Source organism: Micromonospora zamorensis (assembly GCF_900090275.1).
GTDB classification, from domain to species: Bacteria; Actinomycetota; Actinomycetes; order Mycobacteriales; family Micromonosporaceae; genus Micromonospora; species Micromonospora zamorensis.
This window is the reverse complement of sequence record NZ_LT607755.1, coordinates 4,393,289-4,506,319: the sequence shown is the minus strand read 5'-3', so window position 1 is coordinate 4,506,319 and position 113,031 is coordinate 4,393,289. Positions and strand designations below refer to the sequence as shown.

Annotated in this window: 105 protein-coding genes and 2 pseudogenes (2 of these 107 only partly in view); 73 read left to right on the top strand and 34 right to left on the bottom strand. The window is 72.7% G+C overall.

All coding sequences use genetic code 11. The annotated features are described in order from the left end of the window. The 5 genes from GA0070619_RS19735 to GA0070619_RS19715 form a co-directional block, all read left to right on the top strand. A protein-coding gene (locus GA0070619_RS19735; protein ID WP_088949434.1) for a hypothetical protein crosses the window boundary here: on the top strand, nt 1–448 show its 3' portion. The gene continues 257 nt to the left of window position 1, outside the view; the window shows 448 of its 705 coding nt (coding positions 258–705); its start codon lies beyond the left edge, outside the window; it ends in the stop codon at nt 446–448. Between the two features lie 78 nt (nt 449–526). Continuing rightward, nucleotides 527–1,474: an ROK family glucokinase gene (locus GA0070619_RS19730; protein ID WP_088949433.1), complete on the top strand. Its 948-nt coding sequence runs from the start codon at nt 527–529 to the stop codon at nt 1,472–1,474. 12 nt (nt 1,475–1,486) lie between these two features. Next, nucleotides 1,487–2,179, top strand: coding sequence for an endonuclease/exonuclease/phosphatase family protein (locus GA0070619_RS19725; RefSeq protein ID WP_088949432.1), 693 nt, complete (start codon nt 1,487–1,489; stop codon nt 2,177–2,179). A 116-nt stretch (nt 2,180–2,295) separates the two neighbouring features. After that, on the top strand, nt 2,296–3,699 hold the full coding sequence (locus GA0070619_RS19720) for a flavin-containing monooxygenase (protein ID WP_088949431.1): 1,404 nt from the start codon (nt 2,296–2,298) through the stop codon (nt 3,697–3,699). A gap of 48 nt (nt 3,700–3,747) precedes the next feature. Beyond that, complete coding sequence (locus GA0070619_RS19715; protein WP_088951915.1) at nt 3,748–4,545, top strand: alpha/beta hydrolase; 798 nt, start codon at nt 3,748–3,750, stop codon at nt 4,543–4,545. Nucleotides 4,546–4,576: 31 nt separating this feature from the next. On the opposite strand, the gene GA0070619_RS19710 is transcribed toward GA0070619_RS19715, so the two are convergent. The 3 genes from GA0070619_RS19710 to GA0070619_RS19700 all read right to left on the bottom strand — a co-directional run bounded on the left by GA0070619_RS19710 (nt 4,577) and on the right by GA0070619_RS19700 (nt 10,976). Further along, on the bottom strand, nt 4,577–6,076 hold the full coding sequence (locus GA0070619_RS19710; protein WP_231927111.1) for an alpha,alpha-trehalose-phosphate synthase (UDP-forming): 1,500 nt from the start codon (nt 6,074–6,076) through the stop codon (nt 4,577–4,579). A 158-nt stretch (nt 6,077–6,234) separates the two neighbouring features. Then, nucleotides 6,235–7,089: a hypothetical protein gene (locus GA0070619_RS19705; RefSeq protein WP_088949429.1), complete on the bottom strand. Its 855-nt coding sequence runs from the start codon at nt 7,087–7,089 to the stop codon at nt 6,235–6,237. A 263-nt stretch (nt 7,090–7,352) separates the two neighbouring features. Further along, nucleotides 7,353–10,976 carry an ATP-binding protein gene (locus tag GA0070619_RS19700; protein ID WP_414855609.1) on the bottom strand — a complete coding sequence of 1,208 codons (3,624 nt, stop codon included), beginning with the start codon at nt 10,974–10,976 and terminating at the stop codon, nt 7,353–7,355. A 66-nt stretch (nt 10,977–11,042) separates the two neighbouring features. On the opposite strand from GA0070619_RS19700, the gene GA0070619_RS19695 reads away from it, so the two are divergent. Further along, nucleotides 11,043–11,240 carry a hypothetical protein gene (locus tag GA0070619_RS19695; protein WP_088949427.1) on the top strand — a complete coding sequence of 66 codons (198 nt, stop codon included), beginning with the start codon at nt 11,043–11,045 and terminating at the stop codon, nt 11,238–11,240. A 72-nt stretch (nt 11,241–11,312) separates the two neighbouring features. On the opposite strand, the gene GA0070619_RS19690 is transcribed toward GA0070619_RS19695, so the two are convergent. Then, entirely contained in the window at nt 11,313–12,005 is a 693-nt protein-coding gene (locus GA0070619_RS19690; RefSeq protein ID WP_007463121.1) for a Crp/Fnr family transcriptional regulator, read from the bottom strand. Nucleotides 12,006–12,290: 285 nt separating this feature from the next. On the opposite strand from GA0070619_RS19690, the gene GA0070619_RS19685 reads away from it, so the two are divergent. From GA0070619_RS19685 to GA0070619_RS19665, 5 genes are all read left to right on the top strand, one after another. After that, nucleotides 12,291–12,788, top strand: a complete 498-nt coding sequence (locus GA0070619_RS19685; protein ID WP_088949426.1) for a polyadenylate-specific 3'-exoribonuclease AS — start codon at nt 12,291–12,293, stop codon at nt 12,786–12,788. A gap of 78 nt (nt 12,789–12,866) precedes the next feature. Continuing rightward, entirely contained in the window at nt 12,867–13,370 is a 504-nt protein-coding gene (locus GA0070619_RS19680; RefSeq protein ID WP_088949425.1) for a pyridoxamine 5'-phosphate oxidase family protein, read from the top strand. Between the two features lie 158 nt (nt 13,371–13,528). Beyond that, nucleotides 13,529–14,557 (top strand): 6-phosphofructokinase, encoded by a 1,029-nt coding sequence (locus GA0070619_RS19675; protein WP_088949424.1) that lies wholly within the window; start codon nt 13,529–13,531, stop codon nt 14,555–14,557. A gap of 114 nt (nt 14,558–14,671) precedes the next feature. Continuing rightward, complete coding sequence (gene proC / locus GA0070619_RS19670; RefSeq protein ID WP_088949423.1) at nt 14,672–15,490, top strand: pyrroline-5-carboxylate reductase; 819 nt, start codon at nt 14,672–14,674, stop codon at nt 15,488–15,490. A gap of 46 nt (nt 15,491–15,536) precedes the next feature. Further along, nucleotides 15,537–15,887, top strand: coding sequence for a DUF2203 domain-containing protein (locus GA0070619_RS19665; protein ID WP_088949422.1), 351 nt, complete (start codon nt 15,537–15,539; stop codon nt 15,885–15,887). Nucleotides 15,888–16,013: 126 nt separating this feature from the next. Here the strand turns inward: GA0070619_RS19665 and GA0070619_RS19660 are convergent, their stop codons facing one another. From GA0070619_RS19660 to GA0070619_RS19650, 3 genes are all read right to left on the bottom strand, one after another. Then, nucleotides 16,014–16,658, bottom strand: coding sequence for a class F sortase (locus GA0070619_RS19660; RefSeq protein ID WP_231927110.1), 645 nt, complete (start codon nt 16,656–16,658; stop codon nt 16,014–16,016). Next, nucleotides 16,655–17,524 carry a DUF4397 domain-containing protein gene (locus GA0070619_RS19655; protein WP_088949421.1) on the bottom strand — a complete coding sequence of 290 codons (870 nt, stop codon included), beginning with the start codon at nt 17,522–17,524 and terminating at the stop codon, nt 16,655–16,657. The genes GA0070619_RS19660 and GA0070619_RS19655 overlap by 4 nt, the downstream gene beginning before the upstream one ends. Before the next feature lie 275 nt (nt 17,525–17,799). Further along, the gene (locus GA0070619_RS19650) at nt 17,800–18,471 is read right to left on the bottom strand and encodes a class I SAM-dependent methyltransferase (RefSeq protein WP_088949420.1); all 672 of its coding nucleotides are present in this window, start codon (nt 18,469–18,471) and stop codon (nt 17,800–17,802) included. Between the two features lie 116 nt (nt 18,472–18,587). Between GA0070619_RS19650 and GA0070619_RS19645 the strand changes: the two genes are divergently transcribed. Then, entirely contained in the window at nt 18,588–20,189 is a 1,602-nt protein-coding gene (locus tag GA0070619_RS19645; protein WP_088949419.1) for a glycosyltransferase 87 family protein, read from the top strand. 26 nt (nt 20,190–20,215) lie between these two features. On the opposite strand, the gene GA0070619_RS19640 is transcribed toward GA0070619_RS19645, so the two are convergent. Continuing rightward, the gene (locus tag GA0070619_RS19640) at nt 20,216–20,890 is read right to left on the bottom strand and encodes an NADPH-dependent F420 reductase (RefSeq protein ID WP_088949418.1); all 675 of its coding nucleotides are present in this window, start codon (nt 20,888–20,890) and stop codon (nt 20,216–20,218) included. Here GA0070619_RS19640 and GA0070619_RS19635 point away from each other — a divergent pair. Then, the gene (locus GA0070619_RS19635; protein ID WP_157744053.1) at nt 20,889–21,866 is read left to right on the top strand and encodes a GNAT family N-acetyltransferase; all 978 of its coding nucleotides are present in this window, start codon (nt 20,889–20,891) and stop codon (nt 21,864–21,866) included. The genes GA0070619_RS19640 and GA0070619_RS19635 overlap by 2 nt on opposite strands. A gap of 9 nt (nt 21,867–21,875) precedes the next feature. Here GA0070619_RS19635 and GA0070619_RS19630 read toward each other — a convergent pair whose 3' ends face one another. Continuing rightward, nucleotides 21,876–22,364, bottom strand: a complete 489-nt coding sequence (locus GA0070619_RS19630) for a glutathione peroxidase (RefSeq protein WP_088949416.1) — start codon at nt 22,362–22,364, stop codon at nt 21,876–21,878. A gap of 168 nt (nt 22,365–22,532) precedes the next feature. On the opposite strand from GA0070619_RS19630, the gene GA0070619_RS19625 reads away from it, so the two are divergent. The 4 genes from GA0070619_RS19625 to GA0070619_RS19610 all read left to right on the top strand — a co-directional run bounded on the left by GA0070619_RS19625 (nt 22,533) and on the right by GA0070619_RS19610 (nt 27,549). After that, nucleotides 22,533–24,152, top strand: a complete 1,620-nt coding sequence (locus tag GA0070619_RS19625) for a glycosyl hydrolase family 18 protein (protein WP_088949415.1) — start codon at nt 22,533–22,535, stop codon at nt 24,150–24,152. A gap of 186 nt (nt 24,153–24,338) precedes the next feature. Further along, entirely contained in the window at nt 24,339–24,854 is a 516-nt protein-coding gene (locus GA0070619_RS19620) for a nuclear transport factor 2 family protein (protein ID WP_231927109.1), read from the top strand. 87 nt (nt 24,855–24,941) lie between these two features. After that, complete coding sequence (locus GA0070619_RS19615; protein WP_088949414.1) at nt 24,942–26,348, top strand: class II 3-deoxy-7-phosphoheptulonate synthase; 1,407 nt, start codon at nt 24,942–24,944, stop codon at nt 26,346–26,348. A gap of 166 nt (nt 26,349–26,514) precedes the next feature. Next, the gene (locus tag GA0070619_RS19610; protein WP_088951913.1) at nt 26,515–27,549 is read left to right on the top strand and encodes a threonine aldolase family protein; all 1,035 of its coding nucleotides are present in this window, start codon (nt 26,515–26,517) and stop codon (nt 27,547–27,549) included. A 140-nt stretch (nt 27,550–27,689) separates the two neighbouring features. Here GA0070619_RS19610 and GA0070619_RS19605 read toward each other — a convergent pair whose 3' ends face one another. Both GA0070619_RS19605 and pknB read right to left on the bottom strand, forming a co-directional pair. Further along, nucleotides 27,690–28,562, bottom strand: a complete 873-nt coding sequence (locus tag GA0070619_RS19605) for a deoxyribonuclease IV (protein WP_088949413.1) — start codon at nt 28,560–28,562, stop codon at nt 27,690–27,692. Then, entirely contained in the window at nt 28,562–30,547 is a 1,986-nt protein-coding gene (pknB, locus tag GA0070619_RS19600) for a Stk1 family PASTA domain-containing Ser/Thr kinase (RefSeq protein ID WP_088949412.1), read from the bottom strand. The genes GA0070619_RS19605 and pknB overlap by 1 nt, the downstream gene beginning before the upstream one ends. Before the next feature lie 33 nt (nt 30,548–30,580). On the opposite strand from pknB, the gene GA0070619_RS32510 reads away from it, so the two are divergent. Together GA0070619_RS32510 and GA0070619_RS19595 are read left to right on the top strand one after the other, a co-directional pair. Next, nucleotides 30,581–30,739 (top strand): hypothetical protein, encoded by a 159-nt coding sequence (locus tag GA0070619_RS32510; protein ID WP_157744052.1) that lies wholly within the window; start codon nt 30,581–30,583, stop codon nt 30,737–30,739. Next, the gene (locus GA0070619_RS19595) at nt 30,736–31,125 is read left to right on the top strand and encodes an Rv2175c family DNA-binding protein (protein WP_088949411.1); all 390 of its coding nucleotides are present in this window, start codon (nt 30,736–30,738) and stop codon (nt 31,123–31,125) included. Before GA0070619_RS32510 ends, GA0070619_RS19595 begins: the two co-directional genes overlap by 4 nt. Nucleotides 31,126–31,256: 131 nt before the next feature. Here GA0070619_RS19595 and GA0070619_RS19590 read toward each other — a convergent pair whose 3' ends face one another. Together GA0070619_RS19590 and GA0070619_RS19585 are read right to left on the bottom strand one after the other, a co-directional pair. Then, entirely contained in the window at nt 31,257–32,339 is a 1,083-nt protein-coding gene (locus GA0070619_RS19590) for a polyprenyl synthetase family protein (protein ID WP_088949410.1), read from the bottom strand. 9 nt (nt 32,340–32,348) lie between these two features. Further along, nucleotides 32,349–32,738, bottom strand: coding sequence for a helix-turn-helix domain-containing protein (locus GA0070619_RS19585; RefSeq protein WP_088949409.1), 390 nt, complete (start codon nt 32,736–32,738; stop codon nt 32,349–32,351). A 248-nt stretch (nt 32,739–32,986) separates the two neighbouring features. Here GA0070619_RS19585 and metF point away from each other — a divergent pair, with 248 nt between their 5' ends. Both metF and GA0070619_RS19575 read left to right on the top strand, forming a co-directional pair. Further along, complete coding sequence (metF, locus tag GA0070619_RS19580; RefSeq protein ID WP_088949408.1) at nt 32,987–33,904, top strand: methylenetetrahydrofolate reductase [NAD(P)H]; 918 nt, start codon at nt 32,987–32,989, stop codon at nt 33,902–33,904. Between the two features lie 44 nt (nt 33,905–33,948). Beyond that, nucleotides 33,949–34,638, top strand: coding sequence for a CDP-alcohol phosphatidyltransferase family protein (locus GA0070619_RS19575; RefSeq protein WP_088949407.1), 690 nt, complete (start codon nt 33,949–33,951; stop codon nt 34,636–34,638). Nucleotides 34,639–34,662: 24 nt separating this feature from the next. Here the strand turns inward: GA0070619_RS19575 and GA0070619_RS19570 are convergent, their stop codons facing one another. The 6 genes from GA0070619_RS19570 to GA0070619_RS19545 are packed head-to-tail and all read right to left on the bottom strand — an operon-like array spanning nt 34,663 to nt 39,952. Then, nucleotides 34,663–36,150, bottom strand: coding sequence for a phytoene desaturase family protein (locus GA0070619_RS19570; RefSeq protein ID WP_088949406.1), 1,488 nt, complete (start codon nt 36,148–36,150; stop codon nt 34,663–34,665). 11 nt (nt 36,151–36,161) lie between these two features. After that, nucleotides 36,162–37,289 (bottom strand): glycosyltransferase family 2 protein, encoded by a 1,128-nt coding sequence (locus GA0070619_RS19565; protein WP_088949405.1) that lies wholly within the window; start codon nt 37,287–37,289, stop codon nt 36,162–36,164. After that, nucleotides 37,286–38,185, bottom strand: a complete 900-nt coding sequence (locus tag GA0070619_RS19560) for a carotenoid biosynthesis protein (RefSeq protein WP_088949404.1) — start codon at nt 38,183–38,185, stop codon at nt 37,286–37,288. Before GA0070619_RS19560 ends, GA0070619_RS19565 begins: the two co-directional genes overlap by 4 nt. Further along, entirely contained in the window at nt 38,182–38,733 is a 552-nt protein-coding gene (locus GA0070619_RS19555; RefSeq protein WP_088949403.1) for a GNAT family N-acetyltransferase, read from the bottom strand. The genes GA0070619_RS19560 and GA0070619_RS19555 overlap by 4 nt, the downstream gene beginning before the upstream one ends. After that, nucleotides 38,730–39,467, bottom strand: a complete 738-nt coding sequence (locus GA0070619_RS19550; protein WP_088949402.1) for a monooxygenase — start codon at nt 39,465–39,467, stop codon at nt 38,730–38,732. The genes GA0070619_RS19555 and GA0070619_RS19550 overlap by 4 nt, the downstream gene beginning before the upstream one ends. After that, entirely contained in the window at nt 39,464–39,952 is a 489-nt protein-coding gene (locus GA0070619_RS19545) for a YbaK/EbsC family protein (protein ID WP_088949401.1), read from the bottom strand. The genes GA0070619_RS19550 and GA0070619_RS19545 overlap by 4 nt, the downstream gene beginning before the upstream one ends. A 725-nt stretch (nt 39,953–40,677) precedes the next feature. Between GA0070619_RS19545 and GA0070619_RS19540 the strand changes: the two genes are divergently transcribed. The 9 genes from GA0070619_RS19540 (at nt 40,678) to GA0070619_RS19505 (ending at nt 51,353) form a co-directional block, all read left to right on the top strand. Further along, nucleotides 40,678–41,127, top strand: coding sequence for an SAV_6107 family HEPN domain-containing protein (locus GA0070619_RS19540; protein WP_088949400.1), 450 nt, complete (start codon nt 40,678–40,680; stop codon nt 41,125–41,127). A gap of 102 nt (nt 41,128–41,229) precedes the next feature. Continuing rightward, nucleotides 41,230–41,955, top strand: coding sequence for a hypothetical protein (locus GA0070619_RS19535; protein WP_088949399.1), 726 nt, complete (start codon nt 41,230–41,232; stop codon nt 41,953–41,955). Then, nucleotides 41,952–43,718, top strand: a complete 1,767-nt coding sequence (locus GA0070619_RS19530; RefSeq protein ID WP_088949398.1) for a DNA polymerase Y family protein — start codon at nt 41,952–41,954, stop codon at nt 43,716–43,718. Before GA0070619_RS19535 ends, GA0070619_RS19530 begins: the two co-directional genes overlap by 4 nt. 108 nt (nt 43,719–43,826) lie before the next feature. Beyond that, nucleotides 43,827–47,234 (top strand): error-prone DNA polymerase, encoded by a 3,408-nt coding sequence (locus GA0070619_RS19525; protein WP_088949397.1) that lies wholly within the window; start codon nt 43,827–43,829, stop codon nt 47,232–47,234. A 94-nt stretch (nt 47,235–47,328) separates the two neighbouring features. Further along, a complete protein-coding gene (locus GA0070619_RS32850; RefSeq protein ID WP_172862076.1) occupies nt 47,329–47,505 on the top strand; it encodes a hypothetical protein in 177 nt (58 codons plus the stop codon). 67 nt (nt 47,506–47,572) lie between these two features. After that, nucleotides 47,573–48,349, top strand: coding sequence for a methyltransferase domain-containing protein (locus GA0070619_RS19520; protein ID WP_172862075.1), 777 nt, complete (start codon nt 47,573–47,575; stop codon nt 48,347–48,349). Further along, nucleotides 48,346–49,512: an alkaline phosphatase family protein gene (locus GA0070619_RS19515; protein ID WP_088949396.1), complete on the top strand. Its 1,167-nt coding sequence runs from the start codon at nt 48,346–48,348 to the stop codon at nt 49,510–49,512. Before GA0070619_RS19520 ends, GA0070619_RS19515 begins: the two co-directional genes overlap by 4 nt. A gap of 63 nt (nt 49,513–49,575) precedes the next feature. After that, nucleotides 49,576–50,838, top strand: a complete 1,263-nt coding sequence (locus GA0070619_RS19510) for a DNA polymerase IV (protein WP_088949395.1) — start codon at nt 49,576–49,578, stop codon at nt 50,836–50,838. Nucleotides 50,839–50,954: 116 nt separating this feature from the next. Continuing rightward, on the top strand, nt 50,955–51,353 hold the full coding sequence (locus tag GA0070619_RS19505; RefSeq protein WP_088949394.1) for a DUF3040 domain-containing protein: 399 nt from the start codon (nt 50,955–50,957) through the stop codon (nt 51,351–51,353). A 467-nt stretch (nt 51,354–51,820) separates the two neighbouring features. Here GA0070619_RS19505 and GA0070619_RS19500 read toward each other — a convergent pair whose 3' ends face one another. Genes GA0070619_RS19500 through GA0070619_RS19490 form a run of 3 tightly spaced genes read right to left on the bottom strand, consistent with a single transcriptional unit; the run spans nt 51,821 to nt 56,670 of the window. Continuing rightward, nucleotides 51,821–54,295 carry a transglutaminase TgpA family protein gene (locus tag GA0070619_RS19500; protein WP_088949393.1) on the bottom strand — a complete coding sequence of 825 codons (2,475 nt, stop codon included), beginning with the start codon at nt 54,293–54,295 and terminating at the stop codon, nt 51,821–51,823. A gap of 16 nt (nt 54,296–54,311) precedes the next feature. After that, complete coding sequence (locus GA0070619_RS19495; RefSeq protein ID WP_088949392.1) at nt 54,312–55,610, bottom strand: DUF58 domain-containing protein; 1,299 nt, start codon at nt 55,608–55,610, stop codon at nt 54,312–54,314. A 1-nt stretch (nt 55,611) separates the two neighbouring features. Continuing rightward, nucleotides 55,612–56,670 (bottom strand): AAA family ATPase, encoded by a 1,059-nt coding sequence (locus GA0070619_RS19490; RefSeq protein ID WP_088949391.1) that lies wholly within the window; start codon nt 56,668–56,670, stop codon nt 55,612–55,614. 404 nt (nt 56,671–57,074) lie between these two features. On the opposite strand from GA0070619_RS19490, the gene leuS reads away from it, so the two are divergent. After that, a complete protein-coding gene (gene leuS, locus GA0070619_RS19485; RefSeq protein ID WP_088949390.1) occupies nt 57,075–59,915 on the top strand; it encodes a leucine--tRNA ligase in 2,841 nt (946 codons plus the stop codon). Nucleotides 59,916–60,024: 109 nt separating this feature from the next. Here the strand turns inward: leuS and GA0070619_RS19480 are convergent, their stop codons facing one another. Genes GA0070619_RS19480 through GA0070619_RS19465 form a run of 4 tightly spaced genes read right to left on the bottom strand, consistent with a single transcriptional unit; the run spans nt 60,025 to nt 63,449 of the window. Next, on the bottom strand, nt 60,025–60,810 hold the full coding sequence (locus tag GA0070619_RS19480; RefSeq protein ID WP_088949389.1) for a phosphotransferase: 786 nt from the start codon (nt 60,808–60,810) through the stop codon (nt 60,025–60,027). Between the two features lie 2 nt (nt 60,811–60,812). Beyond that, entirely contained in the window at nt 60,813–61,496 is a 684-nt protein-coding gene (locus tag GA0070619_RS19475) for a TVP38/TMEM64 family protein (RefSeq protein ID WP_088949388.1), read from the bottom strand. After that, complete coding sequence (locus GA0070619_RS19470) at nt 61,493–62,212, bottom strand: type 1 glutamine amidotransferase (RefSeq protein ID WP_088949387.1); 720 nt, start codon at nt 62,210–62,212, stop codon at nt 61,493–61,495. Before GA0070619_RS19470 ends, GA0070619_RS19475 begins: the two co-directional genes overlap by 4 nt. Then, nucleotides 62,202–63,449, bottom strand: a complete 1,248-nt coding sequence (locus tag GA0070619_RS19465; RefSeq protein WP_088949386.1) for a MurT ligase domain-containing protein — start codon at nt 63,447–63,449, stop codon at nt 62,202–62,204. The genes GA0070619_RS19470 and GA0070619_RS19465 overlap by 11 nt, the downstream gene beginning before the upstream one ends. Nucleotides 63,450–63,804: 355 nt before the next feature. Here GA0070619_RS19465 and mraZ point away from each other — a divergent pair, with 355 nt between their 5' ends. The 25 genes and pseudogenes from mraZ to GA0070619_RS19340 all read left to right on the top strand — a co-directional run bounded on the left by mraZ (nt 63,805) and on the right by GA0070619_RS19340 (nt 90,657). Continuing rightward, nucleotides 63,805–64,236 carry a division/cell wall cluster transcriptional repressor MraZ gene (gene mraZ / locus GA0070619_RS19460; RefSeq protein ID WP_088949385.1) on the top strand — a complete coding sequence of 144 codons (432 nt, stop codon included), beginning with the start codon at nt 63,805–63,807 and terminating at the stop codon, nt 64,234–64,236. Nucleotides 64,237–64,441: 205 nt separating this feature from the next. Continuing rightward, a pseudogene (gene rsmH / locus GA0070619_RS19455) lies at nt 64,442–65,551 on the top strand (16S rRNA (cytosine(1402)-N(4))-methyltransferase RsmH). After that, nucleotides 65,541–66,146: a cell division protein FtsL gene (ftsL, locus tag GA0070619_RS19450; protein ID WP_088949384.1), complete on the top strand. Its 606-nt coding sequence runs from the start codon at nt 65,541–65,543 to the stop codon at nt 66,144–66,146. The pseudogene rsmH and the gene ftsL overlap by 11 nt, the downstream one beginning before the upstream one ends. Before the next feature lie 3 nt (nt 66,147–66,149). Continuing rightward, nucleotides 66,150–68,357: a peptidoglycan D,D-transpeptidase FtsI family protein gene (locus tag GA0070619_RS19445; RefSeq protein ID WP_088949383.1), complete on the top strand. Its 2,208-nt coding sequence runs from the start codon at nt 66,150–66,152 to the stop codon at nt 68,355–68,357. Between the two features lie 52 nt (nt 68,358–68,409). Then, nucleotides 68,410–69,972, top strand: coding sequence for a UDP-N-acetylmuramoyl-L-alanyl-D-glutamate--2,6-diaminopimelate ligase (locus GA0070619_RS19440; protein WP_088949382.1), 1,563 nt, complete (start codon nt 68,410–68,412; stop codon nt 69,970–69,972). Next, nucleotides 69,969–71,366 carry a UDP-N-acetylmuramoyl-tripeptide--D-alanyl-D-alanine ligase gene (locus GA0070619_RS19435; RefSeq protein ID WP_088949381.1) on the top strand — a complete coding sequence of 466 codons (1,398 nt, stop codon included), beginning with the start codon at nt 69,969–69,971 and terminating at the stop codon, nt 71,364–71,366. Before GA0070619_RS19440 ends, GA0070619_RS19435 begins: the two co-directional genes overlap by 4 nt. Beyond that, entirely contained in the window at nt 71,363–72,487 is a 1,125-nt protein-coding gene (gene mraY, locus GA0070619_RS19430) for a phospho-N-acetylmuramoyl-pentapeptide-transferase (RefSeq protein ID WP_088949380.1), read from the top strand. The genes GA0070619_RS19435 and mraY overlap by 4 nt, the downstream gene beginning before the upstream one ends. 327 nt (nt 72,488–72,814) lie before the next feature. Then, nucleotides 72,815–74,245, top strand: a complete 1,431-nt coding sequence (locus GA0070619_RS19425) for an FtsW/RodA/SpoVE family cell cycle protein (protein WP_088949379.1) — start codon at nt 72,815–72,817, stop codon at nt 74,243–74,245. Then, entirely contained in the window at nt 74,245–75,351 is a 1,107-nt protein-coding gene (gene murG, locus GA0070619_RS19420; RefSeq protein ID WP_088949378.1) for an undecaprenyldiphospho-muramoylpentapeptide beta-N-acetylglucosaminyltransferase, read from the top strand. Before GA0070619_RS19425 ends, murG begins: the two co-directional genes overlap by 1 nt. After that, nucleotides 75,348–76,913: a UDP-N-acetylmuramate--L-alanine ligase gene (murC, locus tag GA0070619_RS19415; protein WP_088949377.1), complete on the top strand. Its 1,566-nt coding sequence runs from the start codon at nt 75,348–75,350 to the stop codon at nt 76,911–76,913. The genes murG and murC overlap by 4 nt, the downstream gene beginning before the upstream one ends. Continuing rightward, on the top strand, nt 76,910–77,728 hold the full coding sequence (locus GA0070619_RS19410) for a cell division protein FtsQ/DivIB (RefSeq protein ID WP_088949376.1): 819 nt from the start codon (nt 76,910–76,912) through the stop codon (nt 77,726–77,728). Before murC ends, GA0070619_RS19410 begins: the two co-directional genes overlap by 4 nt. Nucleotides 77,729–77,974: 246 nt before the next feature. Further along, entirely contained in the window at nt 77,975–79,090 is a 1,116-nt protein-coding gene (gene ftsZ / locus GA0070619_RS19405; protein ID WP_088949375.1) for a cell division protein FtsZ, read from the top strand. A 9-nt stretch (nt 79,091–79,099) separates the two neighbouring features. Next, entirely contained in the window at nt 79,100–79,843 is a 744-nt protein-coding gene (locus GA0070619_RS19400; protein WP_088949374.1) for a YggS family pyridoxal phosphate-dependent enzyme, read from the top strand. A 190-nt stretch (nt 79,844–80,033) separates the two neighbouring features. Continuing rightward, nucleotides 80,034–80,726 (top strand): cell division protein SepF, encoded by a 693-nt coding sequence (locus tag GA0070619_RS19395; protein ID WP_088949373.1) that lies wholly within the window; start codon nt 80,034–80,036, stop codon nt 80,724–80,726. A 30-nt stretch (nt 80,727–80,756) separates the two neighbouring features. Beyond that, nucleotides 80,757–81,062, top strand: a complete 306-nt coding sequence (locus tag GA0070619_RS19390) for a YggT family protein (RefSeq protein ID WP_088949372.1) — start codon at nt 80,757–80,759, stop codon at nt 81,060–81,062. Nucleotides 81,063–81,106: 44 nt separating this feature from the next. Then, nucleotides 81,107–81,919, top strand: coding sequence for a DivIVA domain-containing protein (locus GA0070619_RS19385; RefSeq protein ID WP_088949371.1), 813 nt, complete (start codon nt 81,107–81,109; stop codon nt 81,917–81,919). A 242-nt stretch (nt 81,920–82,161) separates the two neighbouring features. Continuing rightward, a complete protein-coding gene (locus GA0070619_RS34130; protein WP_462686458.1) occupies nt 82,162–82,791 on the top strand; it encodes a hypothetical protein in 630 nt (209 codons plus the stop codon). A gap of 10 nt (nt 82,792–82,801) precedes the next feature. Continuing rightward, entirely contained in the window at nt 82,802–83,107 is a 306-nt protein-coding gene (locus tag GA0070619_RS19375) for a DUF167 domain-containing protein (protein ID WP_088949369.1), read from the top strand. 22 nt (nt 83,108–83,129) lie between these two features. Next, nucleotides 83,130–84,629, top strand: coding sequence for a potassium/proton antiporter (locus GA0070619_RS19370; protein ID WP_088949368.1), 1,500 nt, complete (start codon nt 83,130–83,132; stop codon nt 84,627–84,629). Nucleotides 84,630–84,857: 228 nt separating this feature from the next. Continuing rightward, entirely contained in the window at nt 84,858–85,277 is a 420-nt protein-coding gene (locus GA0070619_RS19365) for a TraR/DksA family transcriptional regulator (RefSeq protein ID WP_088949367.1), read from the top strand. A 64-nt stretch (nt 85,278–85,341) separates the two neighbouring features. Further along, a complete protein-coding gene (gene lspA, locus GA0070619_RS19360; RefSeq protein ID WP_088949366.1) occupies nt 85,342–85,956 on the top strand; it encodes a signal peptidase II in 615 nt (204 codons plus the stop codon). Beyond that, the gene (locus GA0070619_RS19355) at nt 85,953–86,897 is read left to right on the top strand and encodes an RluA family pseudouridine synthase (RefSeq protein ID WP_088949365.1); all 945 of its coding nucleotides are present in this window, start codon (nt 85,953–85,955) and stop codon (nt 86,895–86,897) included. The genes lspA and GA0070619_RS19355 overlap by 4 nt, the downstream gene beginning before the upstream one ends. 42 nt (nt 86,898–86,939) lie before the next feature. Beyond that, entirely contained in the window at nt 86,940–87,968 is a 1,029-nt protein-coding gene (locus tag GA0070619_RS19350) for a hypothetical protein (protein ID WP_088949364.1), read from the top strand. Between the two features lie 74 nt (nt 87,969–88,042). Then, complete coding sequence (locus tag GA0070619_RS19345; RefSeq protein WP_231927108.1) at nt 88,043–89,770, top strand: MinD/ParA family ATP-binding protein; 1,728 nt, start codon at nt 88,043–88,045, stop codon at nt 89,768–89,770. A gap of 56 nt (nt 89,771–89,826) precedes the next feature. Continuing rightward, the gene (locus tag GA0070619_RS19340; protein ID WP_088949362.1) at nt 89,827–90,657 is read left to right on the top strand and encodes a DUF2567 domain-containing protein; all 831 of its coding nucleotides are present in this window, start codon (nt 89,827–89,829) and stop codon (nt 90,655–90,657) included. On the opposite strand, the gene GA0070619_RS19335 is transcribed toward GA0070619_RS19340, so the two are convergent. Then, the gene (locus GA0070619_RS19335; protein WP_088949361.1) at nt 90,569–91,276 is read right to left on the bottom strand and encodes an LON peptidase substrate-binding domain-containing protein; all 708 of its coding nucleotides are present in this window, start codon (nt 91,274–91,276) and stop codon (nt 90,569–90,571) included. The two genes, GA0070619_RS19340 and GA0070619_RS19335, sit on opposite strands and share 89 nt — an antisense overlap. A gap of 106 nt (nt 91,277–91,382) precedes the next feature. Here GA0070619_RS19335 and hisD point away from each other — a divergent pair, with 106 nt between their 5' ends. The 12 genes from hisD to hisF all read left to right on the top strand — a co-directional run bounded on the left by hisD (nt 91,383) and on the right by hisF (nt 99,673). After that, nucleotides 91,383–92,705 carry a histidinol dehydrogenase gene (gene hisD, locus GA0070619_RS19330; protein WP_088949360.1) on the top strand — a complete coding sequence of 441 codons (1,323 nt, stop codon included), beginning with the start codon at nt 91,383–91,385 and terminating at the stop codon, nt 92,703–92,705. A gap of 76 nt (nt 92,706–92,781) precedes the next feature. After that, a complete protein-coding gene (locus GA0070619_RS19325; protein WP_088949359.1) occupies nt 92,782–93,852 on the top strand; it encodes a histidinol-phosphate transaminase in 1,071 nt (356 codons plus the stop codon). Continuing rightward, nucleotides 93,852–94,463 carry an imidazoleglycerol-phosphate dehydratase HisB gene (gene hisB, locus GA0070619_RS19320; protein WP_088949358.1) on the top strand — a complete coding sequence of 204 codons (612 nt, stop codon included), beginning with the start codon at nt 93,852–93,854 and terminating at the stop codon, nt 94,461–94,463. The genes GA0070619_RS19325 and hisB overlap by 1 nt, the downstream gene beginning before the upstream one ends. Nucleotides 94,464–94,521: 58 nt before the next feature. After that, entirely contained in the window at nt 94,522–94,692 is a 171-nt protein-coding gene (locus tag GA0070619_RS32845; RefSeq protein ID WP_165435803.1) for a hypothetical protein, read from the top strand. A 13-nt stretch (nt 94,693–94,705) separates the two neighbouring features. Beyond that, nucleotides 94,706–95,338 carry an imidazole glycerol phosphate synthase subunit HisH gene (gene hisH / locus GA0070619_RS19315; protein ID WP_088949357.1) on the top strand — a complete coding sequence of 211 codons (633 nt, stop codon included), beginning with the start codon at nt 94,706–94,708 and terminating at the stop codon, nt 95,336–95,338. A gap of 36 nt (nt 95,339–95,374) precedes the next feature. After that, entirely contained in the window at nt 95,375–95,698 is a 324-nt protein-coding gene (locus tag GA0070619_RS19310; protein ID WP_088949356.1) for a hypothetical protein, read from the top strand. Nucleotides 95,699–95,712: 14 nt separating this feature from the next. Continuing rightward, on the top strand, nt 95,713–96,438 hold the full coding sequence (priA, locus tag GA0070619_RS19305; protein ID WP_088949355.1) for a bifunctional 1-(5-phosphoribosyl)-5-((5-phosphoribosylamino)methylideneamino)imidazole-4-carboxamide isomerase/phosphoribosylanthranilate isomerase PriA: 726 nt from the start codon (nt 95,713–95,715) through the stop codon (nt 96,436–96,438). Next, on the top strand, nt 96,435–96,824 hold the full coding sequence (locus GA0070619_RS19300) for a RidA family protein (RefSeq protein ID WP_088949354.1): 390 nt from the start codon (nt 96,435–96,437) through the stop codon (nt 96,822–96,824). The genes priA and GA0070619_RS19300 overlap by 4 nt, the downstream gene beginning before the upstream one ends. A 79-nt stretch (nt 96,825–96,903) precedes the next feature. Continuing rightward, nucleotides 96,904–97,350: a MarR family winged helix-turn-helix transcriptional regulator gene (locus GA0070619_RS19295; protein WP_088951911.1), complete on the top strand. Its 447-nt coding sequence runs from the start codon at nt 96,904–96,906 to the stop codon at nt 97,348–97,350. 5 nt (nt 97,351–97,355) lie between these two features. Beyond that, complete coding sequence (locus GA0070619_RS19290; RefSeq protein WP_088949353.1) at nt 97,356–97,787, top strand: organic hydroperoxide resistance protein; 432 nt, start codon at nt 97,356–97,358, stop codon at nt 97,785–97,787. 46 nt (nt 97,788–97,833) lie between these two features. Further along, nucleotides 97,834–98,832 carry an NADP-dependent oxidoreductase gene (locus GA0070619_RS19285; RefSeq protein WP_088949352.1) on the top strand — a complete coding sequence of 333 codons (999 nt, stop codon included), beginning with the start codon at nt 97,834–97,836 and terminating at the stop codon, nt 98,830–98,832. A gap of 73 nt (nt 98,833–98,905) precedes the next feature. Next, the gene (hisF, locus tag GA0070619_RS19280) at nt 98,906–99,673 is read left to right on the top strand and encodes an imidazole glycerol phosphate synthase subunit HisF (RefSeq protein ID WP_088949351.1); all 768 of its coding nucleotides are present in this window, start codon (nt 98,906–98,908) and stop codon (nt 99,671–99,673) included. 5 nt (nt 99,674–99,678) lie between these two features. Here hisF and GA0070619_RS19275 read toward each other — a convergent pair whose 3' ends face one another. Next, nucleotides 99,679–100,140 carry a hypothetical protein gene (locus tag GA0070619_RS19275; RefSeq protein WP_088949350.1) on the bottom strand — a complete coding sequence of 154 codons (462 nt, stop codon included), beginning with the start codon at nt 100,138–100,140 and terminating at the stop codon, nt 99,679–99,681. 178 nt (nt 100,141–100,318) lie between these two features. Beyond that, a pseudogene (gene yczE, locus GA0070619_RS19270) lies at nt 100,319–100,982 on the bottom strand (membrane protein YczE); the annotation flags it as partial. 59 nt (nt 100,983–101,041) lie between these two features. On the opposite strand from yczE, the gene yczR reads away from it, so the two are divergent. Next, nucleotides 101,042–102,493, top strand: coding sequence for a MocR-like transcription factor YczR (yczR, locus tag GA0070619_RS19265; RefSeq protein WP_088949349.1), 1,452 nt, complete (start codon nt 101,042–101,044; stop codon nt 102,491–102,493). 108 nt (nt 102,494–102,601) lie between these two features. Continuing rightward, nucleotides 102,602–103,906: a low temperature requirement protein A gene (locus GA0070619_RS19260; protein ID WP_088949348.1), complete on the top strand. Its 1,305-nt coding sequence runs from the start codon at nt 102,602–102,604 to the stop codon at nt 103,904–103,906. A gap of 45 nt (nt 103,907–103,951) precedes the next feature. Here the strand turns inward: GA0070619_RS19260 and GA0070619_RS19255 are convergent, their stop codons facing one another. From GA0070619_RS19255 to GA0070619_RS19245, 3 genes are all read right to left on the bottom strand, one after another. Further along, nucleotides 103,952–105,778, bottom strand: coding sequence for an AMP-dependent synthetase/ligase (locus GA0070619_RS19255; protein WP_088949347.1), 1,827 nt, complete (start codon nt 105,776–105,778; stop codon nt 103,952–103,954). Nucleotides 105,779–105,916: 138 nt separating this feature from the next. After that, nucleotides 105,917–106,795 (bottom strand): terpene synthase family protein, encoded by an 879-nt coding sequence (locus GA0070619_RS19250; protein ID WP_231927106.1) that lies wholly within the window; start codon nt 106,793–106,795, stop codon nt 105,917–105,919. A 199-nt stretch (nt 106,796–106,994) separates the two neighbouring features. Then, nucleotides 106,995–107,624 carry a TIGR03085 family metal-binding protein gene (locus tag GA0070619_RS19245; protein WP_088951910.1) on the bottom strand — a complete coding sequence of 210 codons (630 nt, stop codon included), beginning with the start codon at nt 107,622–107,624 and terminating at the stop codon, nt 106,995–106,997. 173 nt (nt 107,625–107,797) lie between these two features. Between GA0070619_RS19245 and GA0070619_RS19240 the strand changes: the two genes are divergently transcribed. From GA0070619_RS19240 to GA0070619_RS19230, 3 genes are all read left to right on the top strand, one after another. Further along, the gene (locus GA0070619_RS19240; protein ID WP_088949345.1) at nt 107,798–109,681 is read left to right on the top strand and encodes an ABC transporter ATP-binding protein; all 1,884 of its coding nucleotides are present in this window, start codon (nt 107,798–107,800) and stop codon (nt 109,679–109,681) included. A gap of 8 nt (nt 109,682–109,689) precedes the next feature. After that, on the top strand, nt 109,690–111,459 hold the full coding sequence (locus GA0070619_RS19235; RefSeq protein ID WP_088949344.1) for an ABC transporter ATP-binding protein: 1,770 nt from the start codon (nt 109,690–109,692) through the stop codon (nt 111,457–111,459). Nucleotides 111,460–111,546: 87 nt separating this feature from the next. Next, nucleotides 111,547–112,296 (top strand): DUF2470 domain-containing protein, encoded by a 750-nt coding sequence (locus GA0070619_RS19230; protein ID WP_088949343.1) that lies wholly within the window; start codon nt 111,547–111,549, stop codon nt 112,294–112,296. 45 nt (nt 112,297–112,341) lie between these two features. On the opposite strand, the gene GA0070619_RS19225 is transcribed toward GA0070619_RS19230, so the two are convergent. Together GA0070619_RS19225 and GA0070619_RS19220 are read right to left on the bottom strand one after the other, a co-directional pair. Beyond that, the gene (locus tag GA0070619_RS19225) at nt 112,342–112,749 is read right to left on the bottom strand and encodes a DoxX family protein (RefSeq protein WP_088949342.1); all 408 of its coding nucleotides are present in this window, start codon (nt 112,747–112,749) and stop codon (nt 112,342–112,344) included. A 103-nt stretch (nt 112,750–112,852) separates the two neighbouring features. Next, nucleotides 112,853–113,031: the final stretch of a TetR/AcrR family transcriptional regulator gene (locus GA0070619_RS19220; RefSeq protein WP_088949341.1), read on the bottom strand. Its footprint extends 418 nt past the window's final position; only the last 179 of its 597 coding nucleotides appear in the window; its start codon lies off the right edge, out of view; the stop codon is at nt 112,853–112,855.

Below are 113,031 nucleotides of genomic sequence, written 5' to 3'. Positions count from 1 at the left end.
TCCGGAATTCGCCGAACGTCTCGCGACCGGCGCCGGAGACCTGGCGGCGGGCGTCGCCAGCCTGCTCCGCGCGTTCTCCCCGGCGGAGCCGCCCTCGACGAACCCCTCCGAGCCACCATTCGAGCAACCCGCCCGGACCGCGCCGGCACCGGCCGCGAGCACCGACGACGTGCTCCCGCAGCCGGCCCCGGACGAGCCGCCCGCCGCGACCGGTGACAACCACGTGTGGCGCGATGCCACCCGCACCGGGCATGATTCTCAGCCGGCGCCGGAGCGGGATGTCTGGTCGGTCGCCACCCGGACGGCGGACCCACTCGCCCCGGCCGCCGCACCACCCGTCGACGAGGCCGGGTCGGCGACCGTACCGGCACCGACCACCCGTCCCGTGGTGCCCGCCTCGCGGGTGCCCGACGACACCGACGCGGAAGCATCGGGCGACGGCGCCTGAGCGCGGGACATTTCCGACCCGGACCGGCATGCCGCCGGGACACGGGCCGGACGGGCACAGCAGAGGGGGGCGGCAGCGGTGACGCTGACCATCGGAGTCGACGTCGGTGGCACGAAGGTGGCCGGCGGTGTCGTGGACGACACCGGCACGGTCCTCGTGCAGACCCGACGGGACACTCCCGCCGATGACGTCGGCAAGACCCGCGACGTCATCATCGAGCTGGTCGGTGAGCTGGCAGCCGGGCGGACGATCGAGGCCGTGGGCATCGGCGCGGCCGGCTGGATCGACGCCAGCCGCTCGACAGTGCTCTTCGCCCCCAACCTGGCCTGGCGCGACGAACCGCTGCGCGAGTACGTCAGCAAGGCCATCGGTCTGCCGGTGATCGTGGAGAACGACGGAAACGTGGCCGCCTGGGCCGAGTTCCGGTACGGCGCCGCCCGCGACGCCGACGACTCCATGATCATGTTCACCATCGGCACCGGCGTCGGCGGCGGCATCGTCCTCGGCGGCGAGCTGATGCGCGGCGCGCACGGCATCGCCGCGGAGCTGGGCCACATGCTGGCCGTTCCGGACGGGCACCAGTGCGGCTGCGGCCGGCTGGGCTGCATCGAGCAGTACGCCAGCGGCAGCGCCCTCGTACGCTTCGCCCGGGCCGGCGCCCGCCAGGAGCCCAACCGGGCCACCGCGCTGCTCGACCTGGCCGGTGGCGAGGCCGAGGCGATCACCGGCCCGATGGTGACCGCCGCCGCGCAGGGCGGTGACCTGATCTCCGCCGAGGCGTTCGCCCAGATCGGCCGGTGGCTGGGCACCAGCCTCGCCGACATGGCGCAGATCCTCGACCCGCAGACCCTGGTGGTGGGCGGCGGTGTGATCGACGCCGGTGACCTGCTGCTCGGCCCGACCCGCCGTGCGTACCTCGACGCGCTCGCCCAGCGTGGTCGCCTGCCGGTGGCCGAGGTGCTCCCGGCGGAGCTGGGCAACAGCGCCGGCGTGATCGGTGCCGCCGACCTGGCCCGCCGGATCTGAGGCGGTCCACCGATGGGCGTACCGCTGCGGGTCGTGTCGTACAACATCCACAGCCAGCGCGACGACACCGCCGCGCTGGCGGCCGTGGTCCGGGCCGCGCGGCCGGACGTGGTGATCGTGCAGGAGGGGCCGCGCCGGTTCCGGTGGCGACAGAAGTCCGCCACGCTGGCCGAGTCGTTCGGCCTGGTGGTGGCCGCCGGCGGCCTGCCTGCGCTGGGCAACCTGCTGTTGACCAGCCTGCGGGTCCAGGTGCGGGCCACCCGGTGCCAGCGCTTCCCGCTGACCCCCGGCCGGCACCTGCGCGGCGCCGCGTACGCCGAATGCCGGGTCGGCGACGCCCGGTTCACCCTCGCCGGCTCGCACCTGTCCACCGACCCGGGTGAGCGTCCGACCCAGGCCGCCGAGTTCAAGCGTGGGCTGGACGAGGCGACCAGCCCGGTGCTGGCCGGGGCGGACCTCAACGAGGGCCCGGACGGGCCGGCGTGGGCGACCGTGTCGCGCGGGTTGACCGACGCCGCGGTGGCGGCCGACCGGGCGGACCGGCTCACCTACTCCTGCGCCGAGCCGCGCCGACGCATCGACGCGCTCTTCGTCGACCCGCGGATCACCGTGGTCGACTACGACGTGGTGGACACCCCGCAGACCCGCCGGGCCAGCGACCACTTTCCGGTCCTGGTCGACCTGCTGCTGCCCGACGCCGACTGACCCCCGAGGCCGGTTCGACAGTCGACGCTTCCGCGTCAGGGCTGGACATCCGGCTCCGTTGTGGAGAGGATTTCGCGGCGACCGGCACGCCTGCCGTACCAAAAGGAGATGTTTCGGTGTCCACCTCCACCGACCACGGCCGGCCCGACCCCGAAGCGATCCCGTCCGCGCTGAGCAGCGGTCGCCCGGTCTCCGACCGGGGCGACACGGTCTGCGTCATCGGGGCCGGGGCCAGCGGCCTGACGGCCATCAAGAACCTGCGCGAGCACGACTTCGGCGTCGACTGCTACGAGCGGGAGACCGGCGTCGGCGGCGCCTGGAACTGGCGACACGACCGCAGCCCGGTGTACGCCAGCACCCACCTGCTGTCGTCGAAGCCGTTCACCCAGTTCCCCGACTTCCCGATGCCGGACTCCTGGCCGGACTACCCGCACCACAGTCAGCTGCTGTCGTACTTCGAGCGCTACGCCGACCACTTCGACCTGCGCTCGCACATCTGGTTCGGCACCGAGGTGATCCGGGTCGAGCCCGCCGAGGGGGACCGGTGGGACGTCACCACCCGCTCCACCGGCGGGTACGGCCCGGAGCGCACCTCCCGGTACGCCGCCGTGGTGATCGCCAACGGTCACAACTGGTCGCCAAAGCTGCCCCGCTACGAAGGGCTGGAGGAGTTCCGCGGCGAGATCATGCACGCCTCGTCCTACAAGGACCCGGCGCAGCTGCGCGGCAAGCGGGTGCTGGTGGTCGGCGCTGGCAACACCGGCTGCGACATCGCCGTCGAGGCCGCCCAGCAGGCGTCGCGCTGCTGGCACTCCACCCGGCGCGGCTACTGGTACGCGCCGAAGTACGTGCTCGGCCGCCCCGCCGACCAGGTGAACGACACCCTGCTGGCGCTGCGCGTGCCGCTGCGGGTGCGGCAGTGGCTCTACCACTGGACGCTTCGCCTGACCGTCGGCGACCTGACCCGCTTCGGCCTGCCCAAACCCGACCACCGGGTGTACGAGACGCACCCCATCGCGAACAGTCAGCTCGTCTACTACGTGGGCCACGGCGCGATCGGCCCGGTGCCGGACATCGCCCGGTTCCACCCGTACGCGGTGGAGCTGGCCGACGGCCGCCAGATCGACCCCGAGGTGGTCATCTTCGCCACCGGCTACCTCCCGCGCTTCGAGTTCCTCGACGCCTCGGTGTTCGGTGACAGCGCCGGCGCGGGTCGGCCCACGCTGTGGCTCAACGCGTTCACTCCGGGGCACCCGACGCTGGCGGTCGCCGGCCTGTTGCAGCCGGACTCCGGGTTGTTCACCCTGTCGCACTGGCAGACGGTGCTCTTCGCCCGCCTGCTGCGGGCTCGACGGGACCGGCCGGAGCGGGCCGCCGCGTTCGCGTCTCGGGTGCGTGACCGTGCCGGTGAGCGCTACTCCGGGCAGGTCAAGGAGAGCAGCCGGCACTGGTTCGAGGTCGGTCACGCCGACTATCTACGCGCCATCCAGCGCGCCCTGCACGACCTGGAGGCCAAGTGAGATCCCCGGTCGCGGACGAAAGGCAGACCAGTGACTGAGCTGCGGATCATGCGAGGCCGGGAGTGGTCGCGCCCGGTCCGGCCGGCGCGGCGGGAGGTGCTCAGCGCCCTTCCCGAGCTGGAGCAGGGGCGGCCGCCGCTGCTCTTCGTACCCGGGTTCGGGCACGGCGCGTGGGCGTTCGCCGAGCACTGGTTGGGTCACGCCGCGTCGCGGGGCTTCCCGGCGTACGCGGTGAGCCTGCGGGGGCACGGTGGCAGCGAGCCGGCGCCGGACGCGACGCTGCGGGCGTACGCCCATGATGTGGTCCAGGTGGCCGCGAGCCTGCCGCGGCAGGCGGTGCTGGTGGGGCACGGCGCCGGGGCCTTGGTGGTGGCGCACGCGTTGGCCCGCTACCCGGCGCGGGGCGCGGTGCTGGTGGCACCCGTCTTCGGTGGTTGGGGAGTGCTGGGTGCGGCGCTGCGCCGGAACCCGGCGGGCACGCTGCCGGCGGTGTTCGGCGGACCGCTGCGGCTCAACCGCGCTCAGTTGTTCAGCCGTGAGTTGCCCGACGAGGAGGCCCGACGGCACGTCGGACGTCTCGGTCGGGCGGGCCGCCGGGCGCAGTGGGCGCTGCTGGGCGAGCCGGAGGCCGAGCCGGCCGTGGGCTCGCCTCCGGTGCTGGTGCTGGGCAGCCCGGACGACCGGGTGCTGCCGGCGTCGACGTTGACCCGGGTGGCCCGCCGGTACGGTTCGGCCCCGCTGCTCTTCCCCGGGATGGGCCACGACCTGATGCTGGACGCGCGGTGGGCGGAGCCGATCGACGCGATCCTGGACTGGCTGGAGAAGGAGCCCGCGGCGGCACACTGAGCCGTCGGGCGCGCCGCTGCGGCCCCGTCGGTCAGCCGCCGGCCTGGTGGGTGGCCGGGCTGGCGGTCGGGGCGGTGGCGGGTCGCGGCACCCGAGCCACGCCGTCGGGGTTGGTGTCGGTGCTGGACAGGCGACCGACCAGGGCGCCGCCCTCGTCCAGGGCCCGGAGGTAGGAGCGGGCCCACGCCCGGATGTCGTGCTCGTGCAGGTGGGCGCGCATGGCCCGCATCCGTTGGGTGACGTCGGCCGGGCTGGCCCGCAGCGCCGCGCGGAGGCCCTGCTTGAGCCCTTCCAGGTCGTGCGGGTTGACCAGGTACGCCTGGGACAGCTCCGCGGCGGTGCCGGCGAACTCGCTGAGCAGCAGGGCGCCGGTGTCGTCCACGCGGGCGGCCACGTACTCCTTGGCGACCAGGTTCATCCCGTCGCGCAGCGGGGTCACCGCCATCACGTCGGCGACCCGGTAGAGCGCGGCCAGCTCGGCCCGGTCGAAGGGCTGGGTGAGGTAGTGGATCGCCGGCTCGCCGACCCGGCCGAACTCGCCGTTGATCCGGCCCACCTCGCGCTCGATGCGCTCACGCAGGATCTGGTATTGGCCGACGCGTTCCCGGCTCGGCATCGCAACCTGCACCAGCACCGTGTCGCGGACCTTGACGTCGCCGGTGGCGAGCAGTTCGCTGTATGCCTTGAGGCGCTGCTCGATGCCCTTGGTGTAGTCCATCCGGTCCACGCTGAGGATGACCTGCCGCGGGTCGCCGAGATCCTGCCGGAGCCGGCGGGCCCGAGCGGCCACGTCGGGGCGGGCGGCGAGCGCGCCCATCTCGGCGGTGTCGATGGAGACCGGGAACGCGCCGATGCGGACGACCCGGTCGTCGATGCCGATCCGGCGGTCGGTGGCCGGCAACTCCAGCACCCTGGTCACGAGCTGAGCGAAGTTGTGCGCCGCCTGCACGCGCTGAAAGCCGACCAGGTCGGCGCCGAGCATGCCGCGCAGCAACTCGGCTCGGCGGGGCAGCTGCATGAACAGCTCCGGCGGTGGGAACGGCACGTGCAGGAAGAACCCGATGCGCAGGTCGGGGCGGAGCGCGCGGAGCATGCCGGGGACCAGCTGCAGGTGGTAATCCTGCACCCAGACCACCCCGCCCGGCTCCGCCACCTCGGCGGTCGCCTCGGCGAAGCGCTGGTTGACCCGCTGGTAAGCCTCCCACCAGCGACGGTGATGCTGTGGCTGCTCCACGGCGTCGTGGTAGAGCGGCCAGAGGGTGGCGTTGGCGAACCCTTCGTAGTGGTCGCGCAGGTCCTCCGGGGTGAGCGCGACGGTGTGCATCCGGACGCCGTCCACGTCCGGCAGCGCGGGGGCCGGGCCGGTGCCGCCGGCCCAGCCGACCCAGGTCGCCGGGGTGTGCCGCAGAAGTGGGTGCAGCGCGCTGACCAGCCCACCGGGACTGCGTCGCCACTCGCAGGCCCCGTCCGGGGCCTGACTGTCGTCGATGGGGAGGCGGTTGGCCACCACCACGAGGGAACTCTGTCGCATCTCGGGCATTCCGATCAGCAGAGACTGACCGCCGCGAGCAAGGGAAAACCGGTCAGTCAGCGGGGGAAGTGACGTACAGCGGTATTCCTACTGACAGTAAGTTACACCACTGTTACGGCGTCGGCGGGCCGGTGCTGTCCCGGGATGCGGGCCGGAGGTCAGACGACGGCGCCGTTGTCCGGGTCGTCCTCGTCCTCGTCGCCGGGGCGAAGCCGCCAGATCAGCGTGACGAAACCGGCCAGGATGCCGGTGAACCCGAACAGGGTGACCGCCGACCTGTCGATCGGAAGCAGCCAGGGGAAGAGGAAGAGCATGAACCCGACGACCACCCCGAGCACGCCGATCACCGCGTACTTGCTGAACTGGGGGAGCGGCGGCGGCGGGGGCGGGTGGTAACCCTCGTCGTCGTCCTCGTCGTCGGGCAGGTCGGCGCCGAAGGTGTCCAGCCCGTCCAGGAGTGACGGCTCGTCCGGCCGGGTGCCGCGCCCCACCGAGATTCCCGAGATGTCGGTCGCGGACGGCAGCCGGCGCACGTCGGTGGCGGTCGGACCCGGCTCGTCGGCTCCGGAGCGGGCCAGCGGGCCGGCGGCCGACTCGTCGCGGGCGTCCCGTTCGTCCACGTTCTCCGAGGCCGGCCACGGGTGCTCGTCAGTCGTCGGGGTGGTGTGGAAGCCGGCGACGATGCGCGCCCACTCGGCGTCGATGTCCGGTTCGTCGCGGGCTGGCGGCTGCTCCGGAGTGGTCTCGTCGGCGAGCTGGGTCAGGTAGTCCCGTGCGGTGGTCAGGTGCGAACGGTCGACGTAGAGCCGGTCGACCGGCCGGGCCGGAACGGTGGTCGTGCGGGTGACCGGGTTGAGGTCGGCGGAGGGCTGCAGGTAGGCGGCGATCCCGCCAGCGGCCAGCACGTCGAGCAGGTGCTCACCGACGCGCGGATCGACGTCGCCGACGACGGCGTACTCGTTCGCGTCGAGCCCGTTGTCCCGCCGTCCCCGGCGGGCCCCACCCGCTGACACCCGGACATCCCCCTTAACGCGCCTTCCGGCGCGGCCACTCTGCCCCTCGACGCCCGTCCGCACGCCGTGCTCTGAATCGTGACACGTCAGGGCATGGTTCCGGGAGTGCGTTGTGTCGCGTCTTCCAAAGTCACGGCTGCTGCCGCAGGTCACAGCAGGGCTCCTTTGTCCGTTCTTGCGCGACAAGTGCGATCTGTTCTGATGGCGATTCGGGTGGTGCGTGCGGTGGTCGACGGTGACGTGGGTGATCCTCTGTCCGTGGCTCAGCACGCCACCGCCGGCCCGGTCGGGCTGATCGGCCGACCGGCCAGGGCGAGCAGGCCGGGGGCGTCGTTGCGCAACGCGAAGGTGCGTACCTCCGCGCGGATCGTCCGTGCGCCCGCCGGATCGCCGGCGCGGGTCAGCTCCGCCGCCGCGAGCGCGAGCGCCAACACCCGGTCGCTGACGTCGGGGATCCGCCCGTAGGTCTCGGCGGCGGCCAGGTGCAGCTCGGCGGAGCGTCGGTGGTCACCGTCCGCCGCGGCCAGGGCCGCCGTCACGGTCCGCAACGCCGCCTCCGACCAGGGCGTGCGGTGCCCGACCCGGCCCAGCATCGTGCGGACCCGCACCGCCGCGTCCCGACCGCTCAGGGCTGCGGCGTACGCGGCCGCGGCGATCCACTCGCCGCTGGCCAGGGCCGGCACCGCCGACCAACACCCGTCCAGCTCCTCGATCAGCTTCGCCGCCTCGTCGTCGCGCCCCTGCAACGCCCGACACAACGCGGCCATGCTCAGCATCGTCCAGAGCAGCCGGTGGAACCCGCTGCGCCGCGCGGTGTCCAACGCATCGGTCAGGTCGTTCGGATCCTCGTCGTCGCGCAGCACCAGCAGACAGCAGCGCAACCCGCGCACCTGCATGTCCCAACTCCCGGTGGGCGTGTCCACGAATGCCTCCGCCGCCGCGAGGAGCCGGCCGAAGTCGCCGTCGAACCAGGCGCGCATCGCCTCCGCCGAATAGCTGGTCGTCAGGGTCTGACCGCTGGCGGTCCGCGCCGGCGCGGCCGAGAGCAGGGCGTCGGACCGCAGCCAGTCGCCCTCCTCCCGGATCGCCCAGGCAAGGTTCTGGGTGGCCCGGGGCAGCGCCAGCAGTTGACCGGCGCGGGCGAACTCGACGATCGCGTGCAGCTCGTCCAGCCCGACCCGGTCCCCGGACTGGTAGCGGGCGGTGGCCGCGGTGATCCGGGCGTTGGTGCGGGTCTCGGTCAGGCCCAACCGCTCGGCGATCTCCGCCGCCGTGTCCGCCGCCGCGACGGCCGGGTCCCGCTCGTAGTTGAGCATGTGCAGCCGGCCCACCTCGGCGTACGCGTCCGCCTTCTGCGGGGTGTCCGGTAGTGGCTCGAACAACTCCACCGCGCGGTCCAGGCAGGCCAACGCGTCGCTGCTGTCGGCCCGCAGCCAGGCGGCCTGGCCGAGCAGCGTCCACGCCCGGGCGGCACAGGCGTTGTCGCCGTGCGACAGCAGCCGGTCGGCGAGCGTGTGCACCTGCTCCGCGCCGCCCCCGGAGAGGAACGCGTTGCCGTCCCGGTAGAACGAGATCTCCGTGCTCAACAGCTCCAACTGGAGTCGGCCCACCGGGTCGCTGTCGTCGGCCAGGCCGAGTGCCCGGCCCGCGTGGCTGGCCGCCGCGTCCAACCCGTGCAGCGCGTACGCCCGTCGGGCCGCTCGGTGCAGCGCCTGCCGTGCCGGGCCGGCGTAGCGCCGCACCTGCATGCCCAGCGAACGGGCGATCTCGTGCGCCGCCCAACGGTGGTGGGCGAGCACCTCGGCCAGGTCCGTGTCGCGGGAGTGCGACAGCGCGTCGAGCCAGTCGGCGGCCCGCTCGTGCCGGGCCACCCGCTCGGTGCGCGGCAACCGCTGGTAGCAGACGTCGCGGACCAGCACGTGGCGGAACCGGAACTCCGCCTGCCCGGCCATCGTCGACGCGGCCTGCTCGTGCACGAAGTCGCGCTGTTCGAGTCGGCGCAGCGAACGCTCGACCGACTCGACCTGTTGCCCGAGCGCGGCGGCGACCGCGCCGGGCCAGAACTGCACCCCGACCACCGATGCGGCCAGCAGCACCGCGCGGTCGTTGGCGTCCAGCAGGTCCACCCGGTTGGCGATCACCGCGTGCACGCTCTCCGGCATGGTCAGCTCAAGCTGCTTGTCCAGCGACCACCCCCGCCCCGACTGACGCAGCGCCCCCTGCTCGATCAGCATCCGGACGTACTCGTGCGCGTAGAGCGGGTTGCCGCCGGCCACCTCGATCAGCGGGGTCAGCATGTCGGCGGAGAAGGCCGCCTGGCCGAACAGGTGCGCGTACAGGGCGGCGATGCCGGTGTCGCGCAGTGGAGGCAGGGTGATGGTCACCGAGCCGGTGATCGTCCCGGCCCAGCTCGGGTCCCTGTCGACCAGCTCCGGGCGGGCGGTGCAGAGCAGCAGCAGCGGCACGTCGCGGGCTGCGGCCCCGAGCAGCTCCACGAAACGCAGCATCGCGTCGTCGGCCCAGTGCAGGTCCTCGAAGACCAGCACTGTGGGACGCCGGGTGGCCAGCGCCAGCAGGAAGCGACGCCACGCCGACTCCGCCTCCTCGGCCGGCAGCGGCGTGCCGGGCAGCCCGACCAGCGGGCGCAGCGCGTCCACCACCCGGTCCCGTTCGCCCGGGCCGATCAGCTCGCCCACGGCGGCGGCCAACCGCTGCGCGGCGCTGCCCGCCGGGTCGGTGTCGAGGATGCCGGCCTCGGACTTCACGATGTCGGCGAGCGCCGCGAAGGTGACGTTCTCCCCGAACGGCGGGCAGCGCCCGGTGCGCCAGGTCAGCGGCTCGTCGACCAGCCGGCCGGTGTGCCGGTAGAGCTCCCGCAGCAGGCGGCTCTTGCCGATGCCGGCCCGGCCGAAGATGGTGACCACCTGCGGTCGCCGGTCGCGCAGCGACCGGTGCAGGGCGTTGACGAGCATCCCCAGCTCGTGTTCCCGGTCGACCAGCGGTGTGGTGTCCGGCTCCCGGTCGGTGGGCTGGCGACGCAGCGGGGAGAGGGCGAGCCACACCTCGGTCGGTGACGACCGCCCGCGCAGGGTGACCGGGGGCTGCTCCTCGTAGCGGATCGCGTCCTTGGTGAGCGCGTGGGTGGTGCCGCAGACCAGCACCCCTCCGGGTGGCGCGACCGACTGCATCCGGGAGGCGGTGTTGACCACGTCGCCGGCCACGATGGCCTGCCCGCCGTCGCGCGCGGCGGCCACGTCGACAAGCGCCTCGCCGGTGGCCACCCCGACCCGGAACCGCAACTCGGTGCTGCCGGTCGGCGCGAACCGGGTGAGCACCCGTTGCAGCTCCAGACCGGCCCGTACGCAGCGCAGCGCGTCGGTCTCGGTGGCGATCGGGGCACCGAAGAGCGCCATCACCGCGTCTCCGATGTACTTCTCCACCACCCCGCCGTACTGACCGACGACCCGACGGGCGGCGGAGAAGAACCCGGTCTGCATCCCACGGACCTGCTCCGGGTCGGTGCGCTCGACGTACGGCGTGAAGTCGATCAGGTCCACGAAGAGCACGCTCACCCGGCGGCGGTCCTCCTGCGGGGTGACCACGGCCGGTCGGTCCGCGCCCGGTCGGGGCGACCCGCAGGACGTGCAGAACGTGACGTCCGAGGCGAGGGGGCGCAGGCAGTGCGGGCACACCGCGCCCAGCTCGGCGCCGCAGCCGCCGCAGAAGCGGTCCCCGTCGGCGGCCGTGCGTCCACAGCGTCCACACTGCGCGGCGATGACATCCCCCCAGAGGTCAACGGGTCGACGCCGATGGCGTGTCCCCTGACCGGGATTATCGCCCCCGTCGGCCGCTGTCAGGTACCGGCCTGTTGGCTTGTGGACAGTCACCGAGGGTGCTGACCGACTAGATTCAGGCGGCCAGATATCGATCAGGGACCAGAGGGGGACAGGTCAATGGTGTACGTCAAGCTGGAGAGCGACTGGACCGACGGCAACGGGGTCAGCCACTCCGCAGGTGACTCGGTGGACGTCGACGCCGCCACGCTCGCCACGCTGCAGGCCGAGGGGATCGTCAGCGAGCAGTCCCACGGCCCGGGTGGCGACGGCAAGGGCCCGGACAAGTGGGCCGGGCCGGGCAGCTCCGGGGTGTGATCCCACGCCGATGACGCCGAACGGCCGGGTCTCCCACGGGTGACCCGGCCGTTTCGTGCTGCTCGTGAGGTGTCAGCGGTCGTTCATGCCGGCGCGGCGGCGCAACGCGGCCACATCGGTCACCACGATCCGGCGGCCCTCCGTACGCAGCCAGCCGCGACTGGCGAACGAGCCGATCGCCTGGTTGACGCTCTGCCGGGAACCGCCGGCCATCTCGGCCAGCTGACTCTGGTTGAGCTCGATCGTGATCATCGGTGCCTGGCTCTCGCCGGCCAACCGGACCAGCGTCTTGGCCACCCGACCGGGCAGGTCGAGGAAGACGTGGTCGGCGTTCTGCTCGGTGAGCCGGCGAATCAGCCCGCCCAGCGAGCGCATCACCGCGTCCAGGATGCGAGGGTTGGAGTGCACCAGCTCCATGAACGCGCCCCGGGAGAGCGCCAGCGCGGCGCAGTCCTCAATGGCCTCCGCCGAGGCGGACCGGGTGGACGCGTCGAGCAGGGAAACCTCGCCGAGCACGTCCGGTGGTCGGATGACCGACAACACCGCCCGCTCGCCGGTGGGCGCGGTCCGAAAGACGGCCACCGCGCCGCGGCGCAGCACGATCAGTGATTCGCCGGGGTCGTTCTCCACGAAGAGCAGTTGGCCTTTGCGGTAGGTGCGTGGGACGGCGGCGGCGATGACACGCTGCCGTACCTCAGGCTCCAACCCGGCGAACATCTCGACACCCGTGAGCGCGTCACCCGGCTCCGGCAGGCGCATCTCCACGGCCCAACCCCTCCCCGGTCATGGACCACAAACTCGCTCACCGGGTGAACCTGATGGCCCTGACAAGGTGAACTGACACCGATTCGGCGTCCGGTAGCGGTACACATCAGATCATGACGGTCCGGTCGCTTGCTGTACACCCCTCGAAGCTTTTCCGTGACCGTCGCGAGCTGCGGCGTACCCGTTTTGGAGCTGCCGATCCGGCCTCGGCACCCGGGTGACCGCCAGCGCCGGGGCGGACCCCCGCCGGGAGCGGCTCCGCGGCGGTGGGCGAGGATGGCCGGAATGGTCTACCGCTACTTCTACGACTGCGAGTTCATCGAGGACGGCACCACCGTCGACCTCGTCTCGATCGGTGTCGTCGACGAGTACGGCCGCGAGTTCTACGCGGTCTCCACCGAGTTCGACGACTCCCGCGCCGTGCCCTGGGTCCGGCGCAACGTGCTGGACAAGCTGCCCTCCCCGGCGGACCGGGCCTGGCGGTCGCGCGAGCGTATCCGCGACGACCTGTACGACTTCCTGGTCGAACCGATTCGTGACCGGCCGGGCGAGCAGCTGGAGCTGTGGGCCTGGTTCGCCGCGTACGACCATGTGGTGCTCGCGCAGCTCTGGGGTGCGATGCCGGCGCTGCCCCGGGAGATCCCCCGCTACACCAAGGAGTTGCGGCAGCTCTGGGACGACCGTGGTCGGCCGGCCCTGCCCGAGGCGGACGCGGCCCGGCATGACGCTCTCGTCGACGCCCGGCACAATCTGGCCCGCTGGCGGGCGATGACGACCCGCTGAACGCCGGTCGTACCGTCGTAGGTTTGACCGGTTCTGTCCCGGGCATCGGTTCGACGAACCGAAGCGGAGGAGAGTGCCATGAGCAACGAGCCGACCAACGCCGTCGAGGCCCGCGCCCGGGTCACCGAGCTGGCCCGGGCCGCACGGATCTGCATGCTCACCACGATCGCCCTGGACGGGCGACAGGTGAGCCGGCCGATGGGGCTCCAGGAGGCCGAGTTCGACGGCGACCTCTGGTTCTTCGCCCACTCCGACTCGGCCAAGATCCGTCAGATCCGGGTGAACCCGGAGGTCAACGTCGCCTTCTCCGACCAGAAGCACAACGCCTGGGTGTCGATCTCCGGGACCGCCACCGAGGGGTTCGACCGGGCCCGGGCCGAGCGGCTGTGGAACCCGCTGCTCAAGGCGTGGTTTCCCGACGGGCTGGAGACCCCCGGTCTCACGTTGATCAAGGTGCACGCCAGCTCGGCCGAGTACTGGGACTCGCCGAGCAGCACCGTGGTCAATCTCTTCGGCTACGCGAAGGCGGCGGTCACCGGTCAGCCGCCGAACGCCGGGGAGAACCACGAGGTGACCTTCTGAGCGGCGTCGCCCCGGGGCGCGCTGTCGTCGCACCGGCACGCCGACTACAGTTCGCAGTGACGGCCCGCCCCGGGCCGGCAACGGCGCCGATGGTCTGACCTGACACATACCCTGGGGCATATCGGGCTTTACCTGATGCTCCAGGAGGATGACGGATCATGCGTATCGGCGTGCTCACCGGCGGCGGCGACTGCCCAGGTCTCAACGCGGTCATCCGGGCGGTGGTCCGCAAGGGTGTCGCCACGTACGGTCACGAGTTCGTGGGCTTCCGGGACGGCTGGAAGGGCCCCCTGGAGGGTCTGTCCCGCCCCCTGGACATCGCTGACGTCCGCGGCATCCTGCCCCGCGGCGGCACCATCCTCGGCTCGTCCCGGACCAACCCGTTCAAGATCGAGAACGGCGTCGAGCGGATCAAGGACAACCTCGCCGCCCAGGGCGTGGACGCGCTCATCGCGATCGGCGGCGAGGACACCCTCGGCGTGGCCACCAAGCTCTACGAGCTGGGCGTGCACGTGGTCGGCGTGCCAAAGACGATCGACAACGACCTCGGCGCCACCGACTACACCTTCGGCTTCGACACCGCTGTCAACATCGCGATGGAGGCCATCGACCGCCTGCACACCACTGCGGAGAGCCACCACCGCACCCTGGTCGTCGAGGTGATGGGCCGGCACGCCGGCTGGATCGCCCTGCACGCCGGTCTGGCCGGCGGCGCCAACGTGATCCTGCTGCCCGAGCGGCAGTTCGACGTGGAGCAGGTGGCTGGCTACGTCGAGAAGCGCTTCCAGCACCAGTACGCCCCCATCGTGGTCGTCGCCGAGGGCGCCCAGCCGCTGGACGGCCAGATGGTCCTCGCCAACCAGGAACTGGACTCGTTCGGTCACGTCCGCCTCGGCGGCATCGGCCAGTGGCTCGCCGAGCAGCTGGAGGCCAAGACCGGCAAGGAGGCCCGCACCGTGGTGCTGGGCCACATCCAGCGCGGTGGCACCCCGACCGCCTTCGACCGGGTGCTCGCCACCCGCCTGGGCCTGCAGGCCATCGACGCCGTCAACGACGGCGACTGGGGCAAGATGGTCGCGATGCAGAGCACCGACATCGTCCGGGTGCCCCTCGCGGAGGCCACCCGCGAGCTGAAGACCGTGCCGCTGGAGCGGTACGCCGAGGCTGAGGTGTTCTTCGGCAGCTGATCGACGGTAGGCGGCGCGGCGGGCCTGCGGGTCCGCCGCGCCGCGACCCGATGCGGCGCGGCTGACCTGCGGGTCCGCCGCGCCGCGACCCGACGCGAGAGGGGTACGGCCGAGATGTCAGCCGGGGTGCACACGGTCGCGGTGATCGGCGCGGGCAAGATCGGTGAGCTGATGCTCTCCGGGCTGCTGCGCTCGGGATGGCCGGTGGACCGGCTGCTGGCAACCGCCCGCAGACCGGCCCGCGCCGAGGAGCTGACCGCCCGCTACGGCGTACGGGTCGTCGACAACCTCACGGCGGTGGACGAGGCAGCGGTGCTCGCGGTCTCGGTGAAGCCACAGGACGCCGCCGCGCTGCTCGACGAGATCGGCCCCAAGGTGCCGGCCGACAAGCTCGTCATCTCGCTCTGCGCCGGCCTGCCCACCAGCTTCTTCAACCGCCGGCTGCCCGACGGCACCCCCGTGGTCCGGGTGATGACCAACACCCCGGCCCTGGTCGACGAGGCGATGACCGCGATCTCGGCCGGCGCGTACGCCACCGGGGCGCACCTGGCGTTGGCCGAGGAGATGTTCAAGCCCCTCGGCCAGACGATCCGGGTGCCCGAGTCGCAGCAGGACGCGGTCACCGCGCTCTCCGGCTCCGGCCCGGCCTACTTCTACCTCCTGGTCGAGGCCATGATCGACGCCGGCATCCTGCTCGGCCTGCCGCGGCAGGTCGCCCACGAGCTGATCGTGCAGACCGCGATCGGTTCCGCGGTGATGCTGCGTGACTCGGGCGAGCACCCGGTCAAGCTGCGCGAGGCGGTCACCTCACCGGCCGGCACCACCATCTCCGCGATCCGCGAGTTGGAGAAGCACGGCGTACGCGCCGCGATGCTCGCCGCACTGGAAGCTGCCCGCGATCGTGCCCGCGAGCTGGCGGCACAGGCCGACTGAGCATTCCGGGCCCGTCCGGGAGCCGGGCGTGCCGCATACTGGCGCGGTGTTCACACTTGCCCAGGCCCGGCACCTGGTGGCCACCCTCCAGCCGCGCGTCAACGAGCTGATCCGGGTCCGGGCCGACCTGGCCGAGCTGCGCGCCGACCTGGCCGACCACGGCGTCAGCGCGCTCGGCGGGCTGGCCGAGGTCAAGGGGCTGGAGGCCCGGCTGCACGCCGTCGTCGACGAGCTGCACCAGCACGACATCCAGGTCAAGGGCATCGCTCCGGTGCTGCTCGACTTCCCCGGCGAGCGCGCCGGCCGCGCCGTGCTCTGGTGCTGGCTGGAGGGCGACTCCGACGTGCGCTGGTACCACCGGGCCGAGTGCGGCTTCGCCGGCCGCCGCCCCCTCTGACCCATCCCACCAGCCCCGCCCCGTCCCGCCCCGTCCCGCCCCGCCTCGCGCTTGATCGACTCGGGATCATGAGAGCCGGGATGTCCGGGTGGGGTGGACACCCCGATTTCCTTGAACCCGAGTCGATCAAGCTTCGGTCACCGCGAAAACCACGATGTTGTCCCGGTAGTGCCTGCTGCGCCGGTCGAAGTCACCTCCGCAGGTGACCAGCCGCAGCTCCGCGCCGGGCGTCGGCCCGTAGACCGCTGCGGTCGGGAACTGGTCCTTGCGCGCACGGATCGACCCGGTCACCCGGAACGACAGCCATTGCCCGCCGCGCCACACGTCGACCCGGTCGCCGGGCCGCAGTTCGTCGAGCCGGGCGAAGACCGCCGGGCCACGCCGCGAGTCCAGGTGGCCGGCGAGCACGGCGGGGCCGGTGTCGCCGGGGGCCGGGCCACCGCCGTACCAGCCGGCGGTGTCGAAGTCGGTCGGCGGGACCAGTGCACCGCTGCGGTCGAGGCCCAGCACCGTGAGCGTGGAGTCGACGCCGATGCGCGGTACGCGTACCCGCGTGGGTGGACCCTGTGCCGTGGGCGCGGCGGCCACCGACGGGCAGTCGTCGGTGCAGCCGGGGTGCCAGGTCGCGGCCGGGGGCGCCGGGCCGGTGGTGGCCAGCCCGACCCCGGTGCCGGCGGCCAGGCAGACCGCCGCGCCGGCCGCGACCAGCCCGACCAGCGGCACCCGGCGGTCGCGGTGCCGCCGGATCGACGGGTCGGGCCCGGTGGTCACCAGGTGGTGCGCCGCCGCCGGCGCCACATCAGCAGGACCACCGCGACGGCCGCCGCGGCCAACCCGCCGGCCACCAGGGGGTACGCCCCGAGGCCGGTCCTGGCGGTGCCGCCAGCGCCGGTGTCCACCCCGCCGGCGGGAACGACGGTGCCGCCCTCGGCGTCGCGGCGCAGCTCGGCGGTCAGCCCGCCCTGCTTCGCGTCGAGCACCAGCAGTGAGTAGACCGCCCCGCCCACGAGCCGCACCTCGGCGTCGGTGCTCGGCCCACCGGCACCCGTCAGCCGCAGGCGCCAACTGCCCGGGTCGACCTGCTGGTATGCGGTCGTGGTCGCGAACTGCACACCGTCGGCGATCATCGGCCCGTCGGCGGCGGCCACGTCCAGCACCGGGGTACGCACGGAAGCCTGCACGACGCGCACCTTGGCGCGGCCCTGGGTGGGGGCGCTGAGGTCGTCGTTGAGCACCCGCAGCCCCAGGTCCGCGTGTCGGCCGACACCCGCCACCGTGTACGCGTCGCCGCTGGCCACCGCGACCTCGGTGGTGAGCACCGGGGGATCGCTGGCGGGGGCGCCGGCCTCGCGCATCGCCACCGCGTACCGCCCGGGTGCGAGTTCCAGGTAGTCGGAGACCACGCCGTAGCCGACCCCGGGGAAGACCCGGGGTTTCGTGGAGTCCGGCGCGGCCAGGTAGACGTCGACGGCGGGGGTGTCGGGGGAGAGATGGGCCAGCCGGACGTAGCCGACGGTGTCCGTGCCGGTCGCGGCACCGGCCGGAACCGGGACGCCGGTGGCAGCGAGAGCGGTGGTGATCAGGAGCGCGCCGGAGCCGGCCAACAGCCGGCGGGGAAGGGTACGGAGCGTGTGCATGTCGCCTCCGGAAGCACTTTCGGTGAGCGGGCGGCAACCCAGAGAACAGGGTCCCGTGCGCGGGACTGCAACGCAAGTTGCGAAGAGATGTTTCTCGCCGTGTCCCCGTCGCTGTCCCGCCGCCGCCCCCGCCCGCACCCCCTCGCCCCGCACCCCCTCGCAAGATCCGCGCAACTTCGGCGAAACTGCTGCCTCGTTCCGTGCTGAGGCAGCAACTTCCCCGAACCTGCGCGGATCTTGGCTCTTTGAGGTGGGCGCGCGGGGGCGACCTGTCGTCACCCCTCTCGGACGGCGAGGAGACCCAACAGGTCGGGGACTCCTCCTGGGCCTGCCTCGGCGACCCGGAGCAGCCGGAGACCGGCCGCCACTGTCGCGTTGACCAGGTCGGCGAGAGGGAGGTGCCAGGCGCCGACCCGTACCCGGACGCCGCTGGTGTTCCAACTGTCGAAGCTGCGCGACCGGTCGGCGTATCGCGCGTCGACGACGACGCTCGGATGCCGACCCCAGTCGGCGAACGCGCCCACGAAGCACGGGTGCACGCCCACGTGCACGAAGCGACCGCCAGGGCGCAGCACGCGGGCGACCTCGCGCAGCATGGCCGGGTAGTCGGGCATGTCGGTGCTGGCCAGCACGCACATCGCGGCTGGCAGCGACGCGTCGACGAACGGCAGGGCGGTCGCGTCGCCCCGCGTCACCGGCAACCGCCCGCTCGCGTGCCGCAACTGCCCTCCGGACAGGTCCACGCCCATCGGCGTCCAACCCAGACCGGCGGGTACGGTCGCGTGCGCACCGGTGCCGCAGCAGATGTCGAGGCAGACACCCTCGCCTGGGCCGAGCAGGTCCTCCACTGTGGCGTGCACCCGGCGGAGATAGTCACCCCCGCCCGAGATGAAGCCCTCGTACCAGTCCGCGTGGGCGTCGTACGCCGGTGTGCTCGTCGTTCCCATCCCTCGATGCTAGGAATCGCGGCCGGCCACGCCGTGCCCGTTCTTCCACGGGCAGACGTGCCGGCGTCTGCCACTACGGGCCGCCGCGGACGGGCGTGCTCCCTTATCCTCGATCGATGCGGGATCGCCGGGTGGCGCTGGTGTGGGCGGCCTTCGTCGTGGTCGCGCTGGTGTCCTGCGTGCTCGTGCTGCGCCGCGATGACCGCCTCTCGGACCTGCACATCTACTACGGCGCACTGTCCGATCTGCACGCCGGTCGCCCGCTGTACGAGTTCAAGGCGGCCAACGGTGGGCCATTCACGTACCCGCCGTTCGCGGCACTCGTGCTGGGTCCGATCACCGCCGTGAGTGAGGGCGTACTCCAGGGGATCTGGCTGGTGGCGACGTGCGCGGCGGTCGTCGCCGTCGCCGGTGCGGTCGGTGTCGCGCTGACCACCCGGCAGTCCCGGCGACCGCTCGTGGTGGCGGTGGCCGCCACGGTGCTGATGCTGTCCGCGCCGGTGCAGAGCAACCTACGCTTCGGTCAGGTCAGCATCTTCATCGTGCTGATGGCCCTGCTCGACGGGATGGGCGTCGTCCCGCCCCGGCTGCGCGGAATGTTGGTGGGGGCCGCCGCGGCGATCAAGCTGACGCCGCTGCTGTTCGTGGTCTACTTCCTCGCCACGGGCCGCTATCGCGACGCCGGGCGTGCGGTGGCGACCTTCCTGGCCTGCGCGGCTCTCGCCGCGGTGGTGTTGCCGGGGGAGAGCTGGACGTACTGGACCGAGGCCGTGCGGCAGACCTCGCGGATCGGCAACCTCGCCTCGCTGGGCAATCAGTCAGTGCACGGGATGTTGCTGCGCGTCGGCGTCGACGAGGCGACACTGCCCCTGCTCTGGGCCGGCCTGGTGGCGCTCGTGTGCGCGGCGGCGCTGCTGCGGGCCCGGCAGTTGACGGTGGAGGGCCGCCCGGGGCACGCGGCCGTGCTGGTCGGCTGCGCGACCGTCGCCGCGTCCCCGGTGTCCTGGACCCACCACCAGGTGTGGCCGGTGCTCGCCGCGATGCTGCTGATCGGCGCGTCCGGCGTCGCCCAACGCGCCGCCGGCGCGGCGCTGCTCGCCGCCATGGTCGTCTCGTTGGGTGCGGTCCTCAGCCCGGTGTCGGCACGGCCGGGCGTGCAGTTCCTCTTCGAGAACGCCCGCGCGATCGGGGTGTGCCTGCTGTGCCTGGTCGGCTTCGGCGGCGTCGCGGTCGCCGCCACCCGAACGGCTCGCCGGCCTGCTGGCGGGCGGGGCTGGTTGCGGGTGGGTGTCACGGCAACGGTGGCGGTCGCGTTCTTCGCCGTGCAGCCGCTGCCCGCCGGGGCGGACCCCACCTTCAAGGCGTACGCCCTCGACGACGTGGTCAACCCGCGATACTTCTTCGTGTGCCGTGGTCCGGTCGAGTGTGCCGCCTACGGCACCGACGCGCCGGTCACCTTCGGCACCCGCGCCGAGAAGACCAAGGTACGGGTCAACGGCGTGGTCTCCCCGCAGGTGACCCGCCTGGAATACTTTTCCGCGCCCGGCGGGGCGCCCCGGGCCATCCCGCTGCTCGACGCGTACCCGGGTAGCCGGACGTTCTCGTTCCGTTCGGCGAACATGGCGCAGGGGCGGCTCGTCGCGTACGCCTCGGACGGTCAGCCGATCGCCAGCTACGACGAGGAACTCGCCGCCGCCCTCCGTACGACCACCCGGTAGGTGATCGGGGAGGGCGGCGGCGTAGCTCAGCGGGTCGCGGCGGCCAGGGCGGCGCGCAGCTTCTCGGCGTCACCCGGTGCCGGGTGCTCCCAGTCGGTCGGCGTGGCGGAGTAGAGCACGCCGTACGCCGGGGTGTCCGGCTGGTAGCGCCACCCCTCGGCCAACGGGCCCACGTCCACGGCGTCGTAGCCGATCCGGTCCAGGAAGGCGGTCACCTCGGCCTTCGCGGCGGCGTCGTCGCCGGCGATGGCGATGGCGCTGCGGTCGGCCGCACCGGACGGGCGGGGAAGCTCGGCCAGGCCCTTGTAGTAGATGTTGTTGAAGACCTTGACGACCCGCGAGTCCGGCAGGTGCCGCTGGAGCAGTTCGCTGCTGGTGGTCTCGCCCGAGTCCAGCTCCGGGAAGGCCCCGTCGCGCTGCGGGTAGTAGTTGTTGGTGTCGATGACGACCTTGCCGGCCAGCGGCTCGACGGGCACGGCGCGGTACGCCTTCAGCGGCACGGTGACCACCACCAGGTCGCCGACCTGAGCCGCGTCCTGTGCCGTGCCGGCGCTGGCGTGCTCGCCCAGCTCGTCGACGAGGTCCTTCAGCGTCTCCGGGCCCCGCGAGTTGCTCAGCACCACGTCGTAGCCGGCGTCCACCGCCAGCCGGGCCAGGGTGCCGCCGATGTTGCCACTGCCGATCAGTCCCACAGTTGTCATGTTTGATCCAACTCCGTCCACCCGCGAGGCATTCCGGTTGCCCGGTGTCGATCGGCTGCGCAGACTGCCGGGCATGCGCTGTCTCGTCGAGGACCTCGCGACCTTCGCCGTCACGGCGGATGCCTGGTTGCGCCGCGAGTCCGTCCTGCACAACGTACTGCTCACGCTCGTCGCTGACCGGCTCTCCGGTGACGTGCCACTCTCCGGTGACGAGCGGTTCGCGCGGGTGGTCGACGGCGGTGAGACGGTGGGCGCGGCGGTGCACACCCCGCCGCGCGGGCCGCTGCTGGGTGCGCTGCCGCCGGCCGCCGCGCGAGCGCTGGCCGACCATTTCGTCCGGGCGGCGCCGTCGCTGGTCGAGGTGCACGGCCCGGTTCCGGCCGTGGCGGAGTTCGCGCAGCGCTACGCCGAATGCGCCAGCCTGATGGCCGTACGCAGCACCGCGCAGCGGATCTTTGCACTGGACGCGGTCCGGCTGCCGACCGGCGTGCCCGGACATGCCCGACCGGCGACCGCGGCGGACCGCGACCTGCTGGTGACCTGGGCGGTCGCGTTCGCCGCGGAGACCTCACCCGGCCGTCGACCCGTGGACCTGTCCGGGCAGGTGGACGCCCGGCTGCGGCACGGCCTGCTCTGGCTCTGGGAGTGGGCCGGCAGGCCGGTCTCGACGGCCTGGTTGAGTCGACCGGTCGCCGACGTGGTCCGGGTCAGCGGGGTCTTCACGCCACCAGGGGAACGAGGGCGCGGCTTCGCCAGTGGCTGCGTCGCGCACGTCAGCCGGTACGCGCTCGACGCCGGCGCGACGACCTGCACCCTCTACACCGATCTGGCGAACCCGACCAGCAACCGCATCTACCAGGCACTCGGCTACCGCCGCGTGGCGGAAGCAGCCCAGTGGCGCTTCGCGCCGCCCTCAGAGGTGTTGATCAAGAGGTTTGCGTCGGAAACCGACCCCGGGTTGACGCAAACCTCTTGATCACCGCCGTCAGGCGGGGAGGACCTTGTCGATGGCGGCACCCAGCTCGTCGGCACCGGGCTCGACGGTGGGGGCGAAGCGCGCGGCGACCGTGCCGTCTGGGGCCACCAGGAACTTTTCGAAGTTCCACCGGACGTCCCCGGTGTGCCCCTCGGCGTCCGGGGTGTCCACCAGCGCGGCGTAGAGCGGGTGCCGGTCGGGCCCGTTGACGTCGACCTTCTCGGTCAGCGGGAAGGTCACCCCGTAGTTGACCTGGCAGAAGTCGCTGATTTCGGCGGCGCTGCCCGGCTCCTGCCCGGCGAACTGGTTGCACGGCACGCCGAGCACCACCAGGCCACGGTCGGCGTAGGTGTCCGCGAGCGCCTGGAGGCCGGCGTACTGCGGGGTGAGGCCGCAGCGGGAGGCCACGTTGACGACCAGCAACGCCTTGCCGCGGTAGCGGGCCAGGTCGGCGGGTCCACCGTTGAGGGCGTCGATCGGGATGTCGAAGACGGTCATGGGCCGAGGTTACGCGCCGGGCGCCGAGCGGCCGGGGGACGGGCCCGACGGGTGCACTCCATGCACCAGAGGAAATCGAAACATGCACATCTTGACGAAGTGATGACGCCGTGAGTACCGTCTCACCATCGCTTTTGGAAAGTTTCCTAACAGTTCGGGAGACGCCTCATGAAAAGATCGCTCCGCCGGGCCCTCTGGGCCGGTGCCGTGGTCGCCGTGACCGTCGCTGCGGTACCGGTGACGACTGCCTTCGGCGCCGGCACGGTCACCACCACGTTCACCAGGGCACAGGACTGGGGGACCGGTCACGAGACGAGGGTGACCGTCACCAACGGATCAAGTGCCGCCATCAGCACCTGGCGCATCGAGTTCGACCTGCCGTCGGGCACCACCATCAGCAGCGCCTGGGACGCCGACGTCACCAGCAGCGGCAACCACTACGTCGCGGTCAAGAAGAGCTGGGCCGGCGGCATCGCGCCCGGTGCCTCGTTCAGCTGGGGCTACAACGGCACCGGCGCCTACAAGGCGCCGCTGAACTGCACCATCAACGGTGCCGCGTGCGGCGGCGGAACGCCCCCGCCGACCACCACGCCACCCACGACCACGCCGCCGACCACGACGCCACCCACCACGCCCCCGCCCACCACGCCGCCGCCGACCACGCCGCCTCCCGGTGGCAAGAAGGTCGTCGGCTACTTCGCCGAGTGGGGCGTCTACGGGCGCGGCTACCACGTCAAGAACATCCAGACCAGCGGCTCGGCCGCCAAGCTGACCCACATCCTGTACGCCTTCGGCAACACCACCGGTGGCCGCTGTTCCATCGGCGACACCTATGCCGACTACGAGAAGGCGTACACGGCGGCGGAGAGCGTGGACGGCGTCGCCGACACCTGGGACCAGCCGCTGCGGGGCAGCTTCAACCAGCTGCGCAAGCTCAAGCAGATGAACCCGCACCTCAAGGTGATCTGGTCGTTCGGCGGCTGGACCTGGTCCGGCGGCTTCACCCAGGCCGCACAGAACCCGGCCGCGTTCGCCGAGAGTTGCTACAACCTGGTCGAGGACCCGCGCTGGGCGGACGTCTTCGACGGCATCGACGTCGACTGGGAGTACCCGAACGCCTGCGGTCTGACCTGTGACACCAGCGGCCCGAACGCGTTCAAGAACGTGATCAGCGCGCTGCGGTCGAAGTTCGGGTCCAGCGCTCTGGTCACCGCCGCCATCACCGCGGACGGCAGCAACGGCGGCAAGATCGACGCCACCGACTACGCCGGCGCCATCGGCAACCTCAACTGGCTGATGCCGATGACCTACGACTACTTCGGGGCGTTCGCCGCGCAGGGTCCGACGGCACCGCACTCCCCGCTCACCTCGTACACCGGCATCCCGCAGCAGGGCTTCAACTCCGACGCGGCGATCCAGAAGCTCAAGAGCAAGGGCGTCCCGGCCAACAAGCTGCTGCTCGGCATCGGCTTCTACGGTCGCGGCTGGACCGGGGTCACCCAGGCCGCACCGGGTGGCAGCGCCACCGGGGCGGCACCCGGCACCTACGAGGCGGGCATCGAGGACTACAAGGTCCTCAAGAACACCTGCCCGACCACCGGCACGATCGCCGGCACCGCATACGCCAAGTGCGGCAGCAACTGGTGGAGCTACGACACCCCGTCGACCATCAACGGCAAGATGACGTACGCGAACAACCAGGGCCTCGGTGGCGCGTTCTTCTGGGAGCTCTCCGGTGACACCAGCAACGGCGAGCTCATCGGCGCCATCAAGGGCGGTCTCGGCTGAGCCGATGCCGGCGCAACACCCACACGGCGGGGAGGGGCCCGCACCGTCCCTCCCCGCCCGTGACACCACGGCCCGGCCGGCGCCCAGCGTCGGCCGGGCCGCCGTCATTGGGCTGGCCCAGCTTGATGTGGCAGACTCGCGGCTCGGCACGTCTCGATCTCGATGGCACCGGCGACGGAGGTGGTCATGCGCCCGACCCACCGCAGGCTGGCGGCAACCGCCGCCGGGCTGGTGCTGCTGCCGGTCGCCCTGGTCGGCTGCGGGATCGGCGGCGGCGACACCAAGGCCGAGCCCACGCCCAAGCCCGCGCGGGCCCCCGCCGAGGAGGCCGCCGCCCGCTCCCGTGAGCGCGTGCAGGCGTACCTCGACGCGATGACCGCGAAGGACGTCGCCGCCGGCCGCAGCCAGCTCTGCGCTCTCCTGCACGACGGCTTCGACCTGGGTGCCACCGGGCCCAACGGTGACTTCGCCGACCACTTCCAGGTGCCGGAGGCGGCCATCACGGACATCCGGTCCGGTCCGCTCGGGCAGGAGGTCAGCGTCTCGGTCTCGGTCACCGCCGGCAAGCGCACCGTCACCCGGCCGCTGGTGTTCACCGTGACCCGCGACGGCAGCGACTGGTGCATCGCCGGAGAGGCGCCCACCGGCCCGCCGGGTGCCGAAGCGCCGCCGGCCGGCGTCGCACCCACCCCCGCGTCCTGACCGGCGCCGGGCGGGTTGATCTCCCATCTGCCGGAACCGTCCCCCTCGCCGCCCGGTCACCCCGACCGTCGCCGTACGCTTTCTGTCATGCGCCATGAGTGGCATCAGCTGAGCCATCCCGCGGTGAGCAGCCCGGGCCTGCAGACCAGCCGACCGACAGTCGACTCCGCCGAGGACGCCGCGCTCGGGCTGGACCGATGGCGGGATCTGCCCCGCGAGCAGGTCCCACCGTGGTCCGACCCGGCCGCCGTCGCGGCGGTCTGCAAGGTCCTCGACACCGTGCCGTCGGTCGTCGCGCCCTACGAGGTGGACCAGCTCCGGCAGAAGCTCGCCCTGGTCTGCGAGGGCAAGGCGTTCCTGCTCCAGGGCGGTGACTGCGCCGAGACGTTCGTCGACAACACCGAGAGCCACCTGCTGGCCAACGCCCGCACACTGCTCCAGATGGCGATCGTGCTCACCTACGGCGCGTCCCTGCCGGTGGTCAAGGTCGCCCGGGTGGCCGGGCAGTACACCAAGCCCCGCTCGCTGCCCACCGACGCGCGCGGCCTGCCCGCGTACCGCGGCGACATGATCAATTCGCTGGAGGCCGACCCGGCCGCGCGGGTCGCCGACCCGCAGCGCATGATCCGGGCGTACGCCAACTCGGCGGCGGCGATGAACATGCTCCGGGCGTACCTCGCCGGTGGGCTCGCCGACCTGCACGCGGTGCACGACTGGAACAAGGGCTTCGTGAAGAACTCCCCGGCGGGGGAGCGCTACGAGGCGATCGCTCGGGAGATCGACCGGGCGCTGGCGTTCATCCGGGCCTGCGGGATGACCGACGACGAGGCCCTGCGTACGGTCACGCTCTACTGCTCCCACGAGGCTCTGGCCCTGGAGTACGACAGGGCGCTCACCCGGGTCTCCGACCGTCGGGCGTACGGGCTCTCCGGGCACTTCCTCTGGATCGGCGAGCGCACCCGGCAGATCAGTGGTGCGCACATCGACTTCATCTCCCGCATCGCCAACCCGATCGGCGTCAAGCTCGGCCCGACCACGTCCCCGGACGAGGCGATCGAGCTGTGCGAGAAGCTCAACCCGGACAACATCCCCGGCCGGCTCACCCTGATCAGCCGGATGGGCAACCACCGGGTACGCGACGCGCTGCCGCCGATCGTCGCCAAGGTCACCGCCGCCGGCGCCAAGGTGGTCTGGCAGTGCGACCCGATGCACGGCAACACGCACGAGTCGTCCAACGGCTACAAGACCCGGCACTTCGACCGCATCGTCGACGAGGTGCTCGGCTACTTCGAGGTGCACCGGGGACTGGACACCCACCCGGGTGGGCTGCACGTCGAGCTGACCGGTGAGGACGTCACCGAGTGCCTGGGCGGCGCCCAGGGCATCGAGGACCTCGACCTGCCCGACCGGTACGAGACCGCCTGCGACCCGCGACTGAACACCCAGCAGTCGTTGGAGTTGGCGTTCCTCGTAGCGGAGATGCTCCGTGGCTGACGCGAGGAGTGAGCTTGCGAGCCCCGCAGTCGGCAGCCGAAGGGACAACAGTGGCTGACGCGAGGAGTGAGCTTGCGAGCCCCGCAGTCGGCAGCCGAAGGGACAACAGTGGCTGACGCGAGGAGTGAGCTTGCGAGCCCCGCAGTCGGCAGCCGAAGGGATGATCATGGCTGATCTGTTCGTGGACCTGCGTTCCGACACGGTGACCCGGCCCACCGCCGGGATGCGGGAGGCGATGGCCACCGCCGAGGTCGGTGACGACGTCTACGGCGAGGACCCGAGCGTCAACGCGCTGGAGGCCGAGGTCGCCGCGTTGTTCGGGCACGAGGCGGCGCTGTTCGCCCCGAGCGGGTCGATGGCCAACCAGATCGCCCTGCAACTGCTGGTGTCGCCCGGCGACGAGCTGCTCTGCGACGCGGACGCGCACGTGGTCACGTACGAGATTGGCGCCGCGGCCGCGTACGGCGGGATCTCCTCGCGGACCTGGCCTGCGGTGGGCGCGGACATCGACCCGGAGGTGGTGGCCGGGATGATCCGGCCGGACGGCTACTTCGCCGTTCCGACCCGCGCGGTCGCCGTCGAGCAGACCCACAACCGGGGCGGTGGCGGCGTGATTCCGCTGGCCACCCTGCGGGATCTGCGGGGGGTCGCCGACGACGCGGGTGTCGCGTTGCACTGCGACGGTGCTCGGATCTGGCACGCGCACGTCGCGGACGGGGTGCCCCTGATCGAGTACGGCCGGCTGTTCGACACGCTGTCGGTGTGCCTCTCCAAGGGCCTCGGCGCGCCGGTCGGCTCGCTGGTGGTGGGCAGCGCGGACAAGATCGAGCGAGCTCGGATGATCCGTAAGCGGATGGGCGGCGGCATGCGTCAGGCCGGCATCCTCGCTGCGGCCGGTCGGTACGCGCTCGCGCACCACGTCGACCGGCTGGCCGACGACCACGCGAAGGCGGCCCGGCTCGCCGAGGCGGTCGCGCCGTTCGGCGTGCTGGCCACCACGGTTCGCACCAACCTGGTCGCGTTGGATCTCACCAAGCACACCCTGGACGCGCGGGCCCTGGCCGCCGCGGCGCGGGCCGAGGGCGTACTCATCTCGGTGCTCGGCCCCCGCACCGCCCGCCTGGTCACCCACCTGGGCCTCGACGACGCGGCCATCGACCGCGCGGTCGCGGCCCTGCCCCGCATCCTCGCCGCGTCCTGACCTCCGGCCGGCGCCCTCGCACGACCCGGTGATCCGGCGCCCTCCCACGGCCTGGTGATCAAGAGGTTCGCGTCAGATTCCGGCCTCCGGATGACGCAAACCTCTTGATCACCGAGGTGGGGTCAGGGGTGGGGTGGGGATCAGGGGGCTGGGGTCAGGCGGGTCAGGGTTGTTATGTCGGCGGTGTGGCCGATTTGCTTCTCGCTCGGGGTCTCCACGACGAAGGGGACGCCGGCGGTGGCGGGGTGGGTCATCAGCTCGGCGAAGGCGGGCTCGCCGATGGTGCCCTTGCCGATGTTCTCGTGCCGGTCCCGGGTGGAGCCGCACAGATCCTTCGAGTCGTTGGCGTGGACCAGCCGCAGCCGGTCCGCACCGACCGTGGCCACCAGCGTGTCCAGGGTCGCCGTCATGCCGCCCTCGGCCGCCAGGTCGTGACCGGCCGCCCAGGCGTGGCAGGTGTCGAAGCAGACCCCGAGCATGGGGTGCCGGTCCACCGCGTCGAGATAGGGCCCGAGCTGCTCCACCCGGGAGGCCAGTGACCGACCACCGCCCGCGCTCGGCTCGACCAGCAGCATCGGCCCGCCGGCTTCGGCGGCCCAGTCGAGCAGCGGCAGCAACTCCTCGCGGACCTGTCGCATCGCCGCCTCGGCGTACCCCTCGTCCACCGAACTGCCGGCGTGGAACACCACCGCCTGAGCACCGATCGCCACGCCCCGACGCAACGCGTGCGCCAGCGTCTGTGCCGACTTCTCGACAGTGGCCGGGGTGGGCGAGCCGAGGTTGACCAGCAGCGAGGCGTGGATGAACGCCGGAATGCCCCGCTCGGCGCAGCCGTCGCGGAACAGGGCGTCCTGCACGGGGTCACCGTTGGGCAGCGCCCAACCCCGCGAGTTGGAGACGTAGACCTGCACCACCTGGGCGCCCGTCGCGTCGGCGTACGGCAGGGCGGCCTTGGCCAGCCCACCGGAGGTCGGAGTGTGCGCGCCCACCGGACGCGAGGTGACCGCCGGCATCAGAAGCACGTGAGGGTGACCGGGGTGCCCGGCGGCACCTGCGAATTCTCGCCCGGGACCTGGATCCGGACCACGGCGTTCGGGTTGACCACGACGGTCACCGGGAAGCCCTGGCTCTCCAACGCCTGCTTGGCCTGCTGACACGGCAGGTCGATCACCCGGGGCACGACGATCGCCGGCGGGCCCTTGCTGACGTCCAGCTTGACCTGGGTGCCCTTTTCCACGCCGGCGCCATCGGCGGGGCTCTGGCCGAGGATCTCGTCCCTGGGCTTGTCGGAGTCCTTGTAGGTCGGCACCAGCACCAGGTTGAGCTGGGCCAGAATGGTCCGGGCCTCGGTCAGGCTCTTTCCGACCAGGTTCGGCACCGACACCGGCGCCCTGCCCCGGCTCACAATGAGGGTGATCTTCGCGCCGGGTTTGACCTCGCTGCCCACCTTGGGGGAGGTGTCCAGCACAACCCCGGACGGCAGGCTGTCGTCGTAGCGGGAGGCTCCCTTGGCCACCACCAGCTTCACGTTGACCAGGTCCGCCTCGGCAAGCTCGAACTCCTTGCCGATCACGTCCGGCACGGGGAAACGCTCCGGGCCGAGGGAGAGGGTCAGGGTGATCGCGCCACCCTTGACGATCCTGGTGGCGGACGCCGGGCTCTGCGCCAGCACGCTGTCCTTCGGGGCCTGCTCGTCGAAGCGCGGCTCACCGTACTTCAGGGTGAGCCCGGCACGGTCGGCCTGCGCCTGCGCCTCGGCCTTGCTCAAGCTCACCAGCTGCGGGGCATCGGTGTAACGACCGACACCGAACCACCAACCACCGATCGCGGCCACCAGGCCCAGCGTCACCACCACGGCCGCGACGGCCAGCCGGCCGCGTTGGCTCGCCATCAGGGTGCTGCGCAACGCTGCGAGTCGGGACCCCAGGCTGTCTGCGGGCTCCGGAGCGGCCCGACGTCGACCCGGCCCCTGGCTGCTGGCACCCTCGGGCAACCGCGCCCAGGACGGGCGGTCGGAAGGGCGGACCGTCGCGACCATCATGGTCGGCTGAGAGAGTGGCTCGCCGCTCACCGGGCGGAGCACGGCGGTGTGGCTGTTGGCGTCGCCCAGGCGATCCCGGGCGACCTGCACCTCGGTCAGCAGCGCTCCGGCGTCGGCGGGCCGCGCGTCGGGATCGCGCCGAGTCGCCCGCTGCACCAGGTCGTCGAGGACCGACGGCAGGCCGGGCACCAGCGTCGAGGGTGCCGGCACGTCCCGGTCGACGTGCTGCCAGGCGACGTCCACCGGGCGGTCCCCGTCGTAGGGCACGCGGCCGGTGAGCATCTCGAACAGCACGATGCCGGCCGAGTAGACGTCGGTACGTGGATCGGCACGGCCCTCGGTGACCAGCTCCGGGGCGACGTACGCCACGGTGGCCATCAGCTGGTTGCCCTGCTCCTCGTCGGCGCTCGCCTCGACCGCCCGGGCCAGCCCGAAGTCGGCCACCTTGACGACGCTGTCGACCAGGTTGGCGACGCCGCCGGTGGGTGCCTCGGCGACCAGCACGTTCTCCGGCTTGACGTCGCGGTGCACCAGACCGGACCGGTGCGCGGCGGCGATCGCGGCGAGCATCTGCTCGACGATGGCCAGCGCCTCGTCCGGGTTGAGCCGGCGACGCTCGGCCAGCACGTCGCGCAGCGTGCGACCGCGGACGTACTCCATCACCAGGTACGGCAGACCGGCGTGGGTGCCCTGGTCGTAGACCGCCACCACGTTCGGGTGGGTCAGCCGGGCGATGGTCTTCGCCTCGTCGGTGAACCGGGCCACGAAGTTGGCGATCCGGGCTCGGGCCTCCGGCGCCTGGGTCGGGTGAATGATCTTTACAGCGACGGTGCGCTCGAGGCGCTCGTCGGTGGCGGTGTACACGGTCGCCATGCCACCACGGGCCACGCGACCGCGAATGCGGTAGCGCCCGTCGATCAGCGAGCCCAGCAACGTGTCGGCGACCTGAGTGTCCATCGGCAGGGAGTCTATGTGTCCAGGGGGTGAAGGATGAACAGGATGCTACAGCCGTACGCCGAACTGGAACGTCCCGCCGCGCTCGCCGCCACTCATCCGCTGGTCAGCGCCGCGTACGGGACCGGGCGCCGATCGGTCGTCCGGGGTGCCGGTGGCTCGTCGTGGCGACGACGTGGCAGGGTGGTCGGGTGACCGAACCCGTACCCGACCAGGCCGTCCCCGGCCCGGAGCTCGCCGGACCCACCGACCCGGCCGGTTGGCTGACCCTGCCCGACGTCGCCGAGCGCCTCGACGTGTCGATCAGCAAGGTGCACCAGATGATCCGTGACCGGGAGTTGCTGTCGGTCCGCCGCGACGGCGTCCGCCGGATCCCGGCGGACCTGGTGGCCAACGAGACAGTGCTCAAGCACCTGCCCGGCGTGCTCAACCTGCTCTCCGACAACGGCTACGACGACGAGGCCGCGCTGCGCTGGCTCTACGAGCCGGACGACACCCTCCCCGGCGCCACCGCCGCAGCCGCCCTGTCGGGCGACCAGGCCCGCGAGGTAAAGCGCAGAGCCCAAGCCCAAGCCTTCTAACCCCACCCCCACCCCCGGGAACCCCACCCACCCCGTCGATCATGAAGTTAGCGGCGCGACACGCCGTCGCGGACGCCGCTAACTTCATGATCGACCGGGGGAGAGGGGGCCGGGGGCCGGGGTGGGGTGGGTTAGTCGGCTCGGCGGGTTGCGGCTATGGCCAGGTCCACCAGGGCTTGGCGGGCCTCGGTGTCGAGGTCGACGGCGGTCAGGGCGGCCAGCGCGGCGTCGGTGAGCGTGACGATCCGCTGCTCGGTGCGGGCGAGAGCCCCGCTCGCGGTGATCAGCTCGTGGAGCCGGGCCACCCCCTGCTCGTCCAGCTCCGGGTCGCCGAGCCGGCTGAACAGCAGCTCGCGGCCCGCGTCGTCGGTTGCCTCCCCGGCCGCTGCCACGAGGAAGGTGCGCTTGCCCTCCCGCAGGTCGTCCCCGGCCGGCTTACCGGTCAGCGCCGGGTCACCGAAGACCCCCAGCACGTCGTCGCGGAGCTGGAACGCCTCGCCCAGCGGCAGCCCGTACGCCGAGTAGGCCGTCCGCACGTCGGCCGTCGCGTCGGCCAGCGCGGCGCCGAGCAGCAGCGGACGCTCGACCGTGTATTTCGCGGACTTGTAGCGGGCGACCTTGCTGGCGCGTTCCACCGAGGTGTCCCCGGTGGCCTGCGTCAACACGTCGAGGTACTGACCGACGGTGACCTCGGTGCGCATCTCGTCGAAGACCGGCCGAGCCCGGGCCAACGCCTGGAGATCCAGGCCCGAGGAGTGCAGCAGCTCGTCGGACCAGACCAGGCAGAGATCGCCGAGCAGGAGGGCCGCGGCGTCGCCGAAGCCGTCCGGGTCGCCGCCCCAGCCGGACTGCCGGTGCCGCGCGGCGAACCGCCGGTGCACCGCGGGCTCGCCGCGGCGAGTGTCGGAGCGGTCCATCAGGTCGTCGTGGATCAGGGCGCTGGCCTGGACGAACTCCAGCGCGGCCAGGGCAGTGACCACCTGGTCGCCGTCCACCCCGCCAGCGCCCCGGAACCCCCAGTAGGCGAATGCCGGACGCAGCCGCTTGCCGCCGCCGAGCACGAAAGCCTCGATCGCCTCGGCCACCGGGGCGAGGGCGTCATCCACGGCGGCGAGCCGGCCCCGTTGACCGGCGAGGAATTCGGTGAGGGCCTTGTCGACGCGTTGGCGCAGGCCGGCGCGGTCGACGGGAGACACGGGAGCAGCTTGGGTCACTCCCCGACGCTAGCGGGTCGTCCTGACCCGCGCTCTCCCGCCACGCGTAGTCCCGCCGGTGCGGCCCGGACCGGTGCGCCCCGCCGGTGGCGCGCCGGCCCGTGCGGTGCGGCCCGGACCGGCGGCTCCTGTCGAGCCGGCCCGACGGGCGGCTGCGGCGGCCTCGGCGAGCGTCACCAGCGGCACGTCCAGGACGACGGCGAGCCAGCCGAGCCAGAAACCGCCGGGCACGCGGCGCTGTCGTTCCCAGCGGGACACCTCATGCCGGCTCAGCGTCGGCACTCCGGAAGCGGCACACAACTCGGCGGCGGCGCGCTGCTGGCTCCAGCCGCGGGCCAGCCGGCAGCGGGCCAGCAGTGGCCCGAGCTGCGCGGGGCGCGGCGCTGCGGGTGGGGTCACGGGTCCTCCTGGCGGGCGTCGGTGTGGTGACGACCCGCCCGGCCGACCGGCCGGGACCGGCGTCACCGCTCGGTTGCTGACCCCCGCGCGGAACCCGGAGCCGCCCCCGCCGCCCCTCCCACGCCACCCATTCCTACCCCGGGGGTACGACACCCGTGCGCCCACCGCGCCGGGGACGGGCGGGGCGGCACGGGTCACCGGGTGGGAAGCGCCTGGGTCGCGGTGGCGTCGCCAGCTAGAGTCGGGTCGTGGCGCTCGGTCTTCCTTCGGTCCTCCCCAATCCGCAACCGGCGATCGGGGAGCTCATCCGTGAGCGCCAGCCGACCTTCTCGTTCGAGTTCTTCCCGCCCAAGACCGACGCCGGGGAGCGGCTGCTCTGGCAGGCCATCCGCGAACTGGAGTCACTGCGCCCGTCGTTCGTGTCGATCACGTACGGCGCGGGCGGGTCGACCCGGGACACCACGGTGGCGGTGACCGAACGGATCGCCACCGACACCACACTGCTGCCGATGGCCCACCTGACCGCTGTCGACCACTCCGTCGCCGAGCTGCGGCACGTGATCGGCCGGCTCGCCGGGGTGGGAGTGCGCAACGTGCTGGCGGTCCGCGGGGACCCGCCGGGCAACCCGGGCGGTGAGTGGATCCGCCACCCGGAGGGCGTGGACTACGCCGAGGACCTGGTCCGCCTGGTGCGCGATGCCGGCGACTTCAGCGTCGGCGTGGCCGCCTTCCCGTACAAGCATCCCCGCTCGCCCGACGTGGCCAGCGACACCGCGCAGTTCGTCCGCAAGTGCCGTGCCGGCGCGGAGTTCGCGATCACGCAGATGTTCTTCGACGCCGACGACTACCTGCGGCTGCGTGACCGGGTGGCCGCCGCCGGCTGCGACACCCCGATCCTGGCCGGGGTGATGCCGGTGACCCAGATCGGCACCATCGAGCGGTCCGTGCAGCTGTCCGGCGCGCCCTTCCCGCCGGCGCTGGCGGCCCGCTTCGAGCGTGTCGCCGACGACCCGGAGGCCGTCCGCCGGCTCGGCGTCGAGCAGGCCAGCGAGATGTGCCGTCGACTGCTGGACGAGGGTGTGCCCGGGATCCACTTCATCACCCTCAACCGGTCCACGGCCACGCGCGAGGTCTGGCAGAACCTGAAGGCCGGCGCGCGGGTGTGAACGTTGCTTCTGCGACACCTGATGCCCGGCACGACGGTTGATCTGTGGTGGGCACACAGCTGAACTGGGATCAGTACGCCACGGCGTGGGCGCGGTTGCACGGCGGGTTCGACCCTCGGGTCGCGGCCCCGGTGGTCCGCGCCTGGCTGCGATTCGCGTACCACGTCGGCTATGTGCTGGGCCGGCTGCGGGTCAGCCCGACCGCGGTCACAGTGGCCGGGGTGCTGCTCTGCTTCTGCGTACCGTTGCTGGTGACCCGCCCGGGCAACGGGCCCTTCCTGGGCGCGTTGTTCGTGCTGTTCGCCGCCGTGGCGGACAGCGTGGACGGTGCGGTGGCGGTCGCCACCAGCCGCACCACCCGGCTCGGCTACGTCTACGACTCGGTTGCCGACCGGCTCGGTGAGGTGGCGTGGTTGCTGGCGTTCTGGCTGCTCGGCGCGCCGGGCGCGCTGGTCGTCGCGGGTGGCGCGCTGTCCTGGCTGCACGAGTACGTCCGAGCCCGGGCGGTCGCCGCCGGCATGCGCGACATCGGCGCGGTCACCGTGGGCGAGCGTCCCACCCGGGTCTCGGTGGCGCTGGCCGGGCTGCTGGTCGCGGGGCTGGCCGGGCTGATCGAGCCGGAGCTGGCCGCCGGCACCATCACCATGGCGACCGCGGTGTGGGTGCTGTTGGCCGGGTTCGGCCTCGGGCAGCTGCTCTCCACCATCCGCCGCGCGCTGCTCGACGCCGGCTGAGCCCCGGAGCGTGCGGCCCCGCGCCTACCAGGCGGGGCCGATCTCGTCGGCGACGATCTGCGCGGAGAGGGTCACCATCGGCAACCCGCCGCCCGGGTGGGTGGAGCCGCCCACCAGCCACAATCCGTTGGCCGGGCCCCGGTTGGCGGGGCGGAGCAGCCCGCCGGCAGTGCCGTAGATCGAGCCACCCGGCGCTCCGGTCGCCGCGTCCAGGTCGGCCGGGGTGCGGACCTCGCGGAACAGCAGCCGGTCGCGCACGTCCATGCCGCGCCGCGCCAGCACGTCCAGGACCCGATCGGCGTACGCGTCGGCCAGCCCCGGCCGTCGCCAGTCGACAGCGCCCGCCGCGGTGCCCTGCCGAGGGGCGTTGACCAGCACGAACCACGCCTCATGTCCGGCCGGGCGGACCATCGGGTCGTCGGCCACGGTGACGAACACCGTCGGGTCGGCCGCCGGCCGGGCCCGTACGCCGCGCCCGGGGTCGCCGAAGATCGCGTCGAACTCCGCGTCGTAGTCGCGCGGGAAGAAGACATTGTGGTGGGCCAGCCCGGTGCTGCCGGAGACGCCGAGCAGCAGCACGAAGCCGGCGAGGCTGCGGTCGGTCAGCCCGGCCAGCCGACGCGGGTGCGGCAGCAGGTCACGGTAGACGGTGAGAGCGTCCACGTTGGCCACCACCACGTCGGCGGGCACCGGCGCGGTGACACCGGCGAGGCGTACCCCGTGCACCCGGCCACCGGTGGCGTCGATCCGGGTGACCGTGGCGTCGGTCTGCACGACCACGCCGAGGTCCAGGCAGCGGGTGAGCAGCGCGTCGGCGAGCGTGCCCAGCCCACCGCGCAGGTACCAGCCACCGAAGGCCAGCTCGGCGTACGGGACCGCGACCAGCGCCGCCGGGGCCCGACGCGGGTCGGCGCCGGTGTAGGTGGCGTACCGGTCCAGCATCATCCGCAGCCGCGGGTCGGACAGGTGCCGGCGGCCGAGGCCACGCAGGGTGCGGCCCGGGGCGATGGCGGCCAGGTCACCGACCCGCCAGGCCAGCGACGCGAGGTCGCGGGGGGAGTCGACGGTACGACGCAGGATGTCCCGCGAGGAGGCGTTCCACACTCGCGCGGCCCGACGCCACAGCCGCTGCCAGTCGGCTGCCGCCCGGTCGCCGAAGGCGGCACCGATCCGGGTGGCGAACTCCATCGGGTCGGCGCACGAGTCCAGTGCCGGGCCGCCGCCGGGGAAGACGTGCCGGACGATCGGGTCCAGCGGAACCAGGTCCAGGTATTCGTCGAGCTTCGCCCCGGTCGCCTCGAACAGGTCGTGGAAGACCTCGGGCAGGGTGAGCAGGCTCGGCCCGGTGTCGAAGTGGAACGACCCGGCCGGGGTGTCGTGCGTGTACCGGCCGAGCTTGCCGCCGACCGTGCCGGCCCGTTCGAAGACGGTCACCTGGTGCCCGGTGGCGGCCAGCCGGGCGGCGGTGGCGAGGCCACCCACCCCGGCGCCGACGACCACGATCCGCGCCATTCCGCGTCCTCCTAGCTGACCGGGCGACCCCGCCAGGTCAGGCGGCGTCGCTTTCGCAGATGGTACGACCGCAGGGTCAGCCAACCGAGGACCACGACCGACACGGGGTGTGCGAGCGCGTCGGGCCACCACCGGCCCCCCGTCGCCCGGGCGGTGAACACCCGCCCGGCCACCCCGAGCAGATAGCCGGCCAGGCCCGCGGCGACCACCCCCGGCGCGCCGGTCGCCACACCGGCCAGCGCGATCAGCGGCGGTGCGGTGTAGAGCAGCAGCAGCGACGCCACCACGGCCGCCGCCGCTCCCGGGTGCCCGAACGACGCCCAGAGCGACTTCGAGTACCCGTCGCGTAGCTGCGGCCAGTCGTCGTACATCCGGCAGGTGGCCAGCCGGGAGCCGTCGGCCAGGGCGATCCGCCCACCGGACCGCTTGACCGCCCGGGCCAGCTCGACGTCCTCCAGGATCTTGTCGGCGACCGCGACGTGCCCGCCGACGGCCGTGTAGCCGGCCCGGTCCAGCACCAGGAACTGGCCGCCCGCCGCGGCCAGCGACGGCCGCGACGAGCGCTCCATCGCGCGCAGCGGCAGGAAGGTCAGCCAGAGCCACTGCAGCAGCGGCTGCACCAGCCGGTCGGCCGCCGTCGCCACCACGATCCGGGGGTACGGCGACAGCAGCGTCGCGCGGGCGGCACGCAGCTCGGTGACGGCCGCGGCCACGGCGTGCGGGGCGAGCACCACGTCGGCGTCGACGAAGACCAGCGCGGTGGCGTCCGGGTCGGTCCGGGTGGCCAGTTGCCAGCAGGCGTGCGGCTTGCCCAGCCAGCCCGGCGGTGGGGCGACTCCGGTGAGAAGCGTCACCCGGGGGTCGTCGCCGGCCACCGCGCGGACCACGTCGGCGGTGCCGTCGGTGGACCCGTCGTCGAGGACCACGACGCGCAGCCCGGGTACGCCGCGTTGGGCGAGCAGGGCGCGCAGGCAGGGCGTGACCCGGTTGGCCTCGTCGCGCAGCGGCAGCAGCACGGCGACCCGCTCGTCGACCTCGTCGGGCCGGTCGGTGGGCCTGCGCAGCCAGCGGGTGGCGTTGAGCCAGGTGTGCCCGGTCAACGCGGCGATGGCGATGACCAGGGCGAGCAGGACGGTCATCGGGTCGCGTCGACGCCGGGCCGGTGCGGCTGGTGGTCCTCCCGGCGGGTGTCGCGAGCCCGCCGGGCACGCAGCAGGGTCACCGCCAGCGGTACGGCTGTCACCGACATGCCGGCGGCGCCCCAGAGCGCCGAGGCGGGCAGGTCGAGGAAGACGGCGTGGGCCAGGATGCTGGAGAAGTACGTCCACAGGTAGAGCGCGACCATCGGGTGATCCCGCCGATCGGTGTGCTCGGCCGCCGGCCCGGCCAGCGGGCGCAGCGCGCTCATCATCAGCACCGCGAAGAGCAGCCAGCCCAGGTAGTTGCTGACCGGGATGCCGGGCAGGCCGGGCAACGCCGGGGTGGCGTCCCGCCAGACCCAGTAGCCCTCGGCCACCATCTGCGGATCGAGGAAGAGATCCCAGGCGGCCAGCCCCACGGTGGCCAGCGCGATCCGTCGTACCCACAGCCCGACCGCCGACCCGCCGCGGCCTGTCCCCGATGTGCGGCCGCCGGCCGTCGCGCCGCTGCCGCCGGCCCGCGACGTGCTGCCGCCGGTCAGCCGGACCGCCGCCAGCCAGGCCGGCCAGGCCATCCAGGTCCAGGCCAGCGGAATGATCAGCGGCACTCCGGCCAGTTTGGGGCCCAGCTCGCCGGAGTAGTCGTAGCTGCCGAACGGCACCCCGGTGGCCACCCCGATCGCCTCGATCGCGAACCCGCCGCCGGTGGCCACCGCGACCAGCGCCGCCGCCATCCGAGGGCCCCGGCTGAGCAGCGCGTGGCCGACCGAGAGCAGCCACCCGAGCACGACGGTGGCCACGGTGAGCCCGGCCCTGGTGGCGCCGGTGGTGAGCGGGTAGCAGATCTGGGCGAGCACCAGGATGGCGAGCAGCGCCCAGGAGATCCGTCGGGTCATGACGCCGGTGGTTCGAGGGGCAGGTCCCGACCGAGTACGCCGAACGGCCGCTCGTCGCCGGGGAAGTGGAAGTTGCGCAGCACGTCGACGAAACCGAAGCGCCGGTACAACCGCCAGGCCCGTGAGGTCTGCTCGTCGGCCTCCGGGGTGGACAGCAGCGTGGTGTCACCCTCGGCCATGCCGAGCAGCGCGCGCAGTTGGCCGGCGCCCAGACCGTGCCCCTGCGCCGGCGGCCGGACGTGCAGCTCGACCACCTCGAAGCAGTGGGTGAGCCAGCGCTGGCGGGTCGGGGCGTCCAGTGCCCGGTGCACCTGGTCGTGCCACCACTGACCGGAGGCGCCCAGGTAGCCGTAACCGAAGCCGGCGAGGTGACCCTCGCTGGTCAGGCTGGCGACCGCCCGGAAACCCGGCCGGCGGACGTGGGTGGCGATGTAACCGCGCCGGGCCTCCAGCAGGTCGGTGCGGTATCCCATCGCCTCGCCGTAGACGGTCACCACGTCGTCCAGCCGCCGGACGAGATCGTCCGGCGTCCAGCGCACCAACCTCATGCCCGTCCACCCTTCACTGTTTCCGGGCCACCGTCGGCGACCCATCCGAGCACCGACCGGTCGCCGACCACGTCGCGCACCTCGAACCGGGCGAACAACTCCTCGGCGTACCAGCCCTCGGTGGGGGTTCGCATGATCGCCGCCCGGTGCTCCGGGTGACGGTACGCGAACGCCACCAGGTCCGTCGGGTCGCGCCACACGCTCACCGTGCCCTGCCAACCCAAGGGCGCCTCACCGACCCCGAACCGGGCCAACAGCCCGGGCGCGTCGCGCAGGGCGGCGGCCACCGGGGGGATCGCCCGCCAGAAGGTGGCTGCCCGGCGGACCCGCAGCCGAGCCCGGGTCAGCGCCAGCACCGGGCCGGTGACCCGGCCACCCGGTGGGTCACCGAACGGCCGCTGACCGGACCACTCGCCTCGGCTGGTCAGCGGGCGCAGGTCCACCCGTGCGGAGGCGTGGGCGATGCGCGCCCAGGCACGCCCGACCGCCGAGTCGTCGAAGCCGGCCGCCGCTGCGGGGGAGTCCCAGACGGTCAGCGCCGCCCACCGGGTCAGGTCGGCGTCCCCCGGCCCGAATCCGGTGCCGGTCCCGGTGCCCAGCAGCTTGCCGAACCGAACGCCCGGGAGGGAGCGCAACCGGCGTGGGTCCACCGCCATCCGGGTCAGCGCCCGGGGCAGCGCGGCGCGGGAGGTCCGCCACACGTGCAGCGTGACGAGCTCCGGTGCGGCGTTCACGCCACCTCGGCCGGGCTGCCGGCGGTGACCCGCAGCAGCTCGGTGTAGGTGGTCGGGAAGACCGCCTGCGGTACGCCACCCGCGGCCCAGATCTCGGGGTACGCCGTCAGCGCCGTGTCCACGAGGGTGCGCAGCGGGTGCGGGTGCCCGAGTGGGGCGACACCGCCGATCGGCTGCCCGGTGTGTGTCCGGACGAACTCCGGGGTGGCGCGGCGCAGCCGGGTGACGCCGAGCGACGCCGCCAGGCTGGCGGTGTCGACCCGGTGCGCGCCGGAGGTGAGCACGAGCAGCGGCGCGTCGTCCGCGTCGAAGATCAGTGAGTTGGCGATCTGGCCTACCTCGACGCCGAGCGCCTCGGCGGCCGCCGAGGCGGTGTGCACCGCGTCGGGAAGCAGGCGGACCGTGCTGGGCTCACCGGTGCCGTCGAGCGCGCCGACGGCGGTGAGCGCGTCCTGCACCGCTCGTACGTTCGGGTGTGGCTGCATGTCGCCATTCTTCCCGGTCAGTCGGCGACGGGTTCAGCCGACCACGTTGCATCCCGTCCCATCGGACCCAGCCCGACAGGTCCCGTTCGTGGTGAGTGACCGACCTTCGCGCCAAGATCCGCGCAACTTCCCTGGTGTTGCTGTCTCCGGCGCGCGGGAGGCAGCAACATCCCTGATGTTGTACGGATCTTCCTCGTCGATCTCGCTGGAGCGGCTGCGCGACTACGTGATGCGCTGGCAGCGTGGGGCGACCCCGGCCCGTTCCTCGTCCCGGCCGCCGGCCCGCCCGACTATCCGACCCCGAGCTGAGCCGCCGCGCTCGGTACGCACGCCTGGCGCGTCACACGTTGCATTTTCGTCGGAGGGGAGGTGTACTGTCAGGAGCAGTTAGAACGAGTGTTCGATTGCCTCGAACGCCCGTTCCAACCAGCCGGAGCGCGGCGTTTCGCGGCGCCAGCTCCGGGCGGTGTGGCTCCGCGGGCCGCACCTGGGTTTCCGGGCAGTCGCGAGCCTGGTCCCGACAGGCAGGATCGTCGCTCGCCGCCCACGACCCCCGGGCGGCGGGCGACGAACCCGCCGGTACGCCGGCCGGGTGTGGTGTGGGGAAGCATCCACACCCGGCCGGCCACACCCGGTGCGTCTTCCTCCGCACCACTCGACCTCGGCGTCTCGTCGGCGGCATCAGCGCGCCGGGGCGACGCCTCGGCCATGTGGAGGAGACATCCATGCCGACCAACTCGGCTCAGGCACCGACGGTGCCGGCGCACGTGCTGCCGCACCGCACCCCCGCCCAGCTGCTCACGTTGGCCCGGCGTGGGCTGGTCGAGGCCGGCCAGACCCGACCTGACGGTCTGCGTTATGCGGCTGCCCACCTGGCGGCGCTGCGCGCGGCGGCCGCCCTGCTCGCCGCGCGTGCCCGACCCGCGCCAAGCCGACGCAACCGGATCACCAGCGTCTGGGTCCTCCTCTGCGCCGTCGCTCCGGAGCTCGACGAGTGGTCCCGGTTCTTCGCCGCCGGCGCCAGCAAGCGCGCCGCCGCCGAGGCCGGCATCCCCCGGGTGGTCAGCGCCCGGGAGGCCGACGATCTGCTCCGTGCCGCCGAACAGTTCGTCACGGTGGTGGAGACCGCACTCGGCGTTGCCCACCAACCGGCCCTGGACGGCCTCGCCGCCTGATCCCGCCGTGCCACCGACCGCCCTGCGGGGGGAGCCGGGCGGCCGGTGGCACGGCGTGCCGGTCCTGATCTGATCCACAGCAACGACGGGGGAGTTGGTCCAATGGCGGGCCGCATGGTGGTCGGTTCCGCCGCACTGGCCGATCTGGTGCGCCCGGCGAGCGCGCCCGACCAGGTCGGCGGGCACCGGGTGCTGCCGGTGGTGCCCGAGCTGACCGGTCTGCTGCCCAACCGAGGCCTGCGCCGGGGCAGCACCATCGCGGTTGCCGCCGGCCAGCCCCGGCGCAGCGGTGGCACCTCGCTGATGTTGGCTCTGCTCGCCGAGGCCTCCCGGGCCGGCTCGTGGTGCGCCGTGGTCGGTGTGCCGACGTTCGGCGCGGGCGCGGCCGCCGAGCTGGGCATCGCCCTGGACCGGCTGGCCCTGGTGCCGAATCCCGGCCCCGAGTGGGCCACAGTGGTCGCCGCGCTGATCGACGGGGTGGACGTCGTGGTCACCACCGTGCCGGCCGCTGTCTCCGCCTCGGTCGCCACCCGGTTGGCCGCCCGGGCGCGGCAGCGCGGCAGTGTGCTCGTCCCGTACGGCCGGTGGGACGGCGCGGACGTGACGTTGCAGGTGGTCCGTGGAGTCTGGGAAGGGCTCGGGCATGGCCGGGGGCGGTTGCGCCGCCGGGAGGTCACCGTCTCGGCGCGCGGGCGCGGGGCGGCTGCCCGACCAAAGGAGATCAAGGTCTGGCTGCCGGGCGACGAGCTGACCCGGGTGATCCCGCGTGTGATGCCGTCGACAGTGGGCCGTCCGGCCGCGCCGCTCGCCCTGGTCGGTCGGGAGTGACCGGCACGCCGGCACGGACCCTGCTGCTGTGGTGCCCGGACTGGCCGGTGCTCGCCGCCGAGATCGTCGACGGGGTGCCGGCCACCGGCCCGGTCGCCGTGCTGCACGCCAACCGGGTGGTCGCCTGCTCCGAGCGGGCCCGCGCCGAGGGGGTGCGCCGAGGGCTGCGCAAACGGGAGGCGCAGGGTCGCTGCCCGCAGCTCACCGTCGTGGATTACGACCCGGGTCGGGACGCCCGGGCATTCGAGCCGGTGGTCGCCGCGGTGGAGGAGCTGGTCGCCGGCGTCGAGGTGGTCCGTCCGGGCGCCTGCGCGGTGGCCGCCCGCGGGCCGAGCCGTTACCTCGGTGGCGAGGAGGCGGCCGCCGAGCGGATCATCGAGCACGTCGCCCAGTCGTGCCTGGTGGAGAGCCAGGTCGGCATCGCCGACGGGGTGTTCGCGGCCGGGTTGGCCGCTCGCTCCGATCGGGTGGTGCCACCGGGTGGGACACCGGAGTTCCTGGCCGGGTTGCCGGTCGAGGCGCTCGGCCGCTCGGCGCTGGCCGACCTGCTGCGGCGGCTCGGTGTGCGCAGTCTCGGCGACTTCGCCGCGCTGCCGGCTGGCGACGTGCTGGCCCGGTTCGGGTTCGACGGTGCGCTGGCCCATCGGCTGGCCGCCGGGCGGGACCACCGCCCACTCGCCGTCCGGCAGCCGCCGGCCGACCTGACGGTGACCGCCGAGCAGGACGAGCCGATCGACCGGGTCGACGTGGCCGCGTTCGTGGCCCGGGCGTTGGCTGAGCAGCTGCATGAGCGGCTGGCCGGGCACGGGCTGGCCTGCACCCGGCTCGGCATCGAGGCGGTCACCGAGCACGGGCAGGAGCTGCACCGGGTGTGGCGGCACGACGGCCTGCTCACCGCCGCGGCCATCGCCGACCGGGTGCGCTGGCAGCTCGACGGGTGGCTCTCCGGCAGCAGTGGCCGCACCGGCGCCCGACCGGCCCGACCGACGGCCGGCATCATCCGGCTGCGACTGATCCCGGACGGGGTGATCGCCCAGGCCGGTCTGCAGGCCGGCCTGTGGGGGGAGACCGGCGAGGAGCGGGAACGGGCGCACCGGGCGCTGAGCCGGGTGCAGGGCATCCTCGGCCCGGAAGCGGTGGTCACCGCGGTGCTCGGCGGTGGTCGCTCCCCGGCCGACCAGGTGCGGTTGGTGCCGTGGGGCGACGAACGCCTCCCCACGCGTCCCGGTCCGGCACCGTTGCCTGGCGAGCCGATCGCGCGTCTCGGCCCGGCACTGCTGTCCGGCGAGCCGATCGCGCGTCCCGGTCCGGCGCCGTTGCCTGGCGCGCCGATCGCGCGTCCCGGCCGGGCACCGCTGTCCGGCGAGTCGATCGCCAGTGGCGGCGGCCGGGCCGTCAGTGCCGGTCGGCCTGCCGACCACAGTGCCGGCGGGGTTCCACCATGGCCCGGCCGGCTGCCGGCGCCCGCGCCGGCTGTGGTGCTGCCCAGCCCGCTCGCCGCGACCGTGCACGACGCCGCTGGTGAGGCGGTGGTGATCAGCGCGCGGCTGGCGGTGAGCGCTCCGCCCGCCCGGCTGGTGGTCGGCACCGGCCGGCCGGCGGAGATCGTCGGCTGGGTCGGCCCGTGGCCGGTGGACGAGCGGTGGTGGGCTCCGGCCGAGGCTCGGCGGCGGGCACGGTTCCAGGTCTGCCTGGCCGACGGCACCGCCCTGCTGCTCGCCGTCGAGGCCGGGCAGTGGTTGGTGGAGGCGATCTATGACTGAGCGTCCAGCCGGGCTTGATCGACTCGGCATTCCGAAAGTCGGGGTGTCCCGCCGACCCGGACAGCCCGACTTCCCGGAGGTCGAGTCGATCAGGGTGAGGGTGCGGGAATGAGCTTCCACAACCCGAAGATGCCCTGGTCGGAGCTGGAACGGGTGCTCTCCGGGCGGGGCAGTGGCAGCTCCGGGCGGGGCGACGGCGGGTCGGGCGGCTCCGGCGGCGGGCAGTCGCGCGACGAGCGGCACCTGCACGTGGTGGACCCGCTCGCCGTGGACGCCGACGGGGGAGACTCCCCGGCCTGGAGCCGCCACCGTGAGCGGTACCAGCCACCGGAGCTGACCCGCCCCGACGGGGTGGTGCCCTACGCGGAGCTGCACGCGCACACCAACTTCAGCTTCCTCGACGGTGCCAGCCATCCCGAGGAGCTGGCCGAGGAGGCGGCCCGGCTGGGGCTCACCGCGCTCGCCGTCACCGACCACGACGGCTTCTACGGGGTGGTCCGCTTCGCCGAGGCGGCCCGCACGCTGGGCCTGCCGACCATCTTCGGCGCGGAGCTGTCCCTCGGGCTGCCCGGCCCGCAGAACGGCGAACCCGACCCGCACGGCGCGCACCTGCTGGTGCTCGCCCACGGCCATGAGGGGTACGCCCGGCTGGCCACCACCATCGCCCGCGCCCAACTGCGCGGCGGGGAGAAGGGCCGCCCGGTCTACGGAGAGTTGGAGGAGGTCGCCGCCGAGCTACGCGATCACGTGCTGGTGCTGACCGGTTGCCGCAAGGGGCACGTGCCGGGCGCGCTGCTCACCGAGGGGGTGGACGCGGCGGCCCGCGAGCTGGACCGGCTGACCGCGCTCTTCGGTGCGGAGACGGTGGCGGTGGAGCTGACCGACCACGGCCATCCTGTCGACGCCGACCGCAACGACGCGCTCGCCGACCTGGCCACCGCGGCCGGGCTGCCGACGGTGGCCAGCAACAACGTGCACTACGCCACGCCCGGCCGGCGTCGGCTGGCCACCACCGTCGCCGCCGTCCGGGCCCGACGCAGCCTGGACGAGATCGACGGCTGGCTGCCCGCGGCGGCCACCGCCCACCTGCGCAGCGGCGCGGAGATGGCGGCCCGGTTCGCCGCGTACCCGGGTGCGGTGGCGCGGGCCGCCGAGTTCGGCGCCGAGTTGGCCTTCGACCTCCAGCTCGTCGCGCCGCAGTTGCCGGCGTACCCGGTGCCACCGGGGCACACGGAGATGAGCTGGCTGCGGAAGCTGACCGCCGACGGGGCACGGGAGCGCTACGGGCCGCCGCAGGCGCACCCGACGGCGTACGCGCAACTCGACCACGAGTTGAACATGATCGAGGAGTTGGGCTTCCCCGGCTACTTCCTGGTGGTCTACGACATCGTCACGTTCTGCCGTGAGCAGGACATCTACTGCCAGGGCCGAGGTTCGGCGGCCAACTCGGCGGTCTGCTACGCGTTGCGGATCACCAATGTGGACGCGGTCCGGCACCGGTTGCTCTTCGAGCGGTTCCTCGCCCCGGAACGCGACGGCCCACCGGACATCGACGTGGACATCGAGTCCGACCGTCGGGAGGAGGTGATCCAGCACGTCTACACCCGCTACGGCCGGGAGCACGCCGCCCAGGTCGCCAACGTCATCTCCTACCGGCCCCGGTCGGCGGTGCGCGACGTGGCCAAGGCGTTCGGCTACTCGCCGGGGCAGCAGGACGCCTGGAGCAAGCAGATCGACAGGTGGGGCTCGGTCGCCACTGTCGACGTGGAGAACATCCCGGAGCAGGTGGTGGAGTACGCCAACGAGTTGCAGACGTTCCCACGGCACCTGGGCATCCACTCCGGCGGCATGGTGATCTGCGACCGGCCGGTGATCGAGGTCTGCCCGGTGGAGTGGGGGCGGATGCCCGGGCGCAGCGTCCTGCAGTGGGACAAGGACGACTGTGCGGCGGTCGGCCTGGTCAAGTTCGACCTGCTCGGGCTGGGCATGCTCTCCGCCCTGCACTACGGCTACGACATGATCGGCCAGAGCCTCGACCTGGGTGACATGACGCTGGACGACCCGGAGGTCTACGACATGCTCTGCCGGGCCGACTCGGTCGGGGTGTTCCAGGTGGAGAGCCGCGCCCAGATGGCCACCCTGCCCCGGCTCAAGCCCCGCGAGTTCTACGACCTGGTGGTCGAGGTGGCGTTGATCCGGCCCGGCCCGATCCAGGGCGGTTCGGTGCACCCGTTCATCCGGCGCAAGAACGGCCAGGAGCCGGTGACCTTCGCGCACCCGCTGATGCGCAACGCCCTGGAGAAGACCCTGGGTGTGCCGCTGTTCCAGGAGCAGTTGATGCAGCTCGCCATCGACCTGGCCGGCTTCGACGCGGCAGAGGCCGACCAGTTGCGCCGGGCGATGGGCGCCAAACGGTCGGTCGAGCGGATGACCCGTATCGCCGACCGGCTCTACGCCGGGATGGCCGAGCGGGGCATCACCGGTGAGTTGGCCGACGACGTCTACCGCAAGCTCACCGCGTTCGCCAGTTACGGCTTCCCGGAGAGCCACGCGATGAGCTTCGCCTACCTGGTCTACGCCAGTTCCTGGCTCAAGCGTTACCACCCGGCGCCGTTCCTGGCCGCGCTGCTCAACGCCCAGCCGATGGGTTTCTACTCCCCACAGACCCTGGTCGACGACGCCCGTCGGCACGGGGTGGAGGTTCGTCGCCCGGACATCAACGCCAGTGCGGCGTTGGCGGTGCTGGAGTCCACCCCGGACACCCGGTGGGGCAGCGGGCCGGGGGAGCCGCCGCACGCCTGGGGGTTGGGCGGCCCGGCGGTCCGGCTCGGCCTGTCCAGCGTACGGACCCTCGGCGCCGACGTGGCCGAGCGGATCGAGGCCGAACGGGCGGTCGGTGGGCCGTACCGGGACATGCCTGACCTGGCCCGGCGGGTCGGTCTCACCGCCGCGCAGCTGGAGGCGTTGGCCACCGCGGACGCCTTCGCCTGTTTCGGGCTGACCCGGCGGCAGGCGCTGTGGGCTGCCGGCGCGGCCGCCCAGGACCGGCCGGGACGGCTGCCCGGCACGGTGACCGGCGCGGCGGCGCCCACGCTGCCCGGGATGGAGGCGGTGGACCGGCTGGTCGCCGACGTGTGGGCCACCGGGCTGTCGCCGGAGAGCCATCCCGCCCGGTTCATCCGGGGTCAGCTCGACGTGCTCGGCGCGGTGCCGATCGCCCGGCTCGGCCGGGTGGAGCCCGGCCAGCGGATCCGGGTCGGTGGCATCGTCACCCACCGGCAACGTCCGGCGACCGCGGGCGGGGTCACCTTCCTCAACCTGGAGGACGAGACCGGGATGCTCAACGTCACCTGTTCGTCGGGGTTGTGGCAGCGCTACCGGCGGGTGGCCCGCACCAGCGCCGCGCTGGTGGTCCGGGGGCGGTTGCAGCGGCACGAGGGGGTGACCAATCTGGTCGCCGACCGACTGGACGCCATCGAGCCGCCGGTCAGCCCCGCCTCCCGTGACTTCCGCTGAGAGAGTGATCCACATTACGGTTTCCCGGGTCGTTGGGCGGGAGACTCGTCACGAGCGGGCAGAGTCGCCCGTGATCCGTGAGGGGGAATGACAAGTGACGGGCAATCACGCGTACACCGGTGGAATCGCCAACGCCCGGCGGACCCGGCTGGGTGCCGGTTGGGTGCCGTCGCACCTCGCCGACCCCCGGGAGTACGAGGTGACCAACGGCCCGGTGGCCAACGAGCGCCGGTCCCAGGCGGAGGACGAGGCCGAAGGCACCGAGTCCTGACCGACCCTGGCACCGCACACCCGACCGGACGTGTGGCGGGTGCGCCCGCCACACGTCCGCAGCGAGGATGGACCAGGTGACTAGGCTCGACCGGGTGGAGCAGACCCGAGGCCGGTTCGCCGGGCCGCCGCTGACCCCCCGTACCGCCGTGATCTGGTCGGTGCTCCGCGCCGAGCTGGACCGGCGCGGCGACGCCGAGCTGACCGTGCTGGACGTGGGCGGCGGCACCGGCGGTTTCGCCGTTCCGCTGGCCCGCGCCGGGCACCGCGTCACAGTGGTCGACGCCAGCCCCGACGCGCTCGCCGCGCTCACCCGCCGGGCCGCCGAGGCCGGCGTGGCCGACCGGATCGCCGCCGTGCAGGGCGACGGCGACGCCCTCGCCGGGCTGGTCGAGCCGGCCGGCGTCGACCTGGTCCTCTGCCACTCCGTGCTGGAGGTGGTCGACGATCCGGCGCCGGTGGTGACCGCGCTGGCCACCGCGCTGCGCCCGGGCGGCGCGGCCAGTGTGCTCGTGGCCGGGCGGGCCGCCGCCGTGCTGGGCCGCGCGATGAACGGCCACCTCGACGTCGCGACCGCGCTGGCCGCCGACCCGGCCGGCACCGCCGGACCACGGGACACGCTGCGCCGACGCTACGACGCCCCGGGCGCCGCCGCGCTGCTCGGCGCCGCCGGTCTCGTGGTCGAGGAGATCCACGGGGTACGCGTGCTCGCCGACCTGCTGCCGGCCGCGGTCGCCGACGGGCAGTCCGCCGCCCTGGTCGAGTTGGAACGCGCGCTGGCCGCCCAACCTCCGTACCGGGACCTGGCCGCCCAACTGCACCTCTTCGCCCGCCGGCCGGCATGAGCGACTCGCCACCTGCCGCGCCGCTGACGGTCCTCGGGCCGCACCACGGCGGCGGCCGTCTCGCCGACGTGCTGCCCAGCGCGCTCGCCGTGCTGGGCGTTCCCGGCTCGGCCGACCCGCTCGGGCTCGTCCCCGCGTTGGCCGGGGTACGCCGGATCGCCGTGCTGCTGGTCGACGGGCTCGGCTGGTACCAGCTGCCGACCGCCGCCCCGTACGCGCCGACCCTCGCCGGGCTCGCCGCGACGGTGGCCCGGCCGATCATCGCCGGTTTCCCGTCCACCACACCGACCAGCCTGGTGACACTGGGCACGGGCGTCGCACCGGGCGCGCACGGGGTGCTCGGCTTCACCGTGCGGGTGCCCGGCACCGACCGGGTGCTCACCCACACCGACTGGGCCGCGGACCCGTCGCCGCTGCACTGGCAGCCGGTGCCCACCCAGTTGGAACGGGCCCGCGCCGCCGGTGTGACGGTGACAGTGGTGAGCCGGCCGGAGTTCGGCGGCAGTGGGCTGACCCTCGCGGCCAACCGGGGCGGCGACTTCCGGGGCGCCGCCGGTGGGGACGCGGTGGCCGCCGCCATGCTGGCCGCGCTGGCCGCCGGCCCGGGCCCGACCCTGGTCTCCGGCTACCACGCCGACCTGGACTGGCACGGCCACCTCAGCGGCGTCGACTCAGCACCCTGGCGGGTCGCCGCCACCGAGGTGGACGCCCTGATCGCCCGGTTGGTCGACGGCCTGCCGCCGGACGCGGCACTGCTGGTGACCGCCGATCACGGCCAGCTCGACATTCCCGCCGACCACCGCTTCGACCTGGACACCGACCCACGGCTGCGCGCCGGGGTGCGGGTGGTGGCCGGTGAGGCCCGGGTGCGCTACCTGCACGTCGAGGAGGGCGCGGTCGACGATGTGCGGGCCGCCTGGTCCGAGGTGCTGGGCGACGCGGCGCGGGTACGCACCCGCGACGAGGTGGTGGCCACCGGCTGGTTCGGTCCGGTGCCCGAGGAACACCTGGGGCGGATCGGCGACGTGGTGGTGACCTGCAACGACACGTACGCGGTCATGGCCAGCCGCACCGAGCGGCCGATGGCGTCGAAGCTGGTGGCGTACCACGGGTCGGACACCGCGGCCGAGCTGACCGTGCCCCTGCTGGTCGTCCACGGCTGACCGGCATACCGGTGCGGCCCGCCGGTGGCTGGTGGTGTCGTACCTTCGGGTTAACCTGCCGGGATGGGCCGCAGCCAGTCGTTGCCCCGGGGCGACGACGATCCGCGCTTCGGGCCGGACGCCGACGACTCCGGCAGCCCGATCCTGCATGTCGACATGGATGCGTTCTTCGCCGCCGTCGAGGTGCGCCGCCGACCCGAGCTGCGCGGCCGGCCGGTGGTCGTCGGCGGCGTCGGGCCACGCGGGGTGGTCAGCTCGGCCAGCTACGAGGCCCGTCGGTACGGCGTGCGCAGCGCGATGCCGACCAGTCAGGCCCGAGCCCGGTGCCCGCACGCCGTCTACCTGCCACCTGACTTCACCGCCTACACCGAGGCCTCCCGGGCGGTCATGCAGATCTTCCGCGACGTCACCCCGCTGGTCGAGCCGCTGTCCCTCGACGAGGCGTTCCTCGACGTGACCGGCGCCCGCCGGCTCTTCGGCTCCCCGGCCACCATCGCCCGGCTGATCCGCCGTCGGGTCGCGACCGAGCAGGCGCTGACCTGCTCGGTCGGGGTGGCGCCGAGCAAGTTCGTGGCCAAGCTGGGTTCCACCCGGGCCAAGCCGGACGGGCTGCTGGTGGTGCCCCCGGGGCAGGTGCTCGACTTCCTGCACCCGTTGCCGGTGGACGCGCTGTGGGGGGTGGGGGAGCGCGCCGCCGAGTCGCTGCGCCGGCTCGGCCTGACCACCGTCGGCGATCTCGCCGAGGCGCCGGTGGGCATGATCCGCCGTGCGGTCGGCGCCGCCTCGGCGGCACACCTGCACGAGTTGGCTTGGGGACGGGACCCGCGCGGGGTCAGCCCGGAGCACGTCGACAAGTCGATCGGCGCCGAGGTGACCTTCGACGTCGACGTGGCCGACCCGCTGGAGATCCGCCGCGCGCTGCTCGCGCTCAGCGCGAAGGTCGGCGTCCGGCTGCGAGGCTCCGGGCAGGTTGGGCGCACCGTCGCCCTCAAGGTCCGGCTGGCCGACTTCCGCACCGTGAGCCGCTCTCGCACCCTCGACGTGCCCACCGACACCGCCCGCGAGATGTTCGACACGGTTTGGGCGCTCTACACCGTTTTGGACCCAGGCGAGCGGATCCGACTCGTCGGTGTCCGGGTCGAAGGGCTCGCCCCGGCGCAGGGCGCTCCCCGGCAGCTCACCCTCGGCGCGCCCGAGCATGGTTGGCGCGAAGCGGAAGCTGCCGTGGACGCCGCTGCTGCCCGTTTCGGGCGGTCCGTCATAGGTCCGGCCAGTCTGATGGGCGACCGTGACAGCCGTCGAAACGAAAATCCACCCCACCCGTAGGTCGTCCCGCTTTCCGACGCGCGAGCCCCCTCGTAGACTTGCGGGTAAGCAGCCGGATGGCTGCCACGGTCTGTCGGCCCGAATGGGCCCGACCAACGTGACCGGGGAGGAGTGCCGTGCCGCTCTCGGAGCACGAGCAGCGGCTGTTCGAGCAGATCGAGCAGTCGCTTGCCGAGGACCCCAAATTCGCCTCGGCCGTGCGCGCCAGCGATCCGCGCTTCCATGCGCGGCGTCGCCTGCTCGTCGCCGCCGGCGTCATCATCGCTGGCTTGGCTCTACTGGTCTATGGCGCGGTGATCAAGACTCCACCGCTGGCGGTGGCGGGCTTCGTCGTCATGCTGGCGTCGGCCGCGTTCGCGTACCAGTCGCACCGGCGGGCACAATCACCTGACCTGCACGTGGTGGGCGGCACGACGAGTCGTCGTCGCCCCCGCGGTGGCCGATCCGGTCGCAAGTCGTCACTCCTGGACCGCATGGAGGACAGGTGGCGGCAGCGCCCGGAGGGACACCGGTAGGCCGGTCCCGCCCCTGAGGCGGGACGTACGCCGCTGAGGCGGCCGTACGTCGCGACGAGTCGGTCGCCGGGCATTCCCGCCGGCGACCTCAGTGGCATCCGCGCGCCCTCTGCGTGCCGCCTCCTATCCGGCGGCTTCCTTGCCGGCGGTCTTCCGTCCGGTGGTCTCTTTCCTGCGGTCTTCCTTCTGGCGGTCCCCTTTCCGCCGGTCTCTCTCGTGTCTCCCCGGGCGCGAGCGCCGGCTCTCCCGGAAACGCTGACCCGGCCCACGGCAGCCTTGCGGCCCCCCTTTCCCCATGATCCTGCTCCGCATTCCGTGATCACTTGATCATGGCTCGCTGGGGCGACGGGAGACTGGCGCGGGTGGCGGGGCGGGGTGACCCGCGCCGGGGCCGCTGGGCGGTGGCACCTGACGCAGCGTGGGGCGGCGGTCCACCGACCGCCGCCCCACACCTGGACCTGCGTTGTTCAGCGCGCCGCCCGGTCGGCCAACAGCCGTCGTGGGTTCCAGCGCAGCAGCCGGTACCGGGTCCGCCCGGTCAGCGCCGCCATTCGACCGGACGTGTCCGCCATGCCGGTCCTCCACCGCAGCAGCACCGACGGCGGCAACACGGCGGCGAGGATGCGGGTCCGTCGGTCCGCCCGTGCGGCGAGCGCCCCGCGGACCGTGCGCAGCGCCGGCAGCAACCGCTCACCGGTCAGCGGATCCCGCGCGTAGCGGGCCCGTTCCTCCGCCTTGCCGAGCAGCCGCGCCGACTCCACGGCGGCGGTGTCGTCGCTGAGGGTGTCCCGGATGAGCCGGTCCGCGGTCGCCCTCGGCGTCTCGGTGAGGTCGACCGGAACCCGGAAGTCCACCAGGGTGTCGAGCAGCTCCGCCCAGGCGGCGTGCGCGTCCGCGCGGGCGCGGTTGGCGTCGGCGGCGACCGTGACCAGGCGGGTCCCCGGCTCGGTGCCGTCGGCGACGGTGGTGGCGGCCACCGTGGCGCTCGCCGCCCGGCCACCGCGTCGGCGCCGCAGCGCGACCCGGCGCAGAGCAGGCACCGCCAGGAGCAGCAGCAGGGCCAGCACGCCGGCCGCCCACCAGGGCCAGGTCGGCGGCTGTTCGTCGGGCGTCGTTCCGCCGAGGGCAAGCCCCTCGTCGGTGTCCCGGTCGGCGTTGTCCGGGCCGGCCGGCCCAGCTGAGGCCTCGGGGCCCGTCGGGGCGTCCGTGACACCAGTGCCCGGGGTGGTCGGATCCGGTGCGTCGGTGTCCGGTGCCCAGGCCGACCGGGTGGAACCGGGCACCCCGGACGCCGGGGTGGCGTCGAAGGGCACCCAACCGAGGCCGTCGAAGAAGACCTCGGTCCAGGCGTGCAGGTTGAGGTTGGTCAGCGTGAAGGTGTCACCGTCGCGCTTGCTGCCGTTGGTGAAGCCGAAGGCCACACGGGCTGGGATCCCGGCCGCGCGGACCAGCCAGGCCATCCCGGCGGCGTACTGCTGGCAGTAGCCGACCTTGTTGGTCAGGAAGTTGACGATGTCCTGCCCGCTGCTGCCGCTCTCGGTGCTCAACCGGTAGCTGAACCCGTTGTCCGCCGAGAAGTGCTGGTAGATGGCCAGCACCCGGTCGTAGTCGGTGCGCTTGCCCTGGACCAGCCCCTTGACCAGCTCGTCCACCTCCGGCACCCGCTCGGGGGTGGCGGTCAGCTGCCGGCGTACCGGGTGGTCGGCCGGGAGTGGCTGCGCGGCCCGCAGCGCCGCCGGAGTGTATGTCGAGCGGACGTAGTCGAAGGAGTACTTGCGGCCCCGGGAGTTTTCCCGGTTGGAGAAGACGACCTGCTGGTTGGGGTCGTAGAGCCAGTTGCCGTTGAGGTCCTCGGTGCGCACCGGCTCGGCGTACACCGGCATCAGCGACATGCTCAGGCTCTTGGTGACCTCGACGGTCGCCCGGTAGGTGGTCTGCTGCACGCCCCGACCGGCCCGTTCGGCCGGGTCCGGCAGGTCCCGGTTGGCGGGCCGACCGCTCGGGCTGCGCGCCTGGAAACCACCCGGGCGCAGCTCGTCGGCGACCGCGTAGCGCAGGTAGAACGGGCTCTGTTCGGACGTGGTGACCTTGACCAGATCGGCCACCTGGGACTGGTTGAGCTGGCCGGCGAGCGAGGCGAACAGGTCGATCCGACCCGATGTGCCGCCCGAGCCGGTGCCGTTGCCGTTGCCGTTGCCCGAACTCCGGCTGAGGGAGTCGAGCAGCCCGCCGGTCATGCCGGGCACCGCCAGCGGCAGCAGCACCGCCAGAGCCACCCCGACCGCCGCGAGCCGGCGGCCGGCGGACGCCAGCGGCGAGGCCTCCCACACGTCGACGTCACGGCCGTCACCGGTGAAGCGGCGCCCGAAGCGGCGTACGCGGTCCACGTTGTCGGTGACCAGCAGCCAGAGGTAACCGGCGGCGCCCACCACGAACGGCACCGCGGGGACGCTGTCCACGTAGACGGCGACCGGCACCGAGTAGATGGCGAGCATCGGCAGCCCCGCCAGCGCGGGTCGGCGCAGCCCGACGGCCAGTACGTCGACCAGGACGGCGACCCCACCGACGCCGAGCACGGTGATGAACAGCAGCGGGTCGGTGTCGGGGACCTCGACGCCGTACGAGCGCATGTCCTGCATGGAACCGGCGAGCAGATCGTTGAAGTGCGCGAGCGTGCCCGGCGTGGGCAGGACGGCGAGCAGCTCCGCGCCGCTGGGGAACAACCAGGTCAGAGCAAGGAGCAGGCCGGCCAGCATGCCCAGCACCTGACCCCACAGGGGGGCCCGGGCGAGGCGGGTCAACGCGGCCACCCCGGCCACCACGGCGACCGCGATGACGGACTGGATGAGCCACGTCCAGCTCTGGAAGATGGCCGACAGCGGCGCGGCGGCCAGCAGGGTGGCCGTGGCCGCCACCAGGCCGATGTTCCGACTGGCGATCATGAGGGGAACCTTCCGTTCATCGCACGCCGCCGGCCACCGTCTCGGCCAGTGCGGCGCGAAGCGCGAAGCCCTGGGAGCCCCGGCCGGCCTGCGGCCACAGCGCGGGCAGTCGGCCGCCGTGGTCGACACCGACCACCCGCCAACCGCTCTGCAGCATGGCGAGGACGGCGGCGGCGTGCGCGCGTTCCGCCTCCGCACGGGCCTTCTCCGGCAGGCTGAGCCAGGTGGAGCTGTTCAGCAGGAAGCCGACGCAGGTGGCGCCGTTGCCCCGCAGGCCGGCCAGCAGCTCGGCCTCGGCCACGCTCACCGTGCCGAACAGCCCGATGATCAGACCACCGTCGGCGCGTTGGCGGACCCGTTGCACGAGGTCGGTCAGCTCCGCGCGCTGATCCAGTCGGACCTCCGCGAGGTGATCGAGCAGCGCCCCGTCGCCGCCGGCCTCCGAGGCGTCGACATCCGCCCCCGAGCCGGTGACCAGGCGCAACTTGTAGCCGGCCTGGCGCAGGTGGACGGCGATGCTCGCGGCGGCGGAGACGGACCACTCGAAACTGGCCGTCGGCCCCTCGCCGCGGTGGCCGTACGCGCGGGTGTCCAGGACGACAGTGGCCCGGCTCTCCCACGGCTGCTCCTCGCGACGCACCATCAGCTCGCCGGTGCGTGCCGTGGACTTCCAGTGCACCCGGCGCAGGTCGTCGCCACGCCGGTATTCCCGGGTCGCCGCGTCGTCCTCGCCGTGCACCGCCACCGAGCGGGCCCGGCTGTCGCCGCTGCCCGCGTACTCCCCGGGGAGCCGGACCGACGGCAGGGCGGTGACCTGCGGGATGACCGTCAGGTGGTCGGTGCTGGGGAAGGACCTGGTGAGCTCGCAGAGACCGAACGGGTCGGTCATCCGGACCACCAGTGGGCCCACGTCGTAGCGACCCCGAACGTCGGCACGGACGGTGTACGCCACGGAGGTGGCCTGGTGCGCGCCGAGCCGCTCCAACACCACCCGGGGCCGGCTGCCCAGCGCGTAGGGCAGCCGGTCCTCCAGGAGCAGGGTGCCGGTCGGCAGCCGGGAGAGGTTCTGCAGGCGCAGCACCACCCGGGAGTTGGCGCCGACCGGAACCCGGTGCGGGTCCAGTGAACGGTTGCAGGCCAGCTTGTAGCGGCTGCGCCCGACGTAGGCCGCAGCCAGCAACGGCAGGATGGCCAACAGCACAGCCACCCGGAGCAGGTCCTTCTCGCCCAGGATGGCGGCCGAGATCGCCGCCGCGATGGCGGCGGCGAGGAAGGAGCGCCCGCGGGTGGTCAGCCCGCGTAGCCCGGCACGCACGTCATGGCCTCCGCGGCTCGTAGGGCGCGCGGCCGTTGCCGGTGCCGGTGCCGGGGCGGGTGTCGTACGGGTTGCGCTGCCTGTCGTGTGGCAACGGCAGGCGGTGCACCAGCTCGGAGACGATCGCGTCGGTGGTGCGTCGGGCGAGCTGCGCGTCGGCCGTCGGGATGATCCGGTGCGCGAGCACCGGCACCGCCAGGGCCTGCAGGTCGTCGGGGAGCACGTAGTCGCGACCCTCCAGGGCGGCGACCGCCCGGGCGGTGCGCAGCAGTTGCAGGGTCGCCCGGGGGGAGGCGCCGAGCCGCAGGTCAGGTGCCTCGCGGGTGGCGGTGACCAGGTCGATCGCGTACTGCTTGACCGCGTCCGCGACGTGCACCTGTCGGACGGTGGCGATGAGCTGTCGGACGATGGCCGCGTCGGAGACCGAGCGCAGCTCGTTCAGCGGGTCGGTGGCCCCGTGCCCGTCGAGCATGGCCAGCTCGGCGTTGGAGTCCGGGTAGCCCATCGCGATACGGGCGGTGAACCTGTCGCGCTGCGCCTCGGGCAGCGGGTAGGTCCCCTCCATCTCGATCGGGTTCTGGGTGGCGATGACCATGAAGGGGGTCTGGAGCTGGTAGGTGACACCGTCGACGGTGACCTGCCGTTCCTCCATGCACTCCAGCAACGCCGACTGGGTCTTCGGCGAGGCCCGGTTGATCTCGTCGCCGACCACCAGGTTGGCAAACACGGCACCGGGACGGAACTCGAAGTCGTGCGTCTCCTGGTTGTAGACGCTGACCCCGGTGACGTCGCTGGGCAACAGGTCGGGGGTGAACTGGATCCGTCGCACCGTGCAGTCGATGGACCGCGCCAGGGCCTTGGCCAGCTTGGTCTTGCCGACACCCGGCACGTCTTCGATCAGGAGGTGACCCTCGGCGAGCAGGACGGCCAGGGCGAGCCGCACGGTGGCGGTCTTACCCTCGATGACCTGCTCGATGTTGGCCACGATGGCCTCGCTGGCGGCGCGGAACTCGTCGTGCGGCAATAGGCCGCCCACCTCGTCCCAGGTCTGTTGTGTCACGGGCCTCCTCCTCGTCGCCATGACGGCAGCTCTGTATAGAGCACCTGGACCCGCCGTTGGGTTCGCGACGTCGAGCCTCGTCTGCCGCAGGAATCTCACTGGTCTCTCAGGCTAACCATGTTTGTCGTTATCGCCGACCCCCGCAGGTAGTCCGTCGGTTACGCACCGATATTCGCCATGTCGGGGGACCGGATCCGACCTCACCCCGGGGGCCGGCATGGGCAACGGCGCGCGGGGTACACTGCCGGACATGGCCGGAGTCTTCCTGCTTCTTACCGGGCCGTGCTGATGCGCTGAACGCAGCGACAGCACGGCGGCCCCTCCTGCGCGAGGGGCTTTTTTGTGCCCGCCGCCGGCCCGGCCCGGTGGTGCCGATACGAAGCGAAGCGAAGCGAGGAGAGACGATGAGTGAGGCAGCCGCACCGGCGGGCGACATTCCCCCGTTCCGGTACACCGCGGCCCTGGCCGACGAGATCGAGATTCGTTGGCAGGACATCTGGGCGCGCGAGGGCACCTTCCACGCACCGAACCCGACCGGCCCGCTGGCCGACCCGACCCACCCCCGCGCCGGCGCGGAGAAGCTGTACGTGCTGGACATGTTCCCGTACCCGTCCGGCGCCGGCCTGCACGTCGGCCACCCGCTGGGCTACATCGGCACCGACTGCTACGCCCGCTACCAGCGGATGGCCGGCCGCAACGTGCTGCACGCGATGGGCTTCGACGCGTTCGGCCTGCCCGCCGAGCAGTACGCGGTGCAGACCGGCACCCACCCGAGGACCACGACGGTCGCGAACATCGAGCGGTACAAGGCGCAGCTGCGCCGGCTGGGGCTGGCGCACGACGAGCGTCGCTCGGTGGCCACCATCGACACCGATTTCTACCGCTGGACCCAGTGGATCTTCCTGCAGATCTTCAACTCCTGGTACGACCGTGACGCCGGCCGGGCCCGCCCGATCGCCGAGCTGATCGCGGAGTTCGAGGGTGGCAACCGGTCCACCCCGGACGGCCAGGCGTGGGCCGAGCTGAGCGTCGCCGAGCGCCGCCAGGTCGTCGACGACCACCGCCTGGCGTACGTCTCACAGGCCCCGGTGAACTGGTGCCCGGGGCTGGGCACCGTGCTGGCCAACGAGGAGGTCACCGCCGACGGCCGCTCGGAGCGGGGCAACTTCCCGGTCTTCAAGCGCAACCTGAAGCAGTGGATGATGCGGATCACCGCGTACGGCGACCGCCTGATCGACGACCTGGACACTCTGGACTGGCCCGAGCCGATCAAGCTGATGCAGCGCAACTGGATCGGCCGTTCCACCGGTGCGCACATCGACTTCCCCACCGGGCAGGCGCCGGTGCGGGTGTTCACGACCCGACCGGACACCGTCTTCGGCGCCACCTACATGGTGCTGGCGCCCGAGCACGAGCTGGTCGACCCGCTGGTGCCGGCCGCCTGGCCGGACGGGACGAGGGACGCCTGGACCGGCGGGCACGCCAGCCCCCGGGCGGCCGTCGAGGCGTACCGCAAGACGGCGGCGGCCAAGACCGACGTCGAGCGGCAGTCCGACACCAAGGAGAAGACCGGCGTCTTCATCGGCGCGTACGCCACCAACCCGGTCACCGGCGGGCAGATCCCGATCTTCATCGCCGACTACGTGCTGGCCGGCTACGGCACCGGCGCGATCATGGCGGTGCCGGCTCAGGACGAGCGGGACTGGGCGTTCGCCGAGGTCTTCGAGCTGCCCATCGTGCGCACCGTGCAGCCGGCGGAGGGCTTCGACGGCAAGGCGTACACCGGGGACGGCCCGGCGATCAACAGCGCCGCGCCCGAGCGCGGCCTGGACCTGAACGGGCTGGGGGTCGCCGACGCCAAGGCGGCGATCATCTCCTGGCTGGAGGCGAACGGGCACGGCACCGGCGCGGTGACCTACCGGCTGCGCGACTGGCTGTTCTCCCGCCAGCGTTACTGGGGCGAGCCGTTCCCGATCGTCTACGACTCCACCGGCGCGGCCATCGCCCTGCCGGAGGAGATGCTGCCGGTGGAGCTGCCGGAGGTGGACGACTTCTCGCCGAAGACGTTCGCCTCCGACGACGCCGACAGCAACCCGGAGACCCCGCTGTCGCGGCGGCGCGACTGGGTCGAGGTCGAGCTGGATCTGGGTGACGGGCCGCAGCGCTACACCCGCGAGACCAACGTGATGCCGCAGTGGGCCGGCTCCTGCTGGTACGAGCTGCGCTACCTGGACCCGACCAACAGCGACCGGTTCGTCGACGCGGAGAACGAGCAGTACTGGATGGGCCCGCGCGGCGACGGCGACTGCGGGGGCACCGACCTGTACGTCGGCGGCGCCGAGCACGCCGTGCTGCACCTGCTGTACGCGCGGTTCTGGCACAAGGTGCTGTACGACCTGGGTCACGTGTCGTCGTTCGAGCCGTTCCGCAAGCTGTTCAACCAGGGCATGATCCAGGCGTACGCGTACACCGACTCGCGCGGCAGTTACGTGCAGGCCGAGGAGGTCATGGAGCGCGACGGCGCCTACTACCTGGGTGACCTGACGGTCAACCGCGAGTACGGCAAGATGGGCAAGTCGCTGAAGAACGTGGTGACCCCCGACGACATGTGCGCCGCGTACGGCGCGGACACCTTCCGGGTGTACGAGATGTCGATGGGCCCGCTGGAGGTCTCGCGCCCCTGGGAGACCAGGGCGGTGGTCGGCTCGTACCGGTTCCTGCAGCGGGTCTGGCGGGCCGTCGTCGACGAGCAGACCGGGGCGCTGCGGGTCACCGAGGACCCGGCCGACGGGGCGACCCGCCGGCTGCTGCACACGGTGATCGACGGGGTCCGTGGCGACATGGACGGCATCCGGTTCAACACCGCGATCGCCAAGCTGATCCAGTTGACCAACGGGCTGACCGGGCTGTCGGCGACGCCCCGCGAGGTGGCCGAGCCGCTGGTGCTGATGGTGGCGCCGTTCGCCCCGCACCTGGCGGAGGAGCTGTGGCGCAAGCTGGGCCACGACACCTCACTGACGTACGCGGATTTCCCGACCGCTGACCCGGCGCTGCTGGTGGCGGACACGGTGACCTATCCGGTGCAGGTCAACGGCAAGGTCCGTGGCCGCATCGAGGTCCCCGCCGACACCGCCGAGGAGGCCGTCCGCGCGGCTGCCCTGGAGGCGGTGGCCGCAGCGCTGGCCGGTAAGGAACCGCGCAAGGTCATCGTGGTGAAGGGCCGGATGGTCTCCGTCGTCGCCTGACGCCGCAGGCCCTCACCGGCGTCGATCATGGAGTTGTGGTGCCTGGTTCGCCCCGTGGCAGGGGTTTGATCCCCCACCACAACTTCATGATCGACCCGGGCACGGGCGGTCAGGCCTTCAGCGCGGCCGCCACGATTCCGCGGTGGGAGCTCAGCCAGTTCTGCCAGCTTCGTATTCCTTCGACCGTGCCCTGGTCGCGCAGGCGGCGCATGCCCGGCTCGTCGCGGTCGGTGCCGGCGTCGATGCCCCGCCAGGTGCTCTCGATCTGGTCGAGCATCACGCCCACCAGTTCGGCCCGCGCCAGCGTGGCCGGTGCGGTCGCGGTCGACGCCGCGTCGTAGGCGTCGCTGAGGAGCCGGCAGCGCCGACCCAGCTCGACCGGGTCGGCGCCCTCGCCCAACGCGGCCCAGTGCCAGCCTGCGAACGCGACGTCCTCGATCCGCCGGCCCGGGCCGGCCAGGTCCCAGTCGAGGAAGGCCACCGGCAGTGGCCCGGCGGGGGAGTCCCGGTACACAGTGTTCTTCGGCGACAGGTCGCGGTGGCACACCGTCTCGGCGTCGCCCGCCAGCCCGGTGCCCGCACACGCGTCGTGCAGCCGCCGGATCAGCTCGGCCAGCCGCACCAGCGCCGCGTCGGCGAAGAACGCCGGATCCTCCCGGTCCCGCCACGGCACCCGACCCGCGACGTAGCTGAGCATCTGCCGACCGTGGGCGTCGACGCCCAGGTGGCGGGGCGCGAGGTCCGCGCCCACCCCGGTCAGGTGGCGCAGCAGCGCGCCGACGAAGTCCAGGTTGGCGGGCGGGGTACGTCGTACCGTGTCCCCGATCCGGACCACGTCGGCGACGAATCCGCCGGACAGTGGCTCCCCGGCCGGGCCGGCGGTCGGCTCGGCCACTGTCAGACCGGCATGCGACGGCGTCGGCGCTCGGCACGCCACCACTGGTGGATGAGCACCACGCTGGCGATCAGGCCGAGGCTGGCCGGTGCGGCGGCATACCAGTTGATGTGGCCGGGCGAGCTGACCGCCGAGCCGATCGCCGCGTAGCCGACGGCGGTCGGCGCGGAGGCGATCACGCTGCCGGCCAAAAACGGCAGCACCCGCGCGCCGGTCGTGCCGTAGCCGTAGCTGACCAGCCCGAAGCCGGCGATGGGCAGCAGCCGCACGGTGACCACACCGAACACGCTCTGCCGGGCGAACCAGCCATCGAGGCGGGCCAGGCGACCACGGACCCGTTCGGCCACGAACTCCCGGCCGAGCAGCCGGCCGACAGTGAACCCGATCGCCGCGGCCACCAACGCGGCGCCCAGGGCGTACGCGGCGCCCTCCAGGGGGCCGAAGATCGCGCCCGCGGCGAGCGTGATGAAGGTACGGGGTACCAGCGCGACCAGCAGCAGAGCGCCGCCGAGGATCGCCGCCACCGGGGCGAGGTCGCCCAGCCGGTCGGCCAGCAGCGGCAACTGCTCCGGATCCGGACGGGGCACCAGGAGGAGCAGCAGCCCGCACCCGCCGATCAGCAGCACGAGCAGGGCGAACCGGGCGGCCGACGGTTGCCGGAGCAGCCGACGGACGGCTCGGATCATTGCCGGGCGGCGGCCACCGCGGAGCGGCGCTCGTTGCGGAGCCGGTCGGGCCAGGTGTCGTCCAGCGGAGGAAGCTGGTGTGCCCCGGTGGCCCAGCGCAGCAGCAGGTCGGCCAGGGCGGGGTTGCGGGCCAGCGCCGGGCCGTGCGAATAGGTGCCCAGCAGCTTGCCGCGCCACGCGCCCTCGGTGGCACCATCGTTGCCCACCCCGGCGGTGACCCGGGCCAGCGGGGAGACCTCCGGGCCGAGGTGGGTGCGGCCGCCGTGGTTCTCGAAACCGGTCAGCGGTGGCAGGCCCAGCCGGGGGTCGATCTCACCGGCCAGCTCGCCCACGGCCCGGCTCGGGCCCCGGTCGGACTGGAGGTCGAGCAGCTCCAGGCCGCGGCACTGCACGCCCTTGGCGAAGAACGAGGTGCCGAGCAGTTGGTAGCCGGCGCAGACACCGAACACCACCGAACCCTGGGCGACCGCCCGGTGCAGACCGCCGTCGGCGAGCAGGCGCTGCGCGCCCAGCGCCTGCGGGCCGTCCTCGCCGCCGCCGACCAGGTAGATGTCGGCGGTCGCGGGCAGCTGCTGGTCGGAGCGGACCTCCAACACCTCGACGGGCATGCCGCGTTGGCGGGCCCGGCGGGCGAGGATCAGGGCGTTGCCCCGGTCGCCGTAGGTGGACAGCAGGTCGGGGTAGATCCAGACGATGCGCAGGCTCTCAGATGACACGGTCCAACTCCGCTCGGATGTCCTGGAACGCGGTGTAGTTCGCGATGACCTCCAGCCGCCCGGGCGGGACCGACCGGATCGCGTCGTCGAACGTGCGGACGTGCTGGAACGGCACGTCGTTGACGTCCAGACGGACTGCCAGGTCGTATGCCCGGTCGCCGGTGATCAACACCTGCCGGCCACGGAGCGGGGCGAAGTCGACGTCGTAGAGCCAGGAGGTGTCCAGACCGTCGGGGTCGCGCGCGTTGATGGAGAGCAGGGTCGGGGCGTCGTCGGCCATGTCGAAGGCCTCCAGCCAGCTGGCCGGGTTCTTGGCCAGCAGCAGCCGGATGTTGCGCCCGTCCTTGTCGACCTGCGCGTAACGGCCGGCCACCGAGGTGACGATGCCGAGGCGGGACACCGCGTCGACCGGACGGACGCCGAACTCGGCGGCCACGGCCAGCGCGGTCGCGGCGTTGCCGAGATTGACCTTGCCGGGCAGCTGGAGCGAGACCTTGTGCCAGGCCCCGGTGGGGTCGAGCACCCCCTCGTCCTCGACGACCCAGTTCGGCTCCGGTCGGCGCAGCGGGCAGCCGGTGCACCACCACTGGTCACCGGAGCGCTGGATGGTGGAGCCGCACTCCGGGCAGACCCAGGAGTCGTCGTGCCAGCGCTGGCCGGCACTGAACCAGGTCACGTGCGGCGGGTTGATGCCTCGGGCGGGGTCGCCCGGCGGGGTGGCGGCCCACACCACCAGCGGGTCGTCGGCGTTGGCCACCACCCGCACGTTGGTGTGCCGGACCAGGGCCGCGCGCCAGAGCTGCGCCATCATGGCGACCTCCTTGGCGCGGTCGAGCTGGTCGCGGGAGAGGTTGAGCAGCGCGACCACGTGCGGCTCGGTCGCCTCCAGCACCTGGGCGAGGTAGTGCTCGTCCACCTCCAGCACCGCGTACGGGGTGCTGCCGGCCTTGGCCAGCGCCGAGGTGTGCCCACTGGGCATGTTGGCGCCGAACGAGTTGGTGGCGACCCGGCCGAGCACGCCGACCGCGGCCGAGGTCAGCCGGGTGGTGGTGGTCTTGCCGTTGGTGCCGGAGACGAGCGCGATCGCCCGCCCGGCCGACAGGTGGGCCAGCAGGTCCGGGTCGATCTTCAGGCCGATCCAACCGCCGATCACCGAACCGTCGCCGCGGCCGGCCGCCCGGGAGAGCGCTGCGGCGGTCCGTGACACGGAGCTGGCCACCTTGGCCCGTAGGGGCATTTTCGCGTCGGTCACGCGAGCGAGGTTACCGGACCGCCCGCCCCGCCAGATCGCCGCCGACGGTGAACCGTTCGGCCGTGGTGGCTGCGCGGGCGGCCGGGTGGACCTCCGCCGGACGGAGTCGATCTATGTCGGAAAGCGGACCACGCCGGAGGGCGGTCTCGGCCCTCCACTCCGCTCCACCCCTTGTGACGTGCTGTTTTAGGCGGCGATCGGGCGCGCCACGCGGGCGAATCTGGTTGCGGGTGGAGGGAAGTGGAGTAGAGTGGGGACCAATGGTGAGGCCGGGAGGGCTCACCGGCCCGGGGGGTCAGCGGCGCCGCGAACGCCGCTCAAGGGCGAGGGGGTTGGGCCGATGTTCCTCGGCACCCACACTCCGCGCCTGGACGAAAAGGGCCGGTTGATCCTTCCGGCCAAGTTCCGGGATGAGCTGGCGGGGGGTGTCGTGGTCACCAAAGGGCAGGATCGTTGCCTCTACGTCTTCCCGACTCCTGAGTTCCAGCGGATCGCGGAGCAGTTGCGCGCGCAGCCGATGACGCACAAGGCGGCCCGGGCCTACAGCCGGGTCTTCTTCGCGAGCGCGCACGACGAGGTTCCCGACAAGCAGGGTCGGGTGACCATTCCAGCCCATCTGCGGGAGTATGCCGCGCTCGACCGCGAGTTGGTGGTCATCGGCGCGAGCACGCGGGTGGAGATCTGGGACAAGGTCGCCTGGGAGACCTACCTCGCCGAGAGCGAAGACGACTTCGCCGACATCGAGGAGGGGGTGCTGCCAGGCGGTCTGTAGGGCGGAACGGCGCCCGACGTACTGCGAGATCTCCAGCCGCTTTCGAGTTCCTGGCACCCCTTCCCCGGTGCCAGGCGCACGATCCAGTCATCGGGCGACGGTCTGGTGTCCGGCGGGAGCGGATGGGGATCTGGCGGTACGACGGCAGCGCCGTCCGACGACAGGCGCACGAAGAGAACGGACGTTTCAACCAGTGGGGGTCATCATGGGGGAGTTGCGCGGCACGCACGTGCCGGTGCTGCTCGAGCGGTGTCTCGAGCTGCTGGCCCCCGCGCTGGGTCGAGGCGGCCGGACGATCTACGTCGACGCGACGCTCGGCCTGGCCGGGCATGCGGAGGCGGTGCTGGAGGCGCACCCGGAGACGGTCCTGATCGGGCTCGACCGGGACACCGAGGCGCTCGCCCACGCGCGGGTCCGACTGGCCCGGTTCGCCGATCGGGTGCACCTGGAGCACGCCGTCTACGACGAGCTGCCGGACGTGCTCGACCGGCTGGGCTATCCGGGCATCGACGGGATCCTGTTCGACCTGGGTGTCTCGTCGTTGCAGTTGGACGCGCCCGACCGCGGGTTCGCGTACGCCCAGGACGCGCCACTGGACATGCGGATGGACCAGACCCGGGGGGTGACCGCCGAGGAGGTGGTCAACACCTACGGGCATCCGGACCTGGCCCGGGTGCTGCGGGTCTACGGCGAAGAGAAGTTCGCCGGCCGGATCGCCTCGGCGATCATCCGGGAGCGGGAACGCGCCCGGATCACCTCGTCCGCGCTGCTTGCGGAGCTGGTCCGGGACTCCATCCCGGCGCCGGCCCGACGAACGGGCGGACACCCGGCAAAGAGAACGTTTCAGGCTTTACGGATCGAGGTAAACAAAGAGCTGGCAGCGCTGGAGACAGCGTTGCCATCCGCGCTCGACGCACTGACCGTGGGCGGTCGCATGGTGGTCCTGTCCTACCACTCGCTGGAGGACAGGCTCACCAAGGCGGCGCTCGCGGGCCGGGTCCGCAACACGGGCCCGGTCGACCTCCCGGTCGAACTTCCCGGGTCCGGTCCGACGTTCCGGCTGCTCAGCCGTGGCGCCGAACTGCCCGGGGAGGCGGAGGTCGCCGCCAACCCGCGCGCCGCCTCGGTGCGGCTGCGGGCCGCGGAGCGACTCGACCCGAACGCGACAGAGCTTGGGCGGACCGACCGCGAACGGTCTCGCCGACGGGTGAAGGGAATGCACCAACCGGGCACGGGGTCCGCCTGATCCGTGGGGGGTCAGGGGCACCGGGACGGCAGAGGGACGGACGTTGAGGGGGAGGGACATGAACATTGACAAGCGCGGCCGCCGGGACGTCACCGGCGGCGAGCAGCGCGCACCGCGGTCGGGGGGCCGGACCGCGGCGGAGCGGGCTCCGCGCCTCGGAAACGGTACGCCACGCATCGATCGAACGAATCGGCAGGGGGAGACTCGCGCCCGGGGGGCGCGCGAGTTCCCGACTCAGGGCACCGCCGCGCTGCGACCGGTCGAGAAGGCCGCCAGCGCCACCGTCGCCCGCCCGCCTCGGCTGCGGGTGGCGCCGCCACCGCCGGTGTCGGTGCCGCGCGCGCCGTTCGCGGCGCTGATCGTGCTGCTGGTGGTCGGCGGGGTGCTGGGCATCCTGGCGGTCAACACCAAGATCAATGAGAACGCGTTCCGGTTGGAGCGGTTGCAGCAGCAGCAGGCTCGACTGGACCTGGAGAAGCAGCAACTGGACAAGCAGATCGCCGAGGCCGAGGCGCCGGGCAACCTGACCGCCAACGCGCGGCGGCTGGGTCTGGTGGACGCCGGCGAGCCGGGCTACATCCGGCTGCCGGACGGCAAGACGATCGGCGTGCCGCAGCCGGCGACCGGCAAGCCGTCGGTGACCAGCCAGGGTGCGGGAGGCTGACCAGTGCCACCAAGGTCGGACGAGCCGCGCCGGGACCCCACGGGGGCCCGGCGCGGTTCTTCGCGTGACGCCGGCCCCGTCGACGGGGAGTCCCGCACGGGCGAGCCGGGCATCGGGGGCATCTCCGGGGCTCGCGCGTACACCCCGAGGGGTCGCACTGTCCGGGAGGAACGCGGCACGCCGGCGCGCAGCGGGGGCGCCGAGCAGCGGCGCACGCCGCGCAGCACCCGCTCCGGCGACCCGTTCCGGCCGGCGTTGCAGGTGCTCGACGGCGGCCGGGCCGCCGCCCGGGCCGGCCGGCGCGACGCTCCGGCGGCCGGGCGCGGAGGCGTCGTGCGCACCGTCTCGCCGCGCACCCCGCGTGCCCCGGGCGTCGACGAGCCGCCGCCACGCCGCCGGACCACGCCACGCGCGCCGCGGCGCACCGACCGACCGGCGGCCCGCCGACCGTCCCGCAAGCCACCGCGCCCTCCGAAGCTGGCCGAGTCGCGACTGCGCCTGCGGCTGGGCACCGCGCTCGCCCTGACGCTGTTCGCCGTCATCGGGATCCGGCTGATCTTCCTGCAGGCGGTCGACGCTCCGGCGTACGCCGGGGGTGGCATCGCCGACCGCCTGCGCACTGTCGAGCTGCCGGCGCCGCGGGGCGCGATCTACGACAGCACCGGCGCGCCCCTGGCCCGCAGTGTCGAGGCCCGCTACGTGTTCGCCGACCCGACCGAGGTGAAGGATCCGGCCAGCACGGCGGCGGCGCTCTCCCCGCTCCTCGGCATCCCGTCGTCGAAGCTGGTCGAGCTGATGAAGCCCCGCAGGCTGGAGAACGGCAAGTTGTCCACGTTCGCCTACCTGGCCCGGGGTGTGGAGATTCCGACCGCCAAGCGGGTGCAGGCGCTGGAGCTTCCCGGCATCGGGGTGCACCGCGACGAGAGCCGTGACGTGCCCGGCGGTGACCTGGCGGCCAACCTGATCGGCTTCACCAGTCAGGACATGGCCGGCCTGGAGGGGTTGGAGGCCCGCTACGACGACGTGCTCGCCGGGCAGGACGGCAAGCGCGTGTACGAGGCCGGCCTCGGTGACCTCGCCGCGCCGATCCCGGGTGGCTACAGCCAGACCACTCCCGCCAAGCCGGGCAGCTCGCTGACCCTCACCATCGACCGTGACCTGCAGTTCCGTACGCAGCAGATCCTCAGCGCGGGCATGGCCCAGCAGCGCGGCGGCACCGGCGTCGCAGTGATCATCGAGATCCCCTCCGGTGCGGTGCTGGCCCAGGCCAGCAATCCCACCTACAGCGCGGCGAAGCCGTTCCCGAGCGACCCGGTCGCCCGGGAGGACGCGGCGACCAGCTTCGTCGTCGACCCCGGCTCGATCCACAAGGCGATCACCTTCGGCGCGGCGTTGCAGGAGGGTGTGATCACGCGGGACACGGCGTTGCCCATCGCCAACAGCATCAAGAAGGGTGACACCTGGTTCTCCGACACCCATCCCGCCGACGGCAAGAAGATGAGCGTGCCGGGGATGCTCGCCTACTCGTCGAACGTCGGCACCATCACGATCGCCGGCCAGCTCGGCAAGGACCGGTTGATCGACTACCAGAAGCGGTTCGGGCTGGGTAAGCCCACCGGCGAGGGAATGCCGGGGGAGGCCAGCGGACGTCTGCTGCCGGCCGACGAGTGGAGCGACTCGTCGGAGGGGTCGGTGCCGATCGGGCACAGCGTCGACGCCACGCCGTTGCAGATGGCCGCCGCGTACGCCGCCATCGCCAACAACGGCACGTACGTGCAGCCACATCTGATCAAGGAGATCATCGGTCCGGACGGCAAGCGCACTCCCGCGCCCGCTCCGGCGACCCGATCGGTGCTCAGCCCGCAGAACGCGGCGGACCTGCGCGAGATGTTGGAGGCGGTCACCACCGTCGACCATGCCACCGGGCTCACCGCCGCGGTCCCCGGCTACCGGGTCGCCGGCAAGACCGGCACCGGCTGGCGGTACGTGGACGGCAAGAAGCAGCCCGGCGAGGTGTCCTCCTTCATCGGCATGGCACCCGCCGAGAACCCCCGGTACGTGATCGCGGTCTTCGTGTACGCGCCCAACTTCGGGGGCGCGGCGATCGCCGGCCCGGCGTTCCGCGACATGATGCAGTTCACGCTGCGTCACTACCGCGTACCACCGTCAACCGGTGGTTCCGCACCCAAGTTCGTGGTCTATCCGCGCTGAGCAGCAATGGCGGGACATCATCGGTGAGTGCCGACGAACCACCGGGGCGGCTGTGCGGCCGGAACCGGACGACGGGGTAGGGTCTGACGCCGTGCCCGGCAATCCACGTCCACGTACCGTGACCGGAGTCCGGCTCGGCGATCTCGCCGTCCGACTCGCCGTCGACCTTCCGGCGGACGCCGCCGAGGTGGTCGTCACCGGGGCCACCCACGCCAGCCAGGAGGTCCATCCCGGCGACCTGTACGCGGCGTTGCCCGGCGCTCGCCGGCACGGCGCGGAGTTCGCCGCCGGCGCCGCCGAGGCGGGTGCCGTGGCACTGCTGACCGACGCGGCGGGTGCGGAGCTGGCCGCGGGCAGCGGGCTGCCCGTCCTGGTGGTGCCCGACCCGCGTGCCGTGCTCGGCGAGCTGGCCTCGGCTGTGTACGGCGACCCGACCGCCGGTCTCACCGTGATCGGGGTGACCGGCACCGCCGGGAAGACCTCCACCGCGTACCTGATCGAGTCGGGGCTGCGGGCGGCCGGCCACACCACCGGGTTGATCGGCACGGTCGAGACGCGGCTCGGTGATCTGGTGATCGACAGTGTGCGCACCACTCCGGAGGCGACCGACCTGCACGCCATGCTGGCCACCGCGCGCGAGCGGGGGGTCACCGCGGTGGTCATGGAGGTCTCCAGCCACGCGCTGGCCATGGGTCGCGTGGGCGGCGTCCGGTTCGCCGTCGGCGGCTATACCAACTTCGGCTCCGACCACCTGGACTTCCACGCCGACAGCGACGACTACTTCGCCGCCAAGGCCCAGCTCTTCGACGGGCGGTGCGCGGTCGAGGTGCTCAACCACGACGACCCGGCGCTGAAGCCGCTGTACAAGCCGGCCACCGTCACCTACTCGGCGGCCGGCGACCAGGGCGCGAGCTGGTGGGCCGACGGCGTGGGCGGCGAGGGGTACGCGCAGCGGTTCACCGCGCACGGCCCGGACGGCGTGGTCCTGGACGCCGGGGTGGCACTGCCTGGCCGGCACAACGTGGCGAACGCGCTGCTGGCCATCGCCGCGCTGGTCGGTGCCGGGGTGGACCCGACGACCGCTGCGGCCGGGGTGGCCGCCTGCCGTGGCGTGCCGGGCCGGCTGGAGCTGGTCGACGTCGCCGCGCCGGTGCGCGGCGTTGTCGACTACGCGCACAAGTCGGACGCGATCGTGGCGGCGCTGGCCGCGCTGCGCGAGTTGAGCGCCGGACGCCTGATCTGTGTGATCGGCGCCGGCGGTGACCGGGACCGGGGCAAGCGGCCGGTGATGGGCGCGGCTGCGGCGGAGGGAGCCGACCTGGTGCTGGTGACGGACGACAACCCGCGTACCGAGGACCCGGCGGAGATCCGCGCCGAGGTGCTCGCGGGCGCGTACCGGGCTGGAACGGCCGCCCGGATCATCGAGGTGGCCGGCCGCCGCGCCGCGATCGACGAGGCGGTTCGGCTGTCCGAGCCGGGCGACGTCATCGCGCTGCTCGGCAAGGGGCACGAGCGCGGCCAGGAGGTGGCGGGCGAGGTGTTTCCGTTCGACGACAGCATCGAGCTGGCCGACGCGCTGCGGGCCCGCTTCGGGGACCTGGCGGTCCAGCGGTGATCACGCTGAGCCTGGCCGAGGTGGCCGCGGCGGTCGACGGGCGGCTGGAGGCCGCCGATCCCGCCGCCACAGTGACCGGTTCGGTGGAGTTCGACTCCCGCAAGGTGGGGCCCGGTTCGCTCTTCGTGGCCTTCCCCGGTGAGAAGGTCGACGGGCACGACTACGCGGCGACGGCGATCCAGGCCGGCGCGGTGGCGGTGCTCGGCAGCCGTGCGGTGCCCGGGGTGCCGATGGTGCTGGTGGACGACGCCCTGACCGCGATGGGCCGGCTGGCCCGTGCCGCGGTGGACCGGCTGCCGGAGCTGACCGTGATCGGGGTGACCGGCTCCTCCGGCAAGACCACCACGAAGGACCTGATCGGTCAGCTCACCGCCCGGCTCGGGGCCACCGTGGCGCCGCCCGGTTCGTTCAACAACGAGCTGGGTCACCCGTACACCGCGTTGCAGGCCGGGCCGGACACCCGCTACCTGGTGATGGAGAAGGGCGCGCGGGGGATCGGGCACGTGCGGTACCTGTGTGAGCTGGTGCCGCCCCGGATCTCCGTGGTGCTCAACGTCGGCACGTCGCACATCGGCGAGTTCGGCTCGCAGGACGCCATCGCCCAGGCCAAGGGAGAGCTGGTCGAGGCTCTGCCGGCGGACGGGCTGGCGGTGCTGAACGCCGACGACCCGCGGGTGGACGCGATGGCGGGTCGCACCGGGGCCCGGGTGGTCCGCTACGGCGAGGCGCCGGACGCCGACGTGCGCGCCGAGGACGTCACGCTGGACGAGCGGGGGCACCCGTCGTACACGTTGGTCACCCCGGAGGGCCGCGCGTCGGTGCGGCTCGGGCTGACCGGCCGTCACCAGGTCGGCAACACGCTCGCCGCGGCGGCGGTCGCCCGGGAGCTGGGCATGCCGCTGGCCGAGCTGGCCACGGCCCTCGGCGAGCTGGGGCTGGTCTCGACCCGTCGGATGGACGTCTTCGACCGCCCCGACGGGGTGACCGTCATCGACGACTCGTACAACGCCAACCCGGCCTCGATGGCGGTGGCGGTACGGGCGCTGGCCAGTATCGGCCAGGGGCGGCGTACCGTCGCGGTGCTCGGTTACATGGCCGAGCTGGGCCCGTTCGAGCGCGACGGCCACGCCGAGGTCGGCCAACTCGTGGCCGAGCTGGGCGTCGACCGGCTGCTCGTGGTGGGTGAGCCGGCAGCGCCGATCCACGAAGGCGCGACAGCGGTAGCGAACTGGGGAGGAGAGTCGGTGCTGCTCACCGATCAGGCGGCGGCCGTCGAGGTGCTGCGGGGCGAGCTACGACCGGGTGATGTCGTCCTGGTCAAGGGTTCCCGGTATCGGACCTGGGAGGTGGCCGACGCCCTGCGCGCCGACGCCGGTGGGGAGCCAACCCGATGAGGGCCGTCATCGTCGCCGTCGGGGTCGCCTTCCTCGTCTCGCTGTTCGGCACCCCGATCGCGATCAAGTTGTTCACCCGGCTCAAGGCCGGTCAGCCGATCCGGTCCGACGGCCCGGCCATGCACCAAGGCAAGAAGGGCACGCCCACGATGGGCGGCGTGGTCTTCATCCTGGCCACGGTGATCGCGTACGTGGCCGGGCACCTGGCCCTGACCAGCCTGCCGGACCAGCAGATCGCCCAGGTGGAGCCGACCATCACGGCGCTGGTGCTGCTGGGGCTGATGGTCTTCTCCGGCGCTGTGGGTTTCCTCGACGACTTCCTCAAGGTGCGCAAGCGCAACAGCGCCGGGCTGAACAAGCGCGGCAAGCTGCTCGGCCAGATCCTGGTCGGCGCGGTCTTCGGGGTGATCGCGCTGTGGTTCCCGAGCACGATGACCGACGGTTCGGGCCTGGCGACCAACACCGAGACGGTGGGCAGCACCACGCTGAGCTTCATCCGGGACATCGACGCCCTGGAGGTCAGCAAGGTCGGCGCGGTGATCATCTTCATCTTCGTGGTGATGGGCGCGACGAACGGCGTCAACCTCACCGACGGCCTCGACGGTCTGGCCACCGGCGCCTCGGTGATGGTGCTCGCCGCGTACGCGTTGATCGCGTTCTGGCAGTACCGGCACTGGTGCGCGGACCCGAACTACACCCAGCCGTACTGCTACGAGGTCCGCGACCCGTTGGAGATCGCGCTGATAGCCGGGGCGGCGGCCGGGGCCTGTGTGGGCTTCCTCTGGTGGAACACGTCCCCGGCACGGATCTTCATGGGCGACACCGGGGCGCTGGGGCTGGGCGGTCTGATCGCCGGCATGGCGATGTCCACCCGCACCATCCTGCTGCTGCCGATCATCGGTGGGCTCTTCGTGATCATCACGATGTCCGTGGTGATCCAGATCATCTCCTTCAAGACCACCGGTAAACGGGTGTTCCGGATGTCGCCCCTGCAGCACCACTTCGAGTTGGCCGGCTGGAGTGAGGTCAACATCGTGGTGCGCTTCTGGATCATCGCGGGCATCGGCGTGGCCATCGCCCTGGGCCTGTTCTACAGCGAGTTCCTCGCCAACATGACCTGATCGGCCCTCGCGATCCCCGCACTCCCCGGCCGCCCGGACGGCCCGCCCCGCGCGGGTTCCGTCCGGGCGGTTGGTGCTTTCAAGGCCGGCGCGGGAGTTCGACACGCCCGGTGCGTCGTTGTGGGCGTGCCCGGCGCGTCCAGCGGTGATGATGTCGGGGTGGGGGAGGACTCAGGCACCGACGACAGGACAGCCGGTCGGCCGCGACGGTCACCGGGCGCGACGCGTACCGCTGCGGCGGGCGCGCCGCCCGACGACGCGCGCGGCCCGGAACCGGGTGCGGCACCGCGGGCAGCGGACCCGCCACCACCCGTACCACCGCGCGGGTTGGACGGGGCCGGTGGGCTTGCAGCCCTGCGCGGTCTGCTGGCACGACCGCTGGCCTCCTACTACCTGCTGCTGTCCAGCGCCGGCCTGCTGCTGCTGATCGGGCTGACCATGGTCTTCTCGGCGACCAGCGTGAAGGACTACGCCGAGGACGGCAACGCCTCGGCCTCGGTGACCAAGCAGGCGATCTTCGCGGTGATCGGCATCGGGGCGTTCTGGGTCTGCCAGCGCCTGCCCGCCAGCACGTACCGCTCGCTGGGCCGACCGCTGCTGTTCACCTCGATCGGGCTGCTGCTGGTGCTCAACCTGCTGGTCGCCTACGCCCGGCTCACCAAGCAGAAGTCGGCCGGGTTCGGGCCGGTCGAGGCGCGACTGAACTGGCTCTTCGTCGGCGGGATCCAGGTGCAGCCCTCCGAGCTGGCCAAGTTCGCGCTGGTGTTGTGGGGTGCGCACCTGATCGCCCGCAAGGGGGCCGCGCTGGGCTGGTGGCGGGAGCTGGCCACCCCGCTCTTCCCGGTGATGGGCCTGCTCTTCGTCCTGGTCGGCTACAACGACACGGGCACGATGCTCTGCCTGCTCGCCCTGGTGGTGGGTCTGCTCTGGGCCGCCGGCGTCCGCATGCGGGTCTTCGGCGCGCTGACCGTGGTCGGCCTGCTCGGCGTCGGCTTGCTCGTCGCGGTGGCATCGCTGGGCGCCGGCTCCGGCGAGCGGGGCGAGGACAACTACCGCTTCGCCCGGCTGGCCATGTTCTTCAACCCGCCCGACCCGGAGACCTGCAAGCTCGACGGCTGTCTCCAGTTCTACCAGGGTCGACTGGCCATCGAGCACGGCGGCTGGTTCGGTGTCGGGCTGGGCAAGGGCAGCCTGAAGTGGGACTGGCTGCCCGAGGCGCACAACGACTTCATCTTCGCGATCATCGCCGAGGAGTTGGGCGTGATCGGGTGCGTCGTGGTGCTGAGCCTGTTCGCGGTCCTCGCGTACACCGGGTTCCGGATCGCCCGCCGGGTCGACGACCCGTTCCGCCGGCTCGCCGCCACCGCAGTGACCACCTGGCTGGTCAGCCAGGCCGTGATCAACATCGGTGGGGTGGTCGGGCTGCTGCCGATCACCGGTCTGCCGCTGCCGTTCATCTCCGACGGCGGAAGTGCCCTGGTGGTGACGTTGGCGGGCATCGGCATGCTGGCGTCCTTCGCCCGCGCCGAACCTGATGCGGCCCGAGCACTGCATGCCCGTCCGCCGGCCCGGTGGGTCCGACTACTCTGGGCCCCGTTGCCGCCGCTTCCCGGCCGGCGTCGCCGACCGGCGACGCCGCCCGCTGGCCGAGGGTCCGTACCCCGGTCCCGCGAGCGGCGCCATGACGACCAGGCCGCGCCGCGCGGGGTCCGCCAGGACCGCAACCGCGGGGGTACGGCGAGCGAAAGGAGACGCTGATGGGTCCGCTGCGTTCGGTGGTGCTCGCGGGAGGTGGCACCGGGGGGCACGTCTACCCGCTGCTCGCCTTCGCCGACTGCCTGCGCCGACACGACCCGGGCGTCCGGATCACCTGCCTCGGCACACCACGGGGCATGGAGAACGACCTGATCCCGCCGCAGGGCTACGACCTGCGGCAGATCCCGGCGTACCAACTGCCCCGGTCGGTCAACATGAACCTGGTCCGTACCCCGGGCCGGATGTGGACCGCGGCGCGCGCCGCGGGCAAGGTGATCGACGAGGTACAGGCCGACGTGGTCGTCGGCTTCGGCGGGTACGTCTCGGTGCCGGCCTACCTGGCCGCCTGGCGTCGCGAGATGCCCATGGTGATCCACGAGGTGAACGTGCCACCGGGTGTGGCCAACAAGCTGGGCATGAAGTTCACCAAGAACGTCGCCGTCGGCTTCCCGCACCAGCCGAGCCAGGCCGAGTCGCTGCGCGACGCCACAGTGGTCGGGGTGCCGCTGCGCCGCACCATCGCCGCACTGGACCGGTACGCGCTTCGCGACGCCGCCCGCGCCCACTTCGGGCTCCGCCCGGACCTGCCGGTGCTCTTCGTCTCCGGCGGCTCGTCCGGCGCTCGGTCGATCAACCTGGCGGTCTCCGGGGCGGCCAAGGAGCTGGCCCGCAACGGCGTGCAGGTGCTGCACGTGATGGGCGCCCGCAACGAGCCGGTGCCGATCCCCACCGACCTGCCGGTGCCGTACGTGACGCTGCCGTACCTGTCCGAGATGGAGCTGGGCTACGCCGCCGCCGACCTGATGCTGGCCCGGGGCGGGGCGATGACCGTCGCCGAGGTTGCCGCGATCGGGCTGCCGACGATCTACGTGCCGTACCCGCACAGCAACCAGGAGCAGCGGCGCAACGCGCTGCCCGTGGTGGAGGCCGGCGGCGGGCTCCTGGTCGACGACGCGGAACTCACCCCGGCCTGGCTGGAGCGCACCGTCATCCCCCTGATCCGCGACCCGCAGCGGTTGTACGCGATGGGCGCGGCCGCGGGGGCGTACGGCCGACGCGACGGCGACGAGGCCCTGCGTTCCTTCGTCATGCAGGCGGTGGCCCGATGACCGCGCAGTTCACCCCGGCCGGCACGCTCACCGCGGAGGACCTGGGCGCCGTCCACCTGATCGGGGTGGGCGGGGTGGGCATGCTCGGCGTGGCCCGGCTGCTGCTCACCCGTGGCATCCGGGTCTCCGGCAGCGACCTGCGGGAGTGGCCGTCGCTGGCGGGCCTGCGGGCGCTCGGCGGCACCATCTACCTCAGCCACGAGGCGACCAACCTCGACGGGGTGGACACCGTCGTCTACTCGTCGGCCATCCCCTCCGACCACCTGGAGCTGGTCGAGGCGCGTCGGCGCGGGCTGCGGGTGCTGCACCGGTCGGAGGCCCTCGCCGCGGCGATGACCGGCCGCCGGGCGGTGGCGGTCGCCGGCACACATGGCAAGACCACCACCACCTCGATGGTGACGATGGTGCTCCAGCAGGCCGGTGTGGACCCGTCCTTCGTGATCGGCGGCGAGATCTCCGAGGTCGGCTCGGGCGCCCACCATGGCACCGGCGAGCACTTCGTGGTCGAGGCGGACGAGAGCGACCGCTCGTTCCTCATCTACCGCCCGTACGTCTCGATCATCACGAACGTCGAGGCGGACCACCTCAACACCTACGGCGACTACGCGACGCTGGAGGCGGCGTTCGTGGAGTTCGCCCGCCTCACCGACCCGGACGGGTTCATCATCACCTGCGCCGACGACCCGGGCGGTCGGCGGCTGGCCGAGAGCCTGCGCGCCGAGGGCCGGCAGGTGTTCACCTACGGCGAGGCGGCCGACGCCGACCTGCGGCTGACCGAGATCGTCTCCTCGGCGCGTGGTGTGCGCTATCTGGCCGCGATCGACGGCCGGTCACTCGGCGAGTTCCGGTTGCCGGTGCCGGGGCGGCACATGGGGCTGAACAGCGCCTCCGCGGTGCTGGCCGCGTACCTGCTGAAACTGCCGATGGAGGCGGCCGAGGCCGCGCTGGCGGTCTTCCCCGGAGTGCGGCGGCGCTTCGAGCGCAAGGGCGTCGCGGACGGCGTGCTGGTCTACGACGAGTACGCCTACCACCCGACCTCGATCACGTTGGCGATGCAGACGCTGCGCGAGGTGGCCGGCGACGGGCGGCTGATCGTCGTCTTCCAGCCGTACCGGCTGTACCGCACCCGCGACAACCAGGCGGAGATCGCCGAGGCGCTGGCCATCGCCGACGAGGTGGTGCTGTTGGAGGTCTTCGGGCCGGGCGAGCTGCGCCAGCCCGGCGAGGGCTCGGCGGCGCTGATCGCGGCGGTGGGGCTGCCCGCCGACCGCAAGGTCTTCGTCGACTCGTGGGAGGCTGCGCCGGTCGAGGTGGTCCGCCGGGCCCGCTCAGGGGACGTCGTGGTGACCATGGGCGCACCGCCGATCTCGCTGATGGGCGACGAGCTGCTGGCCGCCCTGGGGGCGCGTGCGAACGGCTCCGCGCCGACCGCGACCGTCGACCCGGTGGCCACCGGCCCGGTGATCGGTGATCCGGTGCCGGGCGGCGCCACGGCCGGGGGTGACGGAGCGGCCCTCGGTGGCACCGTCGCGCCCGGCGGCACGGCGCCCACGGCCGGATGAGTCCCGGCCCGGCCCGAGGGCGGACCCGCGCCGCCGACGGCGGCGCCCCGCGTCGCGGTCCGGCGCGGCGTTGGCAGCTGGTCCGGGCGAGCCGCGACGCGGTACCGCCCTCGACGCGCCGGTTCATGGCCCGTGCCCGGCAGCGTCGCATGCGCGCGGCGCTGCCCTGGGCGGTGGCCGCCGGGGTGCTCGCGCTGGCTGGGCTGGTCGCCTGGACGGTGCTGGGCACCGGGCTGTTCGGTGTGCGGGAGGTGCGCGTGGAGGGGGCCGACCTGGTCACCCCGGTGCAGGTGCACGACGCGGTCGCCGTACCGGACGGGGTGCCGCTGGCCCGGGTGGACCTGGCGGCCGCCGCCCGCCGGGTCGGCGCGCTGGCGCCGGTGGAGCGGGCCACCGTGTCCCGCGACTGGCCCGGCACGCTGGTGGTGCGGGTGACCGAGCGGACTCCGGTGGCGGCGGTGCCGCAGGGGGAGGCGTACGCCCTGATCGACCGCAGTGGGGTGGCGTTCCGGACGGTGGACCAACGCCCCGCCGGGATGCCGCAGGTGACGGTGGCCCGACCGGCCGCCGACGACCCGGGCACGCGGGCCGGGCTGGAGGTGCTCGTCGCCCTGACCCCGCAGTTGCGTGCCGAGGTGGTGGACGTGAGCGTGGAGGGGTTGGCCCGGATCACCCTGCGGCTGCGCGGAGACCGGACGGTGGTGTGGGGCGACGCGACCCGGGGCGCGGACAAGGCCCGGGTGGCCACCGCGCTGCTCGACGAGGACACCGATCGGATCGATGTGAGTGCCCCGGACGTGGTGACTTTCCGCTGACCCGGCGAGCGCGTCAAGGCGTGACCTGTCGCGCTCCGGCCGGCGACACGCCGGGCGGGTCCTTGGCTCATCGCGTGGTGGCGCTTACGTTGCCCCGAAGAGGTTCAGTGGTTGACATAACTGTAAGCCTCTAGTAGAGGGTGAGGGTTCACTCCTGACTCTCGCTGGTGACAGCTGTCGTCGGCCGCTGGTCTGGCCACGCCGTACCCGGTCGGCCGAAGCCAATCTCGAAGGAAAGGACCGGAGATGACACCTCCGCACAACTACCTGGCGGTCATCAAGGTCGTCGGCATCGGGGGAGGCGGCGTCAACGCCGTCAACCGGATGATCGAGGTTGGGCTCAAGGGCGTCGAGTTCATCGCGATCAACACCGATGCCCAGGCGCTGCTGATGAGTGACGCCGACGTCAAGCTCGACGTCGGCCGGGAGCTGACCCGTGGCCTGGGGGCCGGGGCCAACCCGGACGTCGGCAAGAACGCCGCCGAGGACCACCGCGACGAGATCGAGGAGGTGCTCAAGGGCGCCGACATGGTCTTCGTGACCTGCGGTGAGGGCGGCGGCACCGGCACCGGTGGCGCGCCCGTGGTGGCCAACATCGCCCGCAAGCTCGGTGCGCTGACCATCGGCGTGGTGACCCGGCCGTTCTCCTTCGAGGGCAAGCGCCGTCAGGTGCAGGCCGAAACCGGAATAGACGAACTCCGCAACCAGTGCGACACGCTGATCGTGATCCCGAACGACCGGCTGCTGGCCCTGGGTGACCGCAACATCAGCATGATGGACGCCTTCCGCACGGCCGACCAGGTGCTGCTCTCCGGCGTCCAGGGCATCACCGACCTGATCACGACCCCGGGTCTGATCAACCTGGACTTCGCCGACGTCAAGAGCGTGATGAGCGGCGCCGGCAGCGCGTTGATGGGCATCGGCAGCGCCCGCGGCGAGAACCGTGCGGTCGAGGCGGCCGAGGCGGCCATCTCCAGCCCGCTGCTGGAGCAGAGCATGGACGGCGCGCGCGGCGTGCTGCTCTCCATCGCCGGCGGTTCCGACCTGGGCCTGTTCGAGATCAACGACGCGGCCCAGCTGGTCACCGACGCCGCCCACCCGGACGCCAACATCATCTTCGGCGCGGTCATCGACGACGCGCTCGGTGACGAGGTGCGGGTCACGGTCATCGCGGCGGGCTTCGACGGCGGCACGCCCGCGTACAAGGCGGCCGAGCCGACCCGCAAGACCAACACCAACCAGCCGGCGGCGCAGAGCACCCCGGTGCCGGCGCCGGCGACCAACCCGGCTCCGGCCCAGTCGCCGCGCCGAGTGCTCTTCGACGACGTGGACGTTCCCGATTTCCTCAAGAACGGGTCCTGAGCACCGCCGATGACCGACAGCTCAGCCACGGTAGGGCCGGACCGGCACGCCGAGATCGCGGCCGGTCTGGCTCAGGTCAGGTCCCGGATCGCCGACGCCTGCGTGCAGGCCGGCCGGGACCGCGCCGACGTCACGATGATCGCGGTGACGAAGACCTACCCGGCCAGCGACGTGTTGGCGCTGGCCGGGCTCGGCGTCACCGACATGGGGGAGAACCGCGACCAGGAGGCAGCCGGTAAGGCCGCCGAGGTGGCCGCGGCCGGGGTGCGCCCCCGCTGGCACTTCATCGGTCAACTCCAGCGCAACAAGGCCCGCTCGGTGGTCCGGTACGCCGACGTGGTGCAGTCCGTCGACAGTGTCCGGCTGGCCCGGGCGTTGGCCAACGCCGGCGCCGACCGGGAGGTGCCGCTGGACGTCATGGTCCAGGTGAGCATCGACGGCGACGCGGCCCGGGGTGGCGCACTGCCTGGTTCGGCCGACCCGGGCGCCGGGCTGGAACCGGTGGCCGAGGCGGTGGCCGACGCGCCCGGGCTGCGTCTGGTCGGTCTCATGGCGGTTGCTCCGCTGGGTTGGGAGCCGGACCGGGCCTTCGCTCAACTCGCGGAGGTTGCCGGCGTGTTTCGGACGGTCCATCCGGGAGCGACCGAGCTGTCCGCGGGAATGAGCGGAGATTTCGACATCGCGATCCGATACGGCGCGACACATGTCCGCGTCGGCAGCGCGTTGCTCGGAATGCGTCCCACGCTGCGGTAGCCTGACCGCGAGACATGCAAATTACATCAGTGTTGTTTCAGGGGTGGCGTCCCCTAGTCGGGGGTCGTGGCGCGCGACGCGAATCGCGCGCCAGGGGATTGCCGCCCCGGTCCGATGGGCATTGTTGTCCATTCGCGACGGGCGACATGGCACGGGGGCGCGTGCCGCACGGCGGACGGAAGGGCGCGGGATGGGTGCACTGCGCAAGGCGGGGGTCTGGCTCGGTCTGGTCGAAGAAGACGACGAGCGGGCCTACGACGACGGTGGCTACGACAAGGGTGGCTACCGCGACTCGCGTTACCGGCAGAGCCGGTACGCCGAGGAGTTCGCCGACGAGGACGAGGACGACACCGAGGAGCCACCGGCTCCCCGGCCGCGGGTCAGTGAGCGGGGTCGACTCTCCGAGCGGGCGAGCGGGCGGTTGAGCGAGTCCGAGCGTGGTGACAACGAGCGTCCGGAGCGGGCCGAGCGGGCCAGCGTACGGTCGATCACCCGGTCGTCGGCTGGTGAGACCTCCGGCGCGCTGACCTACCACACCCGCGACAATCTGGCGCTCGCGCCGCAGGTCGCGTCGCGTGAGCGGGCGTTGCCCGAGGAGGAGCAGCGCTACCAGATCACCACGCTGCACCCGACCACCTACCGCGAGGCGCGCACGATCGGTGAGCACTTCCGCGACGGGGTTCCGGTGATCATCAATCTCACCGAGATGGATGAGGCCGATGCCCGCCGTCTGGTGGACTTCGCCGCCGGTCTGGCGTTCGGCCTGCGCGGTACGATCGAGCGCGTGACCAATCGGGTGTTCCTGCTCTCACCGGCTAATGTCCAGGTCACCGCTGAGGACAAGGCCAAGATCGCTGAGGGCGGTTTTTTCAGTCTGAGTTGACCCCGCCCGACCCGAGGGACGTCGCTGACCGTGTTGTCGATCTTACTGCAAGTGTTGTACCTGGTCCTTTATGTCTTCCTGCTCCTCCTCTTGTCCCGGTTCGTGTTGAGCGCCGTCCTGCAGTACGGCCGTCGCTGGCAACCGGGGCGTGGAGCATCGGCAGGATTGGAATCCGTGTGGAGCGTCACTGATCCCCCTCTCAACGCGTTGAGGCGTGTGATCCCTCCGCTGCGAATTGGTACCGTGAGCATCGACCTGGCCTCCCTTGTGCTCCTGGTTATCCTGTTCGTGCTGATGGAGTTCGTGTTAGGGCCGTCGATCAGGGCATCTGCCTGATGACCGACGCGCTTTCGCGGCCGCAACTGACCCGAGGAGTTTCGATGCCGCTGACCCCGGCCGACGTCCACAACGTCGCCTTCAAAAAGCCGCCGATCGGCAAACGGGGGTATGACGAGGAGGAGGTCGACGCCTTCCTTGACGAGGTCGAGCGCGAGCTCGCCCGTCTCATCGAGGAAAACAACGAGCTGCGCGCCCAGGTGGAGCGCGGCGGCCGTGGCGGTGCCCCCGCCGGCCCCGGCGGCGACGCCCGACTGGCGGCGGAGCTCAACGACGTCAAGGCCCAACTGGACCGGGTGCAGCGCGACAAGTCGGCGGCCGAGCAGGCCGCCCGCGCGATGCAGGCCGAGCTCGAGCAGGTCCGCGCGACCGGCGGCCCGGCTGGCGGCGGCGTCACCGGTGACGGTGAGCAGCAGGCCCTGCGCGTGCTGATGATGGCCCAGCGCACCGCCGACGACCACGTGTCCGACGCTCGTCGCGAGGCCGACCAGCTGCTGTCCGAGGCCCGTGGCAAGGCCGAGGAGGTGACCCGGGAGGCGCGCGCGAAGGCTGACGCCCTTGAGCGGGACGCCCGCCAGCGGCACCAGGAGGCCATGGGCGGCCTGGACGCCAAGCGCACGGCGCTGCAGAAGCACATCGAGGAGCTCAAGCAGTTCGAGCGCGAGTACCGCACCCGGCTCAAGGCCTACCTGGAGAGCCAGCTGCGTGACCTCGACGGTCGCGGCCAGGGCCTCGAAGCCGAGATGACCCGCTCCGAGGCAGGCCGGGTTGCCGGCGGCAACGGGCTGGCCGCTGCGGGCCTCGCCGGTTCGTACGGCGGCGGCGGGCGCTCCGGCGCCCTCGAAGCCGGACGCTGAGCACCGGCCGGCGATCGTTCTCCGCCAATGGTGACGATCGCCGGCCCAGCCTGGACGGTACGACGCGGCGGGGGTGAGCCGTGATAGTCGCAAGTCTTCTGCTCATCCTCGTCGCGGTGGTCCTACTGGTGCTCGGTCTGGCCAGTGGCTCCAGCTTCATGTTGATCATCTCCATCGCGGCCAGTCTGCTGGCCGCCGTGGCGTTGGTGGTGGGCGCCCGCCAGGCAGCCGCCAACCGCGCTATGGCGGATCCCGGTCGGCCCGGCCGGCGACCCCCCGACGCACCCCGCACGGCCCGCCAGGCCACGGGTGTCGCGTACGGGCCGCCGCTGGTCGAGCCGGAGGTGCCGGTTCAGCACGTGCCCACGACGGTTGGTACCGGCGGCACCGGGTGGCGGCAACCACCCGAGCCGCCGGCCGACCATGCGCCGCCGTTCGACAGGCGCGTCGATGATGGGCCGCCGTTCGATCCGCGCGTCGACGATGTGCCGCCGTTCGATGATGCGCCGTCGTTCGATCCGGGCTCGCCGTTCGTGACCCCGGCCGACGACGCGTCCGCTCCCGCCCGGCCCGTCAGCCCGGCGTCGCCGTTCGCGGCGTCGACCGACGACGCCTTCCTCGACGGTGCCCCGACGGCCGACGAGCCGGCCGAGCAGCCAGTCACTCCCGCCGAGGCGGCCCGGGTGGCGCGACTTCCCGATGCCGTCCAGGTGGTCGACGGTCACCCCCGCTACCACCTCGCCAGCTGCCCGCACCTCGTTGGCCGGGTGCCCGAGGTGCTGCCGGTCGCCGAGGCCGTCGAGCTCGGTTTCACGCCCTGCGCGCACTGTGCGCCAGCCACCGCCCTGCTCGCCGACGCCCGGCCGATCTGAAGCGGCGCCGGTGCCCGCGCAGGAGACGCTCACCGTGGCGGTACGGGTGAAGCCGGGCGCCTCCCGTACACGGGTGGGTGGCCGCTTCGATGGTCCACACGGGCCCGCCCTGGTGATCGCGGTGCACGACCCGGCAGTCGACGGTCGGGCGACCGAGGCGGCCCGCAAGGCCTTGGCCGCCGCCCTGGGCCTCCGGCCGGGCGCGGTGTCACTGCGGGTCGGCGCGGCCAGTCGCGACAAACTCTTCCTCGTCGATCGGCCCGGCCCGGAGCTGTCCGAGCTGCTGCGCCGACTGCGCGACGGATCCGCCGAGTGAGGAACGCCCAGGCCAGGCTGCTGTGACGCCCGGATTGGACATCGCGCTGCTGCTCGGTGCGGCCGTGCTGCTGGTCGCCGTCGGCGCGGTGCGGCTCTCCACCCGGCTCGGCGTGCCCAGCCTCCTCGTCTACCTGGCGCTGGGCGTGGCGATCGGCGAGGGCGGGCTGGGCATCGGCTTCGAGGACGTCGAGCTGACCCGGGCCCTCGGCTTCTGCGCCCTCATCGTGATCATCGCGGAGGGCGGCCTCACCGCCCGGTGGACCACCCTGCGTCCGGTGCTCGGGCTGGCCTCCGCGCTCTCCACTGTCGGCGTGATCGTCAGCATCGTGGTGGTCGGTGTCGCCGTACACCTGCTGTTGGGGTTGGACTGGCGGTTGGCGCTGCTCTATGGCGCGGTGCTCTCGTCCACCGACGCGGCGGCTGTCTTCGCCACCCTGCGTCGGCTGCGGCTGCCGCCCCGGCTGGTGGCGACGCTGGAGGCCGAGTCGGGCATGAACGACGCCCCGGTGGTGCTGCTGGTGGTGCTGCTGTCCCACGAGGGCTGGGCGCACCCGTGGTGGTACGAGGTCGGGCTGGTCTGTTACGAGCTTGGTGTGGGTGCGGCGGTGGGTGTGGGCGCGGGTGTCGCCGGCACCTGGGCGTTGCGCCGGGCCGCGTTGCCCTCGGCCGGGCTCTACCCGATCGCCGCGGTGGGCATCACCGTGCTGGCGTACGCCGCCGGGGCGGTGCTGCACGCCTCGGGGTTCCTCGCCGTCTACGTGGCCGGGGTGCTGCTGGGCAACGCCCGGTTGTCACACCGGCAGGCGATCCTCGGTTTCGCGGACGGGCTCGCGTGGCTCGCCCAGATCGGGCTGTTCGTTCTGCTCGGATTGCTGGCCTCGCCGGGTCGGCTGGACGCGGCCGTGCTGCCCGCGGTGGTCGCGGGACTGGCCCTGGTGCTGCTGGCCCGGCCGTTGTCGGTGGCCGTCTCGGCGCTGCCGTTCCGTGTCAGCCTCCGCGAACAGGCGTTCCTGTCCTGGGCGGGGCTGCGCGGGGCGGTGCCGATCGTGCTGGCCACCATTCCGCTCTCCGAGCGGGTGCCCGGTGCGGAGCGTCTCTTCGACGTGGTCTTCGTGCTGGTGGTGATCTTCACGCTGGTGCAGGCCGGGGCGCTCGGGCCGTTCGCGCGGTGGTTGCGGGTGACAGCGCCGGCCGAGGCGGCCGAGATCCATGTGGAGACGGCGCCGCTGGAGCGGATGCGGGCGGACCTGCTCCAGTTGGAGGTGCCGCCGGGCTCGCGGCTGGCCGGTGTGCACGTCGACGAGCTGCGGCTCCCGTTGGGCGCATCGGTCACGCTGGTGCTGCGGGACGGGGTGGGTTTCGTGCCCGCACCGGACACCCGCCTGAAGACCGGCGACAGCTTGTTGATCGTGGCGACCGCGGGGGTGCGGGACGCCGCGGAGCGCCGGCTGCGGGCGGTCAGCCGGCGGGGTCGCCTGGCTCGGTGGTTTGGTGAGTACGGGGATGAGGCAGTCGATTGATCTGCTAGCGTTCCCTTTGCCCCAGTTAGGCAGGGCTAGGGGCTGTTTAGCGGAGCGACGGTGCGGCACGTTGTCGGACGCCTGTACGTTCCGTATTCTTGCCAACCTCCGGAGTGCGCGGCCATCATTGCCGTGCGCCCCTTTTCGTACATTAGGGGACGCCTTGGTCGGCGCCCCCCGAACCAGGATGCCGCGGACCACGCGGCTCCCCGGCCGAGGGAGCGACCCATGGCGAAGCCAGCCGACACCAGGACCGCCGGGCGCAAGCCGGTGACCAAGCCCACCCGGAGCACGGCGGAGACCGAGAAGATCCGGGCGGCGCTGGCGGCGCGGCGGGACGAGCTTCGCGCCGAGTACGATCAGACGCTGAGTGAGATCACCGAGCTGCAGCGCGACCGGCTGACCGACTCGGCCGGGGACGACCAGGCCGACACGGGCACCAAGACGCTCGAGCGGGAGCAGGAGATCTCTCTCGCCAACAGCATTCTGGAACGGATCACGCAGGTCGAGCGCGCTCTGGAGCGCCTCGACGAGGGTGGTTACGGCTGGTGCGAGCGGTGCGGCAACCCGATCCCGGTCGAGCGCCTCGCCGCCTTCCCGTCGGCCACCCAGTGTGTGACGTGCAAGCAGCTGGAGGAGCGGCGCTGAGGTCCGTTCCCCGGCGGCGATGAGACGGTGAGCGATCACCGCCGAGACTGTCGATGGGGAGCGCATGACCGCAGTACCGTCCGCCGAGCCCGGCCGCACCGACCCGGGAGGCGGCACACGCCGGCCCCGGGCCGTCGCGATCCTTGCCGGAGTCGCCCTCGTGGCCCTGCTGGCCGACCTGGTCACGAAGCACCTCGCGCTGGCCGCGCTGACCGACCGGGAGCCGGTCCGGCTGCTCGGCGGGTTCGTCTACCTGAGCCTGACCCGCAACAGCGGTGCGGCCTGGAGCATCGGCGCGGACCACACCTGGATCTTCCCGCTGATCACGATCGGTGTGGTGGGCTGGATCGTCTGGATGGCGCTGCGACTCCGCTCGCTGCCCTGGGCGATCTCCCTCGGCCTGGTGCTGGGTGGCGCGCTGGGCAACCTCGTCGACCGGATCTTCCGGGCGCCCTCGCCCTTCCACGGGCACGTGGTCGACATGATCAGCCTCTTCGACCCGTACGGCCAGGTCTGGCCGGTGTTCAACCTGGCGGACAGCTCGCTGGTCTGCGGTGTGCTGCTGGCGGTCCTGTTGGAACTGACCGGCCGCCAGCGGGACGGCCGGCGGGCCGGACGCGACGACGCCCCGGCCGAAACGGACGCCACCCAGGGCGCCGACCAGAAGGAGCGGGCATGACCTCCGCCTTCGCCGCTGGCGGCGACCACCGTTCCCTCCCGGTGCCGGACGGCCTCGACGGCATGCGACTGGACCAGGCGGTGTCCCGCCTGTTCGGGCTCTCCCGCACTGCTGCCGCGGCCCTGGTGGATGCCGGGGACGCGCTCGTCGACGGCGCCGCCCGACCCAACTCGCACAAGGTCAAGGCCGGCTCCTGGCTGGACGTCACGCTGCCGGCCCCGGTCGCACCGCCGACAGTGGTGCCGCAGGCGGTGCCCGGCCTGCGGGTGGTCTACGCCGACGACGACATCGTGGTGGTCGACAAGCCGGTGGGCGTGGCCGCGCACCCCAGCCCAGGGTGGACCGGCCCGACCGTGATCGGCGCCCTCGCCGCGATCGGGCACCGCATCTCCACCAGTGGCGCCGCCGAGCGACAGGGCGTGGTGCACCGGCTCGACGTGGGCACCACCGGGATCATGGCGGTCGCCAAGAGCGAGCAGGCGTACACGGCGTTGAAGCGGGCCTTCAAGTACCGCGAGGTGGACAAGGGCTACCACGCGGTGGTGCAGGGTCACCTGGACCCGCTGCGCGGGACCGTGGACGCGCCGATCGACCGTCACCCCACCCACGACTACCGCTGGGCGGTGGTGTCCGGCGGCAAGCCGAGCATCACCCACTACGACACCATTGAGGCGTTCCCGGCGGCCAGCCTGGTCGACGTTCGACTGGAGACCGGCCGGACCCACCAGATCCGGGTGCACTTCTCCACCCTGCGGCACCCCTGCGTGGGTGACCTCACCTATGGTGCCGACCCCACCCTCTCGGCCCGTCTCGGTCTGGCCCGACAGTGGCTGCACGCCCGCGAACTGAGCTTCCTGCACCCCCGAACGGGGGACGAGGTCCGGTTCGTCAGCGACTACCCTGACGACCTGGACCGTGCGCTTCAGATCCTGCGTGACTGAGCGGCGACCGCCCGACACCGCTCCGACGAGGGGATCCCGCCCGTGCGCGCCGGCAACCTGCTGCGGCAGCTGGACCAACGGCTGCTGCCGCCGCTGAGCCGGGCCGTGACCCGGCTCGGCGAGCGGTCGGCGCGGTCCGGGGTGCTCACCTGGGCCGCCGTGCTCTCTGCGGCGGCGGTCCTGGGCACCGCGGTCTGGGCCGTCGACGACACTCCGGTCGGCGACCGGACGGTGGGTGAGGTGACCCGCGTCGGTGTGACCGACGGCGATTCCGTCCCCGGCTACCTGCGGTCCGCCGCCGCCGACCTGGCCGCGCTGCCAGCGTCGGCGCAGTCCGCGGGGGACGGGACCTACGCGCTGGTCACGCTTGCCGCGTACCTGCCGCCGCAGCGTCTGGCGACGGTCCTCGGCGACGTGGGGGTCTCCACCGTGTTCGGGCGGGTGCCGCTACCCGGGCGGCAGACCGAGATCGTCAAGATTCCCGCGCTGCGGGTGCCGGACGACGTCGTGGCCGGGATGGACCAGGTGGCGGCCCGTAAGGACGTCGAAGCCGCCGACTACCGGGCGCTGGCCGCCAGTGTCGACGGTGACGGGCCGGATGAGCGGGAGTTGCGGGAGCGCTACGCCAGCGGCGCCGAGGTGGCCGCCGCCGAGGCGGCCGCGTACCGGACCGGCTGCGCCTGCGTCTACGCCGCTGTGGTGCGAGCGACCCCGGGGGCGCTGCGCGGTGTGGCGGCCCGGCCGGACGTACGCGCGGTCGACCCCGCTCCCGAGGTGTACCGCCTGGACCGCACGGTCTTCACACCTCCGCTGCCCGAGCAGCGCGACGTGGTGCGTCCGCCCGTCGACATAGGGGCGAGTCCGGCGCCCACATCCGATGGGGACGCGCCGTCGACACCACCCGCGCCCGCGCCGATGGCGTCGATGGGCGAATCGTCGGAACCCGCACCGGTCGTCACGACTCCGTCACCCGCGCCGTCGCCGGCCACGCCGACCGAGCCACCCCCGCCGACCGTCACCACCTCCCCGGACGGCATCGGTGCCGAGCTGCCGACGCCCGCGTCGTCGTGATCTGCGTCGGCTGGTGTGCGCTCTGAGGTGTGGTCCGAATAGGGTTTGGTTCGTAGCCTGTCAGACGGAGATCGATGGTGCTGGGAGGGCGGGCCGTGGAGGGCAGTGAGACCGGCTGGGGCCGGCCGGCCGAACCAGCGCCGCGGTGGCGCGCGTTGTTGGACCGTGCCCGGCTGGGCGGTCGCGGCGCGGAGCAGACCGAGCCGGACCGGCATGCCGACGACCCGTCACCGGATCCGCTGCCACGGCGCGCGGCACCGAACGGCAACGCCGGGCGGGCGTCCGCCATCGGGCATCCGGCCGAGCTGTCGTACGGCGCGGAGCCCGACTACCGGGCCGAGGCGACCTACCGTGTCGACCCCGCCTACCGGGCCGACCCGGGTTACCGGGCGGAGCCGGGTTACCGCGCCGAGCCGGACTATCGGGCCGAGTCGGTGTACCGCTCTGAGCCGGACTACCGCTCTGAGCCGGCGTACCGGTCGGAGCCGGCGTACCGCGCCGAGCCGGATTACCCGGCCGAGCCGACGTACCGGGCCGAGCCTGGCTATCGCGTTGAGCCGGAATACCGGGCCGAGCCGGGCTATCGGGCCGAGCCGACGTACCGGGCCGAGCCTGGCTATCGCGTCGAGCCGGAATACCGGGCCGAGCCGGGCTATCGGGCCGAACCGACGTACCGGGCCGAGCCCGAGCCACCGCCGGCCGTCCCCGACCCGGCCCAGTCGCGATACGCGTTGCTGGACAACGGCTACCGGCCGGGCGACCCGCCGGTGCAGTCCCGGTACGCCCTGCTGGAGACCGGCTACCAACCGGAGACCGGTTACCCGGCGCCCGCGACCCCGTCGGTCGCACCGCCACTCGCCGCACCGGTCGCACCGCCGGTGGCCCCGCCACCCGTCGCGCCGGTGGCACCGCCACCCGCCCCGGCGGTCGGCTCGGCGGTCGCCGAGCGCGCCTACCCGCCCCGGATCGAGTGGCGCCCGCAGGGCGTCGACCAGGAGCAGGAACGCGCCAACGGGGTGCTCCGGCGTGACCTGGGCACGCCCCGGGTGTTCGCCTTCGCCAACCCCAAGGGCGGGGTGCACAAGACCACCGCCACCGTGCTCGCCGCAGCCACTGTCGGCAGTGTGCGCGGGCAGGGCGTGCTGGCCTGGGACGACAACGAGCTGCGCGGCACCCTCGGGCTGCGCGCCGGCAGTGCCCGGCACGCCCGGACGATCCGTCACCTGATCACCGACCTGGCGCAGATCGAGATCCTCGAGGGCGAGACCCTGCTGGGTCGGCTGGACGACTACCTGCGGCACGCGTCCGACGGCTCGTACGACGTGCTGGCCGGCGAGGAGAGCCCGCGTTTCGCCCAACGACTGGACCAGTTCACCGTCCGACGTGTGTTGGAGCTGCTGCGGCGCACCCACGACGTGGTCTGCGTCGACACCGGCAACAACGTGGAGAGCCCCAACTGGCGCACCGTGATGCAGGCCGCCGACCAGCTCGTGGTGACCACCGTGCCCCGGGAGGACGCGGCGTTCAGCGCCGACTGGATGCTCGACCTGCTGCACGAGGAGGGCATGGGCGAGTTGGCGGACAACGCCATCACCCTCATCTCCTGCCCGACCCCGGGCCGCTCGTCGTTGCAGGACGACCTGGAGCGGCACTTCGCCACCCGTACGCGTGGGGTGGCCGTGGTGCCCTACGACCCGGCGCTGGAGACCGGGTCGTCGATCGAGTACCACCAACTCCAGCCGGAGACCCGGCAGGCCTGGTTGCAGGCGGCGGCGATGATGGTGGAGCCGTTCGCCCGGTGAGCTGGTCTGCCGCCACCGGAGCCCCGGCCCTGCACCGGGCCTGAGAGGATCATCGGGTGAGCCCGGACAACCCCGAACCCGAGCGGCCCGTCGACGATCCCGACCGGGCCGCTTCGCCCGACCCGTCGGGGGCGACCACGTCGCAGACGCAGCCCGCTGCCCAACCGCCGGCGTACGCCGAACCGCCGGGCGCCGCACCCTCGACCGCGTCCCGCAGCTGGTTCGAGTTGACCTCCGACGAGCCGCGTCGTCCGCTGCGCACCGCGGCGACGGTGCTGGGCGCCGTGCTCGCGCTGGCCGTGCTGGGTGTGCCGTTCGGGCTGCTGTGGGCCGTGCTCGCGCCGGCCACGCCGGTGCTCAAGACCGCCGAGGGGGCGATCTACGCAGACCCGCAACCGGAGCAGCCGATCGCGGCGGACGGGTGGTTCAGTCTGCTCGGGCTCGGCTTCGGGCTGCTGGTGGCGCTCGCCCTGTGGTTCGTGCTGCGCCGGCGGCGCGGCCCGGTCGGGTTGCTCGCCGCGGTTCTCGGCGCGTTGGCCGCCGCGCCGGTGGCCTGGCAGGTGGGGCGGCGGGTCGGTCTGGCCACCTTCGACCGGCTGCTGGACACCGCCCCGGCGGGGCAGTCCTTCACCAAGCCCCCGGACCTGCGGGCCGGCGGGGTCGACTGGCTGCTCGGCATCCTGCCGGTGCCGCACGGCAACCTGCTGCTGCCGGCCTTCGGGGCCGCGATCACGTACACCCTGCTGGCCGGCTGGTCGCGGTGGCCGGGCCTGCGCCCGGAACCCGAGCCGGCCGACCTCAGTTGGGTGTCGGTGGGGACGACGCCAGCTCCGCCAGCGGCACCGGAACCGCCCGCACCTGGCGCAGCAGAGCCGCCTCGCGGTTGAGCAGCCGCAGTTCGGCGCGCAGCCGCGCGGCGGTGTCGTCGATCGCCAGCAGGCGCTGCCGGTCGTCGACGGTGAGCGCCGCGGTCGCCGCCACCAGGTGGGAGAGCACCGTCGGATCCTCCGGCAGCTGCTCGGAGATCTCCTCCGGGTCGGAGCGGATCAGGCCGAGGTACTGCCGGAACACCGCGATCACCCGAGCGGCCAGCAGATCGGCCACCTCGTCCGACCCGGCCGGGTCGGGCAGCCACTCGACGTCGGCGGTCAGATAGGGGGCCGCGCTGTCGTCGACCTCGGCGATCCGGAAACGGCGTCGGCCGACCGTGACGATGTCGAAGCCGCCATCGGTCAGCTCGGTCACCTGACGCAGCTCGGCGGTGCAGCCCACCTCATGCAGGGTGACGTCGCCGACGCCGGGCGTCGCGCGGGCGCCGGGACCGGCGGGCGCGACCTCCCAGCCAGCCTGGATGGCCACCACACCGAACTCGCGGGGAGCGCCCTCGGGCAGGTCGACGAGGTGTCGGACCAGCGCCCGGTAGCGCTCCTCGAAGATGTGCAGCGGCAGCACCAACCCGGGAAAGAGCACCGTTGCGAGCGGAAACACCGGCAGCCGTGCGGTCACATGGTCGAGCCTAACCAATCTCGCCCGCGTGGGCGTGGCCCGGCTCACCGTCCCGGCGGACGGGCGGCTCGGGTGTACACCGTGCCGGCCGCCTAGACTCGCAAGGGTGCTGAATCGGATCGACCTGCGCAAGGGTCTCGGAGACCCGCGCCGCCTGCTGCCCCGTGCCCAGCTCGACGTGTCGGTTGCCGTCGAGCGGATCCGCCCGCTGGTGGAAGCGGTTCGCGAGCATGGCTACCCGGCGATCCGGGAAGCCAGCGAGCGATTCGACGGCATCTCCCCGGAGGTGCTGCGGGTGCCGGTCGAGGCGATCACCGAGGCCGAGGGGGTGCTCGACCCGGCTGTGCGCGCCGCGCTGCTGGAGTCGATCAGCCGGGCCCGTCGGGTCCACGACGACCAGCGGCGCACCGACCACACCACGCAGGTGGTCCCCGGCGGCACGGTCACCGAACGCTGGCTGCCGGTCGACCGAGTCGGCCTCTACGTGCCCGGTGGCCTGGCGATGTACCCGTCGACGGTGGTGATGAACGTCGTGCCCGCGCAGGCGGCCGGCGTGCGGTCGCTGGTGGTGGTCAGCCCGCCGCAGAAGGACAACGGCGGTCTGCCCGACCCCCGGGTGCTCGCCGCGTGCGCGCTGCTCGGCGTCGACGAGGTGTACGCCGTGGGCGGGGCCCAGGCGGTGGCGATGCTGGCGTACGGCGCCGCGGTCGACCCGTTGGGTGAGCTGCGGTGCGACCCTGTCGACCTGATCACCGGCCCCGGCAACATCTGGGTGACCGCCGCCAAGCGGCTGCTGCGCGGCGTGGTCGGCATCGACGCCGAGGCCGGGCCGACCGAGATCGCCATCCTCGCCGACGACACGGCCGATCCGGCGCACGTGGCCGCCGACCTGATCAGTCAGGCCGAGCACGACCCGCTCGCCGCGAGCGTGCTGGTCACCCCGTCGCTGGCGCTGGTCGAGTCGGTCGAGCGGGAGCTGGCCCGGCAGGTGCCGGCGACCAAGCACACCGAGCGGGTGACCACGGCGCTGACCGGTGAGCAGAGCGGCGTCGTCCTGGTCGACGATCTTGAGGCGGGGTTGCGGGTGGTCGACGCCTACGCGGCCGAGCACCTGGAGATCCAGACGGTCGACGCCCGGCAGTGGGCGCTGCGGGTCCGCAACGCCGGGGCGATCTTCGTGGGCGCCTGGTCGCCGGTGTCGCTCGGCGACTACTGCGCCGGGTCCAACCACGTGCTGCCCACCGGCGGCTGCGCCCGGCACTCCTCGGGCCTGTCGGTGCAGTCGTTCCTGCGCGGCGTGCACCTGATCGAATACACCGAGACCGCTCTGCGTGAGGTGGCCCCGCACGTGGTGACCCTGGCCAACGTGGAGGACCTGCCGGCGCACGGCCAGGCGGTCCAGGCCCGTTTCCCGGGTGGAGCGGCGTGAGCGAGCGCAGCGAGCGAACCAGCTGGCTCAGTCGCCCGGTGCCTCATGCCGCCTCCTCGCGAAGCGGGGTGCCGGCATGAGCAGCCTGGATGAGCTGCCGATCCGCGACGACCTGCGCGGGCTCTCGCCGTACGGGGCGCCGCAGCTCGACGTGCCGGTGCGGCTCAACACCAACGAGAACTCGTACGCGGTGCCGGAGCCGGTGGTCGAGGCGATCGGCAAGGCGCTCGCGGCCGAGCTGCGCGAGTTGAACCGCTACCCGGACCGGGACGCGCTCGCGCTCCGGGCCGACCTGGCCGAATATCTCGGGCACGGGCTCACCGTCGAGCAGGTGTGGGCGGCCAACGGCTCCAACGAGATCCAGCAGCAGCTTTTGCAGGCGTTCGGTGGGCCGGGGCGCAGCGCGCTCGGCTTCGTTCCGGCGTACTCGATGCATCCGCTGCTGGCCCTCGGCACCGGCACCCGGTGGGTGCCCGCCGAGCGCGGCGTCGACTTCGGGTTGACCGCCGAGGAGGCGGTCGCCCAGGTCCGTGAGCACCGGCCCGACGTGGTCTTCCTCTGCTCGCCGAACAACCCCACCGGCACGGCACTGGACCCGGCGGTGATCGCCGCGGTGCTCGACGTCGCGCCGGGCATGGTGGTCGTGGACGAGGCGTACGCCGAGTTCGCCCGACCGGGCACGGTCAGCGCCCTCGCGGTGCTGCCCGGCCACCCGCGGCTGGTGGTGAGCCGCACGATGAGCAAGGCGTTCGGCTTCGCCGGCGGGCGGTTGGGCTACCTGGCCGCCGACCCGGCGGTGGTGCAGGCGGTGCAGCTCGTCCGTTTGCCGTACCATCTCTCCGCACTGACCCAGGCCGCCGCACGGGCGGCGGTGACCCACCGCGACGCACTCCTCGGCACGGTCAGCGCGATCATGGCGCAGCGGGACCGGATCGTGGCGACGCTGCGCGAGCGTGGGTTGCGGGTCGCCGACAGCGACGCCAACTTCGTGCTCTTCGAAGTGGGCGGGGACCAGACCACCGTCTGGAAGGCGCTGCTGGCACAGGGGGTGCTGGTCCGTGACGTCGGCCTGCCCGGCTGGCTGCGGGTGACCGCGGGCACCCCGACCGAGACCGACGCCTTCCTTTCTGCAATGGAGACTGTGTGATGAGCCGGACCGCCCGGGTGGAGCGGATCACCAAGGAGACCAAGGTCCTCGTCGAGATCGACCTCGACGGCACCGGCGCCGCCGAGATCAGCACCGGCGTCGGCTTCTACGACCACATGCTGCACCAGATCGCCCGGCACGGCGGCTTCGACCTGACCGTGCGCACCGTGGGTGACCTGGAGATCGACGCGCACCACACGATCGAGGACACGGCGCTCGCCCTGGGTGCCGCGTTCGACCAGGCGCTGGGCGACAAGGCCGGCATCCGGCGGTACGGCTCGGCGACCGTGCCGATGGACGAGGTGCTGGTCCGGGCCGCGGTGGACCTCTCGGGTCGGCCGTACGTGGTGCACGACGAGCCGGCGCTGGCCCCGTACATCGGGCCGGTGTACGCGACGAGCATGACCCGGCACATCTGGGAGTCCTTCGGTCAGGCGGCCCGGGTCACGCTGCACGTCGACGTGTTGCGGGCGGCCCGGCCGGGCGGTCACCCGGACGCGCACCATGTGGTGGAGGCGCAGTTCAAGGCGGTCTCCCGGGCGCTGCGGGAGGCGACCGCGATCGACCCACGCTCGGCGGGCGCGATTCCCAGCACGAAGGGTGCTCTCTGATGAGCGCGAGGAGTGCAGCGCAGCGGAGCCCCGCAGTCGCGATTCGAGGGTGGCTCTGATGGGTGCCGCGTTGCCGACGTTGTTGCTGATCCTGGCCGGGGTGCTGGTGGGTGGCACCTGGTCGCTCTACCGGCAGGGTGCGCCGAAGGCGGCTGTCCTGGTCACCGCGGCGCTCGCGGTGCTCGCCACTGTCGCCGGGGTTCTGCGGCTGCTGCCGGAGAACGGGTGATCGGGGTGACGACATGAGTGATGTGGTGGTGCTCGACTACGGCTCGGGCAACCTGCGCTCGGCGGAGCGGGCGCTGGCCGCCGCCGGCGCTGACGTGCGGGTGACCGACGACCTGGCCGCCGCGGCCGCCGCCGACGGCCTGGTGGTCCCGGGGGTGGGCGCGTACGCGGCGTGCATGGCCGGGATCGAGGCGCTCGGTGCCGGCCCGGTGATCGCCGAGCGGGTGGCGGCGGGTCGGCCGGTGCTCGGCATCTGTGTGGGCATGCAGGTGCTCTTCGAGTACGGCGAGGAGCACGGTGTGGTGACCAAGGGGCTCGGGTTGCTGCCCGGCGGGGTGACCCGGTTGGCCGCCACCCGGTTGCCGCACATGGGTTGGAACACGGTCCGGGCGCCCGAGGGGTCGGTGCTCTTCGCCGGGTTGTCGGAGCAGAGCCGGTTCTACTTCGTCCACTCGTACGCGATGGGGGACCCGGCGGCGCTGGCTGCTGCCGGTGCCACGGTGACCACCGCCCATCACGACACTGATTTCGTCGCCGCGGTGGAGCGTGGTCCGCTGTCGGCGGCCCAGTTCCACCCGGAGAAGTCCGCCGACACCGGTGCCGCGCTGCTGCGCAACTGGCTCGTCACGCTGCCCAGCGGTGACTGACCGTCGTCGCCCGGTGCCCGGCGCGAGGGTGTCGCGGTGAGCCGGGAACGGGCCCGTCGTCGGGCGGTGCGTGAGGCCGAGCAGGCCCGGGAGCGGGCGGTCCGGCAGCGGCAGGTGGCGCGCCGTCAGCGCCGTCGCGCGGTGGTCCGCCGGTTGACGCCGCAGGTGCGGCGGGGCCGCTCCGGACGGTTGCCCCGGCACAGCCGGGGTGAGCGGGCCGCGATCGTGCTGCTGACCGGTGCCGCGCTGATTCTGATCTGGACGTTCGTCGACAACCTGGCGCTGCGTGTCGCGCTGATGGTGCTCTTGCTGCTCGTACTGCCGGCGATCGTCGTGATCGCCCTGGACCGTCGTACCTGATCGAGGAGAAGACGTTGAGCCTCACCCTGTTACCCGCTGTGGATGTCGCCGACGGCCGGGCCGTCCGGCTCGTGCAGGGCGCCGTCGGAAGCGAGAGCATCTATGGCGAGCCGTTGGACGCGGCGCTGGCCTGGCAGCAGGACGGCGCCGAGTGGATCCACCTGGTCGACCTGGACGCGGCGTTCGGTCGGGGCACCAACGCGCACCTGCTCGCCGAGGTGGTGCGCCAGTTGGACGTGAAGGTGGAGCTCTCCGGCGGCATCCGGGACGACGAGTCGCTGCGGGCGGCGCTGGGCACCGGGGCGACCCGGGTGAACATCGGCACCGCCGCCCTGGAGGACCCGGTCTGGTGTGACCGGGTGGTGGGGGAGTACGGCGACCGGGTGGCCATCGGGCTGGACGTGCGCGGCCACACCCTCTCGGCGCGCGGTTGGACCCGCGACGGTGGTGACCTGTACGAGGTGCTGGAGCGGCTGGACAAGGCGGGCGCGAGCCGGTACGTGGTCACCGACATCACCAAGGACGGCACGATGCGCGGGCCGAACCTGGACCTGCTGCGCGAGGTGTGCGCCCGCACCGACCGGCCGGTGATCGCCTCCGGTGGGGTGTCCACGTTGGACGACCTGCGGGCGTTGGCGACCCTGGAGCCGCTCGGGGTGGAGGGTGTGATCGCCGGTAAGGCGCTCTACGCGGGTGCCTTCACGGTGGCCGAGGCGCTGCGGACTCTGGCCGAGGCGTGACGGTCACCCGGCTCTCCTCGGGTGGCCCGTGGGAGCAGCGGTACGGCTATTCCCGGGTGGTCCGGGCCGGTGACCTGGCGTTCACGGCCGGTTGCACGGCGACGGTGGACGGTCGGGTGGTGCACGTCGGTGACGCCGCCGCCCAGACCGCGCAGGCGTTGCGGATCGGGCTGGACGCGCTGGCCGAGGTGGGTGCGGAGCCCGGCGATGTGGTCCGGACCAGGATGTACGTGATCGACCGGCTGCACGCCGACGAGGTGGGCCGGGCGCACAACGCGGTCTTCGGCGCGGTCCGGCCGGCGGCGACCCTGGTGGTGGTGGCCGGTCTGCTGGATCCGGAGCACCTGGTCGAGGTGGAGTTGGAGGCGTACCTCGGCGGTCGCTGAGGTCGGCGGTCGGCGTGGTGCCGGCCGCTTCCCGGCCAGATAAGTTGTGCACAACTTAATTGTGGGCTACGGTTCAGCGGTGACCGATGATCTGCTGTTGCGCCGACAGGTGTGCTTCGCGCTCTACGCCGCGTCGCGCGCCCTCACCGACGTCTACCGGCCGATCCTCGACGAGTTCGGGCTGACCTACCCGCAGTACCTGGTGCTGCTGGTGCTCTGGGAACGCCCCGACGACGCCCCCACGGTGTCCGAGCTCGGCGCCGAGCTGCGACTGGACTCCGGCACGCTCTCCCCGCTGCTCAAGCGGCTGGAAGGAGCGGGCCTGGTGGTTCGGCGGCGGTCGGCGCGCGACGAGCGGCGGGTCGAGGTGGGCCTCACCGAGCAGGGGCGGGCGCTGCGGGAGCAGCTCTGCGACGTCCCGCTGCGGATCGCTCTGGCCACCGGGCTGGGCATCGATGAGCTTGTCGCATTGCGCGACACGCTCACCCGGGTCACCGACACCATCCATCGACAGAAGGAGCAGTGACTCTCATGCAGGTCATCTACACCGCATCCGCGACCGCCAAGGGTGATGGCCGCGACGGCCACGTCGAGACCTCCGACGGCACCCTCGCGCTCGACCTGGCCGTGCCGAAGGAGATGGGTGGCGCCGGCGGCGCCGCCAACCCCGAGCAGCTCTTCGCCGCCGGCTACGCGGCCTGCTTCCACAGCGCGCTGCGGCTGGTGGGCCGCCGGGCCAAGGCCGACGTGAGCGACTCCGTCGTCGCGGCCGAGGTGGGCATCGGCCCGAACGGCAGCGGCGGTTTCGGGCTCACCGTCGAGCTCGTCGTCGACCTGCCCGCCGTCTCCCGCGAGACCGCCGAGCAGATCGTCGAGCAGGCCCACCAGGTCTGCCCGTACTCGAACGCGACCCGCGGCAACATCGACGTCACGCTGACCGTCCGGGAGACCTTGGCCGCGTGACCTCGCGGACCGAGACCCCCACCGCGGACGAGAGGACGACCACCCCGTGACCAGAAACCGCGAGATCCACCTGGCCAGCCGCCCTCAGGGCTGGCCCACCGAGGACACCTTCCGACTCGTCGAGACCGACGTCCCGACGCCGGGCCCGGGCCAGATCGTGGTCCGCAACCAGTACATGTCGGTCGACCCGTACATGCGCGGACGGATGAACGACGTCAAGTCGTACGTGCCGCCGTTCGCCCTCGACGCGCCGCTCGACGGTGCCTCGATCGGCGAGGTGGTGGCCAGCGAGGCACCGGACGTCGCCGTCGGGACCACCGTCCTGCACGGGCTGGGCTGGCGGGAGTACGCGCTGCTCGACGCCACCGCAGCCCGGCCGGTTGACCCGAGCGTGGCGCCGGTCAGCGCGTACCTCAGCGTGCTGGGCATGACCGGGCTGACCGCGTACGCCGGGCTGCTGGAGGTCGCCGCGATGAAGCCCGGCGAGACGGTCTTCGTCTCCGCCGCGGCCGGCGCGGTCGGCAGCCTGGTCGGCCAGATCGCCAAGCTCAAGGGTGCCGGCCGGGTGGTCGGCAGCGCCGGCTCACCGGCCAAGGTCGAGCGGCTGCGGGCGCTGGGCTTCGACGCCGCGTTCGACTACCACGACGGGCCGGTCCGCGAGTCGCTGCGGGCAGCCGCGCCGGACGGCGTCGACGTCTACTTCGACAACGTCGGCGGCGATCACCTGGAGGCCGCCATCTCGGCCATGAACCTGCACGGCCGGGCCGCGATCTGCGGCATGATCTCGCAGTACAACGAGACCGAGCCGTCGGCCGCGCCGCGCAACCTGGCGTTGGTCATCGGCAAGCGGCTCACCCTGCGCGGCTTCCTGGTCAACGACCACAACGACATGCGGGCGGCGTTCGTCCGCGACGTCGCCGGCTGGCTGCGCGAGGGCACGCTGTCCTACGACGAGACGATCGTGGACGGCATCGAGAACGCTCCGGACGCGTTCATCGGCCTGCTGCGTGGCGACAACCTCGGCAAGATGCTCGTCAAGGTGTGACCCAGGCCTCGTTCACGGCGGTCGACCCGATCGGGTCGGCCGCCGTGTCGTTGGCGGAGGATAGGCTCGCGGCATGACGGTGGCGGTGCGCGTGATCCCCTGCCTGGACGTGGACGCTGGGCGGGTGGTCAAGGGGGTCAACTTCCTCGACCTTCGCGACGCCGGCGACCCGGTGGAGTTGGCCGCCGCGTACGACCGGGCGGGTGCGGACGAGCTGACCTTCCTCGACGTCACGGCGTCCTCGAGTGACCGGGGCACCATGCTCGACGTGGTGCGCCGCACCGCCGAGTCGGTGTTCATCCCCCTCACCGTCGGTGGCGGGGTCCGGCAGGTCGCCGACGTCGACACACTGTTGCGCGCCGGGGCGGACAAGGTCGGTGTGAACACCGCCGCCATCGCCCGCCCCGAGCTGATCGCCGAGATCGCCGACCGGTTCGGCCGGCAGGTGCTCGTGCTCTCCCTCGACGTGCGTCGGTCGCCCGACGGCGGCACGCCCAGCGGCTTCGAGGTCACCACCCACGGCGGTCGGCGCGGCACCGGAATGGACGCGGTGCGGTGGGCGCAGCGGAGCGCCGAGCTGGGCGCGGGGGAGATCCTGCTCAACTCGATGGACGCCGACGGCACCAAGGCCGGCTTCGATCTGGAGCTGATCGCCGCGGTGCGGGCGGTCGTGGACGTGCCGGTGGTCGCCAGTGGCGGCGCCGGTGAGGTGGCTCACTTCCCGCCCGCGATCGGTGCGGGAGCGGACGCGGTGCTCGCCGCCAGCGTCTTCCACTTCGGTGAGCTGACCGTGGCCGAGGTCAAGGACGCGCTGCGACACAGCGGCCACCCGGTGCGCTGAGCCGGTCAGTGCACGCCGGAGTGCCCCTCCGGTGACCGCCGGGGCGTCGGGATCGAACGGACCGCGTATTCCTGGACGGCCGCCGCGTGGTCGGCCTCTTCCAGGATCCAGTCCGCGCTGCCGGGTGCGTGCCGGCGGGTCAGCACCCCCTGCACGGTGTCCACCATGGTCGCCACCCCCGCCCGAGGGCGGGTGCGCCAGAGCTGCTCACCCTCGGCGGTGATCCGGAACCAGCCGTCGGCGACGCTCACCAGCCCGGCGCCGACCAGCCGCCGGATCGCGGCCTCCACCTCGTGCCTTTGCGGGATCGCGTGGTTGAGGTGGTCGGCGGTGGAGAGCACGTCGGTCAGGCGGACGCCCTCCGGCCGTCGACTAGTGGCCGACCGGTGGTGCCGTCCGGCTCCGCTCGCGATGACCAGCGACACGAAGATCCAGGCGTCCGTCCAGCGCCAACCGTTCTCCCCCATGCAGAGATGATGACGGCGCGCGTCGCGGAAGGGAACACCCACCCTCCATCCGGCACACCGGACCACCACCGTGTGCCGGCTCGTGAACGGTCGGTGAGGGCTCAGCCGGTGGGAGCGGCCGGGGCGGTGCTGCCTGGTCGCGGCACGTCGGCCTCCGCCGGGGGAGCGGCGGCGCCGTCGGACACGGCACCGTCGGGGACCGTGGCACCGTGCGCGGTGGCGTCGGACACACTTTCCTCGGGTACGGCGAACGGCGGGATGAAGAGCTGGGCCAACGGACCGATGGCCAGCGCGTACGCGACAGTGCCCAGGCCGACAGTGCCGCCGAGCAGCCAGCCCAGCGCCAGGACGGTGACCTCGATGACCGTGCGCACCAGCCGGACCGACCAGCCCGGCCGGCGGGCCACGAATCCGGTCATCAGCCCGTCACGTGGGCCCGGGCCCAGGCGGGCACCGAGATACATGCCGGTGGCGGCGCCGTTGGCGACGATCCCGGTGACGAGCAGCGCGATCCGGACGCCGAGGGGGCCACCGGCGGGCATTAGGGCCAGTGTGGCGTCCACGACCAGACCGATCACCACGACGTTGCTGATCGTGCCGAGACCCGGCCGCTGTCGCAGCGGGATCCAGAGCAGCAGCACCAGCGCGCCGACGCCGATGGTGACGGTGCCGAACGAGAGCCCGGTCAACTCGGAGAGGCCCTGGTGGAACACGTCCCATGGGTCGAGGCCCAGGTCGGAGCGGACCATCAGGGCCATGCTGACGCCGTAGAGGACAAGCCCGAGGTAGAGCTGGACCAACCGTCGAACCGGCCGGTGCCGCAGATTGCCAAGCAATGCCATGCATGCCACCCTAGGTGCCAATCCACGTCGAGGAAGAAGCCAATATCCGGGGAGTGGCCATGACGGGTCAGGTGCGCGGCGTCCAATTGGCGCGTCTGCTCGGTCAGTGGCACGCCCTGCCGGGCCGCCGACGCAGCCCCGACTACGCCGCGCTGGCCGGCACGGTGCGCGGTCTGCTCGCCGACGGCCGGCTGCCGCTGGGCGTCCGGCTTCCCGCCGAACGGGAGCTGGCCGAGGCGTTGCGGATCAGCCGGACCACTGTCACCGCCGCGTACCGGCAACTGCGCGAGACCGGGCACCTGGCCAGCCGCCGCGGCGCCGGCAGTTGGACGATGCTGCCCGGCAACCACCGGGTGGCCAGCACCGGCCTGTGGGCCCCGCTGGACGACCGGGAGATGCTCGACCTCGGTGTCGCCGCGCTGGCGGCCCCACCGCAGCTCCTGACGGCGGCCCGTGCCGCCACCGAGGACCTGCCCCGCTATCTGGGCGGGGCCGGCTACCACCCGACCGGCATCATCGAGCTGCGCGAGGCGGTGGCCGACGCGTACGCCGCCCGGGGCCTGCCCACCTCGGCCGACCAGATCATGGTCACCAGCGGCACCCAGCACGCACTGGACCTGGTGTTGCGGCTCGCCCTGGCCCCTGGCGGCAGTGTGCTGGTCGAGTCGCCGACCTACCCCAACGCGCTCGCCGCGCTGGCCGGGCGACGGGCCCGGATCACCACCCACGGCCTGGCCGCCGACGGGTGGGAGCCGGACCTGCTGCTGGGCAGCCTCCGGCAGACCCGGCCCAAGCTGGCCTACCTGATTCCGGAGTTCCAGAACCCGACCGGGCACCTGATGCCCGCCTCGCTGCGCGAGCGGGTGGTGGCCGCCGCCCACGCGGTCGGCACCGATCTGGTCATCGACGAGTCCTTCGTGGACCTTCCGCTGGACGGCACCGAGCTGCCACCCCCGGTCGGCGTCTACGACCGGCACAGCCGGGTCATCAGCATCGGCGGGATGAGTAAGCCCTACTGGGGCGGCCTGCGGATCGGCTGGGTGCGCGCCTCCGCGCCGCAGGTGCAGCGGCTGGCCGCCGTCCGGGTCGGGGTGGACATGGCCAGCCCGGTGCTGGACCAGCTGGTCGCTGTGCACCTGCTCGCCGACGCCGACGCCATCGTGGCCGAGCGCCGCGTCCAGCTGGCCGTCCAGCGCGACGCTCTGCTCGGCGCGCTGGCGCAGCGGTTGCCGGACTGGCGGGTCACAGTGCCCCGGGGTGGCGTGACGCTGTGGGCCGAGTTGGACGGCCCGGTCTCCAGCGCGCTGGCCCGGGCCGCCGAGGAGGTCGGCGTACGGCTGGCTCCCGGCCCCCGGTTCGGCCTGGACGGCACCATGGAGCGGTTCCTGCGGTTGCCGTTCACCCTGCCGGCTGCGGACCTGGTGGAGGCCGTGGGGCGGATCGCGGCGGTGCGTTACGACCTGGACCGCACCGGCCGGCAGCGATGGCGGGAGCCCGCCGTCATCGCCTGAGCCATCGCCGAACCGACCACCGGCCCACGATCGTCGGGCCAGCGCCAGATCTCTCCACGGTATGCGGGAATGTACCTTTCGCCCTACCTTGGCTGCCACAATCTCCTGATGGGCGAGGGCGGGGGGATGCGCGGGGTCCGCCGGAGCGCGCCGGGCTCACGGGCGACCCCGCTCGAACTCTTCTACGACCTGGTCTTCGTCTTCGCGTTCCTGCACGTCACCACGGCCACCGCCGGCAATCCGACCGCCCGGGGCCTGGTGCAGTGCCTCGTGCTGCTGGCCCTGCTCTGGTGGTGCTGGTCCGGGTTCGCCGTGCTGGGCAACCTGATCCGTACCGACCAGGGCATCGTCCCGGCGGTCGGCTTCGTCACCATCGCCGCCGCCTTCGTGCTGGCGCTGAGTCTGCCGAAGGCGTTCGTCGACCGACCCGGTGGGCTGTACGGTCCGCTGGTCTTCGCGACCTGCTACTTCGTGGTCCGGGTGAGCGAGACGGCGATCTTCCTGTGGATCGGCCGCCGGAACCGCGACGTGCGCCGACGCTGGCAGCTGCTCGCCCTGCCGGCGCTGCTGGCCACGGCCCTCATCGTGGCCGCCGGGCTGCTGCCGCAGCGCCTCTTCGACGGAACAGCCGAGTCGGTGGCCCGCCTGGTGTGCTGGATCGCGGCCCTCGGCGTGGAGTACGGAGCCGGCCTCGCGCTGCGGGGCACCGGGTGGACGGTGCTGTCCGCCGGGCACTGGGCGGAGCGGCACGGTCAGATCGTCCTGGTCGCCCTCGGCGAGACCATCATCGCGCTCGGGTTCAGTCCCAGCGAGACCGCTGGTCTGCCGCTGACCTGGCCGGTGCTGTTCGCCGCGGTCCTCGGCGTCGCGGTGGTCGCCGCGATGTGGTGGGCGTACTTCGACACCCTGGCGCTCGGCATGGAACAGACCCTGCACCGCACCCGCGACCCGGACGCCCGCGCCATCCTGGCCCGGAACGCCTACAGCTACCTGCACCTGCCGGTCATCGCCGGCATCATCCTGTTCGCGCTCGGGCTCAAGGGGCTGATCCACGAGGGCGCCGATCCCAACACTCCGAGCTGGGGCATCCCGCTGCCGAGCCTCGACCTGTTGGCGCTCTACGGTGGGGTCGCGCTCTACCTGCTCGCGCTCATCGTGCTCGGCCGGCTGATGCTCGGCGCCCCCCGCTGGCCCACGATCGGCGGGATCCTGCTGCTGGTCGCGCTGGTGCCGGTCGCCGGGTCGCTGCCCGAGCTGATCGCGTTGGGCATGTTGGCCCTGGCCACGACGCTGGCCGTGGCCGCGCAGACGGTCATCGACTCGCGGCGCCGGGCCGGGGTCCGGCAGAAGGCGTTCGAGGAACAGCTCGCCGCGGAAGAGGAACACACGAGGTGGCGGGGCCACCACCTGTGAGGGCCCCGTGCCGGCTCTCTCGCCGACACGGGACCCTCGGCCGGCTCACAGCTCGGCGAGCGTGCCCGCGTACATCTTGTCGATCTGGGCCGCGAAGTTGCTCTCCACACCGCGCCGCTTGATCTTCAACGACGGGGTGATCTCGCCGTCCTCGATCGTCAGGTCGCGCGGCAGGATGGCCACCTTCTTGATCGTCTCCCAGCGGTTGAGCTTGGCGTTGAGCTGGGCGACGTACTCCTCGACCATCGTCTGGGCCTCCGGCGAGGCGACGATCTCGGTGTAGCTGCGCCCCTCCAGCGGACCACCGGCGACCCAGCCCCGGATCGCGTCCGGGTCCAGCGTGACCAGCATCGTGCAGAAGTTGCGGGCCTGACCGACGACGACCGCCTGCGAGGTGTACGGGCAGATCGCCTTGAACATCCCCTCGATGTGCGACGGCGCGATGTACTTGCCGCCCGAGGTCTTGACCAGGTCCTTCTTGCGGTCCGTGATCCGCAGGTAGCCCTGCTCGTCCAGGGTGCCGATGTCACCGGTGCGGAAGAAGCCGTCCTCGGTGAACGCGGCGGCGGTCTCCTCCGGCAGGTTGTGGTAGCCGCGCATCACCGGCCGGCCACGCACCAGGATCTCCCCGTCGGTGTCGATCCGGCACTCCAGGTCACCCATCGCCCGGCCCACAGTGCCGATCTGGAGCCCGGACGGCGGGTTGACGAAGTTGCCGGCGCTGGTCTCGGTCAGGCCGTAGCCCTCCGAGATCGGCAGGTTCGCCGCGGCGAAGAAGGTGGCGATCTCCGGGCTGAGCGGAGCCGCACCGGACACCAGCACCCGCATCCGGCCGCCGAGGCGGGCCTGGAGCTTGCTGAACACCAGCTTCTCGGCCACGCCGTAGCGCAGCTTCAGCCCGGCCGGCACCGGCTTGCCGGACTGCTCCAGTGTCACCTTCTGCTTGCCGACGCCGACGGCCCAGGCGAAGATCTTCGCCTTCGCGCCGCCGCCGTCCTGCGCGGTGGTCACCGCCCGGTTGTAGACCTTCTCGAACACCCGGGGAGCGCCGCACATCAGCGTCGGGCGGATCACCGACAGCAGGTCGACCAGCTTCTCCACCCGCCCGTCGACATAGGTGGGCAGGCCGACGTGGATGGCACCGCAGAGCAGCGTCTTGCCGAACGAGTGGGCCAGCGGCAGCCACAGGTACTGCAGGTCGTCGTCGCGCAGCAGCCCGACCTCCGCCTGCGCCACGGCCTCCCAGCACCAGCCGCCGTGCAGCAGCTCGACGCCCTTGGGTCGACCGGTGGTGCCGGAGGTGTAGATCAGGGTGGCCAGGTGGTCCGGGCCGATGCCGGCCACCAGCATGTCGATCAGATCCGGCTCGGCGGCCAGCGTGCGGGTGCCCCGCTCCTCCAGCTCGGCGAGGGTCAACTGGGGGATCGCCGCGGCCTGGTCGGTGTCGCCGTCGAGGAGCACCACGTGGGTCAGCGCGGGCAGATTGGCGCCAGCGATCTTCGCCGCCTGGGCCGGATTTTCCGCGAAGAGCACCTTCGAGCCGGAGTCGGCGATGATGAAGGTCGCGTCCGCCGGCTCGGTGGTCGGGTAGACGGTGGTGGTCGCCCCGCCGGCGCACATGATGCCGAGATCGGCGATCACCCAGTCCAGTCGGGTGTTGGCGAGGATCGCGACCGGGTCCTCCTGGCCGACGCCCAGGCCGTGCAGGCCGGCGGCGACCGCCTTGGCACGCTGGCCGACCTGCTCCCAGGTCAGCCAGACGGGCCCCGAGTCGTCGGGGGCGGGGGAGGCGAACGCGTTCCGGTCGGGGGTGGCCGCCACGCGCTTGAGGAACATGTCCGGGATGGAACGGTACGGTACATCGAGAGCCATCGCTGGAGCCGCCTTCGGGGGTGGTGGCGTGACCGTCGTCACGTCATGATGGTTACCGAAGAGTATTGCGTGGCACCGTGCATCGGCTAGCCCTGGTGATCGTCCGGCCGGCCCAACTCACCGACCGGTCCGGCGGAATCAGGCGTATCGGGCAGCCACGACTGACCAGTCGTAGGTGGCCCGGACCCAGTTGCGCCGGGTGGCCGCCGCGTGGGTCATCTCGTCGTTCCCGCTGGACAGCAGCGCCTCCTCCGCTTTCAGGTATGCCGCCAGGCTCTGGTTGAACCGGTTCGCCACGGTCCGCAGCGCGGTCGCCTCGTCCCCGGCGGCGCCCTGGGCGATCACGGTGACCAGGTTGTGCGCCTCCGGATCAGCCTGGCTCTCCTTGCCGTAGGAAAAGAGATCGTTGCACCAGCAGACCAGGTCCACCGCCAGCAGATCCAGTGCGAGCAGCGCCGGGTTGGCGCGCTGGATCGCCCCGAGGGGCCGCGCCGATGCCAGGTCGGTCAGGGTGAGGCAGGGGTGCACGCCGCCGATGTGCCGGCGCAGTTGGAGGTACTCCGCCACCTCCGGCACGCGCCGACGCTCCCGGTTGGTCGCCTCCCAGAGCAGTGCCAGCAGGTACTCCCGCATCTGGCTGACGAACCGCAGCAGCAGCGCCGCATGGTCGTCGTGCAGCCGGGTCCGGCGGCACAGGTCGTGCAACGCGTCACCCAGGGGCCCGACGGCGGGCGGCGGGACGTCCGGGTTGCCGTACCGGTCCAGCACGTCGAGCAGGGTGCTGATGGCCGGTCCCAGCCGGACCGGGTCGGCGCCGAGGCCGTCCTCGTCGCAGGCGTCGTCCATCACGAAGAGCCAGCTGATCAGGTCGGTGAGCAGTCGCAACCCGTCCACCGAGCCCGCCGGGCAGGCTCGGCCGGCCAGGCCGGCGGCGTCGGCCCGTTGCAGCCGACGAACCCGCTGGCTGGAATCGATCAGCCCGAAGGTCTGCGCCCACTCGAGGCTCTCGTCCGCCACCCGTTCGGTGGCCTCGTGGCGACCTACGGGAAACGGGGGCTCCCGCAGCGCCGAAATCGCGAAACTTCGCACAGTCCGCCCCCACTCGTTGCCGCTCGGCGAAGAGTGACGCGGTAAAGCGTACGGGAGGAGGTATCAGCCTTCGTCGCTGGGTGTGGGGCATTCCACAGTAGACCTGTGACCGTTTCCAGACATAGCGTCACATTCCCAGGCTGGCGGTCCGCAGGCGTCGGATGGCCTCCGGAGGACCGTCCAGTTGGACCCGGGCCACCCGTTGCCGACCGGAAAGGAACAAGACCAGTTCGGCCGGGGCGCCGACCACCCGTAGCGGCTCGCCGCCCCGGCCGACGGAGAGTTCGCCGTGGCCGGGCGCCTGCACGTAGAGGTCCGCCGGAAATCGGCGAAGTGTCAACCGGGCCATCGGGGAGGCGCGCTTCCAGAGCGCAGCCTGGAGGCCCACCGGCAGGTCCCGCGGCTGCCACCCGGAGCCGGCCCGCCGCACGTCCTCGTGATGGATGAAGAACTCCATCATGTTGGCCAGCTCGTCGGTCACCCGGTTGCTGACCGGGCTCCAGAACGGCGGGTTGCGCACCTGGTCGACCAGGTCCGGGTAGGGCTGTGCGGCGAGTCGGAGACGGACCCGCTCGGCGTAGCCGCGCAGCGGCGGCAGCATGATGCCCCCGGCCGCGTCCGGGCGGCGTTCCCGCAGCACCAGGTGCGCGGCGAGGTCACGGGTCGCCCACCCCTCGTTGATCGTCGGGGCGTCCGGCCCGAGGGCCAGGAAGAGATCGGCCAGCGCATCGCGCTCGGCTCGGGCGTACCGCGGCATGGCCTGATCGTAGGCCCGGCGGCCCGTTGGCGCGCGGCTACCGTCCGCCGGTTCGATGTCCGCGGTTCGCCCCGTCCGGTACGTGATGGTCGACATATCCCGTCGGGGTCGGCGGTGCTGGCCTGGACCGGTAAGGATGAGGGAGATAATTGCGGCTTACGGCGGGGGAGAGTGTGGCGAGCAGGACAAGTCGGGACGTGCTCAGCCGAGGGCTGGGGGTCCTGCGGCAGGCGATCCGCGAGCAGCCACGGATCTTCACCGTCGCGGTCGTGGGCAGCGTGCTCTTCGGCGGGATGATCATCGTCAGCGCGCGGGTCGTCGGGTCGGTCATCGGCGAGGTGGCGCTTCCGGCCATCGAACGCGGCGAGGTGGGCGCGGGCACCCTGGCGCTGGCGGCGACCGCGTTGTTCGCGATCAGCGTGCTGCGGGTGGCGGGCATCTTCGGCCGTCGGCTCGGTGCCGGCTACATGCAGTACCGCCTCCAGGCCTCCTACCGCCGCCGGGTCACCCGCCGGTACCTGGAGCTGCCGCTGTCCTGGCACCACCGCAACTCCACCGGCACCCTGCTGTCCAACGCCAACTCCGACGTGGAGGCGGCCTGGTACCCGATCGCGCCGCTGCCCTTCGCCGTCGGCACGCTGGTGATGCTGGTCGGCGCGATCGTGTCGCTCTTCGCCACCGACTGGGCGCTCGCCCTGGTCGGCCTGGCGGTCTTCCCCGCGCTGTTCGCGCTCAACGTCGTCTACTCCCGCCGGATGGCGCCCCGGCAGGCTCGGGCGCAGCGGCTGCGCGCCGAGGTCAGCGGCATCGCCCACGAGAGCTTCGACGGCGCTCTGGTGGTCAAGACGATGGGCCGCGAGGCCCAGGAGACCGCCCGGTTCGCGGGCCGCGCCGGTGAGCTGCGCGATTCGTTGATCGCGGTCGGTCGGCTCCGCGGCATCTTCGACCCGCTGTTGGAGACCCTGCCCAGTCTCGGCACCCTGGCCGTGCTGGTGGTCGGGGCGTTCCGGCTGCGCCAGGGCGCGATCAGCGTGACCGAGCTGGTCAGCGTGGCCTTCCTCTTCACCGTGCTGGCCTTCCCGGTGCGGGCCATCGGTTGGGTCCTGGCCGAGCTGCCGCGCAGCGTCGCCGGCTGGGACCGGGTCCGCCGGGTGCTCGACGCCACCGGCGAGATGCCGTACGGGCAGCGCGTGCTCGACGCGGCCGGCGCCGGCCCGGCCACCCTCACCTTCAGTGACGTGCACTTCTCCTACCCACCGGCCGAGGCGCACCAGACCGGGGCGCAGGTCCTCGGTGAGGTCGGCTTCACCGTGCCGGCAGGTCGGACGGTGGCGCTGGTCGGGCCGACCGGCGCCGGTAAGTCCACCATCGCCTCGCTGGCGGTGCGCCTCGTCGACCCGGACTCCGGCACCGTCAGCCTGGACGGGGTGGACGTGCGCGAGCTGACCGCCGCGTCGCTGGCCAGCACTGTGGCGCTGGTCGCGCAGGTGCCGTTCGTCTTCGACGACACGGTTCGCGCCAACATCGCCCTCGACCGGCAGGGCATCGACGACGAGGCCGTCTGGGCGGCGCTTCGGCTCGCCGAGGCGGACGGGTTCGTCGCCGCGCTCCCCGATGGCCTGGACACCATGGTCGGTGAGCGGGGCACCTCGCTCTCCGGCGGGCAGCGGCAGCGGCTCACCCTGGCCCGCGCGTTGGCCGGCCGGCCGCGCCTGCTGGTGCTCGACGACGCGACCAGCGCGGTGGACCCCCGCGTGGAGGCGGCCATCCTGGCCGGGCTGCGGTCGTCGACGGCCGAGCCGGGGGTGCCGGTCGCGTCGATCCTGGTGGTGGCATACCGGCGGGCCACCATCGCGCTCGCCGACGAGGTCATCTACGTGGAGCAGGGGCGGGTGATTGCCCGGGGCACCCACGCCGAGCTGCTGGCCACCGTGCCCGGCTACGTCGACCTCGTCACCGCCTACGAGCAGGCCGAGGTCGACCGCGCGCAGGAAAGTTCGTACGGCGACGATGTCGCGCCGCTGCCCTCGGGCCTGGAAATCGAGGTGGACCGGTGACGACTCCCATGGGGACGGGTGACAAGCGGGAGGAGACGACCTGGCAGACCCTGCGCCGGGGTCTGGCGCTGTCGCCGGAGCTGCGGACCGGTCTGGCCGGCACGCTGGCCCTGGCGTTGGTCTACATGGTCGGTCGGGTGGCCGTGCCGGTCGCCGTGCAGCAGGGCATCGACCGCGGCCTCGTCGGTGGTCTGAACCTCGACGTGGTCTGGACGGTGGTGGCGATCACCACGGCGATCCTGGTGATCACGACGGTCTGCGGTTATCTGATGATGCGCCGGCTGTTCACGGTCAGCGAGACGGCGTTGGCCAACGTGCGGACGCGGGCGTTCCGGCACGTGCACGACCTGTCGATGTTGCACCAGCAGTCGGAGCGGCGCGGCTCGCTGGTCTCGCGGGTGACCAGCGACGTCGACCAGATCACCCAGTTCCTCCAGTGGGGCGGGGTGATCCTGCTGGTCAACCTCGGTCAGCTGGTGGTCACCACCGCCGTCATGCTGGCGTACTCCTGGCAGTTGACCCTGGTGGTGCTGGCCGCGTTCCTGCCGGCCGTGTTCGTCATCCGGCAGTTGCAGCAGCGCCTGGGTTCGGCGTACGCGACGGTGCGGCAGCGCACCGGCACGCTGCTCGGCGCGATCGGCGAGAGCGTGGTGGGCGCGCCGGTGATCCGGGCGTACGGCATCGCGGGGCGCACCGAGCGGCGGCTGGACGAGGCCATCGACGGGCAGCGGCTGGCGCAGCAGCGGGCGATCCGGATCAGCATCGTGGGCAGCTCGGTCGGTGAGTTGGCCGCGGGGCTGGCGCTGGCCGGCGTGGTGGTGCTGGGGGTGACGCTGGGCGTGGACGGCACGCTGTCGATCGGCCAGCTGACCGCGTTCCTGTTCCTGGTAACGCTCTTCATCCAGCCGGTGCAGATCGCCACCGAGGTGCTCAACGAGGCGCAGAACGCGATCGCGGGCTGGCGTCGGGTGCTGGACGTGCTGGACGTCGCCCCGGACGTGGCTGACCCGGGGGAGCAGGGACGGGACCTGCCGAGCGGGCCGTTGGACATCCGGTTCGCGGGGGTGCGCTTCGCGTACCCGGGCGGTCCGCCGGTGTTGCACGACATCGACCTGGAGATTCCGGCGAAGAGCCGGGTGGCGGTGGTCGGCGAGACCGGCAGTGGCAAGACGACCTTCGCGAAGCTGCTGACCCGTCTGATGGACCCGTCGGCGGGGGCGGTGCTGCTGTCCGGGGTGCCGTTGGCGGACGTCCGGTTCGACTCGCTGCGCTCCCGGGTGGTGATGGTGCCGCAGGACGGGTTCCTCTTCGACGCGACGGTGGGGGACAACGTCCGGTTCGCCCGGCCGGAGCTGACCGACGAGCAGTTGAGCGCCGCCTTCACCGAGCTGGGTCTGTCGGACTGGTTGGATGGCCTGCCGGCGGGGCTGGACACTCCGGTCGGCGAGCGCGGCGAGGCGCTCAGCGTCGGTGAGCGGCAGTTGGTCGCGTTGGCCCGCGCGTACGTGGCGGATCCGGACCTGCTGGTGCTGGACGAGGCGACCAGCGCGGTGGACCCGGCGACCGAGGTGCGGTTGCAGCGCACCCTGGACGCGGTCACCAGGGGCCGGACGACCCTCGCGATCGCCCACCGGCTCTCCACGGCGCAGGCGGCCGACGAGGTGATCGTGGTGGACCGGGGTCGGGTGGTGCAGCGGGGTCCGCACGACGAGCTGGTCCGCGACGCGGACTCGGTCTACGGCCTGCTCTACGCGTCCTGGCTGGAGCAGACCCGGTGACGCGATGCGCCGGTGTGGTGGACGTCGAAGGTCAGGTGCTCTAGGCTCCGGCTTAGGTAAGCCTAACCTTCGAAGGAGGTCGCGCCCATGCGGCCCAACCCCGCCGAGATCGTTCGTACCCTCGTCGCCGGCCGCCTGCCCGGTCTCGTCCACCTGGCCCACCGGCCCGGCCCGCACCACGCCCGGCACGTGACCGACCCGGACGGGCGGGTGCTGCTGCTGGTGCCGGTGGCCAGCCACCTGGCCGCCGCGCTGCAACCGGTGGCCGGGGGCAGCGACGTGGCGGTGGTGCTCGACGTGCTCGACCTGCCGCCCGCCGCCGGTGCGCCCGGTCTGGGTCGCGCCTGGGTCTCCGGGTGGGCTGCCGAGCTGCACGGCGACGAGGCCCGCCACGCGGCTGTCGACTTCGCCGCGGTGGAGCCGACCGGCGACCTGCTCGACCTGGGCACCCGGTTCCGACTGTTCCGCTTCGAGGTGGTCGAGGTCCGCTGGGAGCGGGCCGGCGCCGTGCACCGGGTCGACCCGGTGGAGTACGCCGAGGCCGAGCCGGACCCGGTGCACCCGGTCGAGGCGCGTCTGCTGGCCGACCTCGCGGAGTGCGACGGCGCGCAGGTCACCGAGTATCTGCGCCGGCAGCTCGGGTTGACCGAGCAGACCCCGGACGGGCCACCCCGGGTGGTGCGCATCGACCGTTACGGGCTGGTGGTCGCCCTCGGTCGACCGGGCGCGCGGCGTCGGATCCGGCTGGCCTTCCCGGATCCGCTGGCCGACGCCGACGAACTGGGCTGGCTGCTCCCGACGTTGCGCCGCCCGGCCGAGGCCCATCCGCCGTACTGAGCCCGGCAGGCATGCCGCTGGCACCACCTGCCCGGCTGCACGCCGTCAGCGGGACCGATCGCGGGTCGCGGCCAGCGCCCACGCCACCAGCGCCGGCTGACCGAGCAGGCGTAGCGCCCGCTTGCGGTCGGTGTCCAGCCCGAAGCCGTTCCGGCGTTCGACGAACTGGGCGATGTTGCCCGGGAAGACCCCGACGAAGAAGCCGGCGACGGCCCGGCCGAGCAACCGGCGGGCGGGCTGGCGCCACGTCGCCAGCAACGCCGATCCCAGCGCGACCTCAGCGAGACCGGACACGACCACGACCTTGTCGACGTCGACCGGCAGCCAGGACGGCACCTGTGCCCGGAACTCCTGCCGCTTCGTCGTCAGGTGACCAACGCCGGTGCTCAGCAGGACAGCGCCGAGGGAGGCCTGACCGATGGCCTGCAGAACGGGTTTCGTCGGTTGGCTCATGATCCTGTTCCTGGGGCTCTGTCGGAGACGGACTTCCCCTACCATCTCCGATTCCGCACCGTTCAACCCTGCGAACCCGAGAGCCGGCCCGCCGCGACCGCCCCTAGGTCGGCAGGGGGCCGGTGAGGTAGCGCTGGATCGTCGGGCCGATCGCGGCGACCAGGGTTTCCGGGTCCGCCGAGGCGACCGGCTCCAGACGCACCACGTGCCGCATCATGGCCAGGCCGATCATCTGGGTGGCCACCAGGGAACCGCGCAGCGGCAGTTGGGCCGGATCGACGT

Coding starts and splice junctions, on each gene's coding strand:
- leuS (WP_088949390.1), top strand. CDS start 57,075: ATGAGTGAGGCAGCCGCACCGGCGGGCGACATTCCCCCGTTCCGGTAC.
- GA0070619_RS19255 (WP_088949347.1), bottom strand. CDS start 105,778: ATGGCTCTCGATGTACCGTACCGTTCCATCCCGGACATGTTCCTCAAG.
- GA0070619_RS19655 (WP_088949421.1), bottom strand. CDS start 17,524: ATGCACACGCTCCGTACCCTTCCCCGCCGGCTGTTGGCCGGCTCCGGC.
- GA0070619_RS19260 (WP_088949348.1), top strand. CDS start 102,602: ATGGGCGAGGGCGGGGGGATGCGCGGGGTCCGCCGGAGCGCGCCGGGC.
- GA0070619_RS19570 (WP_088949406.1), bottom strand. CDS start 36,150: ATGGCGCGGATCGTGGTCGTCGGCGCCGGGGTGGGTGGCCTCGCCACC.
- GA0070619_RS19520 (WP_172862075.1), top strand. CDS start 47,573: ATGGACCAGGTGACTAGGCTCGACCGGGTGGAGCAGACCCGAGGCCGG.
- GA0070619_RS32510 (WP_157744052.1), top strand. CDS start 30,581: ATGAACAGGATGCTACAGCCGTACGCCGAACTGGAACGTCCCGCCGCG.
- GA0070619_RS19225 (WP_088949342.1), bottom strand. CDS start 112,749: ATGAGCCAACCGACGAAACCCGTTCTGCAGGCCATCGGTCAGGCCTCC.
- GA0070619_RS19400 (WP_088949374.1), top strand. CDS start 79,100: ATGACCGACAGCTCAGCCACGGTAGGGCCGGACCGGCACGCCGAGATC.
- hisF (WP_088949351.1), top strand. CDS start 98,906: ATGACGGTGGCGGTGCGCGTGATCCCCTGCCTGGACGTGGACGCTGGG.
- GA0070619_RS19235 (WP_088949344.1), top strand. CDS start 109,690: ATGGGGACGGGTGACAAGCGGGAGGAGACGACCTGGCAGACCCTGCGC.
- pknB (WP_088949412.1), bottom strand. CDS start 30,547: ATGGACACTCAGGTCGCCGACACGTTGCTGGGCTCGCTGATCGACGGG.
- GA0070619_RS19635 (WP_157744053.1), top strand. CDS start 20,889: ATGTTTGATCCAACTCCGTCCACCCGCGAGGCATTCCGGTTGCCCGGT.
- GA0070619_RS19395 (WP_088949373.1), top strand. CDS start 80,034: ATGGGTGCACTGCGCAAGGCGGGGGTCTGGCTCGGTCTGGTCGAAGAA.
- mraZ (WP_088949385.1), top strand. CDS start 63,805: ATGTTCCTCGGCACCCACACTCCGCGCCTGGACGAAAAGGGCCGGTTG.
- yczR (WP_088949349.1), top strand. CDS start 101,042: ATGACGGGTCAGGTGCGCGGCGTCCAATTGGCGCGTCTGCTCGGTCAG.
- GA0070619_RS19245 (WP_088951910.1), bottom strand. CDS start 107,624: ATGCCGCGGTACGCCCGAGCCGAGCGCGATGCGCTGGCCGATCTCTTC.
- GA0070619_RS19545 (WP_088949401.1), bottom strand. CDS start 39,952: ATGCAGCCACACCCGAACGTACGAGCGGTGCAGGACGCGCTCACCGCC.
- GA0070619_RS19715 (WP_088951915.1), top strand. CDS start 3,748: ATGCGAGGCCGGGAGTGGTCGCGCCCGGTCCGGCCGGCGCGGCGGGAG.
- GA0070619_RS19365 (WP_088949367.1), top strand. CDS start 84,858: ATGGCGAAGCCAGCCGACACCAGGACCGCCGGGCGCAAGCCGGTGACC.
- GA0070619_RS19615 (WP_088949414.1), top strand. CDS start 24,942: ATGCGCCATGAGTGGCATCAGCTGAGCCATCCCGCGGTGAGCAGCCCG.
- GA0070619_RS19680 (WP_088949425.1), top strand. CDS start 12,867: ATGAGCAACGAGCCGACCAACGCCGTCGAGGCCCGCGCCCGGGTCACC.
- GA0070619_RS19540 (WP_088949400.1), top strand. CDS start 40,678: ATGCCGACCAACTCGGCTCAGGCACCGACGGTGCCGGCGCACGTGCTG.
- GA0070619_RS19630 (WP_088949416.1), bottom strand. CDS start 22,364: ATGACCGTCTTCGACATCCCGATCGACGCCCTCAACGGTGGACCCGCC.
- GA0070619_RS19650 (WP_088949420.1), bottom strand. CDS start 18,471: ATGGGAACGACGAGCACACCGGCGTACGACGCCCACGCGGACTGGTAC.
- GA0070619_RS19710 (WP_231927111.1), bottom strand. CDS start 6,076: ATGCGACAGAGTTCCCTCGTGGTGGTGGCCAACCGCCTCCCCATCGAC.
- GA0070619_RS19275 (WP_088949350.1), bottom strand. CDS start 100,140: ATGGGGGAGAACGGTTGGCGCTGGACGGACGCCTGGATCTTCGTGTCG.
- GA0070619_RS19290 (WP_088949353.1), top strand. CDS start 97,356: ATGCAGGTCATCTACACCGCATCCGCGACCGCCAAGGGTGATGGCCGC.
- lspA (WP_088949366.1), top strand. CDS start 85,342: ATGACCGCAGTACCGTCCGCCGAGCCCGGCCGCACCGACCCGGGAGGC.
- GA0070619_RS19685 (WP_088949426.1), top strand. CDS start 12,291: ATGGTCTACCGCTACTTCTACGACTGCGAGTTCATCGAGGACGGCACC.
- hisH (WP_088949357.1), top strand. CDS start 94,706: ATGAGTGATGTGGTGGTGCTCGACTACGGCTCGGGCAACCTGCGCTCG.
- ftsL (WP_088949384.1), top strand. CDS start 65,541: ATGAACATTGACAAGCGCGGCCGCCGGGACGTCACCGGCGGCGAGCAG.
- GA0070619_RS19725 (WP_088949432.1), top strand. CDS start 1,487: ATGGGCGTACCGCTGCGGGTCGTGTCGTACAACATCCACAGCCAGCGC.
- GA0070619_RS19605 (WP_088949413.1), bottom strand. CDS start 28,562: ATGCCGGCGGTCACCTCGCGTCCGGTGGGCGCGCACACTCCGACCTCC.
- proC (WP_088949423.1), top strand. CDS start 14,672: ATGTCAGCCGGGGTGCACACGGTCGCGGTGATCGGCGCGGGCAAGATC.
- GA0070619_RS19355 (WP_088949365.1), top strand. CDS start 85,953: ATGACCTCCGCCTTCGCCGCTGGCGGCGACCACCGTTCCCTCCCGGTG.
- GA0070619_RS19385 (WP_088949371.1), top strand. CDS start 81,107: ATGCCGCTGACCCCGGCCGACGTCCACAACGTCGCCTTCAAAAAGCCG.
- GA0070619_RS19625 (WP_088949415.1), top strand. CDS start 22,533: ATGAAAAGATCGCTCCGCCGGGCCCTCTGGGCCGGTGCCGTGGTCGCC.
- GA0070619_RS19535 (WP_088949399.1), top strand. CDS start 41,230: ATGGCGGGCCGCATGGTGGTCGGTTCCGCCGCACTGGCCGATCTGGTG.
- GA0070619_RS19645 (WP_088949419.1), top strand. CDS start 18,588: ATGCGGGATCGCCGGGTGGCGCTGGTGTGGGCGGCCTTCGTCGTGGTC.
- GA0070619_RS19345 (WP_231927108.1), top strand. CDS start 88,043: ATGGTGCTGGGAGGGCGGGCCGTGGAGGGCAGTGAGACCGGCTGGGGC.
- ftsZ (WP_088949375.1), top strand. CDS start 77,975: ATGACACCTCCGCACAACTACCTGGCGGTCATCAAGGTCGTCGGCATC.
- GA0070619_RS19620 (WP_231927109.1), top strand. CDS start 24,339: ATGCGCCCGACCCACCGCAGGCTGGCGGCAACCGCCGCCGGGCTGGTG.
- GA0070619_RS19410 (WP_088949376.1), top strand. CDS start 76,910: ATGAGTCCCGGCCCGGCCCGAGGGCGGACCCGCGCCGCCGACGGCGGC.
- hisB (WP_088949358.1), top strand. CDS start 93,852: ATGAGCCGGACCGCCCGGGTGGAGCGGATCACCAAGGAGACCAAGGTC.
- GA0070619_RS19475 (WP_088949388.1), bottom strand. CDS start 61,496: ATGATCCGAGCCGTCCGTCGGCTGCTCCGGCAACCGTCGGCCGCCCGG.
- GA0070619_RS19610 (WP_088951913.1), top strand. CDS start 26,515: ATGGCTGATCTGTTCGTGGACCTGCGTTCCGACACGGTGACCCGGCCC.
- GA0070619_RS19695 (WP_088949427.1), top strand. CDS start 11,043: ATGGTGTACGTCAAGCTGGAGAGCGACTGGACCGACGGCAACGGGGTC.
- GA0070619_RS19230 (WP_088949343.1), top strand. CDS start 111,547: ATGCGGCCCAACCCCGCCGAGATCGTTCGTACCCTCGTCGCCGGCCGC.
- GA0070619_RS19565 (WP_088949405.1), bottom strand. CDS start 37,289: ATGACCGTCCTGCTCGCCCTGGTCATCGCCATCGCCGCGTTGACCGGG.
- GA0070619_RS19525 (WP_088949397.1), top strand. CDS start 43,827: ATGAGCTTCCACAACCCGAAGATGCCCTGGTCGGAGCTGGAACGGGTG.
- murG (WP_088949378.1), top strand. CDS start 74,245: ATGGGTCCGCTGCGTTCGGTGGTGCTCGCGGGAGGTGGCACCGGGGGG.
- GA0070619_RS19510 (WP_088949395.1), top strand. CDS start 49,576: ATGGGCCGCAGCCAGTCGTTGCCCCGGGGCGACGACGATCCGCGCTTC.
- GA0070619_RS19555 (WP_088949403.1), bottom strand. CDS start 38,733: ATGAGGTTGGTGCGCTGGACGCCGGACGATCTCGTCCGGCGGCTGGAC.
- GA0070619_RS34130 (WP_462686458.1), top strand. CDS start 82,162: ATGGCGGATCCCGGTCGGCCCGGCCGGCGACCCCCCGACGCACCCCGC.
- mraY (WP_088949380.1), top strand. CDS start 71,363: ATGAGGGCCGTCATCGTCGCCGTCGGGGTCGCCTTCCTCGTCTCGCTG.
- GA0070619_RS32845 (WP_165435803.1), top strand. CDS start 94,522: ATGGGTGCCGCGTTGCCGACGTTGTTGCTGATCCTGGCCGGGGTGCTG.
- GA0070619_RS19515 (WP_088949396.1), top strand. CDS start 48,346: ATGAGCGACTCGCCACCTGCCGCGCCGCTGACGGTCCTCGGGCCGCAC.
- GA0070619_RS19560 (WP_088949404.1), bottom strand. CDS start 38,185: ATGACCCGACGGATCTCCTGGGCGCTGCTCGCCATCCTGGTGCTCGCC.
- GA0070619_RS19325 (WP_088949359.1), top strand. CDS start 92,782: ATGAGCAGCCTGGATGAGCTGCCGATCCGCGACGACCTGCGCGGGCTC.
- GA0070619_RS19675 (WP_088949424.1), top strand. CDS start 13,529: ATGCGTATCGGCGTGCTCACCGGCGGCGGCGACTGCCCAGGTCTCAAC.
- GA0070619_RS19640 (WP_088949418.1), bottom strand. CDS start 20,890: ATGACAACTGTGGGACTGATCGGCAGTGGCAACATCGGCGGCACCCTG.
- murC (WP_088949377.1), top strand. CDS start 75,348: ATGACCGCGCAGTTCACCCCGGCCGGCACGCTCACCGCGGAGGACCTG.
- GA0070619_RS19500 (WP_088949393.1), bottom strand. CDS start 54,295: ATGATCGCCAGTCGGAACATCGGCCTGGTGGCGGCCACGGCCACCCTG.
- GA0070619_RS19465 (WP_088949386.1), bottom strand. CDS start 63,449: ATGCCCCTACGGGCCAAGGTGGCCAGCTCCGTGTCACGGACCGCCGCA.